The organism is Pseudoalteromonas sp. ABV4_021 (assembly GCF_056159365.1).
The window spans coordinates 2,275,548-2,390,890 of record NZ_JBSWVB010000001.1 but is presented as its reverse complement, the minus strand read 5'-3'; the positions used below and the strand labels follow the sequence as shown (position 1 = coordinate 2,390,890).

Sequence of the window (115,343 nt, the reverse complement as noted above, 5' to 3'; positions counted from 1 at the left end):
AAGGCACACCGGACTACTTTGGTGCATTTGCGGTAACTGGCGGGTTAGAAGAAGACGATTTAGCGGATGTATTCGAGCAGCAGCAAGATGACTATAACAAGATTATGGTAAAAGCTGTGGCCGACCGCTTAGCGGAAGCATTCGCTGAATACCTGCATGAGCGCGTGCGTAAAGAAATCTGGGGTTTTGCCGCCGATGAAAATTTATCTAACGATGAGCTTATTCGCGAAAATTACCAAGGTATTCGTCCGGCTCCAGGTTATCCAGCTTGTCCAGAGCATACTGAAAAGCAAAAAATTTGGCAGTTACTCGATGTTGAAAATCGCATCGGTATGAAGTTGACGAGCTCTTATGCGATGTGGCCGGGCGCTGCGGTTTCGGGTTGGTATTTTTCTCACCCAGAGTCTAAGTATTTCGCCGTTGCACAAATTCAGCAAGATCAGCTAGAAGATTATGCCAAGCGTCAAGCAATGAATTTACAAGAAGCCGAACGTTGGCTGGGACCTAACTTGTAAAAGCCAAAGGGAGATTTATATCTCCCTTTTCTTTGGCTAATAATTTACAGCATTTAGTGACATTTATCCGTTGCCTGTACGTTCTGCATCTAGCGACGTGCCAGCAGTATCAACTAACAATTAATTGGCATTAGTTTTTCGCGTTTAAATTCGCTTTTGTAGTGTTCTTTGATAATACTTGAATAATGATCGAATCTGTTTTTGGTGTGATGATAAGACTTTTTAAGTACTTGATGTTCTGCATCATTTTATTTGGTAACTCGGTGCGTGCTGAGTTAAATATTTTATTTGTAAACCCGTCTATCCCCAATGAGCCTTTTTGGCAAAGTGTTGAAGAAATAGCGCAATCAGCAGCGCTGCAACTTGGCACAAAAATGCAGGTGATTTATGGCGGTGGTAATCGTATTGTTCAATTAGAAGCGCTAAAACAATATTTAGCGAAAAACCCCAAACCAGATTACGCAGTGATTTTAAATTACCCCGGCGGTTCCACTGCGAGCATGTCATTGCTGGAGTCGCAGCAGATTAAGTTTGTTACATTAGAGCAAACAATTTTTGGTGAAGAACGCAAAAAAATAGGGTTAGCAGGGCAAAAATATAAGCACTGGCTTGGTGAAATCTACTTTGATAATCACACCGCAGGAGGTCAACTTGCAAAAGCGTTGCAACAATTAAAACAGGCACAATTACCCAAGCAAGAAACGCATGTGGTGGCTATTAATGGTCACTATGGCAGTGAATCGCAGGCGCGGTTTAATGGTATGCGAGAGTATTTCGAGGGCAATGAAGGGGTTGTATATCAAGCGGTGCATGCTGGTTGGTCTGAGCAGGTTGCGTTTAATCAAAGCAAGGCGCTATTAGCGCGCTTTCCTAAAGTAAATATTATATGGGCCGCGTCTGATTTGATGGCACTTGGTGCCAGTAAAGCAGCGGTAGAATCGGGCCGTATTCCCAATAAAGATATTTTTATTGGTGGCTTTGATTGGTTACCTCGCGCAATTCAAGCCGTTGAAAAACAGTCAATAAGTGCGTCAATTGGTGGTCATAAAGTTATGGGGGCATGGGCAGTTATTAGCTTATTGCTTTACGATAATGGACACGATATTTTTTCCCAGCAAAAAAATAAAAAGCTAACCTTTAACCTTGATGTGATCACTAAGCAAAATGTTGCACATTTTAAATCCCATAAAGTTAAAATTAATTGGGCCGAATACGACTTTAAAGCACTTAAAGAAAAAGTGGCATTGAGCCACTCTATTGCAGGACTTAGCCCATTAAACCCTAACTAGCTAGAACTTGAAGTTAAGGGAGTGCGGAGCCCTAAATTAACTTGCTAACTGCTTTTCAGCCAGGTTCAGTTCCATTGTTGCTTTTAATAAACGGTAAAGATTGATTGATGCATCAATTTCTTCTTTACGGTTGGTTAAGCTTTCAATGTTTAAACCTAGTGGCACATCTAAATGGGCACAGCTTTGTAAAATAAGGTTTAAGTTTTCACGGCAAATACGCACTGATTCATTAAGTGATTGCTCAGAGTCTAAAATGCGCCACTTAGTGGCTTCTGGCACTGAAATACCAAGCCATTGCATAAACTCTAACGTTTTTTCACTGCCGCATGGCGTAAAGGTTAAGATAATGCGGTTAGGTGTTAAACCTTGCTGCTTGCAACTACGGGCATAGCTAGTAATTAAGTCGATTGTCGCTTGTGCATCATAAACGGCTTGCGAGATAAAATACTCACAGCCTTGCGCTGTTTTTTCTAATAAACGTTCATGTTCATTACGTTTTGATGCGTGACGTTCCGCGATGGTAACACCACCTAAGAAAAACTTATTTTGATGCTCACTTAATGCGTTATACGCGTTTGGTAAGCTTAATTTAATCTCACCTTCAGACGATGGACTACCCACTAAAACAAGGTTGTTAAGTGCATATTTTTCTTTGGTTTCTGTTAGCCAGTCATTAAATTCTTCGACACCACGCTGCGCGACGCTTTTATAAGTGATTACATCTAATTCAGATAAATCACTTAACAATAAGCTGTATTCGCGCGGGTCTACGGTATGCTTAAACGGAAAAGGGCGTGGTACGCTGGTGCGGCTACTTTCATCTTGAATGTCGTAAATGACTAACCCGTCATACTCTATTTCATGCAAACGACCCAGTAATTTATTGGCAATCTCTGTCACTTTTTCTTTTTCAGTCCCCATTTTTGGTGGCGTAGTACCAATTAAATAAACGCCTTGTGTTGGGTCTTGAATTTTCTGTTGTAAAGATAAAGCCATTGTTCCGTACCATAAATAATTTCGATACAGTAACTATAGCAGCCTTTTAGACGTCTAAATAGCTAAAATTCAAAATTGCGACTGAAAAAAATTGAAATAGAACTTGAGGGAAATTCAAGTTCTTGACCGGCTATTGTGAATAACTGATTTATATATTTTTTTCATCGCTTCTTTGGTATGATATCAAGCTTTATTTTAATTAAATGGAATTAATATAGATCTCATGTCTTATTTAAAAATCATTTCGTTTCTTTTTTTATCTTTAAGTATCTTAACTGGGTGCGGAGGGTCTGATAAAAAAGATACCACACCTCCAGTTATTTCGATTCTTGGTGATAACCCATTGAATATTGAGTATGGTTCCGAATACAAGGATTCGGGAGCTACGGCACTTGATGCTGTTGATGGGGCAGTTGCAGTAACGAGTAGTGGTAAAGTAAATTCAAATAAAATTGGTGAATACCGTATTACATATTCGGCACAAGATAAGTCTGGCAATATAGCATTAGCTGAACGCAAGGTAATGGTCGTTGATACAACTGCACCTGTTATAAGTTTAGTGGGGGAAGCTTCAGTAATAGTTGAGTTTGGTAACGACTATGTTGAACTGGGCGCCTACGCACTTGATAATGTCGATTCTGAAATTGAAATAGAAATAGAAGTCAGTAGCACTGTAAATACTCAAAAACTTGGTGAATATACCGTTGTATACAGAGCATTTGATAAATCTGGGAACTCATCAAGTATTGAACGCAGTGTCGTCGTCGTTGATACAACTTCGCCCGTTATCACATTAGTTGGTAAGGAAGTTGTGACGATAGAATACGCCAGCCAGTATGTTGAATTAGGGGTGAAAGCTCATGATGCTGTTGATGGTCAAATTGAAGTTGAAATTAGTGGCATTGTAGATACTCAAAAACTTGATGAATATACGATTGTTTACTCTGCTGTCGATAGTTCAGGAAACGCGTCTAACATTGAGCGAAAAGTAATTGTGGTAGATAGCTTATCTCCGTTAATTACATTAATCGGTGAATTAGAAGTAACGATTGAATATGGACACGAATATGTTGAAAGTGGGGCTATAGCTGTTGATAACTATGATGGAGAAATAATTCCAAGTATAAGTGGATATGTTAACAGCTTGAAGCAAGGAGAATATACGGTTGAATACAGAGCTAACGATAGCTCTGGGAACTCATCAATAAGCCATAGAACAGTATATGTTGTAGATACTACACCACCAACTATTGATGTTTTAGGGTTAAACCCGATTACGATCGAGTATGGCACGCAGTACGTTGATGAAGGTGCAGTTGGTTCAGATATAATCGATGGCGATTTGCATGTCAGTATTAGCGGAACTATAAACATTAACAAAGTTGGTGAGTATTTTATTGAGTATTCAACAGTGGATAGTTCAGGTCTAAAAGCTACAGCAACGAGAACTATTTTTGTAGTAGATAAAAAGCCACCAGAAATCAATTTGAACGGTAAAACTCCATTGATGGTAGCACAGGGCAGTAATTTTGAAGATCCTGGTGCATCAGCTAACGATGAAGTCGATGGTTTAGTTGAAGTTGAAGTTTCGCATAACGTTAATTCAAATGAAGTTGGTGAATATTTAGTCACTTACGTGGCGACTGATAAGTCTGGAAATGTATCGCAAAAAGAGCGTTTGGTAATCGTTGATGTTGGAATTGCGGATGTGGTTTCAGATTTTAACTTATTACAGTGCTTAAACGAATCAGATTTAATTGTTGTATCTCAAGTAGAAGAGTTAGATTGCCGTCAAAAGAATATTGTTTCTGCAGCGGGAATTGAATATTTTCAAAACATGAAGGTGCTAAATTTATCCGTTAACTCTCTTACACAAATAGACCTTAGCAACAACCCAAATATTACTGAGTTGTATCTAAATACAAACCAGCTTAGTTATATTGATTTGAGTAAGAATTTAGCATTACGTAAAGTAAATCTTTCTTATAATAAACTTTTAAACCTTGATTTTAGTAACAATATTAATTTAACCGAAACCCTGGCTACTAATAATTTATTGGAACAAATAGGCACTTCAGGTAGCCCTGAGCTTCAAATACTCGAGTTATCAACTAACAATATTATTAATATTGATGTGACGAATAATAAAAAATTGAGTGATTTAAATGTTTGGGGTAGTGATTTAACTGAGATAGACTTAAGCAATAACGCTGAACTGGTAAGCTTGGTACTAGGCGCGAATAATATCTCACAAATCGATATTACAAATAATGTAAATTTAGAGAAACTGGACTTAAGCAGCAATAAACTGTCGACAATTAACGTTAGCCACAACGCTAAGTTAAAACACCTATCACTCGGTACGAATCAGATTAAAACTATCGGTCTTCAGGGTAATACAAGTTTAGAGTACTTAAACCTTTCTATGAATCAGTTGACAGAGGTTGATTTAAGCAATAATCACTTATTAACAGATTTGAGTTTGGTTCTTAATTCAATTGCGTCTTTAGACGTTACTCATTTACCTAAGCTGACATACTTAAATATTTGGGCAAATAACATAACATCAATTGATGTAAGTCAAAATACAGAACTAACAAATTTGGTTTTAGGTGGCAACTCCTTGCTTAATTTAGACATTAGTAACAACCAAAAGCTCACAGACTTAAATTTGTTTTCTACCGGTATTTCAGAAGTTGATTTGAGCAAGCTTATTTTACTTGAGCGATTAAATTTAAGCTCAAATAACTTGGTTAGTTTGGATTTATCAAATAATACTGAATTAAGAGTGCTTGAAGCGCAAAAAAATAGCTTAAACGAGCTTGATTTGATTAACAATAGCAATTTGCTAAGGCTAGATGTTTTGGGTAATGAGTTGCAATATATCGATTTTGCATTTAATAGCAGCATAAGCTATCTACAAGCGGAAGGAAATGCGCTTACTAATATAGATGTGAGTAGCTTTGGGCTGTTAAGAGAATTGTATCTTAGTGGAAATAATCTTACGGATATTGACTTAAGTTACAATAACAGTTTAAGCATATTGACTCTTGATGACACCGTAGAGTGTAATGGGGATAAATGTGCCCTTCGATAGGTTTTACTAAATCTATTATGGCCCAGTGCGATTTTGCTCTGGGCCTTTTTAAAAGGCCCTCGCAGACCTTATTTACACCCATTTACCGCAATTACTCGCTTAACATCGCGAACATCGCCATAATTACCCAGTTTAGAAAAATTCTATAGAAAAATAATCCAAACCAAGGGAAACAGTATGAAACTTAAATTGGTTGCAGCAAGTGTAGCAATTGCACTATCACTTGCTGGTTGTAATAGCACAACATCATCAAATAATGCACAAGCGGCTACGTCGGTAAAAGCTGAAAACAAAGTTTTCGCACAAGATTATGTGTTAGAAGAGCTCGATAACGGCCTTCGCGTTATGGTGGTTAAAACAGATTACCCAGATGTAGTCTCACTGCAAATTCCAGTATCAGTAGGCTCTCGCAACGAGGTAGAAGCGGGTAAAACAGGTTTTGCACACTTCTTTGAGCACATGATGTTTAAGGGCTCTGAAAAATTCCCGCAAGATGTTTACTCAGATATTCTTAAAAATTCAGGTGTAGATAACCGCGCTTACACCACAAACGATTACACCAACTACCACCTTAACTTTTCAAAGCAGCATTTAGAAACTGTGCTTGAAATTAAAGGCGATATTTTCCAAAACCTAAAATATTCTGAGTCGCAATTTAGAACAGAAGCACTGACGGTTAAAGGTGAGTACCTTAAAAATAATGCTAACCCAATTCGCCAGCTATTAAGTGCAGTGCGTAACGAAGCGTTTGAAAAGCATACTTACAAACACACCACTATGGGCTTTTTTGAAGACATCGAAAAAATGCCAGATCAAATGGCCTACGGTGAAGAGTTCTTTAAAAAGTTTTATAAGCCAGAATATGTATCGCTAATTATTACTGGTGATGTAGACCCGAACGATACCATTGAACTGGTTAAAAAGCATTGGGGTAACTGGCAGCGTGGCGATTATGTTGCTGATATTCCTGTAGAGCCAAAGCAAACAGCGGCAAAATACCTTCATAAAGAAAGCGAAGGTTTGCCGGGTCACTGGTTACTTGTTTCTTACAAGGGTCCTGCGTGGCAGCCAACGGAAAAAGACCGTGCTGCAGTAGATTTAATCTCGCAACTGTATTTTTCAAATAACTCAGCGCTTTACCAAGAGTTAGTTGTTGAGAAGCAGCTTGCTAGCCAAATGTTTACTTACAATCCAGAAACCAAAGATCCGGGTTTATTGCACGTATTTGTAAAAGTTGAAAAAGAAGAAGATTTAGCAAAAGCACGCGATGCGATTAACCGTACTTATGCCAAATCACGTACCGAGTTAGTTGATGCGGATAAGCTTGCTAACTTAAAGTCTAATTTAAAGTATAGCTTTGTTAATGGTTTAGATTCATCGCAAGCAATTGCTTCAACCCTTGCAAGCTACATGCATTTTGAGCGTGACCCTGAAGTAATTAACCAACTTTACGCAACGGCAGATAGCATTTCCGCTGAAGATATTCGTGAAATTGCCAATAAGTATTTTATTGATTCAGGCCGTACAACTGTGACTATGTCGGCACTTAAATCGGTTAAAGGGTTTGAGCAAGAGGTTGACTTAAACGGTGTTGTTGCCGAAATGAGTAAACCGCAAGGCGATGCGAAATTCTCTGTACTTGATATGCGCAGCAGCTCACCGCTAGTTGATGTAAACCTATTATTCTACACAGGTGCAGCAGCTGATCCTGAAGGTAAAAAAGGCCTTGCAGCAATCACTGCTAACATGATTGCACGCGGTGGCTCTGAGTCGCGCTCTTACAAAGAAATTCAAAAAGCCCTTTACCCGATTGCTGGTAGCTTTGGTGTACAAATTGATAAAGAAATGGTGTCATTCCGTGGCCGTGTTAATAAAGACAAGGTAGACGAGTGGTACAAAATTGTTAGTGACCAACTACTTAACCCTGGCTGGCGTGAAGATGACTTTAAGCGCTTAAAGAAAGAACAACTAGATGGCATTCAAGCAGGCCTAAAAGCCTCTAACGATGAAGAGCTTGGCAAAGAAGTGTTATACAGTAAGCTTTACCAAGGTCACACTTATGAAAGCTACAACTATGGTGATATTTCTGATTTAGAAGCGCTTACACTTGAAGATTTAAAAGCATTTTATAAAGCTGAATTTACGCAGGCTAAATTAAATGTGGGTATCTCAGGTGCCATGTCAGATGCAGCAAAAGCAAAACTGCTTAAAGACTTAAGTACACTTCCTGAAGGCAGTGAAAAGCGCCTAACAATTGCTGATGCGCCTAAGTTGGAAGGTCGTCATGCAACCATCGTTGAAAAGCCAGCTAAATCAACAGCGGTGAGCTTTGGTTTCCCGATTGATACGATTCGTAGCGATAAAGATTGGGCGGCACTTTGGTTAATGCGTTCTTATTTTGGTGAGCACCGTAACTCAAACAGCTTTTTGTATCAGCGCATTCGCCAAATTCGTGGTATGAACTATGGTGATTATGCGTATATTGAGTACTTTCCGCGTGGTATGTATCAAACCAAACCAGATGCTAACTTAGGTCGTTCTGAGCAAATTTTCCAAATTTGGTTGCGTCCACTGCGCTCTAACAATGATGCACACTTTGCAACACGTGTTGCGCAATACGAGCTAGATAAGCTAATTGAAAATGGCATGAGCAAAGAAGATTTCGAATCAACTCGTAACTTCTTAACCAACTTCGTGCCGCAAATGGTTGCAAGCCAAGATCGCCAGCTAGGTTATGCGCTTGATAGCAAGTTCTACAATACCGATGAGTTTGTTGCGTATGTACGTAAGCAGCTTGCGAGCTTAACTGTTGAAGATGTAAATCGTGTTATTCGCGACAACTTACAAAATAAAAACATTCACTATGTGTTTATTACCGGTGATGCAAAAGACATGAAAGCGCGTTTAGCTAACGAAACGGTTTCACCGCTTAAGTACAATGCTGAAAAACCAAAATCACTTACCGATGAAGATAAGGTAATTGAAAGTTATAAGCTAGCTATCGATAAAGCCAATATTGAAGTGATGGACGTAAAAAACGTATTTAAATAAACGTTTTTTAAAACGATAAAAAGCCCGCCAATGAAGTGACCCCCAATAGTTGGACATTCCAATTACTGGGGGTCTTTTTATGTCTACATACAGTAGAGAGTTCAAACTAGAAGTAGCAGCTCAAGCCAATACCAAAGGTTCACGTCTGCTTTCAAAACAATTCAATGTTAGTTCACGGCAAATTCGGTATTGGTGTTTAGTGTTTCGTCTTCATGGCAAAGATGCTTTTTTGCATAAGCAAAAACCTTACATAAAAGAAGCTCGCCTAGCGATGATTCAACGAATGAAACGGGAAGGATGGTCTTTAACTTACACTAGTGCCTTTTTTGACTTGTCTTCTCCCGGCATGTTATCCGAATGGTTTTGCGCTTATAATTCGGGAAAATTAACTCACTTGAAACCACTCAGAGCAAACATGCGCAAGCCTGCCAAAGCTAAAAACTCGAAAGAAATGACTGAAAAAGAACTAAGAGAAGAGCTTGAGTACCTCAGAGCGGAGAATGCTGTCTTAAAAAAGTGGAATGCCTTGGCTCAGGAAAAACCAACAACGAAAAAGCAAAAGTAGTGAGTGAGCTAAAGGCTAAATTTAAACTATCGCATTTACTCAAGGCCAGTGAGCTACCGAAAAGCGTTTACTATTACCATCGTAACAAAGGCGATAGTCACGACAAATATGATGCGATAAAGCAGCAAATAAAGTCTATATTCCATGCTCACAAAGGACGGTATGGTTACAGGCGAATAACGTCAACATTACGCAACTCGGGTACGCTCATTAACCATAAAACCGTTCAACGCTTGATGCAGCAATTGTCACTGCAATCGACTGTGAGGCCGAAGCGTTATAAGTCTTATAGGGGCGCACTAGGTAAGCATATCGACAATACGCTTAACAGAGATTTTAATGCGGTGAAACCAAATCAAAAATGGGTAACCGATATTACAGAATTTAAGGTAGCTAACCAGCGTGTCTATCTGTCACCAATCATTGACCTGTTTAATCAAGAAGTTGTTAGTTATGAGGTTGGAACCTCACCGAGGTTAAGTCTAGTTACTGATACATTAAATAAGGCTATTAAGTTGTTAGCATGGCATGAGCGACCGCTCATTCATTCTGATCAAGGTTGGCAATATCAACATCAGTTGACCAGAAAAATCATTGCAGATAACAGCTTAACACAAAGTATGTCCCGTAAAGGAAACTGCTTAGACAATGCCGTTGCAGAAAACTTCTTCGGTATATTGAAAACGGAAATGTATCACGGTTATGAGTACAAAAGCGCAACCGAGCTGGAAAATGCCATTAAAGAATATATAGAATATTACAATCACAAACGAATTAAGCTGAAACTAAAAGGCCTGAGTCCGATAGAGTATCGAAATCAGGCCTTGGTAGCCGCTTAGAAATGAGTCCAACTTAATGGGGTCACTTCACAATTGGCGGGCTTTTTTATGCTTAATTTGAAATATTAAAAAAATAATCAAGCAATAAAAGCGCTAAGATCACTTGTTTAACGTTGGCGTAATTACAAAAAGATGCTGGATAATTAAGCACTTCAATGAAATAATCACGTTGCTAAAATGAACACAAAACATAAAGGACTAAACAATGTTAAAAAAAATAGCGCTAGTCGCAGTAGTAACCCTTTCACTCGCTGCATGTAAAACCATTCCAGTAACTGACTACAATCAACAAGTAAATGCGTCAAACATGACTAAAGAGTCAGTTGAAAAGGCAATTTTAAGTGGCTGCCAGCAGCGTCAGTGGGCATGTAAAGTTGAAAGCGATGGCGTAATTGCTGGTTTACTTAATTGGCGTGGTAAACAGATTAAAGTAGGTATTCATTACGACGCAAAAACGTATACGATTAAGTACCGCGATTCACTTAACTTGAAATATGATGGTGATAGCATTCACAAAAAATACGGTAAGTGGGTAAACAACCTTATTCGTACAATCGATTCACAGATGTTCACAATGTAATTAGCGTATGCTAGTTCAACAGCTAGCATACTAGCGATTGCCAAATTACGCGCACTCTACGGTAATCTCAAAATTTACCGAACGCGCTAAAAAGCACGCTTCATGAGCTTGGTGGTGTAACTCTGCCAAGCTTTTTTTATGTGTAATCGATTCACCTGCCAATGTTACCTCTGGTTTTAACGTCACGGCCGTAATACATAGTTTGCCATCATCGTTTTTAGCGAGTTCGCCAATTGCGTTATCTGTATAACGTTCAATCACAATGCCTTGTTCTGCGGCAAAGTGCAGAAAAAACAACATATGACAACTTGCCAGTGATGCAATAAAGGCTTCTTCAGGGTCGACAAAATCGGAATTCGAAAAAGGCGAGGGCACGACCATTGGGGATGGCGATGCAGGCATTGAAAAACCGCCATCAAAACGCCACTGATGAACACGGTTGTAACGTCCATCGGTAAACATCTCATCTGGTGCTTTTTGCCATTCAATTTGAGCACTGTGCTGCGACATCTTATTTCCTCATTTAAAACGGGTTTAAATTAATTTTGCTTGTTATCTGTTGTTAAAGAAAGTGATAATATTTTTAAGTGATATGAGTTAAATTTGAATCATAAATAATGATCAGCAGTCAGTTAACCAATCTACACACCTTCGTTGTCGTCGCTGAGCAGCTTAATTTTAGTCGTGCCAGTGATTTATTGCACCTTACGCCATGCGCCGTAAGTCATCAAATGAAGCAGTTAGAAACGCATTTAGATGTGAAGTTGTTTATTCGCAAATCAAAAGGTGTGGCACTTACCAGCGAAGCTAAACAGCTTTATAGCTCAGTTAAAAAAGCCTTTTCAGAAATAGAGTTTGGTATTGAGAAAGCGCAAGCACCGAAAGTAAAAAAATTGGTTATAGCGGCGATCCCGAGTGTTGTTTCTTGTGTATTGGTGAATAAATTAGCCGAGCTTCAAGCTTTGCTACCTAACTATCAAATTCATTTTATTAGCCAGCATCAAATCGTTAATTTTGAGCAGCAAAATATAGACTGTCATATTCATTTTGGTAATGGCAAATATGCGAATGCGGTTTCTAAAAAACTGGCAGATGAAATGGTTTATCCGGTATGTAGGCCAAATGTTTATGAAATGCAGCATGAATTGCCTTTGATTCATTATGCTGCAGGAATGGAAGACAAGCCCGGTGGTATAAGCTGGCAACATTGGCAAAAGCATTTTCAACTACCCTCAATGCCAGCCCAATTTGTGTTTGATGAAGTAGGCCTTACATTAAATGCAGCTAAAAATGGTGTAGGTAAAGCACTCGCTTGGCATCAACTTGTAAAACCTTTAATTAAAGATAAGCAACTAAAACGCATTGGTGAAACGCAAATTACATTGCCATTTAGTTATTACTTTGTTACACCTAAATGCCATACCCAGCGAGTGGAGCTCTCTATTTTGTATCACTGGTTGCAAACACAATTTGCTAACTAAAAAGGGGGTTAGCTTGTCGTTAAATTAACCTTTAGCTGCGCTTTTTGCTTTATTTTATAAACTGTTAACCACGCTATTGTTAGTAATAAAATCGGCAAGGTAACTAGGTTTAATGTTTGCCAACCTACGGTAGCTTCTAACCAACCTGCACTTAATGCAGAGAGGGTTACCATGCTAAACACTAAAAACTCGTTAGTAGCTTGGGCTTTAGCGCGCTCTTGCGGTAAGTAAGTTTGGCTCACCATTTGCGTCGCACTAATAAACATAAAATTCCAACCTACACCCAGTAAAAAGAGCGCAGCTAAAAAGTGCCAATGGCTTAAACCCAGCAAATTAACAAAGCAGCAAAGGGCGATTAAAACAATTCCTGCATACATCATGGTGACCTGACCAAAACGTTCTATTAATTTACCACTAAAAAATGACGGTAAAAACATGCCTAATACATGCCATTCAATCACCAGAGCCGACTGTGCTAAGTCAAAGCCATGACGATGCATCGCCAGTGGCGTTGCTGTCATCAATAAATTCATCACTGTGTAACTTACCATGGCAATAAATACTGCAGTCGTAAATTTAGGCGCGCTAATAATGGTTTTTAATGGCCTGCTTTCACCATTATTTTGGCTATGTGACACCTCATTAAATTTAACGAGTTGTAATAGCATTAGCGCTATTGAATATAAAAACGCAAGGGCAATAAATGCATTAGCGTAGTTTAATGCTGGGTAGTGATGGTTCACCCATACCGCTAAATTAGGGCCGAGTATCGCGGCTACAACACCACTTGCCATCACTGTAGATATTGCCACAGCAGGTTTGTCACTGGCTTCAATTGCTGCAAAACGGTAAAGCGTAGCAAAGCCAATACCAATCCCAATTAAAAAAGTGGCGAAGCTAAATAACCAAAACTGGCTAGCCAATAAACTAAAAAAGCCAAGCACGGCGCCGCCAATACCAATGCTATTGCCTAAACTAAAACCCAACTTTCGACCCGTTTTAGCCATAATCAGCGATGCAGGAATCGTAGTAACTAATAGCCCCAGCATTTGCATGGCAACGGGAAAGGTAATAAATGTGGTACTTGGGCTTAGCGCTTTTCCAACCAGGGCTGAGATGGTCACAAGCAAAATATTGCCGGTTGTGATAAGTCCTTGGCAAAAGGCTAAAAGTACAACATTTTTGTTCATGTTTAGAGGCTGCGTTTGGTTATGAAGGGCACTATTTCTAGCACACATTTATCTAAAGGCAAATAAATCAGTCTAACAACTTATCTTTAATTACTTACTCAAGTTATCAAAAAGCGTTAAACTCGTTTAAAATTAAGCTATACAGCTAAAAGTAGTTAAAGTGATTGGTGTTGTTATGCGTCATACAATTTGGCAAGAATTACGTAAAGAAGCAGAAGCCTTAGTAAGAAAAGAGCCGTTATTGGCAAGTCACGTTTATTCGTGTGTACTTAACCATGAGTGCCTAGGGTCTGCATTAAGCTTTATTGTCGCTAACAAATTATCTGATGCGGTAGTTTCAGCTTTCACTTTCCGTGAGTTATTCGATCAAGCATTTGTTAATTGCGACACCATGCTTGATAACGTTGCGCACGATATTAAAGCGGTACGTGATCGCGACCCAGCAGTAGATAACTACCTAACCGTGCTACTAAACCTAAAAGGCTTTCAGTCAATTCAAGTACACCGCTTAGCACACTGCCTATGGCGTCAAGATAGAAAAGAGCTCGCGCAATTTATTCAAAGTCGCAACTCAGAAGTATTTGGTGTTGATATTCACCCTGCATGTAAAGTGGGTAAAGGTATTATGTTTGACCACGCAACTGGCATTGTTGTGGGTGAAACCGCCGTTATTGAAGATAACGTATCGATTCTGCAAGGGGTTACGTTAGGTGGTACAGGTAATGAACAAGGCGATCGTCACCCGAAAATCCGCCACGGCGTATTAATAGGTGCGGGGGCAAAAGTGTTAGGTAATATTGATGTTGGTGAAGATGCGAAAATTGGCGCGGGTTCAGTTGTAATTGCCGATGTTGATGCGCATACCACTGTCGTCGGTGTGCCAGCTAAAGTGGTTGGCAAAACCACAACAGGTTGCCCTGCAGAAACTATGGATCAGTGTTTTGTAGCTGATATGTCCGAAGAAGCAGGTTGTTCACTATCGAGTGCTGCACTGTAATATTGCTGCTCTAACTGTTTAATTACTCCACTTTCGGCCAGTGCTTTCACCGCTTTAGCGAATGCGCTGGCAACGGTTCCTTCATTTACCAAATAAAGTACGTTGTTGACCGACACAGCTTGCTCTGGCAAGTAGTTTGGGTTGAGCGACGATTCATAGTGCTTCGACTTTCTAGAAAAGCCAAAATGCATTGGTTTTGCTAAATAACAGCAATCGTGAATTTTAATCTGTGCATTTGGCTGCTGCGCTAGGTAATAATCAATCGACGCTTTATTGTAAATAAAAAAGTCAGCCTGCTTTTTTTCAATTACTTTGATTGCATCAGCAATGCCTAAATCTTGCCCGTACCGCACCAATATATCTCGTTCTTCAATGGCCGTTTTTCTGCCACCATAGGGTTTTAGCAGAATTTTGTTTTCCAGTTGTTCTAAATTATCTATTTTGGCAACATCTCGGTGTGTGATCACGACGCTATGACTAGTGAGGCCATTTTCGAAAAAGTGCGTAAATTCGCTGCGGGTCTGATTAAAGCCATAACCGGGATAAAAGTCGATGGCACCTTCATTAAGCAGTTTGATTATGCGTTTTTTGGGCGCACGCTTTATGACTAACTTGCAGTTAATATTTTGCGCAGCACGCTCAAATATAGCTTTGTATAGCCCTTGATTCGATGGCATTGCAGCGATAAGTGGTAATCGTGCACTGGTACGGTAGCCCATGGTTATCTCACAGCTAAACGCCGGTAGGCAAATAGCCATCAGCACGATGAAAAAGGATATGCGATACATCAGGTTACACCAATCGATAACACTTATAGTTTTAATAAAAACACACTTATTGATAAGACTCAAACAACTTCGATAATTTCATACTCAGTTGCTTGCCAGTCAAAGCTAACAATATCCTCAATCGATTGCTTTAGTAGCTTTTTAGCAATCGGCGCACTTGGTGTAACAATTTGAATATCAACATTATTTAAAGTGATTTTGTTACCACCTGCAACGGCTAAAATATAAACCCATAACACACTTTCATCGCCACAATTTTCGAGTTTAACTAAATGACCTAGTTGTATTTTCTGGTTGCTAATTGGCTCTATCGATTCTTTAAGTACCTGAATTTCTTGTCTAAGCGCTTCAATACGTTTACTTTGCCCTTCAGCTAAGTAAGCCATCTCGATGCCGAGGCTATCGTATTGGGTTTCGGCCTTACTTTGCTCGTGAGTGGCATCTTGATGTGCGTGTTTTGCAGATTGCACCGCAATCGTTAAGCTTGCTTCTAGCTGCTCAATAAGAGCCTGTTTGATGAGTGATTTATTGATCATTGTTAGCACTCACGTGTGAGACTTTACTGGTAACAGTGCCATCGGCAAATTGCGTGACAATGTTGTCGCCTTCAGTAATTTGAGAGACAGAGGTGACCACGCTAGCATCTTTTTGCGTCATTGAGTAGCCGCGCGCTAAAACCGCAAGCGGGCTGGTGGCATTGAGTTTTGCCGCCAATACCGCAAGTTGTTTTTCTGCAAACTCTAATTGCTTAGCTTGACTACTTTGAAGCCTGCTAACCAGATTATGCAACTGTTGCTGCGCATGGCTTAAACGCTTTTCGGGCGTGGCTTTTTCGAGTCTATTTTGTAATGTATGTTGTGCATACTTTGCTTGCTCTAATTTTCGTTGAATACTGTTAAGCAAGCGCATTTCAAGCTCATCTCGTAACTGAGATTGCTGATTTAATTGGTTACTAGGATGGTAACGCAGCAAATGTTGTTCAAGTACTTGGTAGCTGTGTGCTGCACTTTGCAGGCGTTTCGCCATAAAGTGGTGCAATCGATTTTGTAGCGCATCAATGTTTTGAGCTAAGTGATTTTTATCTGGACTAACAATTTCGGCCGCTTGCGATGGTGTTGCTGCGCGTAAGTCTGCAACATAATCTGAAATAGTCGTATCAATTTCATGACCAACAGCACTTACTACAGGCAGCTTTGACGCGAAAATAGCGCGCGCAAGCATTTCGTGGTTAAAGCACCATAAATCTTCCATTGAGCCGCCGCCGCGCCCCAGAATAATGACATCCACTTCATTGCGCTGATTAGCAAGCTGTAATTGTTCAATAAGCTGTAAATGCGCTTCATTTCCTTGCACCAGTGCAGGGTAAATTACCACCTCAAGTTGTGGCGCGCGCTTTTCCAGTACGGTGAGAATATCTTTAATTGCAGCGCCAGTAGGAGAGGTAATAACCCCTAAACGGCGAATATTATTAGGCAGGGGCTTTTTAAATTCACTGGCAAATAAACCTTCGCCAGCAAGTTGCATTTTAAGCGCGTCAAACTGTTGTTTTAATTGACCTTCACCTGCAGGCTCGATGTGCTCGACAATAAGCTGATAATCACCGCGAGGTTCGTAAAGTGATACGCGAGCACGCACCAGTACTTGGTCGCCATTTTTCGGTTTAAAAGTGGCACTTCTATTATTACCGCGCCACATGGCTGCGCGAATTTGTGCGTTATCGTCTTTTAAACTGAAATACCAATGGCCAGAACTCGGCGAAATAAAATTAGATATTTCACCTGTGAGTTGCAATGAAAAGAAATTTTGTTCGAGTAAGTAGCGTATCTCTTTATTGAGCAAGGAAACGGTATAAACTTTTTGTATCTGATTTTGCAACATAACAGTATGATTTAGCGCTGAATGGAAAATATTCTACCACAAAACATTAAATTTTATTTTACTAGAATGAAATTCGCTGATAAAATCCACCCGCAACTCCCTACACCCACAGATATCATGAGAAGTTGCAAATGCTTAGGATCGCTAAAGAAGCTTTAACCTTTGATGACGTACTATTAGTACCAGGCCACTCAACTGTATTACCACATACAGCTAACCTTAAAACTCGTCTAACGAAAACAATTGAACTAAATTTGCCAATCGTTTCTGCATCTATGGATACAGTTACTGAAGCACGTTTAGCGATTGCGTTAGCGCAAGAAGGTGGTCTTGGTTTCATTCACAAGAACATGACAATTGCAGAGCAAGCTGCCAATGTACGTAAAGTTAAAACGTATGAGGCGGGCATTGTTTCTCACCCAGTTACTGTTACTGCAGACCTGACAATTGCCGGTGCACTTCAATTAGCACACGATAAAGGTTTCTCAGGTTTCCCTGTTGTTGATACTGAAAACAACCTAGTTGGTATTGTAACAAGCCGCGATATGCGTTTTGAAACAAAGCTTGACCAACCTGTTTCAACAGTAATGACTAAGAAAGAGCAGCTGGTAACAGTAAAAGAAGGCGCAGATCGTGAAACGATTTTAGGCCTAATGCATGAGCACCGTATCGAAAAAATCTTAGTTGTTAATGATGACTTTAAACTGAAAGGCATGATTACGGTTAAGGATTACCAAAAAGCACAAGATAAACCAAATGCATGTAAAGACGAACAAGGTCGTTTACGTGTAGGTGCGGCTGTTGGTGTTGGCGCAGGCACAGATGAGCGCATCGCTGCGTTAGTTGAAGCGGGTGTTGATATTCTGCTTATCGATACTTCGCACGGTCACTCACAAGGTGTTATCGACCGCGTAAAAGCAACGCGTGAAGCATACCCTGATTTACAAATCGTTGCAGGTAACGTTGCAACCGCTGAAGGTGCAGTAGCACTTGCTGATGCCGGTGTTAATGCCGTTAAAGTAGGTATTGGCCCAGGTTCAATTTGTACTACACGTATCGTAACAGGTTGTGGTGTTCCGCAAATTACAGCGATTTCAGATGCTGTTGAAGGCTTAAAAGGCCGTGATATTCCGGTTATTGCCGACGGTGGTATTCGTTTCTCTGGTGATATTGCAAAAGCACTTGTTGCGGGCGCATCACTGGTGATGGTTGGTTCAATGCTAGCTGGTACCGAAGAAGCACCAGGTGAAGTTGAGCTTTATCAAGGCCGTTACTACAAATCTTACCGTGGTATGGGTAGCTTAGGTGCAATGAACCAAAAAGAAGGTTCATCTGACCGTTACTTCCAAGATGCTAAATCAGAAGAGAAGCTAGTACCTGAAGGTATTGAAGGTCGCGTAGCGTATAAAGGTCCTATTGCTAACATTATTCATCAGCAGGTTGGTGGTATTCGCAGCGCTATGGGTCTTACGGGCTGTGCAACAATTGAAGAGCTTAACACTAAGCCGCAATTTGTACGTGTTACCGCAGCAGGCATGGGTGAATCGCACGTTCACGACGTACAAATCACAAAAGAAGCTCCTAACTACCGTTTAGGTTAATTCGCGCTTTTATTTATCGATAAGGCTAGCTTTTTGCTAGCCTTAGTTAATTGTATCCCGATTGAAATTGCCGTTTTCAATCGAGTTGTTGGATTTTTAGAAAGAGACAACTAATGAGCAAAAATATTCATGATTCTCGCGTACTGATTTTAGATTTTGGTTCGCAATACACTCAGCTTATCGCCCGCCGCATCCGTGAAATCGGTGTTTACTGTGAACTATGGGCATGGGATGTAACCGAAGAGCAAATTCGCGAATTTAACCCGCAAGGTATTATTTTATCGGGTGGCCCTGAGTCAACAACCGAAGAAAATAGCCCGCGCGCTCCAGAGTATGTATTTAATGCTGGCGTACCTGTACTTGGTATTTGTTACGGTATGCAAACAATGGCAACGCAACTTGGTGGCCAAGTACACAGCTCGGATAAAAAAGAGTTTGGTTACGCGAAAGTTGAAAAAGTAGGTAACTGTGCACTGTTTGATGCGATTGAAGATCATATCGAAGATGGTATTGGCAAACTTGACGTTTGGATGAGCCATGGCGACAAGGTTATTGAAATTCCAGAAACATTTGTAACGTCTGCTAAAACAGATACTTGTCCACATGCAGCAATGTCATGGGAAGAGAAAAAGTTTTACGGTGTACAATTCCACCCAGAAGTAACACACACGCACCAAGGGTTACGTTTATTAGAGCGTTTCGTAATTGATATTTGTGGTTGTGAAAAATTATGGACACCAGCATCAATTATTGAAGATGCCGTTGCGCGTATTAAAGAAAAAGTAGGCGATGACGAAGTTATTCTTGGTCTGTCTGGTGGTGTTGATTCATCGGTAGTAGCGATGCTTATTAACCGTGCTATCGGTGACAAGCTAACCTGTGTATTTGTTGATAATGGTTTACTTCGTTTAAACGAAGGTCAGCAAGTAATGGATATGTTTGGCGATAAGTTCGGTTTAAACATCATTAAAGTAGACGCTGAAGACCGTTTCTTAGCGAACCTTGCAGGTATTGATGAGCCAGAAGCTAAGCGTAAATCAATTGGTCACACTTTCATTGAAGTATTCGATGAAGAAGCTGGCAAACGCCAAAATGCTAAATGGTTAGCGCAAGGTACAATTTACCCAGACGTAATTGAATCTGCTGCATCAGCTACTGGTAAAGCGCATGTAATCAAGTCTCACCATAACGTAGGTGGTTTACCTGAAGATATGGAAATGGGCCTTGTTGAGCCACTGCGTGAGCTATTTAAAGATGAAGTACGTAAGATTGGTCTTGAATTAGGTCTTCCTTACGACATGCTTTACCGTCACCCATTCCCAGGTCCAGGCCTAGGTGTTCGTGTTCTTGGTGAGATTAAGAAAGAATACTGTGACTTACTACGTCGTGCTGATGCTATCTTTATTGAAGAACTGCACAAAGCAGATCTTTATCATAAAGTGTCACAAGCATTTACTGTATTCCTGCCGGTTAAGTCTGTAGGTGTAATGGGTGATGCGCGTAAATATGATTGGGTTGTATCACTTCGTTGTGTTGAAACAATCGACTTTATGACAGCGCGTTGGTCACATTTACCGTATGACTTCTTAGGTTTAGTATCGAACCGTATCATTAACGAAATCGATGGTATTTCGCGCGTGGTTTACGATATTTCTGGTAAGCCGCCAGCGACGATTGAGTGGGAATAATCCTTACTTAGTTTGAGATATAAAAATGCCAGCTAGTAGCTGGCATTTTTTATGGTATTAGAATAATTCGACGTCATCGGCAGAAGGATGCTCTTGGCTATCTTCATCGAGAATGTCGCCGTAATAAACACATTGGTTTCGTCCGCTATTTTTTGCTACATAGAGCGCTTTGTCGGCATTTTCAATCACCGAAATAGGGAAGTCGTAAGGGCTCATTCTCGAAAAGCCAATACTCAATGTTAACTGCTCGACAAATGGAAATTTGTTATCTCGCACATATTGCTGGAATTCAGCCAGTTTTGACGTGATATGTTCAAGTGTTGTCGGTTCAAATACTACGACAAACTCTTCACCACCAAAACGGAAAATTAAATCGCTGGAGCGGAAAAAGAGCTGCATTTTTTGCGCAAGCGTCAACAGTACTTCATCACCGCATACATGTCCGTAGGTATCATTAACTTGTTTAAAATGGTCAATATCAAGAATGGCTAGCCAAGATGACTCGTCATAACGTTTGTTACGGTTGCCCTTTAATTGTGGCGTATTATGCGAGTGTAACTGGTCTTCCAGCAGTTGTTTTATCTTGCGTTCAAACGTTTGTCTGTTGAGTAAGCCGGTTAATTTATCGCGTTCACTTTCGTTAAGAATGGTTAAGTAGTTTTCATAAATACGACAGAGTGCATTCAGTGTCACTTGCTCACTGGAATTAAGGTGTTTAGCAACTATATACACAGCGCCCGATACTTGGTCATCAATCATGACAGGGATCCAACGTGTTTCATTACCCGATTTGTCTTGTAAACTGATTGTGCAGGCAGACTCAAGGCAGCATTGTAGCTCCTTCGTCGGCTCTTTAATAATCTCGCGTGAACGCCAGTGAATTTTTCCCTGTTCGTCGCTTAATAAAGAAGCACTCGACTCTATACCTATACCATTAAAACGCGAAAGGTCTTTGTAAAGCGCCGCTTCTGTTGGTTGCAGAAACTCGCTAATTGTCGACAACAAGCTTAATTCAAGTGAATCTACATCGCGGTGTCGTGTAATTTTTACTACCGAGTTTAAGAGATCTTTTTGCAAAATTACCTCAGCTCCAGACTCCGTTCTGTATATTTTTCATAATTAATTCTTAATTTTCGAACAAATATAATTATTGGTCAATTGTAAAATGTGATTTTGTTGTTATTTTGAGCACCTGAACTGAATTATGTTATTTTTTTCTTTACCTTTAGCAAAGAGTCCTTATAATGCGACGTCATTGCAGGGGCGTAGTTCCAATTGGTAGAACAGCGGTCTCCAAAACCGACGGTTACGGGTTCGAGTCCTGTCGCCCCTGCCACTTCTTTTATCACTTTCTTAGTACTTCAATTTTTAATCGTTTTGTCATTATGGTTACAAACTGGTTAGCTACACTTTTCGATATAGAATTGCTTCAGCTCAAACAAAGCGACGATTTAACCCAGCAAAACAATGCACAGTTACAAATTGACCTGAACTTGATGCTAGAATCAGCCGGCTTTAAGCTAGTTTTTACTGATCTACATGTGCCTTTTGAAATAAGTGCAGGATTAGTAAAAGTGAACAATTTGGGATTAACCGGCGAACAAAAGAAAGCATTGTGGCACACGTTATGGCAACAGATTTAATCGTAAAATTAGACCAAACCTACTTACAGAGTTTAATGACTATTGAACAGCAGTGTCATGCCTTTCCTATGTCTGAAAAACTAATGGCATCGTGTTTGTCGGGGCGTTACAGTGCGTATGGATGTATGGACAACAATGCTCTGCAAGGCTTTTATATTTTAGAGCAAGTAGGCCCTGATTATACCCTGATGGATATTTGTGTTTGCCCTGAAAATCAAGGTAAAGGGCTTGCTAAGGCTATGCTTGCCCATTTGTTGGGTGTTGTAAAAGCTGCAAATGGCGAGAATGTATTTTTAGAAGTGCGACAGTCTAACCACGCAGCAATTCATCTTTACACAACATTTGATTTTGTTGAAACAGGTGTGCGTAAAAATTACTATCCGAGTGAATCGGGTCGTGAAGACGCGATATTAATGGCGCTTAGCTTTTAATTCAAAAGAAGTAGCCGCACCATTAATTCACCTAGATAACGAATTATTATTCTGGGCTAAGCATTACGCTTACAGTGCTATACCTAACCACATATTTAACTTGTCCTAATCTTCCTCTTTTAGATTAAGAATAAATATAATTGCTTGTTCAAGTTTGAGGATGTGGTAGTCGAGACCATCTTCATTATGGTCGCGAATACATGATTCTAATTCGGCGGCAGCATCACTAATATGATTAAAGCCAAAACAACCCGCACTGCCTTTAATGCTGTGGGCTAAGGCGAGTAGCTCATTGAGATCTTGTTGCTCGTTTAAGTTAGCGATTTGTTCTAATAAACTCGGTAACTTAGCTTTGTAATTACTGCTGATTTGTTTAAAACGTTCACCTTGGAATAACTCTTCCCAGTTTTGCTGACTGCTGCGGTCAAGCGCCAAGAATTGCTGTAATGTTTGTTCAAGTTGTGATTTATCAATTGGCTTTGCAAGCGCCTTGTTACACCCAGCTTCGAGGTAAGCGTCAACATCGTTTTTCATTACGTTAGCCGTTAGCGCAACAATTGGCCCGTCAAAGGCGGCATTACGCAGCATTTCTGTCGCTTCTAAGCCACCCATTACCGGCATTTGCATATCCATTAGAATTAAGTCGTAATCGTTGGTTAATGCTTGCTCTACTGCTTCTGCACCATTATTGGCAAAATCAGGTGAGATGCCCCATTGGCTGAGCAATAAGCGGATCAGATCTTGGTTGTCTTTATTATCTTCCGCGACCAAAATGTTGCCTTCAAACTGCTGAGCATGGGTTGTGTGTTCTTCTTTCAACATTGCCTGAGCTGAATCGGCGCTATTAATCATGGTGATTTGTTGATTTTGATTGTTTGTTGCCACGATTATTTCAAAGGTACTGCCTTCGCTTAACTTGCTGTTTACGCTGATATCGCCACCCAATATCTGTGCTAGGTTTTTAGCTATACATAATCCTAGCCCTGTGCCACCAAACTTACGAGTAGTGCTAATGTCGGCTTGCTCAAATGGCTTAAAGGCACGCTCTTGCTCTTGTTGTGACATACCGATACCACTATCAATCACGGTAAATATTAGCTTTTCAGTTGAAGGTGAATAGCGAACATTTAATGCCACTTCGCCTTTTTCGGTAAACTTAACCGCGTTGCTACAAATATTGAGCAGTATTTGTTTAAGACGCGTTTCATCGCTATGAATAATGCTTGGCAACGGGTATTCGATATTTAGGCTTAAAGTAAGCTTCTTATCCGTCGCCATTGGTTCAATCACGCTTTTAATATCGTTAATAAACGGAATAAGCTCTAATGCGCGTGTTTCAACTTCGAGTTTATCGGCTTCAATTTTAGAAAGGTCGAGAATGTTATTAATAAGTTCAAGTAAGTGCTTGGAGTTGCGCAATACGGTACTTAAATACTTGGCTTTTTTGTTGTTTGATTCTTGCGTTAAGATGGTTTCGGTAAAGCCCATAATTGCCGTAAGTGGCGTACGAATTTCATGGCTCATATTGGCAAGGAAACGGCTTTTCAAATGGTTAGCTTGCTCAGCTTCAATAATCGCTTTTTCGAGCTTTTTGTTAATTTTTGCGATGGCTTGAGTACGCGTAACTACTTTTTCTTCTAGATGCTCACGGTAGTCGAGTAATTCAGTTTGGTATTGCTTAATTTGGTTAACCATATGGTTAAAATCTTGAAATAACATACCTAATTCGTCACTGCGGTCGATAGGTAGTTTTATGTTTAGATTACCATCACCCACTTTATGGCTCGCTTCGGCAAGTGACTCAATCGGCTTTAACAGCATGCGACGTACAACTAAGAAAATAATGCCAGGTAAAAACACCGCAGTCGCAAGAATTAATAATGCGGTGTACATGGTTATGGTTTTACCTGCTTTATAAAGCGAATCTTTATTTAGCGCGGTAACAAAGTATAAATCGTTGCCCATTGAGTGCGCTAAGATCATACGTTTCTCATCAGCTAACGTACGCAGTGCCACTTGACTGAAAAGGCCTGTATTGGCTGTTTTTTTCAGTAATTGCAGCTCAAATTCAGATACATAGCGGTTATTAATATCAACTTGATTGCAGAACAGGATTTTACCTGAGTTATCCATAATGAAATTAACAGTGTCAGAAAAGTAGTTATTAGCAACACTTTTCGCGATTTCACTATTATCAATATGAAAAATTAAATATCCCAAGACTTTGGGTGAGTCGAGCGTAAATCGCGAATCAAATAAGCGATAGGTTAAGTAAATCGAGGTGTTATCGTTCTCGGTAACGAAAAATAAATTTTGTTGCTTGCGGCTATTGGTGAGTTGTTCACTAAACGAGTAGCTTTCGCGTGTTTCTAGCACCGCTTTAGGATAGTAACTAAGTACTTCTCCTTGTGGGTTAATTACACCAATACTGAGTATATGTGAAAAAGAATCGACGTAATTACCAAATTCATCCACCAGTGCCGAGACTAATTTTGTTCGCTCTTTTGATGGGCGATTGCGCTCATCGTAACTGTAAATTAAATATTGGCTGAGATCGGGTGAGGCGGAAAGTAATTCAATAATGGAACTGTACAGTTGTGTGTAATTTTGGCTTTTTGAAACTTGCTGTTCAACAAAGCGAGTAACAATTGCTTCAGCTTGTTTTTCGGAAGAACTGGTAACGTTGGAAAGGGAAAAAACCCCTTGAATTGCCATAGGAATAATCACAAGGGGAGTAATATACCACAGCAGTCTTACACTCAACTTGTTGTTATTCATCGTTTTCCATTTTTCAGCAAAAGTTCTTCTATAATCTAGCATATTTTTGTACTAGTATAAGAATATAATTACAATCAGTACAATAATTTGCATGTATGTTGCATTGTCGTTTTGGAATACGATAGCTTATCGAAAAGGAGTCTCAAATAAGCATTATGTGTAAGTTTTACAGCAAGATGATAGTCGAACAGTGTTGCTAAACTCAGTTAATAAGTTAAAACGGCTACTCGTACTATCGTTAGTGCTTTTCAGCTTATCAACATTCAGCATGGCCAGCGAATTGCCGGCAAATTTGCAGGTTGTATTACTTTCCAAGTTAATGCCATATGAAAAGGCATTGTCAGTTAAGCCTAAGCTTTCTATTTTTGTTATTAATGACCAAGCAGTGTACCAGGCGTTTAATTTACTAAAAGCCAAACAGCGCAATGAGCAGCTAGGTAATATTAAATTTGGTAATTCACTGCCAACCAAAGCCTACGACATTATTTACCTCGATGGCCAAGTAAATTTAAGTGATGCACTTATTTATAGTTTGAAGTTTAATAGCTTGCTGGTGACTAATGAAATTGACTTGGTAAAGCAGGGCATTACATTGGGACTAAGTGTTAAAAATGGCCGCCCAATGTTCTTTCTTAATAAAAAGAGCAGTGATGCAACGGGGCTTAGCTGGGATAAAACTGTGCTCGATATTGCAACGCTTTATAACTAATCTCTATTAGGTTAAACAATTTACCTTGTTTTACCATTTGAAAAGCACTAACTACTTTTTCAATTTTATGTAAATAGCCGTTTAGAAGCTGAATAGTACTTGTAACGCTAGAGTGCGTCCCATTTGCGAGTGATAGGCTGGTGTGAAACCCTGAGGATCGGCATTTCGCTCAATATCATACTCATTAATGTCGCTGGCGCCATCTTGCCTACCAACCAAGGTGTATTGTTTATCAAATAGGTTTTTAACAATAAGTTGTGGTGTAAGGTTTATGCCCGAAATTGTTAAATTTGGTGCTGATAGCACTAAGTTATACAGCGATAAACTAGGCGCGTGCTTATTGAAATAAGCGTTACTGGTTGGTGCATTGCGATTGATTAAGTGATTTGCGCGTAAGTCAATTGTGAGGTTTGGCATAACGCGGTAATTAATGCCCCAATTAATTTTGTGATCTGTGGTGTGATTAAGCGCATTCGCTGTTAAATCTTGGTCGCCATCGGAGTAATGATAATTAAAGTACGCCGATATACTTTGATTATAGGTATAACTCGTATCTAACGTGATGCCCCAATAGTCGCTGTGTTTTGCGTTTTCATAGCTCACTGTTCTGCTAGTGTCGTAGCGGAAATTATTATTCTCATCACTAATATCTAGCCTAATACGGTTATCTTCTTGGCTGTAGTAGAATGCTGTCTTAATATCTAACTGGTGTTTTTGCTGTTCGTAAAAATAATGGCTAACAAGCTCAGTAGTTCTGACTTGTTCTGGTTTTAGGTTTGGATTGCCACGAAACTCATCATTGAGCTCAAAAATACTTGGCTCGCGGAAGGCTTGTCCATAGAGCAGTTTAAACACTAAGCTTTGGCTAGCGTTATAGTTAATTGCAGCTCGTGGGTTAGTTGTTCCACCGTAGGCATCACTGTGATCATAGCGCAATCCTAAGGTGTAATTTAGGCGGTCGTTGAGGTAGCCTTGGGCTTCCACATACACTGCTTGTTCATCAACATGCTCAAGGGGGGATTCGCTGTATACATTGAGGCCTAATCCAGCCTCTGCCGTTAACCAATCAGATGACGTTGATGCTTGCTGACCTATTTGATAATCGCCGAGCGAAACCACTTGGCCCATTTTTTTTGAGCGCATTAAGCGATAACCAATTTGCCAGTCTATATCGTATAGCTTTGAGATATTGAGCTGTTGTTCAAATGCACGCTGCTCACTTACGCTATGATAGCTTTTTACTAAATCAACAAAGCGATAGCTGTATTTGAAGCCTGTATCTGGTTTTTGTTCGTTTTCTCTTTGCCATATCCGCGTTTGCAATATCAGCTCGGGCGAATATTGGTAGTCAAAATCTAAGTAGTAATGCTGTGCGCTTTGGTGTTTTTTATACGATGCATCGCGTGTTTGGTATTCAAAACCTGTTACATAGCTGCCGAGCCCTTGTTCCTGCTGCCAAGTATTAAAGCCTACCTTAATGAGTTGAATGCCACGCTTGTACTGATGTGGATTTTGCCAAACTAGTTTACCTCTTAATGCTGAATCATCGCTTTGGTTATTAAATCCCGCGCCTTGATATTGGTTAGCAAATGGGTGTGGCGTATTGGTGGTGTAGCCGTTGGCGTTATAACTCTGTAGTTGATAATTCGGAAATAAATGATTGGCAAAGTAGCCTGCAGGGTCGTAGCTTTCGAGCCCTGAATCTCCATCGCGTTTAAAATAACGACCAGCAAGTTGCAAACGCAATTCTGAAAGTTGATGGTTAAGCATAAACTGCGCAGACTGCTTGCCGTGCTCTCCAGCAAGTAAGCTCATGCGCTGTCCTGATGTGTTTGTGGCACTTTTTGTAATAAAGTGAACAACGCCCGAATACGCATTGGCACCATAACTTGCAGAGCCTGGGCCTTGTACTATTTCAATGCGTTCAATATCAGCGAGAATTTGCTGATTGCCCCAAGGCTGCGACCAATTAAATGCGATATGGTTTTGTACAATGCCGTCAATCATAATGAGCAATTGCACATTACCCGGGGTGCCACCGATCCCACGATTGATACTGTGGCTAGTGTATTCCCCAGCACCATCATAGTGATTGCTAAAATCAAAACCGGGTACATCACGTAAGATATCAATCAGGTTTTGATATCCACGTTGCTTTATTTGCTCTGCGGTGACTATTTTAATATTTGCAGGGGCATCAAGAAGTGAGCGCTTTTTGCGGCTAGCAGTTTGCACTTGCACATTGAGCAAGTCTTTTAAACTAAGTGCTTGTAGAGATTCTAAATCGTAATCAATAGCGTCAGCATGATTTGCTTGAGCTGAAATAGCTAAAAGTATCGCAACACTGAGAAAATTAATTCGGCTAGCCATAGCTGTTATACATTCAATATCGAATATTATTAGATTTATAGGTCAACGATAGCACAGTTTAGTAGCAATAGGTATTTATGCTAAAAGCCTATGACAGTGGTTGTAAACAACTCGACACATAGGCTTTAGATTGGCAGGTATAAAGAGATTAAATAACCTGAACTCAGCTTATTTAATAGCGAGTAGGCGGGCTCTCAGTTCTGTTTCTTGCTTAGCGCAATCACGTAACTGCGCCGCGATATCGCTAAGTGGTACAGGTGTCTTACTGCGGCAGTGATTAACAGCAAGCGACGCAAGATTACGCCAGTTATCACCGATTTCAGTTGCCATTTGCGATGCATCAAACATTGCTTGATTGTTTGTGTAGTTTGCAGCTTCATCTAAAAAGCTGGCAAACATAAAGCGAAAACCAGCGCCACCTGTGCCGATTTCTTCTTGCATTCGTACAATATGCGCCAAAAATAAATGACGGTATTTCTTTGGTTTGCGATCGAGTCTTTCAATATCTTTCGCTAACTTTTCCATACCTTGGGTGCCAAACAAGTTAATGCCCGGAACTGGTAAACCAGCCATCATTTTTGCTGTTTTCTTTATCCCAGAATAAATATGTGGTGTTAAATCCACTTCTTTTGGCACATTATCAACCCAATACATTAAGCCTTTTGGTGCAAGTGCACCTTTACTAAAGCGTGCTTTTTCTAAATCACGTTTAGGGCAGGTTACAGTATGTTCAAATACAGGGTCACTAATTTGGTAGTGATCATTAGCATCAATTCCGTAAACCAATAAATTGTGTGCATTAAAGTGAAAGCGCATTTCATCAGGGAAGTAGGGCAGCCAATAAACTGAGGTTTGTAAACCAACTACTTTGCCTTCGGCTAAAACCTCATCTAGTTTTGCCATACCTTTTTCTGCACTTGAGAATTTTTCTCGGTGCAAGGTAATGCCAAGCTTTTTAGTCACTGTATTAATAATGGTTTTTGGTGGCATGCGATAAGCAATCAGTGGCATACCGGCTACTTTAACGAATGGCAAATAGGCAAAGCTCATGGCCGATGAAATACCAAACGCCATTGGCTCAGAAATATTAAAGCCATTGGTTGATAGCATATTTGATACAACGCCACTTTCGCAATGTGAAGATTGGTTATGCACTAGGTTGTTTAAAACTGGCGTCATGTTGCTCTGGTATTTCCTTTAATTGTTGTTCGGTAATGGCAAGTGCCTCGCAGTAACGGGCGAGGGCTTTGGCTGAAAGTGTGTTAAATACACGCGGCTTAAAATGGCGTTTTATTTGCCACTGAAAAAAGCCCGTCACTTGAGATAGCGATAGCACGTCATGACGTGCACACAGCATATGGTATTTAAGTGCTGAGACTTTGCCTTGCTGGACCTCGGCTAAAGTGTCTTCAGCTTGTTGATTAAGATCGTCAACAGCATACTGGGTGGCAAATGATTCGACATCCCAGCCAGACGACTTTACACCGGCATAATGGCCCGTTTCATCAACTGCATATACCAGCTTTGATTGCCCTTGGTAAATTTTTGAATTGTCCTGCGGGACTTGATCTTTTTTCACCGTTATTCAACCGTTAACTGCATAAAGCCACTGGAGAAACGGCCACTCTCAGGAATGTAACAAAGTAATTGCTGACCTTTTTCAAGGATATTCGAGCGCAGTAGCTCCGATAACATAATGAAAATAGAGGCCGACCCTGTGTTGCCCCGCTCAGTTAAGTTGGTGTACCACTTCTCGTATGGAATCGTAAAATCGATGTTTTCAAGTCCTGCATATAAACGTTCTCTGAAATAACCCGATGAGTAGTGAGGCACAAACAAGGCGTAATCACTGGCAACGAGTTTACGCTTTTCAATGATGCGGCTTAGTGCATCTTCTACGGTATATTTTACAATGTTTTCGTTCAGTAAACGCACATCTTGCTTGACCGTCATAATAGACTGTTGTGTTACTTCTTCTGCAGAAAAGCGGGTCCAGCTTTTAAGTTGGCCGTCATCTTGTTTTACTGCACCTGCGTACATACAAGTTTCTAATTCATTGGCATACGAAATAATATCAATCCAATCGATTTTCAGATTGAGTTGTCCCGCCACGGGTTTATTTTGTAAAAATGCGGCACCGGCACCGTCAGACAGCATCCAACGTAAGAAGTCTTTTTCAAAGGCCACTTCAGGATTTTGTTCAAGTGTTTCAACTTTGTGCTGGCATTCTTTATCGAAGTTTTTAGCAGTCATCATGCTAGAGGCTATTTCGCTGGCAACCACCACGCTGTTCTCAACTTCTTCAGCTTTAATATTCAGGTAGGCATACTTAAGTGCGGTAACACCACATAAACAAATGCCTGATGTTGAAACCACCTCGCAGGGCGGATTGTTTAATTCACCATGCACCATTACGCCATGGTTAGGTAATGTTTGGTCTGCTTGGCTGGTACTCGCAATTAAACTTTGAATCTGATTAAGTTCAGTTGGATCAGTAAAAAGGCCTTTTACTGCTTGTGCTGCAAGCGACGCATTTGTGTGCGTCATTTCTTTGGTTTCTGGATCGATTGCGTAATAACGTTGCTTAATTTTGTTGCTTCGCAAAATTACAGCGCGCGCTCGTGATGGTTTATTGCCAGCCATTCCGAGCAGATTTTCCATTTCTTTGTTTGATACAGGCTGGTTCGGTAAAGCGTCAGCCATCGCTGTAATATAAACAGGACTTCCCATATGTACTACTCTCCAGATGGTTCAGCGTAATAGGCTTTTTGTTTTGCAATTTTTTTGCGTGTTAACGGCGCTATTAGCTTTTTAATAATTGCGGTAATCGGCACAACAGTGAGGATTAAAGTAACTAAGAATACAACATACACACTTAATCCAACGGCACGGCCAAAGCTTTGCTGTGAGCCGAATTTTTTAAGAATTTTCGACCAAATAGAGAAGCTATGGTTGCCAACGCGTTCACTCGCAATCAATTTTTCATTTATCTTAACTGCCTTCATGCCAAAAAACATTGGGCGGGTAATCGGGGTATCATTCAATAACAAGCGTTGTCTGATAGCATACCCAAAGCGTTTTGCATCAGCGATATCTGTTTGTGATACACCTGCCGCAGGCACCCAACTAAGTGGCTTTTTCTTTCCTGTCATCATCCAAAGTGGTGTCGCTAAAAAACTGAATGCAGCCCCGCAGTCATCGCTAAGCACGACGTTATCGACCAAGTTAGCATCGACGTCGGCCAATAGCTTTTTCATTTTTTCTTGCGCTGATAACCACATGCCGCGACAACCGATCAATGTAACTACAGGGGTGTCTTTAAAAAGCTGTTTTGTTTGCGGTAATTGCAAGAAAGATGAAATTGGTAATGAAGGGGTTAAAAACCACACTTGATAACTAAGGATAATTAAGTCGTATTTTTCAAATTGAGTTTCAAACGGTTCTAGCTCAATTGGATCCATTGCGACGGTTTCAGGAAATACACGAAAGAACTGACCGAACGGCCAAGGAAAGGGGAAATTCACCTTAGGTTTGATCACTAAGTGATCAACTGTAATCTCTTTATTTTCCTTGAGAGGACCAACAACTGAGTCCAAAATGCTTGATAGTTGCCCAGTTTGTGAATAGTTAACAGTTAGAACTTTGCGCATTATTAAGACAGTATTTATTCCATTAAAAAGAAGTTATTATATAAAACATTAATATCTAAGTGAATCTTAATTGGACAATGTTTTGTATGTTAATGTTTAAGCGAAGTATTATTTTGTTGGTTGCCTTATTTAGCGCTGTCTCCAACGCTAATAGCTTATCACTCGAGGTTGAAAATGATGTGGCTGCTTTGGGTACTTTGCATGTTCAACTTTTTCAGTCAGAGCTTGGTTTTTCGCAAGATTCAAAAGATTGGCAGTCGCTTACGCCTTATCAAGAGCAGCATATTGCGATTAATGGTCAAAATGTCTTGGTTGATTTTAACGACTTGCCAACGGCTTGGTACGCAGTTCGTTTATATGTTGACGAAAACGCCAATCAAAAGCTCGATTTATCGCGCGCAGGTATTCCCAAAGAAGCGGTAGGTTTTTCCAATAACCCTATGTTATTTGGCGGCAAACCTAAGATTGCAAAAACCAGCTTTAAATTATCTGAAAACAGTAAAAGCCAAATCAAATTAATGAAAGATAAACGAAAATAATCGTTTATCTTTCAAATAGAATGAGTTAGTTCACCACAAATGGTGTTTTCGCACCAGCATCCAATTGAGCGATTAGTTCGTGCGCATTTACATCTGTTGTTTGCTGCGGTGCTAATTCAACTAAAAGCGCGTAACAGCGGCGCGTTTTTTCACTTTCTTGCCAAATTACAATAATTGCGGCGTCGGAGTTTTGCTCAGATAAATCCAGTTCAGCCACTAACAACGTTTTACTTAGCTTGTTGTCGGTGCATCCCAAGAACAAATTGGTTGCTTCAAGGTTGAACTGTTTTGCCAAATAGTAATTTGCTGCGTTGCCTACGGTTGCAACAAAATCGAGCGGCTTAAGCGGTGTGCTTTTTGCTAAATCGAGCAGTAAACTTTGCAATAATTCCAATGAAAAATACTGTGCAGCACTAAACAGCGCGTAACGGTTTTCACTATTTAAGCTCGGTGCAATTTGGGCAACCGCTTTCATTGCGGTTAACGTAAAATTATCGAGTCTACGTCCATTAATCGCAAAATCGTGTTTTAATTCTTGGCGCAGTTGCTTATTGGTTTTGTCGCGTGGTTCGTCAACAATCGCGTAGTTAAGTACGTTTAATGTCATCAAGCCACCTCAACAATTAATGCCGCGTTATTACCACCAAAACCACAGTGATTAAGCAATATATGTTGGTAACTTGATAGTGGCTTTGCGTCACTAAACGGCCTTAAAATGGTATCTGTGCTTAGGTATTCTGGCCTTGGTATAGCCAATTGCTGCTGATGTAAGTAGTCCATTAATGCTAATTCTAATACGCCGCATGCCCCTAAGGTGTGACCAGTAAAAGGTTTAAAGGCAAAAATAGGCGCATGTTCAAGCCATTGATTAAATGCGTTTAGCTCAGCCTGATCGTTATTTAAAGTCGCCGTGCCGTGTACTTTTATCAAATCAATTTGTTCAGCATCAAGATTAGCTTTTTTAAGTGCCATTTCAATAATTGCTTGAATATGTACGCCAGATTCTTGTGTCATGGTTAAACTATAGTGATCACAGCCTGAGCCATAACCAATCAATTTTAACTGCGATGGTGAAGTTGTGTGTTTTGCCATAACTAACGCAGCAACGCCTTCACCAAGTACCAACCCAGAGCGATATTCACTAAAGGTACGCAGCCCTTGGCTACTTTGTAAATCGAGTGAATAAAAGCCTTCTACCGTTAGCGGGTTGTAAAATTCACAACCAACAACAATGACATACTGCGCTTTATTTTGGTTTAGCAACTGGTCGGCTAAAATAACCGCGTTAGTGCCCGCAGTGCACGCTGTGTTAATGGTTAGGTGTAAGTCAGAGGTAGCAAATTGCTGCTTTAAATAACCACTTAAGCGGTCGGTATTTGTGAGCCAAATGGTTTGTTCAGGTTTAGCTTCTACCGCACTGACATCTAAGCTGGTTGACCCGAGAATAATCGCTGTATTTGCAAGTTGGTCAGCAGTTAACCCTGCTTTTTTTACAGTATTACCTACAACACTTGAGAGCGATGAAAGAATACGCTTTTCGCTAGTATCAACAGGTAAATCTTGCATTGCAAAAAACGGCACGTCAATTTGCTCTGCCGTTTTGACTGTTTGAAACTGCGCCGTTGAAAAGTGTAATTCATTGCCGCGTCCACAGGCTGACCATGAATCAGAAGCAATAATATAACTAGGCAAGGTCTTTACTTTTTTCGCGTTCAATAAGTGCAACTATGGTATTTATCGAGTACAGGTCTTTACGACTTTCTTTTGAACTTTCAACACGAATACCAAAGTTTTGTTTGATGATTAAAGCAAGTTGTAGGGCATCAAGTGAATCTAAACCGACTTTAGAGTCATTGCCAAACAGCGGTGCGTCATCTTCGATTTCATGCCATTCTATCTCATCTTCCTTGTCACACTCTTCAACAATAAGCTGTTTAAGTTTGTTTTTTAATTCTTCTATTTCCATTGTAATTTCCTAACTTTTAACTCGAATAGCCACAGTGCCAATACACCACAAATCACTGAAAAGATTATTAAAGGTAGGGCAGTGGTTAAGCTGAGTACGTCCGAGTCTGAGATAAATAAATTTTTAAGTCCTGATTGCGCCCAGTGCATAGGCGAAAGTTGCGCTATAGTTTGCATCGCCTTGGGCATGATGTCTAGAGGCACCATTAAGCCACTAATCGCCGCAAGTAAAATGTTAGTGCCGCCGCCTATTACAATCGCTTGTTCATGGCTTTTTATTTGGCTTGCTATAACTGCGCCAAAGGTCACGGCCGTGGCACAGGTTACGGCTAATAAAGGAAGGGCGGGCACGAGCTGCACTATATTAAGGCTAGGCGCATCGACCAATTTAGGTATAACCGTAAAGCCAATAATCATCAGCACAATCGCTTGCGTGAAGCTGACTAAATAAAACGCCAATAGTTTGGCCGAAAAATATGCGGTATTTGAAATTGGAAAGGTGGTTACACGTAATAACGTACCGTTTTGGCTTTCACTAATAAGCGTAATTGAAATCGGCAAAACAATAAAAAACACACCAAATACTAACCAGGATGGAATACTGTGTTGTACTGCTTGGTAGTTTTCTTCGCGCTTAAACGACACCAACTTTAATTGGTTGGTTTGCTCGCTCACTTGTGACATTTGCTCTGCAAGCGGCATGGACTCAGATAATTGCCCAGCATCGAGTAAGTAAATATGGAGCTTTACTTTCGCCAAAGCAATTTGCAAATGTTGCTTTGCTAAGCTGGTCATCTGAGGTGATAAGCTAGTTGCATGGCTAAAAGTGATCACTGAATTTGCCTGATCAGCAAATAGGGCGCTTTCAAAGCCTGTGGCAAGCTCAAGCGTAACATCGGCTTGTTGGTTTATATCTTGGCTAAATCCCACATCACTTAAATAGGCTTTGAGCAGCGATTCTGCCAAATTGCTATCCTGCTGGGTGATGTTTAAATTAATTGATTTAGTTAAATCTTCCGCTTTATTACTCAGTGCAAATGTCATAATCAACATAAAGCTAATCGGCATTAAAAAGAGCACAGCTAGGCTATGTAAGTCGCTAAAAATAAGCCGGAATTCTTTAATGATACTCGCTTTAATCATAGTTCTGTAAACAGCTCTTTATAGTAGTTTTCGAGGTGCAGTGTTGAATAATTGATTTCACTAATAGGCGGTAATGAAACCTGGCTAAGCTGTGCGAGCAAAGCAAGCGGTTCTTTACACGGGCTTATTTCAATTTGGTTTGGTGAGTTTACTTGTGTATTTGGTAATAACGCAGTAATGCCTGCGATGGCGTTGTCGCACAATGCACTTTCAAAGCTAATTTGCAGTGGCGCGTTTTCGCTGTGAGCTTTTATATGAATCAGTTCACCGCGTTTTAAACCATAAATGGTATCGCAAATTTGCTCTACTTCGGTAAGTAAGTGCGAGGTGTAAATAATGGTTGTGCCTTGCTGTTTTAATGTGGCAAGCAGCTGCATAATCAGCTCACGAGAAACTGGATCAATTCCTACCGTTGGCTCATCTAAAATCAATACGCGAGGCTGTTTTAACAGCGCAATTGCCAAGTTTAAACGGCGTTTATAGCCACCTGATAAATTATCGGCGTTTTTGCTGCTTACGTGACTAAGTTGACATTGGGCTAAGGTGTTTGTAACTAACTCATCGCAGTTATTCGTTTTTAGCAAACTGGCAAAATACGCTAAATTTTGCTGAACCGTAAGGCGCTCATAAAAAGCGTATTCTTGCGGAACAAGTGCCAGCTGTTGTTTGATAAATTGTCGTGGTGTGGCGTTATCGCCATAGCAAACAGAACCTGTTTGAGCACTGAGTAAGCCAGTAATAATCGAGATTAAGGTCGATTTTCCTGCACCATTTGGGCCAATTAAACCAACGCATTCACCTGGCTTTATCGCAAGAGAAAGATTATTAAGCGTATCGACATCATTACTTTTGTATCGAAAACTGAGTTGCTGCAGTTTAATAATGAAGTCGTGATCTGGCACTTACGTTCTCCCTTGCCATATATGGATATCAATTCAATATGCGTGGTTAAATTCAAAGAAAACCAACATATTAGACATAGTTGAGCATTCTAACATGAGGATTTCTTGCGAAGACAGTAATTTTTTAATGGCACAGTGATGCACGTAAACGAAAAAATCCTACTTATTCACGCTGCTTTAATTGCTATTAAAGTAGTGAAACAGGTATAATTTCGCCCCATTTTTAACCTTGAATTTTAAGCGATTGGCGGGTATTCATGTCCAGTATTTCAACTGAAGTTGGCAAACGTCGCACCTTTGCGATTATCTCCCACCCGGATGCGGGTAAAACAACCATTACTGAAAAGGTACTTCTTTTCGGACAAGCTCTGCAAAAAGCAGGTACAGTAAAAGGTCGTGGTTCGAATCAACATGCTAAATCAGACTGGATGGAAATGGAAAAAGAGCGTGGTATCTCAGTTACTACCTCTGTAATGCAATTCCCGTACAATGACTGTTTGGTAAACCTACTGGATACCCCAGGACACGAAGACTTCTCGGAAGATACGTACCGTACACTCACCGCGGTTGACTCGTGCCTAATGGTAATTGACGCTGCGAAAGGTGTAGAAGACCGTACCCGTAAGCTTATGGAAGTAACGCGTCTTCGTGATACGCCAATTGTTACCTTTATGAACAAACTCGACCGTGATATCCGTGACCCAATGGAAGTAATGGACGAAGTTGAAAGTGAGCTAAACATCGCGTGTGCTCCGGTTACCTGGCCAATTGGCTGTGGTAAAGAGTTTAAAGGTGTTTACCATATTCATCGTGATGAAACGATTTTGTACCAAACAGGTCAAGGTCACACAATTCAAGACGTGCGTATTGTTAAAGGGTTAGATAACCCAGAGCTTGACGCAGCAGTGGGTGAAGAACTGGCTGAATTACTACGTGAAGAACTTGAACTAGTAGTAGGTGCGTCGCACGAATTTGACCAAGAGCTTTTCTTGGCTGGTGAATTAACACCGGTATTTTTTGGTACTGCACTTGGTAACTTTGGTGTTGACCATATGCTTGACGGTTTAACAAAGTGGGCACCAGCGCCACAGCCGCGTCAAACTGATGACCGCCTCGTTACTGCTGACGAAGAAAAGTTCTCAGGCTTTGTTTTTAAAATTCAAGCAAACATGGATCCGAAACACCGTGACCGTATTGCCTTTATGCGCATTGTATCGGGCAAGTATGAGCAAGGTATGAAGATGGACCATGTGCGCATTGGTAAAAAGGTCAGCATCTCAGATGCGGTAACCTTTATGGCCGGTGACCGTGAGCGTGCAGCAGAAGCGTACGCAGGTGACATTATTGGTCTTCATAACCACGGTACGATTCAAATTGGTGACACCTTCACGCAAGGTGAAAAAATTAAGTTCAGCGGTATTCCAAACTTTGCGCCAGAATTATTCCGTCGTATTCGCTTACGCGATCCGCTTAAGCAAAAACAGCTACTTAAAGGCCTTATCCAGCTTTCGGAAGAAGGTGCGGTACAGGTATTTAGACCGCTACAAAATAACGACCTTATCGTAGGTGCGGTAGGTGTACTTCAGTTTGACGTCGTTGTAGCGCGCTTAAAAGCAGAGTACAACGTAGATGCCATGTACGAAAGCGTAAGTGTTGCAACAGCGCGCTGGGTAACCTGTGATGATGTTAAAAAGCTAGAAGAGTTCCGCCGTAAGTGCGAAGTAAACCTAGCACTTGATGGTGGTGATAACCTAACTTATATTGCGCCAACACGTGTTAACTTAAACTTGTCGCAAGAGCGTTATCCAGAGGTTGAGTTCCACCAGACGCGTGAACACTAATCGGCTTATTATCAAAGTGTTGTAACTTTATTGCCGTCAGTTTTGGCATTAGTCATTTAGCGGACTAAACTCCTAACGCCCAAAACTTCGGCGGCTGCGTTACAACAATTGATAAATTGCCGATGGAAAGAAGAGTGATAGCGTCATTGCTATCGTATTTTTCGTTAGTCATTTAGCGGACTAAACTCCTAGCGAAAAATACTCTGCGGCTTTGCTCTCGCTGCATTTATTTAGTAAAAAGTGAAGATATGATGGGTGATTGATAAATTGCCGATGGAAAGGTTAAGTACTTGGCTCTCGCAGCATTTATTTAGTAAAAGAGTTAAGTTACATTGATAAGCTGATGTGTGGTGTTATCAGTTTTAAAAACGAATAAAAATGACATGGCTTGGTTGAGATTACTCCTAAGCGGTGTGTAACAGGAAATAGACAATGAATATTCGTCAGATATTAGTAGAAAAAGCGGTTGCAGCCATGGTTGCAGCAGGCTTACCTGAAGATACCAACCCAGCGGTAACGCAAAGCACGCGCCCGCAGTTTGGTGATTATCAAATTAATGGTGCAATGGGCGCTGCGAAAAAGTTAAAAACGAATCCGCGTGAACTTGCACAAAAAATTATCGACAACTTAGATGTTAGCGATATTGCTTCGCAAACTGAAATTGCCGGCCCAGGCTTTATTAATATTCACTTAAAGCCAGAGTTTTTAGCTGACACACTTTCATCTGCAAACCAAGATGAAAAATTGGGTGTAGCTGAGCATGCTAACGCACAAAACGTGGTGGTAGATTACTCGTCGCCAAACCTTGCAAAGGAAATGCACGTTGGTCATTTACGCTCAACCATTATCGGTGATGCAGTGGTACGCGCACTTGAGTTCCGTGGCGACTCCGTTACCCGTCAAAACCACGTTGGTGACTGGGGTACGCAATTTGGTATGTTGATTGCGCACCTAGAAGACTTACTTAACCAAGGTGTTGATCTTGAGTCAGTTGCCTTAGCTGATTTAGAAACCTTCTACCGCGATGCGAAAAAACGCTTCGATGATGAAGACGGCTTTGCTGATAAAGCACGTGACTACGTAGTGAAACTACAAGGCGGCGATGCACACTGTGAAAAGCTGTGGAAACTGTTTATTGATACCTCAGTAAAACATTCTGAAGAAGTGTACGCAAAGCTAAACGTTACCCTTAAGCCTGAAGATATTAAAGCTGAAAGTGCATACAACGATGCGCTGCAAGGTGTTATTTCTTTACTTAAAGAGAAAGGCATTGCTGTTGAAGACCAGGGTGCACAAGTTGTATTCCTTGATGAATTGGCAAATAAAGATGGTGAACCATCAGTCTTTATCGTGCAAAAATCAGGGGGTGGCTTCTTGTATGCCACTACCGACTTAGCAGCGTGTGATTACCGTTCTAATAAACTAGGCGCAGACCGTATTTTAATCTTTGTAGATGCGCGTCAAAGCCTGCACTTCAATCAAGTTGAATTAACAGCACGTAAAGCAGGCCTTTTACGTGACGAAACAACCTACGAGTTCTGCCCATTTGGCACCATGATGGGTGAAGATGGCAAGCCATTTAAAACCCGTACTGGTGGTACAGTAAAACTTGCTGAATTACTTGAAGAAGCAGTAAGTCGTGCAACAGATAAACTAGCAGAACGCGAATCAGACCTAAGCGCTGAAGAACGCGCTGAAATCGCTCGTAAAGTAGGTATTGGTGCTGTGAAATATGCGGATCTTTCTAAGAACCGTACCAGCGATTATATCTTTAACTGGGATACTATGCTGAGCTTTGAAGGTGCAACAGCACCTTACTTACAGTATGCCTACACGCGTGTACGCAGTATCTTCCGAAAAGCTGGTATTGACGCTGCAAGCTTAAATGCACCAATCTCAATTGTTGAAGCGCAAGAAAAAGCGTTAGCAATCAAACTAATCCAGTTTGAAGAAGTGCTAGATCAAATGATTGCTGAGGCGACGCCGCACGTTTTATGTAGCTATTTATATGAACTAGCAAGCCTATACATGAGCTTCTACGAAGCATGCCCGGTACTAAAAGACGGTGTTGAGCCAGCAACTAAAGAAAGCCGCTTAATGCTGTGTAATTTAGTGGCGAAGACGTTGGCTAAGGGTCTGGATTTACTAGGTATCGAAGTCATGGAGCAAATGTAATTTGCTTCCTATTTCGCATTAATACTGCGTCAGGTTTTTAATCTACCCCAATCACATAGCAGGCTATGCTCATGGGGATAGATTAAAAACCTTCCTTGTCTAAATGCAAACTAGTTTGCAAATGGCATTGATACTTCTCACTTATTTGTAGAACTTTGCTTCCTATTTCGCATTAATACTGCGTCAGGTTTTTAATCTACCTCAATCACATAGCGTACTATGCTCATGAGGTTAGATTAGCTCTTATTTACAATATGCTTCCTTGTCTAAATGCAAACTAGTTTGCAAATAGCATTGATATTTCTTTTCTTTGATTTCCGAATCACATACTAAAGTATGCTCAGCGGCTAAAAAGCTTACTTTTTATTTAAAAGTAAGGCCTTGTCAATTTCTCGCCTATTTGTAAGACTTTGCTTCCTATACATCGTTTTAGCTTTTGAGTTTACCATTGACTCTAAAGTCATTCTGAAACATGGTTGTCGCGCTGGCGACAGCAGCCAAAAGGGGGCTAACGCCGGCCCCCCTTTGGATTCCCCCGACGCCCAAAAATCAAACAATTCTTCATCTATCACTTAAATGTGAACATAAACGCCATGAATCGGCACGCTAAACATCCCTGTACGCTTTCCAGCTCGAAGTCCTTTTCTCGCGTTCATAGCTAGCCGAACTTCGTTCGTCTCAAGACGCTATTCACCCATGCCTACATGACTTACTCGACTCGCTACGCTTCCTGTCTCGTATTATTCATTTAAGCGATTGTTTCAGGCTTGATTTAATAGGGGTGAGCGATATTACAATTTCACAAAATATTAGATGTAAAAAGCAAATAACTCCTGATGATAAAAATTCAGGCAATTTTGACATATAAAAGTAGAAGAGCTGAGTAAATTACCCGAATGCAGCCTCATCTGTAAGATGCATCTGATAGCTTTATGTTATTGGGGGAAATGTTGTACCCAATAGATTGAAGCTGATGGACTAACAAGTTTATATTGTCCCTGTAAGGGTTTTTAGGGCCTAGGGTTATAGATTCTACCGCGGTTGGTTTGAACGGGGCTTCTAGATAGCTAGTTAATACTTTTCCACTTGTTCTAAGTTTTATTTCCTTAGAGCTAATTTCCGATAGACCAACTAGCCTAATTTCTTTTTCCTCTCTAAAACCGTTATTCTTTATATAGGGGAAAATGTTTATATCTACAGTATGAATTTTAGTAAAATTCTGCACTATATGATTCAAATTCTCATTGGTTATATGTTTTCCTTTAGGAGTATTTATGTTTTTAGAGGCTTCCAAGTATTCTTTAAGTTTTTTTATAATATCTTCGTCTTCATAAATGCACAGGTTGTAATTTAAGCTGCCTTCAGAGTCTGCTGTGACCTTTTCTAAGTTAAACCCTATGTTGAACCCATAGCCATCATCACCATAAGCCCTCCATTGACTTAGTGTGTCACGTTCTTTTGAAAAACTAGCTATATGATAACTTTTTTCATTTGGAGCTATTGCCTTGTCAATTTTACGCTCAAGAATTGAGAGTTCCCCTTTGGTGTATAGACAGTTTTGTTCTTCATTTTTCAGCTTAGTAATATATTTTTTAAAGATGGATACTTCTAAATAATCATTCATGCTTGATATGTGGGATAACCATATTTTTCTGTTGGCTAATATGTTTAAAAAAGCGTTGACGTCTGTATAGTGAAAACCAATCATTTGAGATTTCTTTTGTAATAATTTCTTCTAATTTAACTTATTAAGTTATCGACATACAAATATTGTTGACCAAACTCCTTTCTTTACCTGTCTGTTGAAAGTTGGAGGACTTACCTGCCTATACACAGAAGTATTTAGGTCACTCCCTCACCCATTAATCAAACCTGAAAATACAATTTAAATGAATAATGCGAGACAGGGAGCGCAGCGGTCGAGCAAGCCATGCTGAGGCATGGATGCCGATTCATGGCGTTTATGTTCACATTTAAAGTGTGTTTGAAGAATCAGTTTGATTTTGGGGCGCCGAGGGATTCCAAAGGGAGGCCGGCGCATGCCGCCCTTTGGCTGTCGTCGCCAGCGCGACAAATATGCTGTCAAGATGAAGATACTGAGCACTTTGGCAACTATCTAACCCCAACCCTTTATTTTAAATCAACTATATAACCAATCTTTATTGGTATTTCGCACGTATCTGTTTACCATAAGCTTATACAATATCTTTTGGAAAAGATGATGAAAATTGATGATATTCGCCGTGAGTATTTAAAGGATGGTTTGTCTAAAGAGAAGCTATTAGATAACCCAATTGAGCAGTTTGAATCGTGGTTGCAATTAGCTGTAGACGCTAAGCTGGATGACCCAACAGCCATGGTTGTAGCAACGGTAGATAGCAATGGCCAGCCGTCACAGCGCATTGTGTTACTAAAAGATGTGAATCCAAATGGTTTTGTCTTTTTCACCAATACCGAGTCGCGCAAGGCGCAGGAAATTGCGGGCAATAACAAGGTGAGTTTGCATTTTCCTTGGCATAGTTTAGAGCGCCAAGTGATTGTTTATGGAACGGCAAAACCCTTATCCAATTTGGCGGTGACTAAGTACTTTTTATCGCGCCCTAAAGAGAGTCAACTTGCGGCGTGGGCATCGGCGCAAAGTCGCCCTGTTTCATCGCGTAAAGTGCTAATGGAAAAATTCCAGCAAATTAAAAATAAGTTTAGTGAAGGCGAAGTGCCATTGCCGTCATTTTGGGGTGGTTACTGCATTGAACCGCATCAAATTGAGTTTTGGCAAGGTGGGGCAAACCGTTTGCACGACCGCTTTATGTATAAACTTGAAGATGGCGTGTGGACTAAGCAGCGCTTAAATCCATAATATGGCGTTTTTTGATACGCACTGTCATATCGACTTTGATGAGTTTGAAAATGACCGTGACAAGGTGTTAGCAGATGCGGCGCACTTTAATGTGTCGCACATGCTGGTACCGGGCGTAACGCTTGCACAAAGCGGCAAGCTACTTTCCTTTGAAAATACCCAAGGCATTACGTTTTACAAAGCTCTTGGGTTACACCCATATTTTTTAAGTGAGCATCAACAGGGTGATTTTGAGCGCCTTGCAGCGCTTGCCAAAAGTCATCGCGAGTCATTGGTTGCGATAGGCGAGTGCGGTATCGATCGCAGTATCGACAAGCTCGATTACCAACAGCAGCTTTTTCTACAGCATATTGAGCTTGCTAATCAGTTGTCATTGCCGCTGGTGGTGCATCATCGTAAAAGTCATGACTTAATTGCCGAAGCGTTTAAAACGCTAAAACCAAAATGTGGCGGTATTATTCACGCGTTTAGTGGTTCTGCGCAGGTGGCTAATTACTATGTTGAGCAAGGTTTTAAGTTAGGCGTAGGCGGCACAATTACCTACGCGCGTGCGCAAAAAACACGTGATGTGATTGCTAGTATGCCGATTGAAAACTTAGTGCTAGAAACCGATGCACCTTCAATGCCGCTTTATGGCTTTCAAGGGGAACGCAATACACCGTCGCAGATAACGCGCGTATTTGATGAGTTGTGCGAATTAAAAGGTATCGAGACGCAAAGCGCCCGAATAATGCTTGCCGAGCAGCTTTACTCTTCGTCTTGCTCAGTATTACGAATATAGCGTTTAACCTGCCAGCGCTTAATTTTACGCGCTAATACCCAAGTTAATACCACACTTAAAATCAACATAAGGGCAATTTGCTTGCTTACTTCATGCAGATAATCATGGCCGTCGCGGATGGCGGCCGGAAAAGTATAGGTAAGTCTAACAAAGCCAACACGTTCACCCTCAACAAACACATCATCAATAATCGGTGTCGCTAGTTTAGATAAACCGGGTAAGGCATTTGGGGTTTTTAATAAATCTTGATAAGACGCCGCAAAATCGCTTTGCGACAGTAAATTACCAAACTTATCAAACACCGCAGCAGTTTGAATAAATTCATCTTGTGCAAAGTTATTAACTAGGTGTGTTAATGCTTGGGTATCTTGATCTTTGATGGCAAATCGTGCACTTAATGCCAACTGCTGAGCTAGCCCTTGCGCTGTGGTTTGGCTTTGATTGTTAAGTATTTGGTGGCCTTTAAAGCTAGTGTTAAAACCAATATGGGTAAGCGCAATAAAGCATATCGCAGCAATCATTAAGCGCGATATTCTTTGGTATGTTGAGGCGAAAGCCGGATTGCGGTCTTGGTTTTTTTTCATTTTGCTCAATGCCTTTTGGACAGTGTGCTTTTTTCTTGGTTAAATTGCAACAACACATAAGTCGAGTAGTGAGCGTGTCACATATGTTTGAAAGTATGGTGCAGTTTGAGCAGTTTTTCTCAAACTTAGAGAATAATAAATGGCATTCAGTTGCAGAGCCCTTTGAGCCAAGTGAAACATGTTTTGTTTTGCTTTCTACATTGCAGTCACAGCTTGAACCAAGCAACGCGTTATTAACCTCGCTTTCAGCGTTGCCTGTGGCAGCGGTTGCAAAAATTGCACCTCACCCAGACTTACCCAGTGCGTTGGGTTTAAAAGTTAGCGTAAATGTAGCAGCTGTAAAAAAACAGCTGAATGACTTTTTGGCGCCAAATCAAGCGTTAGAAGTTAATGTATTTGCAAATGCACCAACAATTAACCAACCTGGTTTGTTAGTCATGGACATGGACTCAACCGCTATTCAAATTGAATGCATCGATGAAATTGCCCGTTTAGCCAATGTGTATGACGAAGTGGCCAGTGTGACACGCCAAGCAATGCAAGGGGCGTTACCCTTCTCAGAAAGCCTGCGAAAACGCGTTGCAAAATTAGAAGGTGTGTCGCTCGAGTTAATGGCAGAGCTTAAAGATAACCTACCGCTAATGCCGGGCGTAAAAGCACTGTGTCAGCATTTAAAAGCGAACGGATGGACGCTTGCCATTGCATCAGGCGGTTTTATTCCATTTGCTGAGCGTGTGCAAACATTACTTGAACTTGATGCGATTCACGCTAATACCTTAGAAGATAATGGCAAAACGCTTACCGGTAAGGTGTTGGGCACAATTGTTGATGCCGACGAAAAAGCACGTTTTTTAACGCAATATGCCAAAGAGCTTAATATTGATAAGTCGCAAACCATGGCAATGGGCGACGGTGCAAACGACTTGGTGATGATGGCGGCAAGTGGCCTTGGGGTTGCGGTTCATGGTAAGCCTCTTGTTGCTGAGACGGCAGATGTGGCCGTTAATTTTGGCAGTTTGTTGCAGGTGCTTTATTTTATTAGTTTGCCTGAATAAATAAGCGAAACGCGGCCTGATTTAGTGTTACTAATTCAGGCTAAAGATAAAAGACAGTGCTTTATTAGGGGCTGTTGACCTTTTAAGTTCGTTTTTGCAGCAGTTTGATTGGGTTTTATACAAGGCAGGGGCTGCGTGGCATAGTTATTCTATGTGAGTCAGCCGATAACACAGTAGAAAAGCCAATCAAGCGCTACCGAACGGTTCTTTTGAGCGCACTTTTCTCATTGTTGCCTATATGGATGTAGGTAAGGGGCGTGAGCAGGACGCGGAAGCTTTGCTCGATATTCGCTTAGATTACTAGGCCACACATCGAGCGTCGCGATAAAAGCACGCTCAAACAGAACAAAAATAGAACAGCAAAGATCAATAGACCCTAATTACTCAAATAAATTGCTTAATTGGTATTGCGCTGTTTTAGACCAAAGCACTTTGCGCTTATTAAGGTTGCTTTGCACGTCTGGCGCAATGGCATAACGGGTTAAAACTTCCTGTGTGATATCAAGCGCATCACCTACACCAATAACCGACCACAACTCTTCTTCTAAATCTTTTGCTTTGTGCTGCGCATATTGGCTGATATAACCTAACTCTTTGGCAATATAATCGGTATCTGGTCGGCCAGTACGCGAAATATATAAGCGAAAGGCAAAGAACAGATCTTCTCTAACACTCGCCGCAACAAAGGTTTTACGGTTATTAACTTGTTTGCAATCAAGTAATTCAGTAACCAATGCTTTGTCGGGATCGCGCTCTTTTGGCTGTAAGCGAACAAATAAATCAAATTGCAGCGGCGCATCATGACGTGCCATATCTTTAAGCGGTGCGCCAATTAAATTATCAAACGCGTTATGCTTAATTAAATGCTTGAACTCAAAGTTCTTAGTTAAGCTGGCCATATGGCTTAGCAATAAGTGACAGCTGCTTGGGTAAAGGCCTTTCGCAATGGCGCCAACTTTGATTTGAGAGCCGCGTTTGTGCAAATAAAACGGAAACTGGCAGACATTTTTCGTCACCATATTACGCAGAGCGGTCGAAAGCCCCGGCGTTTTGGGTGACTCTTCTGAAGCAACAAGCTTTGATTTATTGTTTTCAATCAACTGATTAAAAAAGCGTGAGCCTTGATGCTCCATATCGGTAGTTGGTTTATAGGTGCGTAAATTTACAACTGTTTTGGTTTTACTAACCGCCATTACTTCATAGGCTAATTTACTCAGCTGGTATTTTTTAGTTAGCTTTTGTAATTCAGGCAGTGCGACTAGCAGTAAATCGCCTTTTTCATAATCGGTAGGGGCGGCAAGTTCAAGCTGCAAACCATTTACCGAGAAATCCAACGTGTGACCTGTTAGCTCGCCTTTTTCTTCTTGTTCTAACTGAATGGGTGTTTTGTATAAATAACGTGTTTCGTTGCGCAAGTTAATATAATCAAGTGCTACAAACTCAACATCTGGGTAGCTGCGTAGTTTTTGATGGCCATATTGTTTTAAGTGATTTACATGACTTTTATCAAATGTAATTTTCTTTAACGTATCGCTTGACGATGCACTGGTGATGTCGGTTAACAACAACAAATATTTCGTATCTTTTACGATGCCTTGCACACGCGGAGAAGGTGGTTTATTGAGCTTAGCAACTTCGCTACTAGCACTATCTGGCAGTGATAAAGGAATATAACTGTCTTCGCTTGAGCAGGGCATTAACTGTACATTGAATACCCTAAAGCTTGGCTTTTGGCTGGCAAAGCCCCAAAATAAATCACGTAAATTTGGCGTGTTATTTAGCTCACTTTCGCTTGCTGAATAATAGAAAATCTTACCATTATTAGTATGTGTAAAGCAGTATAAATTGGTTTGCTTAACATCACCTGGCGTGTTTTGTAATTGGTTAATGCGGGCTGAATTTAATATTTGTGGCAGTACTGAGTTGCGATTTTCATCATTAAAATAGCGTGCAACATTTAAATTGTTTTCGTTAGACAGCACTATATTCGGAATAACGCGCGCATCTTTTACGCTTAAAAATACAAACAATGATGCAACACGTGGCAAGTAATATTGCTCATAACCTTTTACAACAACAGCATCAAGGGTGTTATCTAGATTCACTTTATAACGGCGCTTATTGCCGTGAATAAAGCTTTTTAAAAAGTCATCTATGGTTTTATTGTCATCGCTGAAGGTGCGTTTCATGCGTACATGATTCAGCTCTGCATTAACCGACTCTACGGCAACCACTTCGTATTCTAAACCGTTTTTAAGCCCTAACTCAAAATCTTGCTCTAAACCCATTAGGCGCATACGAATGGCTTCGCCTTTACGTACTTGGTAGCGCGAATAGAGTTTTACTTTACAACCACTGACGGAAATATCCGACGTAGATGCTTCAATTTCGCTGCCTGAGGGTAAAAACAGTTTTACTTTAATTGAGTAATTCATGCGTTCTTCCGAACGCGACTCGTATGAGGCAAAAGATACCCAATTGACGCTGGGCGTTTCTTCTTTTTGCTCGCTACTGCCAACCGGTTGAGGGGCAAGTTCGCCACGCTCTTGCGCTTTGCGCTGCATTACTTTGTGGTTGTTTTCGGTGTTCATTACCGCTTCATAAACGGCAAGAGTGTAACGTTTATAGCGGCGAATTCCTGCCTCAAATACATTGATGGCAATTTCATCCATAAAGTGCTGCTTACCGTTATAGCTGTAGGCGCGCACATCACCGGTTACTTGACCGCGTAAATCAATAAAGCGATTAATTGGCTGAAGCAAACGGTTCATTTCCATTTTTATTAGGAACCGTTCCGAACTGCTTAATGTTTTGGTTTTTTTAGTAAAAATCGCGTCAAAATTAGGGCGTCCCAAGTCGCGCTTGAGTTCTTCAATAAGCGATTGATACTTTATCAATACATCTTCAGCCATAAAAACGGATTGTTCCTTAATTTTTATTATTCTACTTGCTTGAATAGGTTAAGATATCAAACAATTTTAATTTTAGCTTGTCGCATTTAGCGGTGAAGCGTGATTTATTAACTGAAGCAATTACTATACCAGTATCCTAGCAAGAAACATTGATTTAACGAGTGTTAGGTGCATATTGCGTACAAATTTATAAGAGTCGGTTTTTATGGCTAAAAATAAAACTGCATTTGTTTGCAGTGAGTGTGGCGCAGAATTCGCCCGTTGGCAAGGTCAATGTGGTGAATGTAAAGCGTGGAATACGGTGACTGAATTTCGTGTGCCATCCATTAAGCAAACACCAAGAAGTGGTGGCGCAACAGCGGGTTATGCAGGCGCGATTGAAGCTAAGGTGCAAACCTTAGATGAGGTTAATCTTGAGCAGTTGCCACGTTTTACAACAGGTTTTGCAGAATTTGACCGCGTACTGGGTGGCGGTGTGGTGCCGGGTAGTGCAATTTTGATTGGTGGTTCTCCAGGTGCCGGTAAAAGTACCTTGCTACTGCAAACCATGTGTTTGCTCGCACAAAACATGAATACCTTGTACGTTACCGGTGAAGAATCGCTGCAGCAGGTGGCAATGCGAGCGAAACGCCTTGGCTTACCCACCGATAAACTGAAAACCCTGGCTGAAACCAATGTTGAAACTATTTGCCAATTAGCGCTTAGAGAAAAGCCGCAAATTATGGTTATTGACTCAATTCAGGTAATGCATATGGCCGATATTCAGTCGGCGCCGGGCAGCGTATCGCAAGTACGAGAAGGTGCTGCTTATTTAACGCGTTTTGCTAAGCAAAACCAAGTGGCGATTATTATGGTTGGCCATGTTACTAAAGATGGCTCTTTGGCTGGTCCGAAAGTGCTAGAGCATTGTATTGACTGTTCTATTTTACTTGAAGGTAGCAGCGATAGCCGCTTTAGAACGCTGCGTGGCAACAAAAACCGTTTTGGTGCGGTAAATGAATTAGGCGTATTTGCCATGACAGGGCAAGGCTTAAAAGAAGTCAGTAACCCATCGGCTATTTTCTTAAATCGTTCAGACGAGCAAACACCAGGCTCACTGGTAATGGTAATTTGGGAAGGCACGCGACCACTGTTGGTTGAAGTGCAAGCATTGGTAGATTATTCGCAGTTAGGTAACCCAAGGCGCGTTACGGTTGGTCTTGAACAGAACCGCTTGGCGATGTTACTAGCGGTATTGCACCGCCATGGTGGCTTACAAGTATCTGATCAAGATGTATTTGTTAATGTGGTGGGTGGTGTAAAAGTTACAGAAACCAGTGCCGATTTAGCCCTTATCACTGCACTTGTTTCAAGCTTTAAAAATGCCTCACTGGCGCGCGAATTAGTGGTATTTGGTGAAGTAGGCCTTGGCGGTGAAATTCGCCCTGTGCCAAGTGGTGTTGAGCGATTAAAAGAAGCGGCAAAGCATGGCTTTAAACGCGCTATTGTGCCGATAGCTAATAAACCAAAAGAGCAAATTGAAGGCATGGAAGTGATAGGGGTGAGTTCGCTAGCACAAGCGTTAGAAGCACTGTTTTAATTCACTTTGATGTGTGTATTTATAGATACAAAAAAGCAGCGTAATGCTGCTTTTTTTTGTGCTGTTTTAAAGTGACTATTAATGAAGAATACGTGCGCGAATTGTACCGTCGATGGCGCGTAGCTCTTTTAATGCCACTTCTGAATGGTCTGTTTCTACATCAATTACCACATAACCAATGGTTTCGTTTGTTTGCAGGTATTGCGCTGCGATATTAATACCGTGCTGAGTAAATGCTTGGTTAATTTGCGTTAGTACACCCGGTTGGTTGTGGTGAATGTGTAAGAGGCGGCTGCGATTAGCTAGCTCTGGCAACGATACTTCAGGGAAGTTAACAGCCGATACCGTTGAACCGTTGTCTGAGTACTTAGCAAGTTTACCCGCTACTTCCACACCAATATTTTCTTGCGCTTCTTGGGTTGAACCACCAATGTGTGGCGTTAGAATCACGTTATCAAATTCGCGCAGTGGCGAAACAAACTCTTCGTCGTTACCTTTTGGTTCTACCGGAAATACGTCAATAGCTGCACCAGCGATTTTCTTTTCTTGCAAGCTGCTGGCAAGCGCATCAATATCCACTACCGTACCGCGTGACGCGTTGATTAAAATGGCGCCCTGTTTCATAACTTCTAGTTCTGCAGCACCAATTAGGTTTTTGGTTTGTGCCGTTTCTGGTACGTGTAAGCTGATTACATCGGATGTTTGCAATAATTGTGTTAAATTTTGTACTTGCGTAGCATTACCAAGTACCAGCTTATCTTCAATATCGAAGAACTGTACTTTCATGCCGATGTTTTCAGCCATAATGCTTAGCTGTGTACCAATGTGGCCGTAACCGATAATACCTAAAGTTTTACCACGCGCTTCAAATGAACCTGCAGCCGATTTTTGCCATTCACCGCGATGTGCTTTGGCGTTCTTCTCAGGAATACCGCGTAATAGTAGTAGAATTTCACCGAGTACTAGTTCAGCTACTGAACGTGTATTTGAGAACGGAGCGTTGAATACTGGAATGCCAAATTTCTGTGCTGCATCCAGTGACACTTGATTGGTACCAATGCAGAAACAGCCAATCGCAACCAGTTTATCAGCTTGTTCAAGCACAGCTTCAGTTAAGTGAGTACGTGAGCGAATACCAACGAAATGTGCGTCGCGTAAACGCTCAATCAGTTCAGGCTCAGGCAAGGACGTTTTAACATAATCAATATTGGTGTAACCATTACGCTTAAGTGTTTCAACGGCACTTTGGTGCACGCCTTCAAGCAGTAAAATTTTAATTTTGTCTTTTGCTAACGATACCTTGCTCATAACCTTTCCTAAATATTACTTCAGCGTTTTAGGTCCTTGTGGTGTACCTACAATCACTGTGTTTGCGCCGCGCTCGGCAAATAAACCATTGGTTACTACACCAACAATTTGATTTATTTTTTGTTCAGTTTGTTTGGCGTTGTCGATATGCATATTGTGCACGTCTAAAATGACATTGCCGTTATCTGTGATAACGCCTTCGCGATAAACTGGGTCACCACCAAGGTGTACTAATTCTCGCGCTACATAGCTGCGTGCCATTGGAATGACTTCAACCGGTAATGGGAAGTTACCAAGTACATCAACAAGTTTTGTTTCATCAACAATACAAACAAACTGTTTAGCAACTGCTGCCACGATTTTTTCACGTGTTAACGCCGCACCGCCACCTTTGATCATTTCGTTAAGTGAGTTGATTTCATCTGCGCCATCAACATACACACTTAAACTATCAACATCGTTCAATTCGAAAATCTCAATACCGAGTGCTTTTAGCTTTTCAGTTGAGGCTTCTGAACTTGAAACGGCACCGCGAATATCATCTTTAATGCTCGCAAGTGCATCAATAAAGTGGTTTACCGTTGAACCTGTGCCAACACCAACGATGCTGTCTTTTTCAACGTATTCCAGTGCTGCCCATGCAGCTGCTTTTTTCATTTCATCTTGAGTCATAGGTAAAGGCCTAATGTTTGAACGGATTTTAGAGTTGTAAGTATTATACCTAGTTGCACCTTACATGCTTACCATAAATAACACTTTTTTGGCGTTACTATGGTTTTCAGTGGTACATCCCAACTTTCAATCGGTAATTGGTCAATGTGTTGGCAATCATGTGCAAGGCCGATTATTTCGGGCTTGGTACTTTGTTCGCGATAATATTTAGCGAGCGTACGATCATAATAGCCACCACCCATACCAAGGCGGTTACCTTGTTGGTCGAAAGCGACAAGTGGTGTGCAAAGCACATCTAAGTCTTCAACCAAACAAACCTGACTACAATTTAACTTGGGTTCCAAGATACCATAGCGATTTGGCGTCATGGGTGAATTTTTCTCATACCTTTGAAAGAGTAAGTAACCGGGGCAAAAGGGGTGTAGTACAGGCAGATAAACTTCGATGCTTTTACGCCATAACTCCTCAATTATCAATGAGGTATCAATTTCGCTGTCGTTTGATAAGTAGATCCCAACTCGGCGTATGCTGGCGTTTTTAAAGTGTTGAAAAATGTTCACGTTAATTTTTTTCGCGGCTTCAAGTTGTTCAATTTCTGAAAGTTGAGCGCGACGTTCTCGCATTAACTTGCGAATATTTTGACGTTCCATAGCAATATTTAAATATTAAAAGGGCAGTAAATTAGGAAATGCGACAATTACACCGAGTAAAGACAGCAAAATGGCAATTAAAGCAAAGAACAGCCAATTGATATTTTTTGGTTTGTTACTTGATTCAACGGCTTCATCAAACTCAAGCTCTTCGCCCCAATTATTGTTTTCAAGCTCTAAGTCGATTTCGCCATTTTGCTCTTGTTGCAGCCGAGCTAAGTCATCGACTTTTTCTTCAAGGCGAATAATTGATGTGGTTATATAGTCAAGGGCAGCCAAAATGCGCTGGTCGACATCGCGCTCAGGTTCTTGTGTTTGAGCTTTGTTTGCATTGACTATTTTGACTTTAATGCCGAGCGCAGAGAATGTTTTTTGCTGTTTTATTGCTTTGTCTTGCGAGATAGGACTAAAAATGAGCTTGCCCGCAAGAAACTGTGTAGCTTTTGCATCAGACAGTTTTAATTTTGTTGTTAAGATTGTTTTCGCCTGTTCAGTGGTGACATTGTTACTTAATTGGGCGAATTGAATGCGATAGCTCATATACTTAGCAAAATTAATTGTTTTGCTAAGTATATAGTTGTTAAAAGCTTTTTTGCAAAGTTAAAAAGCAGCAAGAACTACAGCTTTTTAGTGTGATTAGTACTTAGCTGGACCTGATGGCAGGGAGTTTAAAATAAACTCGCGTACATCTTGGTTTGATGTTTCTAAATCGGCGCGGCGAAGATACATCATGTGCCCGCTTTCGTAACCTTTAAAGCTTAAGCGTTCACGCATTTTGCCACTTGGGTCAAGTTGCCACATTGTGTACTTGGCATCAAAGTAATTTGTTGCGCCATCAAAGTAACCAGATTGCACCATTACATTTAAATATGGGTTTTGCGCCATTGCCAAACGCAGATTCTCGCCGGTTTTATTATTGCTGCGATCCCACGGGTGAACTGAGCCAAACATGTTGTATTTTAGATCTGTTTTATAGCCGAGCTCTTGTTGTAGGTAGTAGTTAATTGCCGGTGTGAATGAGTGCAACCATGAGGTTAGCTCAGCCCAATAATCAGGGCGACTGCCTGCATCACGCTTATCGATGCCTTTGTAACGTGAATCTAAACGGCCTACAGTAAAACCGTCTTCGCGCAGTAATTCTTTCCAAAACGCGGCGTTAGGAATATCAAGATTATTGCGTAGTACGAAGGTTTCGCTCAGTGCCGTGTATTTAGCAATGGTTGCGGCAATTTTTTGTTTTTCTTCAATATTAATAAAGCCACCTTTGCTGATTGCAGGAATTGCTTCATTGATTGTAAAGTCTTCAACTTCGGCTAAGAACGTTGTTAGTGGCATGTTTTGGTATTTCGCATCTAACTTGTTGTGATACCAAGCCGTTGCGGCAAAGTAAGGAATGCGATTAGCGGCTTCAACTGGGCCTTCGCGTTTAATGCCAATTTCAGTAGGTGATACTAAGATTACGCCATTTAGGTACATCCATTGGCGATTTTGCAATTCAAGCGCAAGACCAGAAACACGTGTTGTCCCGTAACTTTCACCAATTAGAAACTTTGGTGATAACCAGCGATTGTTACGTGTTACAAAGGTATTAATCCAATCCGCTAGGTATTTAATATCGGCATTAACACCAAAAAATAACGCTTTTTGTTTATCTTTACTTGGCAGTTCACCTTTGTCATTTTCAAGAACACGCGAGTAACCTGTGTTTACTGGGTTAACGTAGACAATATCAGCGACATCAAGCACCGAGTAAGGGTTACTTTTAACGCCATAAGGTTGAACTGGGTAGCCTTCGTCATCAATATTTAAGATTTTAGGGCCTGTGTAAGCAAGGTGCATCCAAACTGAAGCAGAACCAGGTCCACCATTAAACGAAATTAGTAATGGGCGTTTGCCATAGTCTTTCACACCTGACTTTTTATAATACGTGTAATGCAAACTGGCAATCGCGTTACCTTGCTCATCCCACACCGGTTGCGTGCCAATTGTTGCACTGTACTTAACCTTGTTACCTAAGATTTTTACTTGGTGATTAGAGGTTTGTTTACTGTCGATTGTTATTTTTCTATCAGTGGCTTGTGATTGGTTTGATATCACAAGCGCTGAAAAAACGACTAACTGAATAAGCTTTTTCATGTGGCCCTGTTGTTAAACATATGGATTAGGTTAGCAAGCAGACTACTTAATTTTTGCTTGTGCGGTCAAAGATAGTGAGACCAATATAGGCATTTTTTCGTTGAATTACTAAATCTACCCTATACTGATTAATGACGTATATAAAACAATGATGCACTTTGACTTTTTATATGCAAGCAGTTTTTACAGCGCAATAAGCTTGGTATTTAAAACGCTACTAACTAGTTAAAGCAAAAAAACAAACCCATTGTTTGTATCGATACGTACAGTAACTATGAGCGATATTGTCACCGCTAACTGATTCAATTAAGGAGAAAGTTATGCCTCAAACTCCAGTAGCAGATAAGCATGCGACTTTTGCCAGATGTTTAGAGTGCAATAAGGTTGGACTATTTGCCCCTCTGCATTGGCTTGCCCTTGGTTTTAAAGATATGGCCAGTGCGCCAATTTTGAGCCTATTTTATGGTGTTGTGTTCAGTATTATCCCTGTCGCGATTTTATATTTTGTCTATCAATCAGGTACCCATCTTGTAATTTTACCCGCCACCGTGGCATTTGCCCTAATTGGGCCAGCTTTTGCTGTTGGCTTATACGATATTGCGTGGGAACTGGAAAAGCAGCACAAACCCACACTAAGCCATAGTTTAAGGTCAATGTTTCGAAACCCAGTTGGCGAGTGGGGTTTTGCGGTGCTGTTAATGGTGATTATGATTATTTGGATGCGTTTAGCAGCTCTAGTACATGCTTTGTATCCAAATAGTGTTAACCCTACATTTGACGAGCTCTCGGCCTTTTTAACTTTAGGGTCGTTAATTGGTGCAGTTATGCTCGGCAGTGTATTTGCTATTTCAGCGTTTACACCGCAAATAATGATGGAACGCCGAGTCGATATTATGACTGCTGTGGTGTCGTCGATACATGCAGTAAAAGAAAATATCGGTGCAATGATTGTTTGGGCGTTTTGTATTGTTGCTTTGGTGGCATTGGGTTTTTTAACTGGCGCAACAGGGTTTATTGTAATAATGCCGCTGCTTAGCTATGCAAGCTGGCATGGATATATTGCCATCATAAAACACAAAGGCCCTCGCGGTTACGAGTAAATAGGGTTGGTTATTTAAAAAGGGGAACGTTTGTTTCCCTTTTTTTAATGGTTATGTGGTATAACAGGACCACAATAATAAGCCTGCGTGCAGGTAAGAAAAGCTTAGTTGGAGTGTAACTATGCAACGAATTCTGATCGTTGAAGATAGCAAAATGGTGCAACAAGTATTGCGCCATCTAGTCGCGCAGTATTTATCTGTTCCCGTTGATTTTGCCGCATCGCTGAGAGAGTCGGCTGGGCTCATGAAAAATAACAAGTATACCTTAGCGCTGGTGGATTTAAATTTACCTGATGCGAGCAATGGTGAAGTAGCAACGCTGACCTTGCGTTGTGGTATTCCAACGCTTGTTTTAACTGGCAGTATTGATGAGTTCAAGCGTCAGCAAATGCTTGAAATGGGTGTGGTGGATTACGTACTAAAAGAAAACCGCGATTCTTATACTTATGCTGTAAAGCAGTTGGCACAGTTATTAGGCAATCAAGGAACTAAAGTATTGGTTGCCGATGATTCGCAAACGAGTCGTACTATGATGCGACAAAACTTAGAGCGATTATTGTACCATGTTGAAGAAGCTGAAGATGGTGATCAAGCGTATCAAAAACTATTAGCTGATGAGAGTATTAAGTTACTACTCACAGACTTTGCAATGCCGAAGAAAGATGGTTTTGAATTAGTAAAAAGCATTCGTTCAAAACGAGGCCGTGATAGTTTAGGTATTATTGGTATTTCAGGTTCTGGTAGTCAAAGTTTATCAGCCAAGTTTATTAAGCACGGCGCAAATGACTTTTTAACAAAACCGTTCGCACCAGAAGAGTTCCATTGTCGTGTAATGATGACCATGGAGCAGCTCAATCTGATAGAGACCATTAAAGATTCGGCGAACAAAGACTACCTTACAGGGCTTTATAATCGTCGTTATTTCTATAAAGCGTCAGAGAAAATCATCACTGAACAATCGTTATTAAGTATTGCTGTAATTGATATCGATCACTTCAAGCAAATAAACGATACTTATGGACACCAAGCTGGTGATGAAGTGTTGAGCTTTTTATCAAATAAGTTAACAGAGCAATTTGGTGATGCGCTGATGGCACGTCTTGGTGGGGAAGAATTTGCCGTGTTGTTTAGTGGTGAAGATCAGGATGCAGCATTTGAAAAACTTGACGAGTTGCGCTTTTCACTAACAAATATGCAGGTTGAAGCGGCGGGGCAGTTTATTAGTTTGTCTATCAGTGCAGGTGTTGCTCAATTACAGCAAGATGAAGAACTGTCTGAGCTTATTAATCGCGCCGATGTGGCACTTTATGATGCTAAAGGTGGTGGCCGAAATCAGGTGGTTATTCACCAATAAAGAAACGTTTTAAGCGTAAAGCTAAGAGTGCTCAACTGACACTCTTAGCTTTTAATATTGCTGAAATCTGAAATCTGAAATCTGAAATCTGAAATCTGAAATCTGAAATCTGAAATCTTTTACAGCTGAGTAAACTCAAGTAGCTGTCTTAATTTGGTTGCTTGTCTGCGCGAAATTTCAACCGTTTGACCATTACTTAGCGTAGCTGTTAAGCCATAGCTAATTGCCTGTTCCATACTTTCAATTGCATCTAGGCGAATAATGTCTGAGCGGCTTGCTCGGAAATAATGTCTTTCGTCTAATTTTGCTTCAATTTTATTAAGCGAGCTGTGTAAGTATGCTTTACCGTGCGGTGTGTAAATCGCTGCATGATTACCAATTGATTCAAAACGAATGATTTCTTTTAGTTCAATAATGCGCATGGTTTCGCCGTACTTCACCATAAGTTTGTGATCATCTGGTAGGCCACTTTCAGAAGCACTTTGCTCGAGGCGCTTCTCTAACTTCTCAATGCTTTCGGCTAATCGAGCAGGATTTACTGGTTTTACAAGATAGTCCATCGCGTTCAGTGAAAACGCTTCTACGGCAAATTGATCGTAAGCAGTACAGAAGATAATATTCACATCATCACCGAGTGATTCTGCAAGCTCTAAACCGGTTGCGCCAGGCATATGAATGTCTAGGAAGATTGCATCCGGCTTGTGTTCAGCGATTTTTTCACTTGCTTCTTCAGCATTTTTAGCCTCATCGACAATTTCAATTTGGCTATGTTTTGATAGTAGGCGTTTTAATTCACTGCGAGCAAGACGTTCGTCATCAACAATTATTATTCTAATACTCATTGTTAAAAGTTAACTCCATCGTGTAAGTGGTCGCATCACAGGTTTGTGTTGCATTGCAAACATTACCAAGGCCGAGCTTTGCAATAAGCTCGTTTAATGGCAAGTCACCTGACTTTATTTTTGGTGTTTGCGTTAATTTAAGTGTAAAAGTAAGTGCACCGCCAGTTTCATTGGTGCTTACGAGTAGTTCATTGTGGCTAACGCTGTAAATATCTTTTTTGATAAATACATACTCAACTACAGGCAGTAGTAAAGAGCATGCTAGTGGATATGGGCTTGAAAGCTTAGTGAACTGTTTTGTTATTGTAATTCGTTCTTCTAGGCGTAGCGCTTCCAAATCAAGCAAGTGTGCTAATTGAGTTAAGTCGTCGCTAACGCTGGTATTACCTACACCGTCGTTTAGTTGATAGCGAATTAACTCGGCAAGTTTGCCAAGTAAGTCGCTCGCTAAATCTTGATTTTCGAAAATCATATAGCGGATAGCATTCATGCTATTAAACAAGAAGTGTGGATTTAATGGTGCTTCCGCATTTTTTTCAAACATATAAAAAGAAAGTCTCTTTTTTGACAGACTATTCTGAGTCTATCGATTTTAAAATTATCTCGCCAATTAAAATGATAAACGGCAAAAAAGTGAGATGAATGGTTAGGCTGTTTTTTCTAGCTGTTGTTGCCAGTCAATTGGCAGTTCAATCACTACTTTTCTGCGCTTACCGCTTTTAACTAAAACGATGCTGGCATCGTTACTATACTGGTGCTCTAAACGGCTTTTTACATTATCGAAATGTTCAGTATCTAAAAAGAATTTACCGTGGCTTTGATGTGCAATTTCGATACGATATTTTTGGTGTTTTATAAAGCTTGCTATCGTTAGTTCGCCCTCGCGGTTACGCGCAGTATTGAGTAAAAATGAACAGATAAAAATAAGCGACATACTTGGGATATTAGGTGATATATCAGCATCATGAAGCTTTAAGCTGTAGCTACTTGGTGCACGCTTTTGTTCTTCAAGTAACTCTAGGTAATTGGCTAAACTGGCCAGTTCATCATTGAGTTTTGCGTCGGCTGTTTTACTCGACATCAAGTTGTAGCGAAAAAGGTCTGATGCTTTGGTTACAAGATCCGCCGCTTTTTCTTCATCAATATCAATTTGATGCTTAATAGCCTCCATGGTATCGAATAAAAACTCAGGGTTAACACGGTTGGTTAAAATTTGTAGTTTTTGCTTTTTAAGCAATAATGCGAGCTGCTTATAATTTGAAATACTAGCTGCAAGTACGTAACAGTAAGCCCACACTAAATTAAACACAATATTATAAATAACATAGGCTACAAGTGACTCGCCTAAGCCGTCCAAATGCATAATACTGTTTAAGTACTCTTCAAGAGAGTACGGTACTAATGCGAGAAATATAGGTAAAAAATCTAAACCAATAATCACCAATGAAGTGATGGTGGAACTAGCTAATAGCAGTAAAAACAGTTTCCACTTAGTTTTAGCATAGGTTTTATAGTGTTTATAAACGCCGCGCAGCACGATATGAAATGCCGCAAATATCATTATGAGCTGGTAAGTGGTGAGAGCTAATGCGCCGTACCAACCAAGTTGAAATATGGGTATTTCTTGGCCGTCAGGTTCTTGAAAAATCCCCCAGATCCCTAAGAGGCTTACTAAGGCTGATACAAATAAGATCGGCCCTTGGTATCGCCAATAGTTAGGACTGGTATTTCGAATGTAACTGAAATTCATAACCGGATTTTGACCTTTTTAAATTGGCAATGTTAAACATGCGATATATTTATCGTCTTTAAACTCAGCGTTTAACGAGGCATTTTCGTTATACATTAGCTGTAAGCGTTTAATTAGGTTTTCTTGCCCTGTACCTGTGCTTTCGACTTTATAGGTGCCTGTATAAATTGGATTACTTACTGTTACCACGAGTTGATTCTTTTGTTTAGCAATATCAACAATCAGCAGGCTTTGATCTTGTCTTGGCGCAATGCCGTGTTTAATTGAGTTTTCAATTAATGTAAGAATGCCCATAGTAGGGACTTTAATATTTAAGCAGGTTTCATCTACATGCATTTCAATTAATAAGCGTTCTTCTAATCGAATATGTTCGATGTCGAGGTAGAACTCACAAATGCGTAATTCTTCTTTTAATTTTACCGTGGGGTGCTTATTTGCAGTTAAGTTGTAGCGAAAGAGTTCATTTAGTTTATCAATTAACTCTTTAGCAAGCTGTTTATCTTCGAAAATCATACCGCGAATACTGTTTAATGAATTAAACAAAAAATGCGGATTAAGCTGACTCATTAATAATGCAATCTGGCTTTGCTTAAGTTGTGTTTTAACTTGGAAACGACGTTTTAATGCTGATAACGGTAGATAGCAAAACAACCAAAAAAGAAATGCACCGAATTGAGACTTTAATTTTTGCGAAGAGGCACGTTCAATTGCTTCTTGATCTCCATTATGTATTTTCTCAAGTTCCTCTCGCGCTTTTATATGTGCTTTGTCAAACCCTTCTTTAAAACCTTTTTTAAATTCAGATTTTGCTGTCGCACTAGTTGATGTTTCGTCTTGAGTGTCTGTGTTTTTTTCAACTTCGCTATCTGTTTTAACTTGATTAAGCGGGTCTTTATCGGGATTTGCTCGATAATAGGCAATTTCGTTATGAATAGGCACAAACATATCTCTGCTTATATCGCGAATGCTCTTGCCTATAAATGAACCGACACTAACAAAGACCAAACCACAGAGGAGCACTTTCATAAACCCCGCTTCTTTGTTGCGCAAGAAATTAATCGGAGCGCGAATTAAAAAGTGAGTAATTAGAAAGAAGCTTAAAGTGCGTATACCTGCATACGCGAATGTGTTTGCAAGGCCATGCATTTCCTTGTCGGTGTCTATATTTGACAGTCCGCCAAGTAATAAGATGAGAGCAATTAAAGCTTGGATAACCCAATAAGCCATTTGCTTATATATCCTTTGTTGTTGTTTTTTATTCCATTGAGTTAGTACGGCTCAGCATAATAGCTAACTCAGACATAGCATATTGTGTCAAAAACGGTCACCAAAGCAAGTTTTTGCTGTTTCATTTTTTGCACCAAAACGTTCACAAACCCACTATTGCTGCACCTTTGTGGTGCGTTAACTTTGTTGTAACACATTGTAAATTACATAACTTTATGAATTAGATAAAAAAATATTATTGGCATAAAGGTTGGATTTAGTAAGTACAAATAAAAAACAACAACAGGTACACGTTATGAAAATGATCAGCGCCATTATTAAGCCATTTAAGCTTGATGATGTTAGAGAAGCGATGTCAGATCTTGGCATTGAGGGCATGACAGTAGTCGATGTAAAAGGTTTTGGACGTCAACGCGGGCACACTGAGCTATATCGAGGCGCAGAGTACCAAGTTGATTTTATTCCAAAAATTAAAGTCGAAATTGCAACGCAGAGTGACAATGTTGACCGCGTGGTTGAGGCAATTACCAATGTCGCGCAAACCGGCAAAATCGGTGACGGCAAAATTTTTGTCTATGACCTAGAGCAAATTGTTCGTATTCGTACGGGCGAGTTAGACGAAGCGGCAATTTAAGGGGAATGTCATGGAAAACACAGTAGTTGAATTAAAATTTGCGCTCGACACGTTTTACTTTTTAATGTCTGGCATCTTAGTAATGTGGATGGCTGCAGGTTTCGCAATGTTAGAAGCGGGCCTAGTACGCTCTAAAAACACCACTGAAATTTTAACTAAAAACGTCGCGCTTTACGCGATAGCATGTACGGTTTATCTGATTGTTGGTTACAACATTATGTATGTTGATAATGCCGAGGGTGGTTTTTTACCGTCATTGGGCATGCTGATTGGTACTGAAGCGGCAGATGCTGATCATGCATTGCAATCAGACTTTTTCTTCCAAGTTGTGTTTGTTGCAACGGCAATGTCGATTGTTTCAGGTGCAGTTGCTGAGCGCATGAAGTTATGGTCTTTCCTTGTTTTTTGCGTGGTGTTAACTGGTTTTATATACCCATTAGAAGGTTACTGGACTTGGGGCGGTGGCTTCTTATCTGAGATGGGATTTGTTGATTTTGCAGGTTCAGGTATCGTACATATGGCGGGGGCAGCGGCTGCGCTTGCCGGTGTATTATTATTGGGTGCACGTAAAGGGAAGTACGGTAAAAATGGTGAAATCTACCCAATTCCGGGCTCTAATTTGCCGCTTGCAACACTGGGTACATTTATTCTTTGGATGGGTTGGTTTGGTTTTAATGGTGGTTCGCAATTGCTGCTATCAGACAAAGAAAATGCCACAGCAGTGAGTCAAATCTTACTTAATACGAATGCGGCAGCGGCTGCTGGCGCAATTTCAGCACTATTACTTTGTAAAGTGTTATGGCGTAAAGCTGATTTAACTATGGTATTGAATGGTGCACTTGCAGGTCTTGTTGTAATTACCGCAGAACCTGCATCGCCAAGCCCGTTACTTGCGGTACTAGGCGGCGTGTTAGGTGGTAGCCTAGTTGTGTTTAGTATTGTGGCATTAGACAAAGCTAAAATTGATGACCCAGTGGGTGCGATTTCAGTTCACGGTGTATGCGGCTTCTTAGGCCTTATGTTAGTGCCGTTATCAAATAGTGATGCGACATTTGTAAATCAGTTAATTGGCGCAGTAGTAATCTTTGCCTTTGTATTTGTGAGCTCATTTATTGTTTGGGCGGTACTTAAGAAAACTATGGGTATTCGAGTTGGCGAAGAAGAAGAAATCAACGGTATGGACCAACACGATTGTGGTGTAGATGCGTACCCTGAGTTTGTTACTGTACGAGGTAATATCTAACCAGCTAGTTTGGTTTAAGTTGCAAACGCGCGAAAGCCCAATGCCTAATGGCATTGGGCTTTTTTATTTGGAATATTATTCTATGCTTAGTACTGGTGCTATTAACGTGTTTAAACTATGAAAATAGACTTACTAATTGCGGAAGACGATATTTGTTTAAATGACCTTGTTGCCTCAAGCTTGACCGATGAATATTTAGTGTCGCAAGCGTATAATTTGGAACAAGCGAAAGCCTTGTGCGATAAGTCTCAATTTAGTGTCATTGTATTGGATTATTACTTTCCAGATGGCGATGGGGTTGAGCTAATTCATCATGTTAAAAAGCAAGGCAATAACCCAATCATCATTTTCTTAAGCGCCTCTGAAGAACTTGATACCAAAATGAATGCGTTCAATGCGGGTGCGGCAGATTGGATTGATAAACGCTCATTTATACCCCCTTTATTGTTAATTAAAATTAAAAAGGCACTGGCTAATCGGCAAGAGTTTGATGCCTTAAAAGAAGCTGAACAACAAGCAAACACAGCAGTATTTTCTGCGATGTCTGATTCCTTTATGTGGGGCAATACGGCTAGGGCTATTCAAGGTTGCCTTTCTTGCACTAACTACAACGAGTTTTTAGTTCATATTTTTTCGTACCTACAAAGTTTAGAGCTCACGGCATCGGTTGCGTACAGTGAAAATAGTCAGATAACTTATTGGGACAGTCCTTATGCACGAGCATGTGGCATGGAAGAAGATCTGTTCAAATTAGTAATGCAAAAAGACGAGCGTATTATAAACGCTGGGCGTCGATATTTTTTCAAAGACAGTTATATCTGTATTTTAATTAAAAACATGCCTGAAGACGAAGTACGAAAAGGGCAAATTCTAGATGTAGTAGCAGCCTACATTGAATGTGCAAATCATCAAGTTAATATGCTTAATCAAGAATATGTAAAACAACTGTACTTTAAAAAAATTGCGTTCGAATTAGATGATTTACAACAAAAAATGGGGCTTTTTACTGAACAAACTCAGCAAATTCAAAGCCACCAATCACTTAAGTTTTTTGAAATCTTTAGCCAACTAGAACTCACCAATGACGAAGAAAGTAAATTAACAGAAGTAACCGATGACACGTTAATGAAGTTTGAAGAACTTGCTTATAATCATGTAAAAATTATTAATAGCTTAAATAACGTGATTAAAGATTTTAAACGTCAATTATCTTAGTTTGCTTTTAGTAGAAATGTTTCGATTGGTATATAGCGTAACTGGTTATTAACACGCGTCGAATGAAAGAGTTTAAATTCATTATAGGTCACGTCAAACGGCGTGATTTTCTGTATTATTTGAGGGGGCTGTTTGCAGTTTCGTATTAGCGTAACGTGCGGATGATAGGCAAACGGGTTAGTGTACAGTTGTCGCTTTTCACCTTCATCGCGCAATGTAATGGCAAGCTGTGTTAATGAACTGGGTTGGCTTGTTGGTTTTAAATAAAAAATCCCACTATTTTGCCAAAAGCTTGCCTCTTCAAAGTGCAAGCTGAACGGTGAAACCGATAAGCTGCGTGCAAATTCAATTAAAGCTTCTTGCGTTTTTATTGGCACATTCGGTAAAAAAGCTAAGGTTAAGTGCAAATTGCTTTTTAATACAGGCTTTCGTTTGCTTTCAACTTTTGATGTTAACCAATTGAATATTTTAGATTTATCTTCTTCACTAAAATCTAAACCAAAAAATAGCCGTTTATTTTCTTGATTTTTATCTGTCATCTTTTAATATTTGTTTATGCGTATATATGTTTAAGCGAATTTATGGTTGTAGCACAATTTCACAAAGCACTCAGTGAGCAGACTCGCCTTCGAATTATGGCTCTTATTTTAGAGCATAAAGAGGTCTGTGTCTGTGATCTTGTTGCCGTTTTAGATATGCCACAAGGTACAGTTAGTCGCCATTTAAGTTATTTAAAAAAGTCTGGGCTTGTGCAGTCAGTTACTCGCGGTACATGGCGTTATTATCAATTAAGTGAATCGCTCAGCCAGCCGCTGTTAGCGATATTGAAATTAACACTCGACACACTAAATAGCGATTGCCAAGTGCAACGTGATTTAGCTTCTTTCAAACCTTCAAATTGTTAGGCTGTTTATTATGAAAATTGCGATTAACGGCTTCGGTCGTATGGGTAAATTATTAGCACGTATTGTGCTGGCTGAGGGTAACCATCAGTTGGTTTATATTAATGATCCCGCTGCAACAAACGAGGCGATAGCCCACTTGCTAGCGTTTGACTCAGTTCAAGGACGCTTTAAAGACAATGAAATTCATGCAGATGACAGCCATTTATATGTCGCTGAGCAGAAAATTGGCTTATTGCATGAGTCAAAGTTAACTGATCTGCCTGTTGATAATATTGACTTATTGATTGACTGTTCAGGGCTTTACCGTAAATCGGAGCTATTTCAACCTTTGTTAGATAAAGGGTTAGCGCGTGTTCTTGTTTCTTGCCCAGTAAAAGACGACGGTGCGATTAATTTAGTCTACGGCGTAAATCATGATTTATACCAAGCAGATAAACATAAAGTGGTTACGGCGGCGTCGTGTACAACTAACTGCCTAGCGCCTGTTGTAAAGGTACTAAAAGAAAGTGTAGGTATAAAACGTGGCTCAATGACGACCATTCACGATATTACCAATACCCAAACGATTGTTGATAAAGCTCATAAAGACTTACGTCGTGCACGCGCTTGTGGTGAATCGTTAATTCCAACAAGCTCGGGGTCAACAACAGCAATTATGACGATTTTCCCTGAGCTGAAAGGCAAGCTTGATGGCTTAGCCGTGCGCGTACCGCTGTTAAGCGGCTCTTTGGTAGACTTAGTAATTGAAACTGAAAAACCAACCAGTGTTGAAGAGATTAACAATGCTTTTGAGCGCACTAAATCAGGTGAGTTAAAGGGTATTTTAGATATTGAAATGCGTCCGTTGGTTTCTGTTGATTTTGTTGGTGATACGCACAGTGCCATTGTTGATGGGCTGTCGACTCAAGTAATCGACAAGCACTTAGTGAAAGTATTGGCTTGGTACGACAACGAAATTAACTATGTCTCACGTATGAATGACATTGTTAATATGATTGCCGCGTCTTAACTTACCTTTTCGCCCTAAACCAAGGTGTTGCAACGCCTTGGTTTAGGTTTTGTTTATCACGTCACGTAGCTTTAAATTATGTTAGCAGCATCAAACACAGTCAGTCAGGGAATTAAAGACTACATACAAATTACCCTAGCTTACTGGGGATTTACCTTAACTGACGGCGCACTGCGTATGCTAGTGGTGCTGTATTTTCATAAACTCGGTTATTCGCCAATTGAAGTGGCAATGCTATTTTTGTTTTACGAATTTTTTGGCATTGTTACTAATTTGTTTGGTGGCTGGTTGGGCGCCCGTTTTGGTTTAAAAGTTACTTTGTTTAGTGGCTTGCTGCTGCAAATTAGCGCGCTTATTTTACTGGCGCAAACTCAGTGGCTAAGTGTTGTTTATGTAATGATATTGCAAGCAGCATCGGGCATCGCCAAAGATCTCAATAAAATGAGTGCCAAAACAGCGATTAAACAGCTTGTGCCAAGCGATGAGAGTAGCACTCTGTTTAAATGGGTGGCACTGCTTACAGGGTCGAAAAATACACTAAAAGGCTGTGGTTTCTTTTTAGGTGGTTTTTTACTGGCGATATTTGGCTATCAAAACAGTTTGTATTTACTTGCTGCCGGACTTGGATTAATTACTTTATTGGTTGCCTCTCAGTTAAAGCAAAGTTTAGAGGCCAAATCATTTAAGCCGAAATTTAGCCAAGTATTTTCATCAAGTAAAAAAGTAAACCTACTCTCGTTTGCGCGTTGCTTTTTATTTGCCAGTCGCGATGTGTGGTTTGTGGTTGCCTTGCCGGTGTTTTTAACCATGCAAGCGGGGTGGTCTAGCACAGCAGTAGGTACTATGATGGCGTCGTGGGTGATTATTTACGGGGTTTTTCAATCAACTACGCCAAAAGTATTTAAGGCTTTTAATAAACAGGCCAATGCGCAGTCAGCGGTGTTTAGTGCGCTTGCATTGTTGGCTGTTTTGGTGGTTATGCTGGTGGCGATTTCTTACGGCCTATCACTGGTTAATGTGGCGATACTTGGACTAATTTTATTTGCCGTAATTTTTGCTATTAACTCTGCCATTCACTCTTTTTTGATTGTGCATTACGCCCGCGATGAAGGTGCCTCGATGGATGTTGGCCTTTATTACATGGCAAATGCCTGTGGGCGTTTATTTGGCACTGTGTTGTCTGGATTATTGTTTCAGCAATATGGATTAACAGCATGTTTAATCGCGAGCGCATTATTTGTGGCGATTTGCATTCCAATTACTGCGAAGTTAACGCAAAACAGTTAAAATTCAGCAAAAAATGAATGGATAGTTGTTTTGCTGCCGATTGAAAGTGTTTATCAAACTCTGGTTTCTAGATTATCGCAACATGAGCGCGTGGTGCTGCAAGCGCCACCGGGGGCGGGTAAATCAACTTGGTTGCCACTGCAACTAATTAAAGATAATCACTTCAAACGTATTATTATGCTAGAGCCACGTAGGCTTGCTGCACGCAATATCGCAAGCTTTCTGGCTGACTGTTTAAGTGAACCGTTAGGGCGCACAATCGGTTTACGCATTCGTGGTGAAAACTTTACTAGCCAACACACCCGTTTAGAAATTGTGACTGAAGGCATGCTGACACGTATGCTGCAAGATGACCCTGAATTAGACGGCGTAGACTTGGTGATTTTTGATGAATTTCACGAGCGTTCAATTCAAGCTGAAACAGCACTTGCACTCTCATTTGAAGCGCAAATAGCTTATCGTGATGATCTTAAATTACTGATTATGTCGGCAACGCTTGATGGCGAGCGTTTAAGTTGTCATTTCGATGCACCGCTGGTGCAAAGTGAAGGGCGTCAATTTCATATAGCTGAGCATTATACTGCAGTTAAAAAAGAAGCTGATTGGCTCGCGCAAATTGCGCCGTTAACCATTCAAGCAATGGTAGAACAAAGCGGTAGCGCACTGGTGTTTTTACCCGGCGTAAAAGAAATAAAAGCGATAGAGTCTGAGCTTATTGCAGCCAAAAACACAGGAAGCATAGCGCAAGATACCTCAATTTACGCACTGTTTGGCAAACAAGACAAAAAAACACAGCAAGCGGCGCTTAAACCATGCACCGAAGGGCAACGGAAAATAGTACTCACCACCAATGTGGCAGAAACCAGCTTAACCATTGATGGAATTCGCATTGTTGTTGATTCAGGTAAAGAGAAAATAACCCAATACAATGTTAAAAATGGTATTAGCCAATTACTTACTGTGAATATTGCTAAGTCATCGGCGATTCAACGTGCTGGTCGTGCAGGACGTATCGAAGCGGGTGTGGTGTATCGCTTAGGTAGTAAAGAACATTTCGAGCGACGAGCAAGTCATGCCATACCTGAAATATTGCGCAGCGATATTAGTCAGCTTGTTTTAGAGTGCGCTAATTGGGGAACATCAATTGACGATTTGGTGTTACTTGATAAACCATCACCCAAACAGATAGATGCGGCAAACAATTTGCTATTGATGTTAGAAGCTATCACGGCTGATGGCAAAATTACCTCACTAGGTCAACAAATGTTGAGTTATGGTACAGAGCTGCGCTTTGCCCATATGCTGATAAAAGCAAAACAACTTGAAGCTGATTATTCGGGTATTTATCATTTGGCAGTCTATTTGGTTGCGCTTTTCACTAGTCAAACAAATCGCAGTCATGACATTGCGGCAGGGCTTAATTTTCAGCTTAAATCACCGCAGCCAAATTTTGATAAAGAGCTATGCCTTTGGCTTAAACGTTTAAAATTAACGGCGGTTAATCATCTACCACTTGAATACCTATCGATTGTAATGGCCTTGGCGTTTCCTGACCGCATTGCGCAAAAACGCGGTAACGGATTACGCTTAGCTAACGGTGCAGGTGCAACGCTTTATGATGACTTTCAAATTTATGATGACTTGTTATGTATTGGAGATATGGGCGGTGCGACAGGGCAACACGTATTTAATGCGTGTAAGTGTGATTTAGCACAATTAGAAAGGGCGTTGCCGTACTTATTTGAAAATAAAGACGTTGCAAAGTTTGATGAGAATGCTGGGCGTTTTATTGCCGAAACACAATATTGCTTAGGGCAGCTGATACTGTCACGTAAACCGAGCAATAAGGCGCTTAGTGGTGATGAAAAGGCCGCAGCTTGGTGTCATATTATCGCGAGAAAAGGGTGGCAGCTGTTGAATCTAACGTTTGACGTTGAGCAATACATAGTGCGTTTAACGTTAGCCCATCAATTTTTACCAAATGAGTTTCCGCAGTTATCAAAACAGCACTTATTTGATCATCTTGATACGTGGCTTTCGCCTTATTTGAATGAAGTAAATAGTTTAGCGGCGCTTAAAAAGTTGGACTTATTAGCGCCACTTAAAGGATTGCTTGATTGGCAGCAGCAAACTTTATTAGATGAGTTATTGCCCGAGCGATTAGTGGTGCCCACTGGTTCAAAACTAAAAATTCATTACCAAGTTGATGGGCCTGCAAAGCTCTCGGTAAAAATGCAAGAAATGTATGGCGTTGCAACCACACCTAAGCTTGCGAATGGTCAGCTATCGTTAGCCATTGAATTACTGTCACCAGCAATGCGACCGCTCCAGATCACGCAAGATTTAGCAGGGTTTTGGGCGTCGAGTTACCGCGAAGTACAAAAAGAAATGAAAGGGCGTTACCCCAAGCATTTTTGGCCGGACGATCCGGCCAATGCTAAGGCAACTAACAAAGTAAAAAGCAGAATGTAATCACACTGCTTTTTACTGGGCCACACCATGGTGCAGTTGTGCGGCAAAAAATAAATGACAAACCAACACTACACCCGTAATACGTTCACGCATGCGTTGATAATCTGGGTTTAATTTTCTCCATGTTTCGGTACGTTTTTGCACTGCCAACACAAAAACATAACAGGCGCCGAGGTAGAGTAGGGCCAGTTTTGTATCAAATAGTGCGAGCGCTAGCGTTGGAATTGTTGGTAATACAATTAGCCAATTTAGCTTATTACTGTTTGATTCGTGCCATAATGTACCGGCAACGAAACTCATAATACTAATGCTATAAAACATAAATGCTTGGCTTAATAAAACATGTTCAAAAAGAAAGTGAGCACCAACTAACAATAAAAATGGAACAAGACCAAGGTAACCTAATAGTGTTTGATTGCTATATTTTGACATAAGTACAATTCACGATTTCAATTGATAGTGATTGTACGCGAGAATCATCAAATTTGTTTAGTTTATTATGGATTTAGATAAACAGGCTCTGATATTCTGTTTAGAGTTATAGCTCTATTTAGGGTGGTTATGTGAGTACAATTCAACAGACACAAGATTTTAGTTGGCCAAATAATTGGTTAGATACATCACATATTTCAGCGCTTAAAGATATTTTTACTGCCTGTTTTAACGGCATTTCCAGTGACGAATATTTTGAAAAATACTTCAATTGTAGCGCGGCGTTTAAACGTGTTTTAAGGCTTTATTTTGCTGATGGAAACATTGTTGGTTATTGTTTACTTACGTTTGAGCGTGCAAATAAAAAGGTGCTGTTAAGAGCATCTGCTGGCTTTTATCCTGAATTTCGCCAAGGTGGTCTTACTTTGTCGTTTTCTATTCAACAAGCGTTTAAGTATTGGTTAATGCATCCTTGGCAAGATATTTACTACGCCGACACCATGTTAAGCCCTGCAATGTATCGCGCTATTAGTAAGCGCGTGGCAATCACGTATCCTAGTCCACAGTTTTTACATCATAAACGCGATTTGTTTGACGCATTTAATAAGACTGGCATTGTTAGTTCACTTACAAATACCCGTTGTTTAGTGGAAACAGGGCGCAGTAGTGCTTACAGTGAGGATGACCTTCAGGCGTTTTTTAACAGCAAAAAACGAGAAATTGCATTTTATTGTAAGGCAAACCCGCACTTTTCATCGGGTGTTGCCTTATTTGTGATTATGCCGATTAACTTAAAGCAGTTAGTAAGAACATTATTTAAACGTTAGTACGGCAGTGGATACTTACGCCAAATAGCATCTACCTGCGCCATAAAGTCATCCGGTAAGTTAAGTTCAAACGCGGCAATGTTTTCTGCTAGCTGCTGCTGCGTAGTTGCACCAATAATGGTCGAAGTTACGCCATCTACTTTATCGCACCATGCCAGTGCAAGTTGGCTTGGTGTAATCCCTAATTTTGCCGCAAGCTGACAATATTCAGCAACCGCCTGCTGCGCGATTTCGGTATTTCTAAATAACCCATTGCGCTGCATTAATGTCCAGCGACTACCTTGTGGTCTGGCATCGTTTAGGTATTTTCCACTTAACATGCCGGTTGCTAGTGGCGACCAAGGTAAATAGGCAATTTCTTCATGTACACAGTGCTCTATTAGATAAGGCCAATCTTTAGCGTGCAGTAAATTGAATTCATTTTGAATAGACACCGGGCGAGGCAAGTTATGCTCCTTGGCTAATTCAATAAACGTATGAATACCCCATGTCGTATCATCTGAAAGGCCATAGTGACGAATTTTACCTGCTTTAATACAGTGATCTAGCCCTTGTAAAATATCTAACATTTGCGCTTTATGCGCTTTAGTATCAACATTTGTAAAACTAATTTGGTTTGGTCTATGTTTTGCAAAATGCGGAGAGGTGCGGTTAGGCCAATGTAGCTGGTACACATCAATGGTGTCGATTTGTAGGCGCTTTAACGACGCATCAACTGCATTGATAACCGCTTGCCCTGTAATGTCTGAAGCGTCTCTGATCCAAGGCAGACCACTGCCTGCTATCTTTGTTGCGACTACCCAGTTATCGCGCTTTTGTTTATTTTTGGCAAAGTAGTTACCAATAATTTCTTCTGTTTTACCGTAGGTTTCGGGTGTTGGCGGTACAGCGTACATTTCGGCTGTATCCATAAAGTTGATACCATGCTCGGCGGCTAACTCAATTTGTTGATTGGCATCAAGTTGATTGTTTTGCACACCCCAGGTCATGGTGCCTAAACAAATACGTGAAACATCAATGTTTGAACTTCCTAATTTTGCGTATTTCATAGCGAACCTTCTGGTCTTAAAATTATTAGATTTAGTGAAAATATGACGTTGCGATATGATGCTTTTTTATGAGAACAATACTCAGCCGTGCTGATTTAAAATACAAACAACAACATCAGGCAATTATAATGGGGGTTTTAATAGGTATTGGCAATGAAATGCGATACAAAAATCGGTATGATAAACAGGATTTTTCTCAATTCTAAGTGCAATGACAGATAAAAAGAAAACGCCAAAAGCGGCAACGAAAAAGACAACTACAAAGCGTAAGCCGCGCGCTAAAAAAGCCACTCAAGTTAAAACCAAACCGAGCAAATTAAAACGCTTTTCAATGCTTGCGTTAAAGCTAGGTGCTGGTTTGTTGGTTGCACTCGCACTTTATTTAATCTACTTGGATAGCAAAATTAGCCATAAATTTGAGGGTAATAAGTGGCAGTTACCAGCGCAAATTTATGCCCGCGCAATGACCTTCTATCCCGGCCAATATTTATCAAAAGATGAAGTTGTGTGGGAACTCCAACGCCTTAATTACTCTGAAGTTAATCGCATCAATAATACCGGTCAATATGTTATTAAAGGCAATACTATTCGTATTTATCGTCGTGCTTTTGAATTTTATGATGGAGCAGAAGAGCAAGTTGGGTTCGATTTAGTCTTTGGCCCGAAAAAGCTTGCTGCAATTAAAGATGAGCAAGGGGAAAATTTATCAATGGCGCGCTTAGAGCCATTGCAGCTGGCGCGCCTTGCCAACGAAAGCAAGCAAGACCGCGAATTTGTGCCACTTAGTCATATTCCGCAAGTAGTACAAGATACCTTGCTGTTGGTAGAAGATCGCAATTTTTACGAGCACCATGGGGTATCAGTTTGGTCTATTGTACGTGCCTTGGTTGCGAATATTCGTGCAGGTCGCACAGTGCAAGGGGGCAGTACTTTAACTCAGCAGTTAGCGAAAAACTTTTATTTAACCCGAGATCGCACCCTAACACGTAAAATAAATGAAGCATTAATCGCGCTGATTTTAGATTTTAGATACAGCAAAGACGAAATTTTAGAAGCGTACTTAAACGAGGTGTATTTAGGCCAGTCGCGCTCGCAAGGTGTACACGGCTTTGGTTTAGCCAGTGAGTTTTATTTTGGTAAACCGCTGAATGAAATTGAATACGACCAAGTTGCGCTGTTAGTAGCGATGGTTAAAGGGCCGAGTTTCTATAATCCAAGGCGTTTTAAAGAGCGCACCATGGAAAGACGCGACTTGGTGCTGCGCTTAATGGTTGAGAATGGTTTAATTTCGACTAAGAGCTATAAACTGGCGTTAGCACGCGATATCAAAATAGAACCATTATCGCGTTTTGATATAAATCAGCACCCGGGCTATATGGATTTAGTGCGCCGCGAGCTGAAAACAATTTTAAATTCAAAAGACACAATTGACGCCGGTGTACGGGTATTTACTTATTTCGATTTACAAAAACAAGCGGCGATGGAAAAGTCGTTTGAAACTGGGTTGCCATATTTAGAGCGTTTAAAATCGACTTCTAAGCTTGAGGCGGCAATGTTGTCGGTTAATGTTAAATACGGCGGTGTGTCTGCCTTGGTAGGTGCACGCGATAGCGATTTTAATGGCTTTAACCGAGCGCTCGATACCAAACGTAATATCGGCTCATTGGTTAAGCCAGCCATTTACATGACGGCATTTGAATCGGGTAAATACACCTTAGGTAGCTTAGTTGATGACGAGCCAATGGAGATTAGCGATGAAGCAGGGCACACTTGGTCACCGTCTAATTTCGACCAAAAATTCCGCGGCAAAATGCCGCTTTATCAAGCCTTTAGTAAAAGTATCAATATGCCAGCTGTGGCGGTTGGGCTAGATTTAGGTTTACCTGCTGTAACTGAGTCAATTAAGCGATTAGGGGTTGATGAGTCAATTAACCAGTACCCGTCACTACTGTTAGGTGCGCAAGAGCTTGCACCGATTGATGTTGCGCAAATGTACTCAACTATTGCGTTTGATGGCGATTATCGCAAGTTAACGTCAGTAGCGGCAATTACCAATGCTGTGGGCGAACTTATTTATCAGCATAACAGTACGCCTGAAACGCGCTTTTCACCTGCGACTAGTTATATGACTAAATACGCAATGCAAAAGGTAACACGTGAAGGCACCGCTAAACGCTTAAAACTGCACTTTCCAACCATTCAGTTAGCGGGTAAAACAGGCTCAACCAACAACTTGCGTGATAGCTGGTTTGCCGGTTTTGACCAAAATACGGTAACCGTTACTTGGGTTGGTCGTGATGATAATAAACCGACTAAGTTAACTGGTAGCGTTGGTGCTTTAGAGCTTTATATTCGCTACTTGCGACAGCTAAATCCTGAGTCAATCGCAACACCTAGGCCACCATCAATTAAATGGGCATTTGTCAATACAGAAACGGGCAGACAAGCTCCACCAGGGTGTGGCACTGTGCTTAAATTACCAATACCAGCAGAGTTATTTAATTCACGACCGCGCTGTCATTAGCGCGTATCGTGATGTTCGAACAATAAGCTTACAGCTTAAATTGGCCAAGAGACTGTTTCAGCTTATTGGCGATTTGCAGAATATGATTCGCTTCAGAAGCGGTGCTTTGCGCAGAGCCTAAACTGTGTTGTGCAAGCTGGCTAATTTCATCGCTGTGCGCAACAACATTTAATGTGCTACTGGTCTGTAAACTGGCCTGTTCCATAATTGCAGCGCCAGAGCGGTCGATGGATTGCATATCGTGTTCGGCGTTAGCCAAAATATCCCGAGTTTGGTTGGCTTGTTCAACGCCTTGCTCCATTTTATCTACGCTGTTTTGCATTTTATGTTGAGTATCTTTTGCAGCCACCTGCAAAGTGCTGACAATGGTATGAATTTCTTGCGTTTGTTGTTGAGTGCGTGCTGCCAGTGTTCGTACTTCATCAGCTACCACAGCAAACCCCCTACCTTGTTCTCCTGCACGAGCAGCTTCAATAGCGGCGTTGAGTGCAAGTAAGTTAGTTTGGTCTGCAATTTCACTGATGGCGACGCTAACGTTACTAATGTTTTGTGTGTCTTCTGCAAGCTTATTTAGCGCAGCTTGGCTCTGTTTAAAATCAAGCTGTAGTTCTGCCATATGTTGGCTTAAATTAAGCGTATTCTGACTGCCTTGTTGTACATGTGTACTGGCTTCTTTTGCTAATGTTTGCGCATCGGTTGCTTGTTGCTCAACCGCTTGTGCTGAGCTGCTCATTTCACTTAATTGACTCGAAATTTCAGCAATTTTTTGCTCTTGTTGTATCGCATCTTGGCGACTTGCGTCACTTGCATCAGCAAGCAGAGAGGTTGCTTGATTAAGTTCAAGTGCGGCGTGTTGAGATTGTTCTACAAGCTCTGCAAACTGCTTTAGCATAAAATTAATTTGATGGCCGATAGCGGCTAATTCGTCGTCACTTTCAAGGTTTACTTTGATATTTAGTGAGCCGTTGGCGGCTTCATTTACGGTGTTAGATAAACGCGATAGCGTGCGTACCACGGCAAAATAAAAACCTGTCACCAAGTAAAGCGCGATTACCGTAAACAGAATCGATGCAATCAGCACGCTGTTACGAATAAACTGAGCGTCTGCCATTTGTTGGCGTACTTTTTGAGTTAGGTGTGGCAGTAAGGTGTCTGTAAAGCGTTCTAAACTTTCGATTGTTTTATTATTTAGCTGAGAAAACTGCGAGCGTGATAAAGCGATTGAGTCGGGGTCGAGCACTTGCTGTTTAATGGTTCTTTGATAGTTTAGCAAGGCGCTTTTTGTATCGAGCACGACGCTTTGTAGCGCAGTTTTTGTTGGTTTATGATGCGTCATCGCAACCATTAGTTTGTTTTCAAGATTATTGACTGAGCTCGGTAGCGCTTTATTTTGGTTAGAAAGCTGAATAAAGGTATCAGGTGTAAAACTGCCACTATTTATTACTGTGTCTGTGGCCTCTTTTACTGCATAAAAATTGGCAACGAGCAGCGGGAAATCATCTACTATGGCGCGATTTAAATAATTGCTTGCTAAATCGTTATCGGTTGCCAATTGGCTTTTTATCGATATTTTATTGAGAGAGTCTAACGCATTACTAGCTGAAACATTAAAGTCATTGGCGGCAACCTGATTTAAGTTGTTGTCGACAACCGCTTGTAGCAAAGGCTTGTAATTTTTTAGTCCTGAGAGTTCCCGTTGGTGTTGTGTAATTTGGTGGTTAAGCTGCACGTTTAAAAAAATTAAGCTGATTGCTAAGGGAATTAGTAACACACATACCACGACGATGATCTTTTTAGAGTAATTTAGCTTGGCCATTAAGGTAACGGCGGGAAGAATAAAGGCATTGGGCTTTGGCATAAACTCTGATCCTGTTAAGTGACACAGTGGTACAAGTTTATAAGAAGAACGAGTTTTTGCCTTTTTTCGTTCAAAAAAAACCACGCAAGTGCGTGGTTTTATAAATTAAATCTAACTTATTTGCTTAAAGCTTAGCGAAAGCGCGCTCGGCAGCAGCAATGGTTGCTTCAATTTCAGCATCACCGTGTGCAGTTGAAACAAAGCCAGCCTCAAATGCACTTGGCGCAAGATAAACACCTTCATCAAGCATTAAGTGGAAGAACTTTTTAAAGCGCTCTAAATCACATTCTGTTGCTTGCTGGTAAGTAGTTACTGTTTCTTCAGATGTGAAGAAGAAACCATACATGCCACCGGCGTAGTTTGTGGTAAGTTCAATACCTGCTTTTTCAGCAGCAGCTTTAAAGCCTTCACAAATACGTTTACTTTTCGCTTCAAGTTCGTCATGAAGACCGTCAACATCCAGTAACTCAAGGGCTTTTAAGCCTGCGGCCATGGCAATTGGGTTACCTGAAAGCGTACCTGCTTGATAAACTGGGCCTACTGGTGCGATGTAATCCATGATTTCAGTTTTACCACCAAATGCACCTACTGGCATACCGCCGCCGATTACCTTACCTAAACAGGTTAGATCGGGTGTAATGTTGTAATACGCCTGTGCACCGCCTTTTGCAACGCGGAAGCCAGTCATTACTTCATCAAAAATAAGCACTGATTTGTATTCGTCACACACTGCACGTAAACCTTCTAAGAAGCCAGCAACTGGTGGAATACAGTTCATATTACCCGCCACTGGCTCTACGATAATACACGCAATATCATCACCAAATTTAGCGAAAATTTCTTTTACTTCATCGAGTTTGTTAAACGATACAGTCAGTGTGTGTTTAGCAAAGTCTTCAGGAATACCCGGTGAGTTTGGCACGCCCATAGTCAGTGCGCCAGAACCCGCTTTTACTAGTAGTGAATCAGCGTGACCGTGGTAACAGCCTTCAAACTTTAAGATTTTATCTTTGCCTGTAAAACCGCGTGCTAAACGAATTGCACTCATAGTTGCTTCAGTACCTGAGCTTACCATGCGCACTTTTTCGATTGATGGCACAAGTGCTTTTACTTTCTCGGCCATTAAAATTTCAGTTTCTGTTGGTGCGCCGTAGCTTAAACCGTTCTCAACAGCGTCAAGTACGGCCTGTTTAATAGCACTGTGGTTGTGACCTAAAATCATTGGGCCCCAAGAGCCAACATAGTCAATGTACTTGTTGTTGTCGGCGTCATAAGTAAATGCGCCTTCGGCTTTAGTAATAAAGCGCGGTGTGCCACCGACACCGTTAAATGCACGAACCGGTGAGTTTACACCACCTGGGATAGACGCCTGCGCTCTATCAAATAAGTCTTGGCTAATTGTCATAATTTGTTCCAAATAAGATTAGGTATTTTGTTTACGGCTGAACCATGGCACTTCGGTTTCATATTTGTCGACGAGACCGTCAACACCTAGCGTTAATGCAAATAGCGCCATACGCACTAGTACACCATTTTGTACTTGGCGGAAAATCGCTAGGTTATCGTTACTGTTTAAGTCGTTATCAAGCTCATTTGCATCACCACGGCTGTCGCGCGGCAATGGGTGCATTAATACAGAGTTTGGTTTGCAGTGGGCATCGTAAATCGCTTGGCTAATACGGAAGCCACCACGGTACTTATTCGCTTCTTCTTGCGATGGGAAGCGTTCTTCTTGAATGCGTGTTTGATACACGATGTCGGCTGCAAGATTACCTTCCATTTGGTTGACGATTTCAACCTGGTGACCTGCATTAGTTACGGTATCAACAATGTAGTCAGGCATTTGCAAGCCATCTGGCGCGACAAGTGAAAATTTTACGTCTTTATAATGGCACAGTAGTTTTGAAAGTGAATGCACTGTACGGCCATATTTTAAATCACCGACAAGGGCAATGTGCATGCCGTCAATATTGCGGTCAAAGCGCGCAAGCTCTTTATCAATTGTTAGTAGGTCAAGTAGCGCTTGTGTTGGGTGTTCGTTCGGACCATCACCACCATTAAGTACTGGTACCGTTGAGCCATTAGCAAATTCGGCAACCGAGTGTGCTTCAGGGTGACGCATGGCAACCGCATCTGCGTATGATGAAATTACACGAGCGGTGTCATACAGAGATTCACCTTTAGCAAGCGCCGAAGTTTGCATGCCGGTTGTTTCACGAACAAGGCCGCCAAGCAAGTTAAACGCAGTACCAAAGCTTACACGGGTACGGGTGCTTGGTTCGAAAAATAAGTTTGCAAGAATAGCACCTTCAAGTACTTTGGTGCGTTTTTGCTTCTTTGCGTACGGCTCCATTTTCTTTGCAACATTAAAAATGGTTTCAATCGCATCGCGGTTTAACTCATTTACAGACAGAACATGCTGGCCAACAAAGTTTGACATGATAAAGATCCTGAACAGTTATTTTCGGGCGCTAATATAGCAGATTTTTTATAAACTTGGCTTCATTACCGCTAAGATAACAATCGCAAGCAGTACTAAAACAGGTAATTCATTGAATATACGGTAAAACTTATCGCTTCGCTGGTTTCTATCGTGTTTGAAGTCGGCCAGTAATTTGAAGCAGTAGCCGTGGTAAATATAAAGCAAAATGACCAGCACCAATTTGTAATGCAGCCACATGCTTGCGCGGAACCACTCTCGGCCATACATTACAATTAAAATGATACCAAAAACGCCCGTTAAAATAGCAAATGGCGTAACAAAGAAAAGTAATCGACGTTCCATGATTTTTAGCATGGCGCTGTTACTGCGCTCTTCGGTAAGCGCGTGATAAACAAATAAACGGGGTAAATAAAAAATGCCTGCAAACCAAGCAACCATAAAAAAGATGTGAAGTGCTTTTATCAGTAATAGGGTGTTCATTATTGTTATATCCTAAAGCAATGCGTTGCGGATCATTAAAATTTGGCGAATGTCATCCCAGCGGATGATGCCTAAAATATCATTGTCTTTGAGTTGATCATATACGTAAATAACCCCTGAACGATTGTCGCGTAAAATCTCAAATGCATCACCAAGGGTTGCTTGGCTAGTGACACCTTGCATTTCGATATAGCGGATTGACACGCTTTCTTCAGCGGTAAGGTTTAAGTCGTATTCAGCAAGGCGATAGCCGTTTTCATCATCAAAAACAATTAGTGGGGTTTGCGCGTCTGCTGCATCAAGAGACTCTGCGATAAGCGATTTATCATCGCTGTAAAGTAAGTTGAATTTGTCGCTCATTTCTTCAATAACTCCAACTTTTTGTAGTGCTTCTACGGCAGGAGAGACCTGATATTTAAGCCCTTGAAAGTCCAGTTGTTGTAAGAAAATAGAACGGTTGCCAAAGCCCTGAAGTGCGGTTAAATACGCAGACACAATTACTAACATAGCTGGCACAATAATGCTGTGGCTAGCGGTTAACTCCATTACTGTCATCAGAGCTGCGAGTGGTGCATTTAGCGTTGCTGCAAGTAAACCCGCCATACCAAGTACTGCGTAAGTGCCTGTAATGTTTACTTCAGGGCTAATAAACGCAGCAAAGTAGCTCATTAATGAGCCTAAAATAACGCCAAGTCCAATAACTGGGCCAATAATGCCGCCAGGAATACCTAAGCCTAAGGCGAATAATGTCGCTAATAACTTAGCGATTAAAATGGTGGTCAGTAACTGAACCTGCTCAGGTGAGCTTACTGCAATATCTATGGCGCTCATACCTGAACCCATGGCTTGTGGTACTAAGTAACCAATTGCACCGGTAATAATGCCTGCCAAAATAAGGCGAGGAAACATATTTACCGATTTAAAGGTTCGAATTATTAACATCAGATTTTTGTTAAAGCCGTACGCTACAGCACCGAGTACAATGCCACAGACAACTAAATAGGGATAATGCCAAGGTGGAATCGATACCACTTGAATTAGCGCCAGTTCTGAATCGGAGCCAAAAACAAATTGCGTGGTAATCGCACCAGTTACCGACGCCAGAATAACCGGTACGAAAATATGCACTTTGTACTCTCTCAGTACCACTTCCATTACAAAAATAACCGCTGCGAGCGGAGTGTTAAATGATGCCGAAATACCTGCTGCTACACCGCACCCCGTTAAGGTACGCATGGCATTAAAAGGCAAATGCAAATAACTGGCAATGACACTGGCACCTGCTGCCCCCATGTGTACTGATGGGCCTTCTCGTCCCACTGAAAAGCCGCTAATAAGTGCAATTGCCCCGCCAACGAATTGGTTTACGGCATTCCATATAGGCATTTGGCCATAGTTTTGTTTAATGCGGTGAATAACGTAGGGAATGCCTAGGCGATAATGCTTAAAGCCTGTTAGATAAGCGAAAGTAGCAATAAATACCGCGGCAAGAATAGGTAGTATTAATCTTTCAGTTTCAGGAAGTTGAGTGAAGTTATCGTATTCGCTGACAAAGCCGCTTTGGCCAATTAATACCACTAAGCGAAACATAATAATCAACATGGCGGCAACTAAGCCCGCTAGCACACCTAGTAACGCTAATTGAATACTCGATTTTGGACGAGCAACGACCCTTCTTAAGGCCGCCAAATTATCGGTTACTTTTTGGCTAAATGTCATGCGATTGTTATCGGTAATTCAGAGGGTTAATTATGACGTAATTATAACAGCATAATAGCAATAAAAAATAAGTTAATTTGTATAGCGAGTAATGATCTAAAGCAATAAATGCGTTAGATACTTCGTTACTTTAATATCACCAAAGGGAATAGCGCTAAACTTGATTAAATTGGTCAGGTATTAGATAATTCGACCATTCATATAAATGGGTCGAAGTATGTCTGATCAACTACCAATTAAATTTAGCGAAAATGCTGCAAACAAAGTAAAGCAGCTTATCGAGGAAGAAGAAAACCCAGCATTAAAATTACGTGTTTACGTAACGGGCGGTGGGTGTTCAGGTTTCCAATATGGTTTTACATTTGATGAGAAAACCAATCCGGGCGATTTAGAAATCGAGAAAAGCGGTGTAACTCTAGTAGTTGACCCAATGAGTCTTCAGTACCTAGTTGATGGTGAAGTAGATTATACAGAAGGTCTAGAGGGGTCACGTTTCTTCGTAAACAACCCAAATGCAACAACAACCTGTGGTTGTGGCGCATCATTTAGTGTTTAACTAAATACACAAATAGTAAAATTTAAAATGCCACTTTATGTGGCATTTTTTGTGCCTGAATTTGATGGTGTTTTGTTGTTGCTTCTTGACTAAGCACACTAGGCTTACAAAGCAACGCCGCAATCAAAAAGCGTTGAACTTGAGCAGAATTTAGACCACAAATAACAACACGCACTAGTGCAGAGTGTTACATTTTTTAACTTACATATATTGTTGAGAAGTATTATCATCAAATAAGGAAATATCTGCCACATCAGTTCCGGAGACAGGAATGCACCTATTTAACAAGCTACGCACTCAGCTAAACGAAAAACCTTATATCATCGCTATTTTTATTACTGTTTTTATCATCTTATGGATGATGTCAGGTGGCTCAAATGCCAATGAACAAAGCACCTCAGAATCCCAGCAGCGTATTGCTAAAGTTAAAGTAGAAACATTGCATGCCAAGCCAATTAACCGTTCATTGCAACTTTATGGTCGCACCGAACCAAATAAGGTTGCCCGTGTAGCCGCTCGTCAAGAAGGTGAAGTAATAGAGATTCTTGTCAAAGAGGGTCAGTTTGTTGAGCAAGGTACGGTTATTCTTAAACTTGATAAGTCCGATTTAGATTCACAAATTACCGCAGCAAAAGCATTGCTTGAACAAAGTGAAGTTGAATACCAAGGAGCACTCAAGCTAAAGCAAAAAGGCCTTAATGACCAATCTGCGTTAGCGCGTGCAAAGGCAAGTTTAGAGCAGGCTAAAGCGAGTCTAGCAAATCTTGAACTATCGCTTAAACGAACAGAAATTAAGGCACCGTTTTCTGGTGTAATTAATCAGCGCCTTGTTGAGTTAGGTGATTATTTAGGACGTGGCGACCCAATTTTAGAGTTGGCTGATTTAAACCCGCTTGTAGTACGCGCCGATGTAACGCAAAAAGAAGTGATGGGATTAAGTGTAGGACAAAGTGTATCGGGGTTATTTATTAACAATAAAACCTACAGCGGAAAAATTCGTTATATCGCTTCCGTTGCTGATGAGGGCACTAACACATTTAAAATTGAAGCGGCATTTGATAACCCAAATATGAAGTATCGTGCAGGCTTTTCTACCCAGCTTGATATTACTTATGATGAAGTAAACGCGATTCATTTAAGCCCAGCATTTATGGCGCTTGATGAAGACGGCAATATTGGTGTTAAAACGGTTGATAACAATAACCGCGTGGTGTTTTCGCCTATTGATGTTGTGAAGTCAGAAGCCTCTGGCGTGTGGATGGCCGGACTTGGCGAAAGCGCAAATGTGATTACTCTAGGTCAAGGTTTTGTGCGAATTGGCGATACGGTTGAACCTGTGTTTGCGAATGAGCAAGAGTAGAGGGCTGCACAATGCGCACATTAATTGATGCTTCACTCAGCCGCACTCGTACCGTTTTATCAATATTCATTTTATTGATTATTTCGGGCTGGGTGACTTACCAAAATATTCCAAAAGAAGCGAATCCCGATGTCACCATTCCATTTATCTATGTATCGATAGTACATGATGGCATTTCACCAGAAGATGCTGAGCGTTTGTTAGTGCGTCCAATGGAGATTGAACTGCGCGCTATCGAAGGGGTAAAGGAAATGACGGCGGTTGCTAGTGAAGGTCACGCATCCGTTACACTTGAGTTTTTCGCAGGCTCTGATCCAAAAGAAGCGCTTGCTGATGTGCGCGACAAGGTATCGCTTGCAAAAGCAAAGCTGCCGTCGGAAACCGAAGAGCCAGAAGTACACGAAGTATTGATGGAAGATCAGCAACCAACAATTACTTTAACGCTATCGGGCGATATTCCTGAACGCGGCTTATTAACGCTCGCACGTAATTTAAAAGATGAGTTGGAATCAATCTCAAGTGTGTTAGAGGTTGAAATTGGTGGCGAGCGCGAAGACATGGTTGAGATTGTTGTCGACCCACTTTTAATGGAGTCGTATGGTCTTGATCAAAATGACATTTATAGCTTACTTACCAACAATAACCGCTTAGTGGCAGCGGGCACACTCGATACGGGTAAGGGCCGTTTTGCGGTAAAAATCCCGTCTGTTTTTGAAACCATTCAAGATGTTATGGAACAGCCAGTAAAAGTATCGGGTGATAAAGTTGTACGCTTTATGGATGTCGCGCAAATTAGACGCTCTTATAAAGATCCAAATTCGATTGCACGTATTAATGGCCAACAAGCGGTATCGCTCGAAGTAAAAAAGCGTGCTGGTGAAAACATTATTGATACGGTTGATCAAGTCAAAGCTAAAGTGGAAGAAAGCAAAGCAATTTGGCCAAATCATATCAAGGTCACTTATACCGGTGATATGAGTAAAGACGTAAAAGACATGCTGTCTGACTTACAAAATAATGTGCTTTCTGCCGTGCTTTTAGTGGTGATTGTGATTATCGCGATTTTAGGCACGCGCTCCGCGTTTTTAGTGGGAGTGGCCATTCCAGGCTCATTCCTCACCGGTATTTTAGTGATTGCGATATTTGGTTTAACGGTCAACATTGTTGTGCTGTTTGCCTTGATTATGGCGGTAGGTATGTTGGTGGATGGCGCCATTGTTGTGAGTGAATTTGCCGACCGTATGATGAGTGAAGGCATGCCGCGTAAAAAAGCCTATGCGGTTGCTGCTAAGCGCATGGCATGGCCAATTATTGCATCAACAGCTACTACGTTAGCGGCATTTGCACCGCTGATTTTCTGGCCGGGTATGATGGGTGAATTTATGAAGTATTTACCGATAACCTTAATTGCCACACTCTCTGCGTCACTAGTAATGGCGCTAGTATTTGTGCCAACAATTGGTAGTTTAATTGGTAAAGTTCGCCCGCTGACAGAAGAGCAAAAGCAAAACCTATTGGTAGCGGAAGAAGGTAACCTAACACAATTAAAAGGCGCAACAGGGCGTTATGTTCGCTTACTTGACCGTGCGATTAAGCGTCCATTACTGAGTTTATTTGCCGCGATTGGTTTTTCTGTTTTGGTGTTTATTAGTTATGGCATGTCAGGGCTTGGCGTTGAGTTCTTTCCTGATGTAGAGCCGAATGGCATTAACTTAAAGGTGCGCAGTTACGGTGATTTGTCGATTTATGAAAAAGACCAAATCATGAAAGATATTGAAGCGCGTATCTTAACGGTTGAGGGCATAAAAACTCTGTATTCTCGCTCCGGTGGCAAAGATATCGTCGGATCACTGCGTATGAACTTAAAAGACTGGGATAAACGCCGTCCGGCAGATCAAATTATTGAAGAAGTACTTAGTAACACTTCAGATATGGCTGGTGTGGAAATTGAAATCCGCAAAGATGAAAATGGTCCCGGCGGCGGCAAAGATTTATCAATTGAACTCAGTTCTAAGTTCCCAGATGTATTAAATGAAGAGGCGCGCCGCATTCGTAATGCGATAGAAAACGACGGCGCTTTTGTGAATGTGGACGATTCCGCTTCAAAGCCAGGTATTGAATGGCAACTCAAACTAAACCGTGCAGATGCCGCGCGTTTTGGTGCTGACGCTACAATGCTTGGCGCTAACGTGCAAATGGTAACTAACGGTTTGAAATTAGGTGAATATCGCCCTGATGATGTCGATGATGAAATTGATATTCGTGTCCGTTTCCCAGCAGATAAACGTGATTTAGGCCGATTAGAAACGCTGCGCGTAAAAACCCAGCATGGCCAAGTGCCAATTACTCACTTTATTGAGCGTAAAGCGGTACAAAAAGTGGATACCATTAATCGTGTTGATAGCCACCGAGTAGTTACGGTGAATGCTGATGTTAAAGTAGGTCAACAGTTAGGTAAGGCATTACCGCGTTTACAAGCGCAACTTGAAGCGCAAGGGCTAGACCCTCGCGTGAAACTAAAAGTGCGTGGTGAAAATGAAGAGCAAGATGAATCTATGGTGTTCTTAGAAAAAGCCTTCTTAGTGGCGCTTTTTGTGATGGGCATTATCTTAGTCACCCAATTTAATAGTTTCTATCAAGCAATGCTTATCTTAAGTGCAGTGCTGTTTTCAACGGTGGGTGTATTCTTGGGCCTAATTATCTTGCAACAGCCATTTGGCATTGTAATGTCAGGCATCGGTGTTATTTCATTAGCAGGAATTGTGGTTAACAATAATATTGTATTGATTGATACCTATAATGTTCTGCGCAGGCAAGGCATGGACCAACACGAGGCGATTTTGCGAACAGGTGCTCAGCGCCTAAGACCAGTGCTGTTAACAACCGTCACCACGATACTGGGCTTAATGCCTATGGTACTGCAAATTAATATCGACTTGTATAACCGCGAAATAGCGTTTGGTGCGCCGTCAACGCAATGGTGGGTGCAATTAGCAACGGCTGTGGCCGGAGGCCTTGCCTTTGCTACTGTGCTTACCTTAGTACTGACTCCGTGCTTATTAGCTCTTAGAAAAAAGCCGATGCAACATCAAGATGCCGAGATTGTAGAGCACAAACTGGCAAGCTAGCTTAAGTTAAAAATGAAAAGAGCATCAATTGATGCTCTTTTTTTATGCTAGTTTGTTTTCGTCAGGTGTAGCATCAGGGTAAAAAACGCCAAGATAACGCAGCTAACACCGAGAATATAAAAAAAGCCTTTCTTCCCTTGTTTTAATGGGATGTTGTTTACCTTAAGAAAGTAAAACCACGCAAAGCACAGTAAAACTGGTAGTAAAAAAAACAATCTAATCATAAAGATGAATACTTATTTATTGTTTTATTAGGTTATAGCAAAACGCGGAAATCTGCCACAATTGAAAATATTGACTATATTTTAGCTAGTCACTTTGACCGATAGACGAAAATATTAGTACTAAATTTTTATGCACTTTTAATAATTACTTATACTGGATCAATCTAATTCCTGCATTTGGTCGCTATAATTTGTAGATTAACCGCAAAATTTGTAGGGCATTTACTCAAAGTAGGTAGAATGTGCTAACTAAAATTTTATGCTAGGTATTGTGTATTCTTACCAATATTCTCAGTGTGGTTTAAGTGGGTTGATAGAATAGAGCATTTCCAATCATCAATAGGAGAAGTAATTATGATGGGGAAAACAGTTGCGTCGGAAGAAAATTCGCGTTTAACACAATGGCTTAAAGTAAAACGCCAAGAGAAAGGCCACACTATGCGCAGCCTTGCTCAGGTGCTTGGAACACCGCATTCATTTGTTGGTAAAATTGAAAACCAAGAACGTCGTTTAGATGTTGTTGAATTTATTCGTTACTGCCAAGCGCTTGAAATAGATCCAATTGAAGGCTTAACGCTATTAAAAAGTGAATAAACATTCACTTTATTTTAAGTAATTTAATGATGCATGGATGCACTATTGCTTGCTATGAAAGCTTGCTTCCAATGCCATTAGGCGCTTCCTAATTAGAAATAAGAAAATTAAAGACGGTATTACCATTAGTGCTGTTAGTAAGAAAAACAGCGCCCAATTTCCATTTAAGTAGTCAATTAAATACCCTGACGACCCCGACAAAAACGTTCTTCCCAAATTTCCTAGCGATGCAAGTAACGCATAATGTGTCGCACTAAATGCACGGTCACATAACATTGAGATAAATGCCACCATGGCGACTAACGACCATGCTTGAGTAAAGCCATCGACCAAAATGGCCATAGCGTATAGACTCTCTTTTGGTCCCACCATAGCAATAAGCGAAAACATTAAGTTAGAAGCCGCCATTGCAATACCGCTAATAAACAAGCCTTTTACAATGCCATAGCGCGAATTAAACAAGCTACCAAGAAAGGCAAATATAATGGTAATTAAGCCGGTGCCAAGTTTAGAGTAGGTGGCAATTTGTGAATTACTAAAGCCAATTTCTTTGTAAAAGACAATCGACATTCTTCCTAAAAAGGCTTCACCAATTTTAAATAGAAAGATAAAGGCCAACAGCGCGAGTGCCGTTTTTACACCGTTACGATTAAAAAATGCTCTAAATGGTTCGGCAATTGTCACCCAAAGCCAAGCGCCAATGCGTTTTAAAAATGATGCGTCAGTTTGAATAAGCTTTGCCTCAAGCGCTTTATGAATATATTCGCGATTGGAATCGGGCTCTTTCGCAAAAAACACACCTAGCATCAGGGCTAACATTATTAGTGCCAACACAAAGTAAACGTGCGTCCATTGCCAGTTGGGTAGGTCAGCCATGTAAAAAGGCACAGCACCTAATAACGCATAGCCTGTCCACCAACCTGACGTTGCCATAGTCGCGGCGGCCGTTGTTTTATGAGTCTCGTGCTCGTTTAGAGTATCAATACGAAAGGCATCGATAGCGATATCTTGAGTAGCCCCAGCAAGCGCGATAACAAAACAACACAGTGCTACGGTTTGCAATTGGTTTTGAATAGCAACTTGGCTTAGCCATAAGGTTGCCAGCAAGATAAACACTTGGCTTAGCAAAATCCAACTGCGACGTTGCCCCAGTAACTTGTGAAGTACAGGTAACTTTACGCGGTCAACTAAAGGCGACCATAAGAAATTAACGCTGTAGCACACAAAAACGATGCCAAAAAGGCCTATCATTGAACGTGATAAGCCTTCATCTTTCAGCCACGCTGACATTACTGAACCAATCAGTATCCAGGGAAAACCGCTCGCGATGCCAAATGCAAATACATTGATTAAGCGGCGATCTTTAAAATAGCCAAGATACTCTGAAACAGTAACCATAGTTGTTTTACTTTACCTATTATTCTTATTATTGAGCGTTATGTTTACTGTATAGGATCAAGCACTTGTGCTTTTAAAATCACGACAGGTTTCTTTGGTACAAAGCACCAACCCAGTTTGTCGTGGCAGCCGGTCTCAACACGCATTATTTTATCGAGTGTTTCTGAGCCTTCGGTAACATAACCAAATACAGCAAAGCCCCATTCACGACCAGGGTTTAAATGATCATTGTCGTTCATATTGAAAAAGAACTGACGTGTGGCTGAATGTGGTTTGCGGTCTTGGTAGGCCATTGCGATAGTGTACATATCGTTTTTTAAACCATTGCCACTTTCATTTGGAATTGCAGGTCCCATGTATGCGCCGTCGTAATCTTTATCGTAACCGCCACCTTGAATCACAAAGTCACGCTCTTGCTCTGCATCGTGTTCAACGCGGTGAAAAACGGTATCTTCGTAGCCACCATCAACTACGTAACCTAAAAAGTTATTTACTGTAATAGGCGCTTTACGACGGTCTAATTCAACGGTGATATCACCCATAGTGGTGGTGAATTTAACCAAAGGGAAGGCGTTATCTTTTTGTACAAACTCGCCTTTTTTAATCAGATTAGCAGCGCTTGAAAAGCTCATTAATAGTACGAGTAATGAGATTAAATACTTCATAATATGTAACTCCTAGCGATTAACCGCGTTAACAAATTCAGGGTCAGTCACAATACGTGTGATCATTTCTTCAATTAAGCGATTAACTTGCTGTTCTACTTTTGCTTTATCAAAGCCAAGTGGCGCTTCACTTTGCTTATTGCCTTTATAACGCTTAGCAAAACGGTGCTCAGTGGTTTCAATCACAACTTCAAGCTCTGCATTGGTAATTGTGGTGTGCTTGTGTAATTGCTGTTTAATCGTGGTATCTAATCGCTGAATATTAACATCGAGCGCCTTACCCATACCGCTATTGTTTGCACCCACTTGGGCTAATGCTTGTTCAATTGCTGGCGTAATTGACTCGGCAAGGTATTTATCTGCAAGCGTTTGGTTACCATCGCTATTTTTAATGGTAACTGTGGTAAAGCTCGCACGGCGGTCATTGACTGACAAGCTTACATCTTGCTGCACCATTTTTTGATGTGTTTGCGTATAGTTAGGGCTGAATATAAACTTTTGTGACGGTGTGCTGCATCCAGCAAGAAAGCCCAAAGTGAGGGCCAAAACGGTAACTTTATATTTTGCATTCATAATTATAATGCTCTCTTTTTAGCGCTTAAAACGACAAATTTCTTATTTGAGCCTAATAGCTTGTAGCCACCAAATAGGCGTTTTAGCTTTTCATGGTAATTTAAATGGCGGTTGCCAACAATACGCAATTCGCCACCGTCACGTAAACAGCGGAAACTATCAACAAACATTTGCCATGCAATATGGTCTGTAACTGCTTGCTGTTGGTGAAATGGCGGGTTGCACAAAATTAAATCGGCACTATTACTTTCTACGCCTGTGAGACAATCATTGTGTAAAAAAGTGCAGTTTTCTAACTGTTCTGGCAGATTTGCTGCGACATTGTGTTTAGCTGATGCAACAGCCATTGCTGACTCATCAACAAAGGTAACAAGTGCGTTGGGGCAGCGTTCAAGAGTGGTTAACCCAATGACACCATTGCCGCAGCCTAAATCGATGATGCGCTGTTTTTTATTTCCTTGTGGTAAGTAATTGATAAAAAAGCGTGCACCAATATCTAGTGAGTCACGACTAAACACGTTGGCGTGATTTGTGATGGTAAATTGCGTTTTTTCAAGAGGCCAAGTGATTGGAAACTTACTTTCTTGTGGCTTGTTGTGTTGTTTACTTAAAATTAAACGGGCTTTTTTAACTGCGAGTGATGTTGTTGTTGGCCCTGAAAAACGTTCAAATAACTGAATGGTAGATGAGTGGATGTCTTTTACTTTACCTGCAGCAATAATCGGGATGTCTTGGCGTAAAACTTTACTCAATTGGCTAAGTAAAAAAGTTAAGTAACCCGCGTTTTTCGGTACTTTTATAAGTACTAGGTCAAGATCGTTTGGTAGAGCATCTAAGCTTTTTAAAAACACCGTGTTTTCACCAGTGAGCTGATTTTGCTCAAGGTTGTAATGCGCAGCCTGTTCTGCAACAAACGAATCATTCAGATGGTAGATAAATGCATGATTAAATGCACAGGCCAGGGCGCCAAAACCGTCGTTAATGATCAGTACTTTGCTGCTGTTTTCTACTAACTGCTGCTGTTCTATATAATTTACTAAATACTCATCAGCCGCATCCCATGCTTGTAAGCTCGCGTTTTTTTGTTTGAGCGGAAAGCGTGATAGGGTAAATGTGTTCTCACCTAATTGAGCAATTTCATTTAGCTGTGAGTCTGAAGGTGTTTGCGACATAACGGTGTTGTGAATTTATTTTTAAAGGTGCAGTAGTTTATCATGGCTTGGAATGTTTCTAACAGCATTGAGCGAATAAATAAGGCGCAATGTGTCGCGCCAGACTTTTATTATTTTGAACACTTTATTGCAGAGCAAAAAGCGCGTTCCTTGTATCAACAATTACTGACTTTAGAGTGGCAGCAACCAACGCTGACCATTTTTAACAAACAACATACTATTCCGCGAAAGCAAATTTATATGGGCGATGCGGGAACTGGCTACCGCTATTCTAATCAACTGTTTTTGCCTGAGCCCTGGCATGCCAGCGTGCTTAATTTAAAAAATAGCCTTAATAATTGGTTTGGCACACAGTTTAATGCAGCGCTGCTTAACTGGTATCGCAATGGCGAAGATAAAATGGGTTGGCATGCGGATGACGAGCCTGAATTGGGGTTTTCCCCAACCATAGCGTCGATTTCCCTAGGTAGCTCACGCAAGTTTAAAATACGCGAAAACACCTCAAAGCAAGTGACGGATCTAATCCTTAGTAATGGCAGTTGTTTGTTGATGACAGGAGATAGTCAGCGCGATTATCAACATTCATTACCGGTACAAAAGCGTGTTAATGATGGTCGAATAAATCTGACGTTTCGCACTGTTTGTGGCATATAATAGGCAAAAATTTTCAATGAGAATTAACTATGTCGATGTTAGAGCAAATAGAATCAAAGCTAAAAAACGCGTTTTCTTGTGAACATTTAGAAGTGATTAATGAAAGTCATATGCATAGTCGTGGCACAGAATCACATTTCAAAGTGATTGTTGTTAGTAACGATTTTGAAGGTAAGCGTTTACTCCAGTGTCACCGTATGATCAATGAAGTCCTTGCTGATGAACTAGCGAATCATATTCATGCGTTAGCGATTCATACTTATACGCAATCGCAGTGGAAACATGCTGATATTCCTAATTCGCCTAAGTGTTTAGGTGGTTCTAAATTTGACCAGTAAGTAACAAATATACCTCAATCTTTTAATGTCCAGCCTTTGATGTGCAACAGGTTGGACTTTTCTCTTTGTTAATTAGGTGTTACATTTTTCCTTTTAAAATGATAACAATAATTAACAATGAGTGCAGTCAACTCTAATTCCTCTTCATCACATTTAATTAAAATCGCCAACCTTCTTGATGCTTTTATAGAGCGAATAGGGCAAACGGTGGCATGGTTTAGTTTTGCGATGGTGCTGATTATGTTTTTAATCGTGCTATTGCGCTATGGCTTTAGCCTTGGTTGGATAGCCATGCAAGAAAGCGTGCTTTATCTTCATGCTTATTTATTTATGTTGGGTTGTAGCTACGCGTTAAAACACGATGAGCATGTGCGTGTTGATGTATTTTATCGCCGCTTGTCAAAAGCGAAAAAGGCCTTTGTTAATTTAGTAGGCCACTTAGTGCTATTGTGGCCTGTTGCCATTTTTATTCTGTTTGTAAGTTTCGATTATGTTGCCGTGTCTTGGCAAATTAAAGAGCAATCGCAAGAAGCTGGCGGCCTTCCATTTGTTTACCTATTGAAAAGCTTGATCCCGTTAATGTGTATTTTATTACTGATACAAAGCCTGAGTGAAATTTGTAAGTGCTTAAATACGCTTTTCAATAAAGGAGATGCGTAATGGAATATATGGCAATTTTACTCTTTATATGTGTTTGCGTTGTACTTTTGATGGGTTTTCCCGTGGCATTTTCATTGGCGGGAACAGCGCTTATTTTTGCAGGTATTGGCAGCCTGTTTGGTATTTTTGATGGGGCGTTTTTGCATGCGTTGCCAAATCGTTTATTTGGCATAGTTACTAATAGCACTTTAATTGCTGTGCCATTATTTGTTTTTATGGGTGTCATGCTGGAAAAATCGAAAGTTGCTGAAAACTTACTCGATGCCATGGCCGTGGTCATGGGTAAACGCAAAGCGGGTATGGGTATTGCGGTAACCTTAGTGGGCATGTTGCTTGCCGCAAGTACGGGTATTGTGGGTGCAACCGTTGTAACTATGGGTCTATTGGCATTACCAACCATGTTAAAGCGTGGCTATAGCGAACAATATAGCTGCGGTATTATTACTGCAACGGGCACGCTTGGGCAGATCATTCCGCCTTCAATCGCATTAGTATTACTGGGTGATGTGTTGTCTAGTAGCTATCAGCAAGCACAACTTAATATGGGGATTTTCTCGCCAGAAAATGTCAGTGTAGGCGATTTATTCGCAGGTGCTGTGATCCCTGGCATCATTTTGGTGGGGCTTTATATTTTGTACTCAGTGTTTGTTGCGGTATTTAAACCAGAACAAGTTCCTGCATTATTGGATGAAGATATTGAGCATATTAAAAAGCGCAAGCAAGTATCGCTATTTGTAGCGCTTGTGCCGCCACTGATGCTGATTTTTATTGTACTAGGTTCTATTTTGTTTGGTATTGCTACACCAACAGAAGCGGCTGGTGTTGGCGCATTTGGCGCCATTATTTTAGCCGTTTGGCAAAAGCAGTTTAATCTTTCAAATTTAAACGCGGTAATGCAAAGCACCACCAAAGTGACTGCGATGGTGTTTATGATTTTAATCGGTGCATCGCTGTTTTCACTGGTTTTTAGAGGGTTTGGCGGCGAAGAACTGATTGCTGAAATGTTTGAAGCACTGCCCGGTGGCTTATTTGGTGCCATGCTCGTCGTGATGCTAGTGATGTTTTTACTTGGCTTTATTTTAGATTTTATTGAAATCACCTTTGTCGTAGTGCCAATTGTTGCACCGATTTTATTAATGATGGGGGCAGATCCCATTTGGCTTGGCATTATGATAGCGGTGAATTTACAAACCTCGTTTTTAACTCCGCCTTTTGGCTTTGCACTGTTTTATTTACGCGGTGTTGCACCAAAATCGGTGTTAACCTCGCAAATTTACAAAGGCGTGATACCTTTTATTATTATTCAATTGATTTTATTGGCGTTAATGGCTGCGTATCCAAGTTTAGTAACTTGGTTGCCTAGCCAGCTTTATGCATAAAATTATTGCAATGGAACGCACGGAGGAAGCATGAAAAAACTAAGTGCACTAATCACTTCAATTGCCTTGGCGGTTGGCTTAAGTGGTTGTGGTCAAGAACAACAAACCAGTAATGCAACAACAAATACGGTCGAACAGCAACAAAGCTTTAAATGGAAGCTAGTGACCAGCTGGCCAAAAAATTACCCAGGGCTCGGCACAGCGCCTGAGCGTTTTGCACAAAACGTGGAGGCAATGAGTAATGGCCGCTTAAAAATTAAAGTGTATGGCGCAGGCGAATTAGTCCCTGGATTTGAGGTATTTGATACCGTATCGAGCGGTACCGCTGAAATGGGTCACAGCGCAGCCTATTATTGGAAAGGAAAAATTCCTGCGGCGCAATTCTTTACTGCAATACCGTTTGGCATGAATGCACAAGAAGTTAACGGCTGGTTGCACCATGGTGGTGGTATGGAACTATGGAAAGAGCTCTATGAACCTTATAACTTAATTCCTGCGGCTGGTGGCAATACCGGCGTACAAATGGCTGGCTGGTTTAAAAAAGAAGTGAATAGCGTTGAGGATTTAAAAGGCTTAAAAATGCGTATTCCGGGTTTAGGTGGTGAAGTGCTTGAAAAACTCGGTGGTGTGCCATTGTCTTTAACAGGTGGTGAAATTTTCACTGCACTGCAAACCGGTGCAATTGATGCCACCGAGTGGGTTGGTCCGTATAACGATTTAGCCTTTGGTTTAAATAAAGCGGCAGAGTTTTACTATTATTCTGGTTGGCATGAACCAGGCGCAAATTTAGAGTTTTTAATTAATAAAGAGGCATATGCATCTTTACCGAGTGATTTGCAGGCCATTGTGACTTCAGCGATGCGCACTGCAAACCAAGATATGTTAGATGAGTATACGGCTCGCAATAATACTGCGCTTGATCAGCTTAAAAACAAGCACAATGTGAAGCTGCGTAAATTCTCGCCAGAAGTTATGCAGGCATTAAAGGCGGCCACAATGGAAGTAATTAGTGAACAAGCGCGCAATGATGAGGCTGTAGCAAAAGTATGGCGTTCTTACTCAGAGTTTTTACAGCAAGTTAAGGCGTATCATCAGATTTCAGAAATGGAATATTATTCGAATCGATAACACGATAAGATGATAGGGGGCGTAAGCCCCTTTTTTATGAAAATTATTTGCTGATCAGACCTGTTTATCAGTGCTTTGCTTTAAACTAGCAACAATTTTAAAAGATTTTATTAGGTAAAAGTGGAATTAACTTATGGTTATCAAGCCTAAAATTCGTGGTTTTATTTGTACAAACGCGCACCCAGTTGGCTGTGCAGCTCATGTGAAAGAGCAAATTGAATATGTGAAGTCTCAAGGCCAATTAGAAACTGGACCTAAAAACGTATTAGTAATTGGTGCATCGACTGGCTACGGTCTTGCATCACGTATTACAGCAGCATTTGGTGCAGGCGCAAAAACGCTAGGTGTGTTCTTTGAAAAAGAAGGTACGGAAAAGCGTACAGGTTCTGCAGGCTGGTACAACACAGCGGCATTCCAAGCAGAAGCTGAAGCCGCTGGCCTTTGGTCAAAAAACATTAATGGCGATGCGTTTTCTAACGAATTAAAAGAAAAAACGATTGCAACTATTAAAGAAGAGCTAGGTAAAGTTGATTTAGTTATTTACAGCCTTGCTTCACCACGTCGTACCGATCCGAATACAGGTGAAACCTACTCTTCAGTTCTTAAGCCAATTGGAGATTCAGTTACGACGAAGAACTTAAACACGTCTAAGCGTGTTATTGATGAAGTAACTGTTGAAGCGGCTAACGAAGAAGAAATTGCTAACACTGTTAAAGTGATGGGCGGTGAAGACTGGGAAATGTGGCTTGATGCGCTACAACAGGCTGATGTACTTGCAGATGGCTTTAAAACGACAGCTTACACTTACATTGGTAAAGAATTAACGTGGCCAATTTACGGACATGCAACAATCGGTAAAGCGAAAGAAGACTTAGACCGTGCAGTCGCAGCAATTAAAGATAAAACAGCGAACCTAAATGGTGAGGCGTATGTTTCTTCATTAAATGCTGTTGTAACGCAAGCAAGCTCTGCAATTCCAATTATGCCACTTTACATTTCTGGTCTTTTCAAAGTGATGAAAGAAGATGGCACTTACGAAGGCACAATTGAGCAGATCAATGGCTTATTCCGTGAAAACCTTTACGGTGATAACCCACGTTTTGACGAAGGCGGTCATTTATTCCAAAACTACAAAGAGTTGGAAGATGACGTTCAAGCTCGTGTACAAACTATTTGGGATACTGTAGATAGCGATTCAATTGACGAACTTACGGATTACGTGAGCTATCATAATGAATTTTTAAAACTATTTGGTTTTGGTATCGACTGCGTAGATTACGACGCTGACGTAAACCCAGTTGCAGATATTGAGTTAGTGTAAAACTCAGCGTCTCTTTTTAGAGTTCAGAAGGTGGGTGTTGTAACACGCCGATATTCTGAACTCTTAATTCTCAATTCCATCAATCTTCTTCCCCCTGAAAATTTCTCACATAACACTTTTGGCTAATTGATTTAATTGAAATGGTGATCGACCCAGTAGATTAGAGCGTTTAGTAACTTGTAAAGTACAAATTTTAGGCTTTAATTTGTAAGCATAAATTTCAATTTAGACTCGCATAGTCATCCGAATTAATGTTAAAATTCGGGGAATATGTATAGATTCGATTGTATCGCCTAATATTTGCACTTTCGTGAATGTTTGGTGGTACATGGTTAGATTTTTCAGTTTCTTTTCATTAATGTAATGCAAGTGCGTATGATCAACATAAAAAAAGGTCTGGACTTGCCAATTGAAGGCGCACCTTCGCAGGTGATTCATGACGGTTCTGCCGTTAAACGAGTCGCTGTGCTAGGTGAAGAATTTATTGGTATGCGTCCTACCATGCATGTTCGTGTGGATGACCAAGTCAAGAAAGGCCAAGTTCTTTTTGTCGACAAAAAGAATCCTGGCGTTAAGTATACTGCACCAGCCTCTGGTGTTGTTAAAGAAGTCAATCGCGGTGCTAAGCGTGTATTGCAATCTGTTGTTATTGAAGTTAACGGCAGTGAGCAAGAAACGTTTGCGTCTTTCTCGGCAGGTGAGCTAGCGAGCCTTGACCGTGCAAAAGTGCAAGAAGTACTGGTTGAATCAGGTCAATGGCCGGCGCTTCGTACCCGTCCATTCAGTAAAGTTCCAGCTCTGGATTCAACGCCAAGCTCGATCTTTGTTACTGCAATTGACACTAACCCATTAGCAGCAGACCCAGCAATTGTTATTGCTGAGCAAGCTGAAGCGTTTGAAGCAGGCCTTGCGGTTGTTTCTCGCCTAACTGACGGTAAAGTGTTTGTATGTAAGGCGCCTGGTGCAACTGTTCCTTCTTCATCTGTAGCTCAAGTAGAAGTACATGAGTTCGGTGGTAAGCACCCAGCAGGTTTAGTAGGTACTCACATTCACCACTTAGACGCTGTTTCTGCTGAAAAGCAAGTATGGCACTTAGGTTACCAGGATGTGATTGCATTCGGTAAACTATTCCTAACAGGTGAAATCTTCACTGATCGCGTTGTGGCGTTAGCAGGTCCTACTGTTAAAAACCCACGCTTAATCAAAACTCAACTAGGCGCATCTACGGATGACATCGTTGCTGGTGAGTTAGAAGATGGCGAAAACCGTGTGATTTCTGGTTCTGTACTTTCGGGTACTACGGCAAGTGGCCCTCATGCTTTCTTAGGTCGTTACCACACTCAGATCACAGCATTATTAGAAGGTCGTGAAAAAGAATTATTCGGCTGGATTGCTCCAGGTGCGAAGAAGTTCTCAGTAACACGTACTTTCCTATCGCATTTAGCGCCTAGTCGTTTATTCAAAATGACGACGTCAACAGGTGGCTCAAGCCGTTCTATGGTGCCAATCGGTAACTACGAGCGCATTATGCCTTTAGATATCCTTCCTACTTTATTACTTCGTGATTTAATCGCGGGTGATTTAGATGGTGCGATTTCGCTAGGTGCACTTGAGCTAGATGAAGAAGATTTAGCGCTATGTACCTTCGTTTGTCCAGGTAAATACGAGTACGGTCCAATCCTTCGTGAACGCCTGACTACTATTGAGAAGGAAGGTTAATCCCATGGGCTTAAAGAAGTTTCTTGAAGATATCGAGCCGCATTTTGAACCAGGTGGTAAACACGAAAAATGGTATGCGCTGTATGAAGCAGCTGCGACTATTTTCTACACACCAGGTCATGTAACTAAAACCGGCTCTCACGTACGTGATAATATCGACCTTAAACGTATTATGATCTTAGTTTGGATGGCGACATTCCCAGCTATGTTCTTCGGTATGTTTAATATCGGTCATCAAGCGTCAATCGCGCTTGCTAATGGTTTCGCTTTAGGTGATTCATGGCAGGTTGCGTTATTCCAAATGTTTGGCGGTGAATTAACTGCAACATCGGGGTGGGGCGCTAAAATGTTCTACGGTGCTTGTTTCTTCCTACCAATTTACGCAACTGTGTTTGCTGTAGGTGGTTTCTGGGAAGTACTATTTGCATCGATTCGTAAGCACGAAGTTAACGAAGGTTTCTTCGTAACATCGGTACTATTCGCACTTATTCTGCCAGCAACAATTCCGCTTTGGCAGGTAGCACTAGGTATTACCTTTGGTGTAGTAATGGCGAAAGAAGTATTTGGTGGTACAGGCCGTAACTTCTTAAACCCAGCACTTGCTGGTCGTGCATTCTTATTCTTCGCATACCCTGCACAAATCTCAGGTGATACTGTGTGGACAGCGGTAGATGGTTTCTCTGGTGCGACTATGCTTGGTCAAGCGGTTGTTGGTAGCGTTGACTACAGCAACATGGAACTATGGTGGAATGCATTCTACGGTTTCGTTCAAGGTTCTGTAGGTGAAACGTCGACACTAGCACTGATGATTGGTGGTTTAGCACTAATTTACTTCCGTATCGCTTCATGGCGCATCGTACTAGGTGTGTTTGCAGGTATGGTTGCAATGTCATTCCTATTAAATGGTATCGGCTCTGAAACCAATAACATGTTTGCTATGCCTTGGCATTGGCACCTAGTGCTAGGTGGCTTCGCATTTGGTATGTTCTTCATGGCGACCGACCCAGTTTCTGCATCTTTCACAGATAAAGGTAAGTGGGCATACGGTATTCTTATTGGTGTAATGGTTGTATTAATCCGTGTTGTAAACCCTGCATACCCAGAAGGTATGATGCTAGCAATTCTATTTGCTAACTTGTTTGCACCGTTATTCGACCACTTTGTAGTTCAGTCGAACATCAAGAGGAGATTGGCTCGTGGCTAGTAATAACGAATCTATCGGCAAAACACTTGGTGTTGTAGTTGGCTTATGTTTAGTGTGCGCGGTAGTTGTATCGCTTGCCGCTGTGCAACTTCGTCCGCTACAGCAAGCAAACAAAACACAAGACGTTCAGCGTAATATTCTAGCTGCTGCTGGTTTCGCTGACGTTAAAAATGTGTCTGAAACATTCAATGCAAACATTGAAGCTCGCGTTGTTGATATGAAAACAGGTGAGTTCGTTGACACTGATCCAAACAGCTTTGATTTTGAAATGACTAAGTTCGATGCTAAACGCAGCATCAAACTAGACAAGCAAGACGATAAAGCAGGTGTTCAGCGCATGACAACTGAGTCTCCAGTTTATTTTGCAAAAAATGACAGCGGTAAAGTAGAAACAATCATTCTACCAGTTCAAGGTTACGGCCTATGGGGTATTATGTACGGTTTCTTAGCGTTAGACACTGATACTAAAACAGTTAAAGCGATTAACTTCTACAAGCACAATGAAACGCCGGGTCTAGGTGGTGAAATCCAAAACCCTAAGTGGACTGCGACTTGGGAAGACAAGCAATTACCAGTTGATATCGTAAAAGGTACAGCGGGTAACAATGTGCATAAAGTGGATGGTTTATCGGGTGCAACGCTTACTTCTGTAGGTGTTGATAACACATTCAAGTTCTGGACAAGCGAAAAAGCGTTTGGTCCATTCCTAGCGAAAGTACGTGAAGGAGCATTGAACTAATGGCTAATTCAAAAGAAATGAAAGAAGTCTTGTTTGGTCCTGTTTTTGCAAACAACCCAATTGCACTTCAAGTACTGGGCATTTGTTCTGCACTAGCAGTAACTTCAAGCCTTAAAAATGCGCTTATCATGTCAATCGCATTGACATTAGTAACGGCTTTCTCGAGCTTATTCATCTCGATGATCCGTAACCATATTCCATCAAGCGTACGTATTATCGTACAGATGACGATTATTGCATCATTAGTAATCGTTGTTGACCAAACGCTACAAGCGTTTGTTTACGCAACAGCGAAAGAGCTTTCGGTATTCGTTGGTCTAATCATTACTAACTGTATTGTAATGGGCCGCGCAGAAGCATATGCAATGAAGTCGCCACCAATGATGTCTTTCCTAGATGGTATTGGTAATGGTCTTGGTTACTCAGTAGTACTACTAACTGTTGGTTTCATTCGTGAACTCTTCGGTAAAGGTACGCTGTTTGATGTTGAAATCTTACCATTAGTTTCTGAAGGTGGTTTCTATCAGCCAATGGGTCTTCTAATTCTTCCACCAAGTTCTTTCTTCATCATTGGTTTATTCATTTGGGTACTTCGTACTTATAAGAAAGACCAAGTAGAGAAAGCATAAGAGGTAAGAGATGGAACATTATATTAATCTATTTATCAAAGCGGTTTTCATTGAAAACTTAGCGCTTTCTTTCTTCCTAGGTATGTGTACATTCCTAGCGGTATCAAAGAAAGTTACTACCTCTTTAGGTCTTGGTGTTGCTGTAATCTTCGTACTAGGTGTTGCAGTACCAGTAAACAACTTGGTTTACCACAACTTGCTTGCACCTGGTGCACTTGAGTGGTTAGGTTACCCTGAAGCTGACTTAAGCTTCCTTAAGTTCCTAACATTCATCGGTGTTATCGCAGCACTTGTGCAAATCCTTGAAATGGCACTTGATAAGTTCTTCCCACCGCTATACAACGCGCTGGGTATCTTCTTACCACTTATCACCGTAAACTGTGCGATTTTTGGTGCAGTAGCATTCATGGTTGAGCGTAACTATAACTTCACAGAATCAGTTGTATTTGGTATTGGTTCTGGTGTTGGTTGGGCGCTTGCGATTGTTGCGTTAGCGGGTATTCGAGAGAAGATGAAGTATGCTGACATTCCAGACGGTCTTCGTGGTTTAGGTATTACCTTTATTACTGTAGGTCTTATGGGTCTCGGCTTTATGTCATTCTCTGGTATTTCACTTTAAGGTAGCGAGGAAACTATACGATGGAAACAGTTGTATTAGGCGTAAGCATGTTTATCGCTATTGTTGTGATCTTAGTCCTGATTATCATCGCGGCTAAATCAAAACTAGTACCTAGCGGTAACGTAACGATTGGTGTTAATGGTGATCCTGAAAAAGCGATTATCACACAGCCAGGTTCAAAACTTTTAGGCGCATTAGCCGATGCAGGTATCTTCGTATCATCTGCATGTGGTGGCGGTGGCTCATGTGGTCAGTGTCGCGTAGACGTTCATTCAGGTGGTGGTGACATTCTACCAACTGAGCTTGACCATATTACTAAAGGTGAAGCGCGTGAAGGTTGTCGTTTAGCGTGTCAGGTTGCTGTTAAAGGCGACATGGAAATTGAACTTGAAGAGTCAATTTTCGGTGTTAAAAAGTGGGAATGTACAGTTATCTCAAATGATAACAAAGCGACATTCATCAAAGAGCTTAAGCTTGCAATTCCTGATGGCGAGTCTGTACCGTTCCGTGCAGGTGGTTACATCCAGATTGAAGCGCCAGCTCACCATGTTAAATATGCTGATTTCGATATTCCTGAAGAGTATCGTGGTGATTGGGAGCATTTTGGCTTCTTTGGCCTTGAGTCAAAAGTTGATGAAGAGACTATCCGTGCATATTCAATGGCTAACTACCCAGAAGAAGAAGGCATTATCATGCTTAACGTGCGTATTGCTACGCCGCCGCCGCGTGATTTAAGCTTACCTTGCGGTAAGATGTCATCTTACATCTGGTCACTTAAAGAAGGTGATAAGGTTACGATTTCTGGTCCGTTCGGTGAGTTCTTCGCGAAAGACACAGACGCAGAAATGGTATTCGTTGGTGGTGGTGCAGGTATGGCACCAATGCGTTCACACATTTTCGACCAGCTTAAGCGTCTTAACTCTGACCGCAAGATGAGCTTCTGGTACGGTGCGCGTTCTAAGCGTGAAATGTTCTACGTTGAAGATTTCGATGGCCTACAAGCTGAGAATGATAACTTCGTATGGCACTGTGCATTATCAGATCCACAACCAGAAGATAACTGGGAAGGTTACACAGGCTTTATCCATAATGTTCTTTATGAAAACTATTTACGTGATCATGAAGCACCGGAAGACTGTGAATACTACATGTGTGGTCCGCCGATGATGAACGCGGCAGTAATTAACATGCTGAAAGACTTGGGTGTTGAAGATGAAAACATCCTACTAGATGACTTCGGTGGTTAATTCACAGGTAAAAAGATAAATTTTTACGATACAATTCAGGCTCCTAAATCGACTATAATGATTTAGGAGCCTTTTTTATTACAAGATAATAAGTTTATGAAACGAATATACTATTTTGCTTTTTTTCTGATTCTAATGACCCTAGTTGGCTGTGATCAGGCGGCTAAAGAAACCAAGATGCAAGAGGTGTTGTTGCAAGGCAAGACCATGGGCACAACCTTCACAATTAAGGTGTTTGTGCCAGAACAAAGAGTGCAGGAGCTGAGCTTATTCAGTGATGTAACAAGCCTGTTGAAAGACGTAAACCAATCCATGTCTACGTATATTCCTGATTCTGAAATCAATCAGTTTAACCGTTTAGCTGCGCATCAAAACTTTCCTATTTCTGAAGATTTCCGCCGCGTTACTGCTGAGTCAATTCGTTTAGGCTTAAGCACAAAGACGCTTGATGTGACTATGGGACCTTTAATCGATTTATGGGGTTTTGGGCCTGACAACCGCCCTGAAACCATTCCGAGCGATGATGTGATTGCTGAAATAAAGCAACATATGGGTGTTGATAAGCTTAAGTTATCAGAACAAGGATTGATGAAGACAGTTGAAGGGTTAGAGATAAGTTATTCGGCAACAGCGAAAGGCTTTGGTATTGATAAAGTAGCTGAATATTTAGACTCATTGTCTTTAACTAATTACATGGTTGAAATTGGCGGCGAAATTCGTACTTCAGGTCACAAGCCAAACAACGTGCCTTGGGTATTGGCTATCGAACAACCAGATAGTGAACCTGGTACACGTGAGTTTCATAAGTTAATTCGCGTAAATGACATTGCTATGGCAACTTCAGGTGACTATCGTATATTTTACGATGTCGATGGCGTACATTACTCTCATCTTATACACCCTGAAACGGGCAAGCCGGTGCGTCAGGACTTAGTTTCGGTAACAGTGCTGCATGCGTCAGCAATGACAGCGGATGGTTTAGCGACTGCGCTAACAGTAATGGGCACAGAGCAAGCGAAACAATATGCAGAGCAACATAACCTGGCCGTTTACCTCATTAGTAAAACACCAAAAGGTTTGGAAACTTACGCCAGCAACGCGTTTAAGCCGTACCTGTAAGTTATTTATTTGCTTTATGGAGCAACTTGGTGTTTTGAGTTGCTCGATTTACATATTTGAGTGTGAGACTGTTTTGAATTTTGCCTTGCTTTGGGTCAAGTATTAGCCAATACAATATTACATTTTTTGTCTTGAGCGCGTATAATTGCGACACTTTTTTAAGGGGCCAACTATGTCTATATTTTTTCTTACTTTTGGATTACTCGTTATTATTGCACTAGCAATGGCTGTGGGTGTAATTGTACAAAAGAAATCAATGGCGAGTAGCTGTGGTGGCTTAGGTGCAATGGGCATAGATAAAGTATGTGACTGCGACGACCCATGTGAAGCACGTAAACAGCGTTTAGCAAAAGAGCGTCGCTGGAATAAAGATCGCATCATTTAATCTGACCCATCCTAGCATGAGTTGACACTTTTAATATTAAAACGCTCGATGAACTTCATCGGGCGTTTTGTATTTTAAAGCCGTGTGTGGCCTTCTTTGATTATAGATATCAATGGATTGTTTCACCATTTTCGCAGCTTCTTCCAAGTTATTAGGCTTTGTCAGTAAATACTCGTTTTTCAGTATACCGTTTACGCGTTCCGCCAAGGCATTTTGGTAGCAGTCATATCCATCTGTCATTGAGCACGTTATGCCATATTCTTCGTGTATGCGTTGGTATTCATGTGAGCAATATTGAATACCTCTATCAGAATGATGGATAAGAGGTGAAGTGACTTTTCTATTTTTTAACGCTTGTTTAAACGCCTGTTTTACTGAACTCGTTTTTAAATTATCACTTAGGCTATAACCCACTATTTTTCTAGAGTAAGCATCTGTTACTAGACTTAGATAGGACTCGCATTCTTTCGTTGGCAGGTAAGTGATATCCGCCACCCATAATTGCTCTGGACGAGTTAATTCAATCCCATCTTTTATGATGTTTGGGTGTTTATAAAATCGATGCAGACTCTGTGTTGTTCGGTGATAGGCGCGCTTAGTTAGCACTAATAAGCGGTTTACTCTCAGTAAGGCAAACAAGTGGTCTCGGCCAATGTGTAGCTCTGACTGTTGCATTATGTACTGTAACTTTCTGGTACCAATGCGAGGATGAGTCATCCGCTGTGCCTTTACGAACGATAATACTCGTTGCTCAAACTGCTCTTTTATTACCGCCACTTTACAGCGTTTATAATAAGCTTGTCGTGTTATACCCAAGTACTTACACGCCTTGGTCACTGACAGTTTGGCTATGACTTTTGATTCAACAACCTGTCGCGTTGCTTTTTTGTGATACGTACCCCAAAGTCTTTATCAAGCACATCGACAATTTTCTCGAAGAACTCGGCTTTTAACTTGGTATCTTCTAACTCTTTCTCAAGGGCTTTAATCTTTTGCTCTGGTGTTAAATCTTTAGGCTCTGACATACCGGTAGCCTCACTCATGTGATTAGGTGTTCCCTTACTCCAATCTAGTCGACCATGCTTACGAAGCCAAACTAAAACTGTTGAAGCACCTTGGATACCATAGTGGTCTTGCGCTTGTTTGTATGTACACTCGCCTTTTTCTACTTTTTCCACAATTGATAATTTAAAGGCAAGTGAATAATCTTTTTGAGTTCTCTTAGATATAGGGTTCATAACATTCTCCAAATTTAAGTTGGAAAAGTGTCAACCTTATTTAGGACTGGTCAATCATTATAAAAAAGGCCATCAATTGATGGCCTTTTACTTATTTATCTATATCTATTTGCAATTCTACTGCCTGTAACGGGTCGTAGGTATTGGCCTGGGTCACTAAAGCCAAAGATTTTACTCATCTTAGTTGAAACCTTTTTATCACCCTTCATTGCAGGCTCAAAACGCCATTCTTTAAGGGCGCGTGCAATGGAGCGCTTGAATCGGCTATTTACATTACCCCTATACTCTATATCTCTAACATGACCTTGCTCATCAATAGTAAATGTTACTGCAACATCCACGTGATTCTGTCTTGATGATGGCATTCTTGGGTGCTCAGGAATAACCGAATGAATAAGCTTGGCGCTAGTAAATTTTGGCTCTACAGCCACCGTTGTTTTTTCGGGCTGTTTTTTTACTACTGGCGCAGTAGTTAACTTTTCCGCGTGTTCGGTTTTTGCAACCGATGGTGTTTTAACAGGTTGGTTTGCGTTAGCCGCTAATTGATTGATTTTGCGCTTGCTAATTTGCTGAGTTTTTACTTTCGTCGATTCAATAGTCTTATCTGCTTGAACTTTTGCAACTACCGCTGACTTCGCTTTTTGCTCTGTCTGTTTACTTGCTATTGTTTGCTGTTCAGCAGCTTCTTTTTTGTTTACGTCAGTAACGCTACTTTCGTTTGTATCACGCGTTTTTGAGAGCGAACTTTCCTTTGATGTTAATTTGGGTGCAGGTTTTGTATCGCTCACTGTGTTTTCAATTTGAGTATGTGTTTTATTGGTTGATTTAGCTACAACAGTACTCTTAATTGATGCTTTTTCTGTAAGGCTTTCTTCTACTTTAGCAACTGTTGTTTCAAGCGGTTCACTGGCTTGTTGTTCTTTGTTTTTCTTAACAATCGGTTGTTGTGGCTTTTTATTTTCAGCAACCTTTGCGTCTAGCACCATAACGTGTTGCTGGTTAGTTGGTGGAACTGGCGCCAGCTCGGTCTGTGTCATCGCAATAACTTTAGAGGCGGTAAATATGCTTGGAATAACGAATGCTGCAGCGAGTGCGGCGAGCCATTGGTTACCATAGCGTGGCGCACAGCTATGCTGACCTACGGCGCGATGAATACGTGATGATAAGTCACCACCTGTTGCTGCCATGGCAAGCTCAGGAATATTGTGTCTAAGCACTTCTGCTTCAGCTAACGCTCTGGCATACACTAACTGGTTACCACAGTGGTGGATTGCTAAATCATCACAGCAATACTCACGTTCTTGTCGAATTTGTTTAGAAATCCACTTAACTGCTGGGTGGAAGAATAAGACTAACTCAACAAATGTTTGTATTAGGTTGACTAAATAATCATAACGTTTGATATGTGCAAGCTCGTGTGCCATTAGCATTTCTAGTTGGGCGATTGATAACCCGCTTGCCAAATTTGCTGGCAGCAACACCACGGGCTTTATCCAGCCAATTGCCATAGGTACGTGCGCTGTTAACGATATAACCAAACGAGCACGTTTAGTTACAAAAAGGCGCTCTTTAAGCTGGTTGAAAATTAACTCTAGCTTATCTGATGGCTGCACAATATTAATTGTTGTAAGCCTGTGCACTTGCAGCATTTGTAAAGTAAGACGCATGCTTAACACAATAATGCCAGTCATCCACAGCACGGCAACTAGCGGCGTATAATCAGCTAACTGAATCTGATGCGCAGTTTTAGACATACCAGAAGGCGCTATTGGTGATGCAATAACGTCGTTTGTTGTAAATGTGCTTACATTAATTATTTCGTCAGGTTGCGACAGTACATAAAAAGTAACTGTTGGCGCAATAACACAAAGCAGTAAACAGAATAATGAGAAAATATAACGGAATTGGCTGTGCTTATTGCTGGTAAGTTTATTTACACAGAAAAGTAGGCCCGCAATAACTAAGCCTTGCCATAAAAAATGTAATAGAGTGAGAGAGATAAAATAGAGAGTATTACTTTCTAATAATGAGGGCAGTATATCCATAACGTGTGCTTACTTATTATTTTTTTCGAGAGAATCTAACAGAGTACGAATTTCATTAATTTCTTTAGTACTGGCTTTTTCGTCGCCAAGTGCGCGCATCACCAGATCAAAACGTGACCCACCAAACGCTTTGTTAACAATGTCTGACAGTAAAGATGATTGGGTGTGTTCCACTGTATATGCCGCGCTGTAGACATGCGCACGAGTTGATTCATCACGTGTAACAAGGCCTTTTTCGTGCATGATTTGTAGCATTTTAAGCACAGTGGTGTAGCCTATTTTTTGGCTTTCACTGATATGTTCATGCAAAGTGCGAACAGTGGCGGGCTGTATACGCCACAGCACATTAAGAATGTTGAGTTCTGCACTTGTTGGCACGCGTTTATTCTTATTCATAATTACGTCACTTTTCGTAGGTTGTTATTTACTCTACGAGATAGAGTTTATTTGTCAACCAATTAATCCTTGCATGTTTTGCTTGTAACGTCGGGATAAATTGAGATTGGCGCCGTCTTTTAAGGTAACAATATAGTCGCCGTTATCAGTAGGGCGAATTTCGCGTATTGCTTGCTTTTTGATGATCGCAGAGCGATGGATGCGAATAAAGCCAAATGGCGATAGCTGCTGTTCCATTGAAGATAATGTTTGGCGATGTAAAATCGTTCGCTCATCTTGGTTGAGGTGCAATTCAACGTAGTTTCCAGCGCCGCCAACCCAAGAAATTTCATCAGGTGTTAAAAATTTTATTCTACCGGCGTCTTTTAAAACGATTTGCTGGTCATCTAATTGGTTAGACGAAAATCGTTGTACCAGTGAGCTCATCAATTCAAATTGCTGTTTTTCAGGCGCGAGCATTCTGGCTAGCTTATCTAATGTTTTGCCTAAACGAGAATTGCCCATTGGTTCTAAAATAAAATCAAATAAACCACATTCAAATGCCTTAGCTGCATCAACGCGATTGCTTGATAATAATATGATTTCAGTTGAGTCTGCTAATGATTGAAGTGTAGGCCAATCATGTTCTTGAATAAGCTCATTTTGTACAAAAAGTACTTTGGCACTGGTTTTTTTACAGGCTGCTATTAATTTGGCAAAACAAGATTCAACATTTGTTAGCTCAAAAAGTGAGTTGTCGATTTGTTGTGACAGAATGTCTGAGAATGTTGGGTCGTTGTGACCGACGACTAGATTGTATCTATCCATTTTATCCACCTAATTACGATGCCTTTCGTAATTAATATTACGAAACTTGTCGTAATAGTCAACGAATAAATGTAAGTAGATGTAAATAGATTGATTTAAAAGGGTTTTAAAGAAAAGGGCGAAACATTTCGCCCTTACACATATTAATTTTTTAACTGCTCAAGAGCGTGCTCGCCCCAGCCTGTTAGTTGATTATTTTTAAACACAAGCGGCGTACATTCGTCTTTTGTTGTTTTACCGTCAGAATGAATAGAGTTTGTTGCGTAGTAAAGAACGCGATATTCAGTGTCGTTTTGTTTTACTAGCTCAGAAAAATTTGGCGTACCAAGTTTATTGATCACGTGTTGATACTCTTTTCCAATTTCCATATTGGCAATCGCTTTGCGGTTTTTTTCATGGGTTCTTTCCCAGCTAGATGAGTAGTCTGATTTGCCTTCACCGCCTACTGCAACAACACAGCCTGTTAAAAGTGGCAATGTGAGCGCTGATGCTAAAACTAAGTATTTCATAGAAGATCCTTGAATGATATTTCAAATATTATAATTTTCTAGTTATTAGCAGAAATAGTGCCAAAAAATTAAATTGCTATTTATCAGTGGTTTATTGTTTTTGGCTTTTCTTCTTTTGGTGATATTTACGAAATGTTAGTGACTTTGACTAGTTGCCATAGCCGAATATATTTTCCTTTCAAGATGTTTTAATCGTCGTTTTCTGCGGATATTTATTGTACCTAAATGAACATTTACAAAACTTTAATGTTCTACTTATGCTGTTATCTGCATTCATTTTCTTATCAATAATCAAATGCAAATAAAGGCATCTTAAAACTTAATACGCTGCAAAATAAAAACTTGCTGAATCAAATAAGTTTGATACATAATAAACTGTATATATAAACAGTGCTTTGTGATTTTGAAAAAATTTATACATATTGATATGGATTGTTTTTATGCAGCAGTCGAAATGCGAGACAATCCAGAGTTGAGAGATAAGCCAATCGCAATTGGCGGTAAACACCGTCGTGGTGTGTTGGCAACGGCAAACTATATTGCGCGTCAATATGGTGTGCGCTCAGCTATGTCTAACTATAAAGCGCTGCAACTGTGCCCAGAATTACTGATTGTTCCTGGCAGAATGGCAGTATACAAAGAAGTGTCTAATCAAATTAGAGAGATTTTCGCCAAATACACAGATCTGATTGAACCGCTTTCTTTAGATGAAGCCTATTTAGATGTAACCGATTGCACGCAGCACTCTGGTAGCGCAACGCTTATCGCTAATGCGATTCGTGATGAGATTTTTGAAACAACAGGATTAACGGCATCGGCGGGAATCGCACCCATTAAATTTGTGGCGAAAATTGCCAGTGATGAAAACAAACCAAATGGCTATTGTTTGATCCCACCTCATCGGGTGCAGGGGTTTCTTAAAGCGCTTAACCTTAAAAAAATTCCTGGTGTAGGCAAAGTAACCTTAGAGAAATTGAATGCATCAGGTTTATTTGTTGGTGAAGATGTATTAAACCTTGGTTTAAATCAAATGCAGGTAAAGTTTGGCACCTGGGGCGCAGAGTTATTTAAAAAGTGTAATGGCGAGGTGATTGGCAAGATAAATACATCACGTATTAGAAAGTCACTTTCAGTTGAGCATACCTACGAATATGATAAAACATCGCTAGAACAATGCTTAGAAGAGCTACCAAAATTAAAAGATGAGCTTGATACAAGGCTGCAAAGTAAAGGGTTGTTAAACAAAGTATCCAAGCTTTCGGTAAAAGTTAAGTTTAATGATTTTGTTTCAACAACCGCGGATTACAGCTGCACCCATTTAGATGATGATATTTTTACGCGTTTAATTGAAAAAGCCTACTTACGAGGTGGAAATAAAGGCGTGAGATTACTCGGTTTAGGTGTTGGCTTGTCTGAAAATAGCTACGAACAAGAGCAGCTTGCAATGTTTGAATCTTGATTTTTATAAATTTGCCCTCATATTTAAGCCATCTTTTCTAAACTTACGCGACAACATTGCGCGTATTTATTCGTTCAGTAAGGTTCAAAAATGACTTCACCAAAGGCCCTGCAAGCGGCATCAATTTCAGATTTACCTCAATATGTTGATAGTTTAATTATTATCTCGCCAGACTTAGCATTACTCCCTAATGATTTTCGCGATAGCGTAATGGCTACTGCGCAATTCGATAAGCGCATAGGCCAAAAAGCATTATTATTGGTGAATGACAATGCACCTGGAAAACGTTTAGTGATTGCACCAACAGGTCCTTTAGAGCGTGACTATGACGATGTGCGCCGCTATTTCGACGCGGCAAAACAAGGTGTACTAGAAGCAAAACAAGCGGGTGCAACAAACCCTGCAATTTTAGTCTTGGGTCAATTAGATGAGCGTTATCAGCAAGCAACAACCGTAGCGTATTTAGGTGCTTGCCAAGCATTATGGCAACCGCTTGAAGCACGTGAATTCCACGGTGCGGCAATTGAACCAATTCAATCTATTACTGTTATTGGCGAATTTGATAGCCACTATGCAAATGCTATTGCACAAGGTCAGTACGCTGCGCGCGACCTTTGCGGTACTGAACCCGAGCGTATGGCACCTCCTAAATTTGCAGAGTACTGTGAAAGCTTGTTTGCCAACAGTGCAGTATCGGTAGAGGTGATTTCAGATACTCAATTTATTGATAAAAATTACCCAATGCTTAGCACGGTAGCGCGCGCATCATACGCGGTAGAGCGTCATCACCCGCGTGTTGTTAAGCTTGAATATGTGCCTGAAGGTGATATTGAACGTACGCTATTATTTGTTGGTAAAGGCCTTGTTTACGACACAGGTGGTGCAGACTTAAAAGTAGGTGGTGCAATGGCTGGCATGAGCCGTGATAAAGGTGGCGCTGCATCAGTTGCTGGCTTTATGAAGAGTATTGCTGAACATCAACCTAAAGGGGTTAAAGTAGTAGCCTACTTAGCAGTTGTTCGTAATTCCATCGGCTCTGACTGTTTTGTACCAGATGAAATTATCACTAGCCGTGAAGGCGTGCGCGTACGCATTGGTAATACTGATGCGGAAGGACGCTTGGCAATGGGCGACCTATTAAGTGAAATTAAAGATGTCGCTAAGGGTGAAGTTAACCCCGTCGTATTTACCGTTGCAACATTAACAGGGCACGCTGCACGAGCAATGGGACCTTATACTGCGCTTGTTGAAAATGGTGCGTCAAGAGCGCTTAACTTATCGCACAATATCGCAACGCAAGGTGATTTATGGGCTGATGGTTCTGAAGTATCGCGCGAACGCCGTGAAGACTATAGCTTTATCGCACCTAAAACGTTAGCAGACGACGTATTGTCGAGTAACAATGCGCCATCAGCAATTACTGCCCGTGGCCATCAGTTCCCAATGGCATTCTTAGCTGTGGCATCAGGTCTTGATAAGCACGGTGCAAATTCAGAACTGCCAATTCCTTACATTCATGTTGATATTGCGGGCAGTGGTGTTGAGGGCGGCGACTGGCAACACGGCAAACCAACTGCAGCGTCACTTGCAAGTATTTACGCGACATTTTGTAAATAACTTTAGGTGCAAGTAGTTACTGCTTATCAGAGCCTAAGGTTAACCTATCTCGACTCGTGATAAGGCGTTAGTAATTGTACTTAGCTATAAAAAGGCCGAACAGTTGTTCGGCCTTTCTTGATGTATCAATAAACTCTAGGGTCTGTTGATCTTTGCTGTTCTATTTTTGTTCTGTTTGAACGTGCTTTTATCGCGGCGCTCGATGTGTGGCCTAGTAATCTAAGCGAATATTGAGCAAAGCTTACGCGTCCTGCTCTCGCCCCTTACCTACATCCATGTAGGCAACAATGAGAAAAGTGCGCTCAAAAGAACCGTTCGGCAGCGCTTGATTGGCTTTTCTACTGTGTTATCGGCTGGCTCACATAGAATAACTATGCCACGCAGCCTCTGCCTTGTATAAAAGCCAATCAAACTGCTGCAAAAACGAACTTAAAAGGTCAACAGACCCTAGTATTACTCTAATTTAAAGCGATTCACCACAGCATTCATTTGTTCACTGCTGGCTATCAGCTCATTGCTGGCGCTATTTAATTGATGGGTGTTATTTAGTGACTCATCTGCCATGCCCGCTAGTTCATTGATGCGCATATTTGCTTCGCTAGCTGCTTGGCTTTGCTCACCTGTTGCACGGGCAATTTGGCTATTCATTTCAGAAATGACATTCATTAGCTCATCTATTTGATTGAGCACCTCATCGGCTTGACTGGCCTGATTGACAGTGTCGCGAGAGGTTGACTGCGACGCACTTACCGCAGATACCGCTTCTTGCGCACCTTGCTGTAACTTTTGGATCATTTGTTGAATTTCTTCCGTGCTTTGCCCTGTACGACTAGCAAGTGTTCTTACTTCATCTGCAACTACTGCAAAACCACGCCCTTGTTCACCTGCGCGTGCGGCTTCAATTGCTGCATTTAATGCAAGTAAATTGGTTTGTTCTGCAATGCCTCTAATTACATCCAGTACAGCGCCAATGTTGTCACTTTCTGCGGCGAGTGAGGCAACGACGTCACTCACATGGTCAATATTATTTGATAGCGATTCTATTTGATTGATGGTTTTAGTGACGACCTCTTTACCAGCTTGCGTGTTTTCTCTAGCTTGATTTGCGGCTTGCTCTGCAGCATTTGCGTTATCACTTACTTCTCTTATCTGTGCGGTCATTTGCTCCATTGCAGTTGCCACTTGGGTGGTATTATCAGACTGCATTTGAATATATTCTTGGCTGTTATCACTGGTTTTTGATACTGTGTTTGCTTGCACCAGAACTTGCTCTGAGGCACTTGCGACTTGTTTTAATGAGTCGCGTATTTTGTCTGAGTATTGATTGAAGTAGCCAGAAAGTCGCGCAATTTCATCGTTGCCATCAGTCGTGAGTTTTCGCGTTAAGTCGCCTTCACCCTGCGCAACATCTTTCATTAATTTAGTTGCTTCGATAGTAGGAGTAATAATACTTTTACCAATCAAATATGCCGCCGCGCCGACAACTAAAATAATTAAAAGCGCTTCAATTAATAACGCAGTTGCTTGCTGCATAAATAATTTATTGAGATTGTCTAGGTAAATGCCAGAACCGATAATCCAGCCCCATGGCTTAAAACCTTTTACATACGAGATTTTATCAACGGGTTCATCAGCTCCCGGCATAGGCCACTGATATGGCACAAAGCCTTCCCCTTGTTGTCTGACGATATTGGCCATATCGACAAATAATCTCACGCCATTAGGATCTTTCACGTTACTGAGTGATTTGCCATTAAGTTCAGGTTTGATCGGGTGCATGATCATGTTTGGCGTTGTGTCATTGATCCAATAGTAGTTATTGCCTTCATATCGTAATTTACTAATAGTTGCTTTAGCTGCGTCTTTTGCTTGTTGTTCGCTTAGCTCACCGCTAATTTGTTTTGTGTGGTAGGCGGCAATTACGCTGTGCGCGGCTTCAACGATGCTTTTTGTTTTTTGGTAGGACTCGTTTTTAAGTAAATCGTATTGAGAATTTAATGTAGCGGCACTGAGCAAGGCAAGGCCTAGTACGATTAAGCCAACCAATATGGCCAATCTTTGTTGGATGCTTATGCGGCGAAGTGTTGTCATAATGCCACCTTCCGGGTACGTTGAATGTTTTAATATTAGACTATAAATTTCGAAATATATTTTGACCTAAGGCATTATTTTTATAAAAGAAATAGAAAAAGCGGGCAAGCCCGCTTTTCGTTTATAAGACTAATTGTGTAGCCGTTACTGTTTGAAGTGACGGTTAAAAAAGTCGGTGATTGTTTGGTGTAGATGTGTTTGTACTTTTTTACCGCGCAAGCTGTGCTTTGAGCCTGGGTAAGTCATCATTTCAAACTGTTGTGCGTTGTCTTGCAGTTGTTTAAATAACTTAGTTGCGTGAGTAAACAGTACGTTGTCGTCTGCCATGCCGTGATAGATCATTAGAGGGCCAGAGAGTCCTTCCGCATACGGGAAAACTGCACTTTGCTCATAGCCTTTAGCATTGGTTTGTGGGTGACCTAAATAGCGCTCTGTGTAGTGAGTATCGTACAGAGCCCAGTCAGTTACCGGTGCACCAGATACGCCAGCTTTAAAGTAGTCGCCAGCTTTAAACATTGTCATTAACGCCATGTAACCGCCGTAACTGTGGCCATAAATACCAATACGCTCAGGGTCAACAAAATCTAAAGTACGTAAGAGCTCGACGCCTTTGATTTGATCTTGTACTTCAACTTCACCTAAGTGTTTGTAAATTGGGTCTTCAAACTTTTTACCTCGGTTGTATGAACCACGGTTATCCAATTGGAACACAATGTAACCTTGCTGCACCATGTATTGGAAGTAGAGGTTTTTACTGCGCCAACT

At 40.9% G+C, this 115,343-nt stretch carries 101 protein-coding genes and 1 tRNA gene (2 of these 102 cut by a window edge); 53 read left to right on the top strand and 49 right to left on the bottom strand.

Features of this window, described 5'->3' with window-relative positions; all coding sequences use genetic code 11:
- Window positions 1–515, top strand: partial view of a methionine synthase gene (gene metH, locus ACXAFE_RS11110; RefSeq protein WP_475152391.1) — the final stretch only. 2,101 nt of this gene lie to the left of the window's left edge; 515 of the gene's 2,616 nt are visible here — the last part of the coding sequence; the start codon falls outside the window, past its left edge; its stop codon occupies window positions 513–515.
- 233 nt (window positions 516–748) lie between these two features.
- Window positions 749–1,804: an ABC transporter substrate-binding protein gene (locus tag ACXAFE_RS11105; RefSeq protein ID WP_475152388.1), complete on the top strand. Its 1,056-nt coding sequence runs from the start codon at window positions 749–751 to the stop codon at window positions 1,802–1,804.
- Window positions 1,805–1,840: 36 nt separating this feature from the next.
- On the opposite strand, the gene ACXAFE_RS11100 is transcribed toward ACXAFE_RS11105, so the two are convergent.
- Entirely contained in the window at window positions 1,841–2,800 is a 960-nt protein-coding gene (locus tag ACXAFE_RS11100; protein ID WP_475152384.1) for a hypothetical protein, read from the bottom strand.
- Between the two features lie 223 nt (window positions 2,801–3,023).
- On the opposite strand from ACXAFE_RS11100, the gene ACXAFE_RS11095 reads away from it, so the two are divergent.
- The 5 genes from ACXAFE_RS11095 to ACXAFE_RS11075 all read left to right on the top strand — a co-directional run bounded on the left by ACXAFE_RS11095 (window position 3,024) and on the right by ACXAFE_RS11075 (window position 10,932).
- Entirely contained in the window at window positions 3,024–5,897 is a 2,874-nt protein-coding gene (locus ACXAFE_RS11095) for an immunoglobulin-like domain-containing protein (RefSeq protein WP_475152382.1), read from the top strand.
- Window positions 5,898–6,074: 177 nt separating this feature from the next.
- A complete protein-coding gene (locus ACXAFE_RS11090) occupies window positions 6,075–8,948 on the top strand; it encodes a M16 family metallopeptidase (RefSeq protein ID WP_475152379.1) in 2,874 nt (957 codons plus the stop codon).
- Between the two features lie 79 nt (window positions 8,949–9,027).
- Window positions 9,028–9,513 carry a transposase gene (locus tag ACXAFE_RS11085; protein WP_475150640.1) on the top strand — a complete coding sequence of 162 codons (486 nt, stop codon included), beginning with the start codon at window positions 9,028–9,030 and terminating at the stop codon, window positions 9,511–9,513.
- Window positions 9,465–10,352 carry an IS3 family transposase gene (locus ACXAFE_RS11080; RefSeq protein ID WP_475152377.1) on the top strand — a complete coding sequence of 296 codons (888 nt, stop codon included), beginning with the start codon at window positions 9,465–9,467 and terminating at the stop codon, window positions 10,350–10,352. The genes ACXAFE_RS11085 and ACXAFE_RS11080 overlap by 49 nt, the downstream gene beginning before the upstream one ends.
- A gap of 205 nt (window positions 10,353–10,557) precedes the next feature.
- Window positions 10,558–10,932, top strand: coding sequence for a hypothetical protein (locus tag ACXAFE_RS11075; protein WP_475152373.1), 375 nt, complete (start codon window positions 10,558–10,560; stop codon window positions 10,930–10,932).
- Window positions 10,933–10,977: 45 nt separating this feature from the next.
- Here ACXAFE_RS11075 and ACXAFE_RS11070 read toward each other — a convergent pair whose 3' ends face one another.
- Window positions 10,978–11,442, bottom strand: coding sequence for an OsmC family protein (locus ACXAFE_RS11070; protein WP_475152369.1), 465 nt, complete (start codon window positions 11,440–11,442; stop codon window positions 10,978–10,980).
- Window positions 11,443–11,549: 107 nt separating this feature from the next.
- Between ACXAFE_RS11070 and ACXAFE_RS11065 the strand changes: the two genes are divergently transcribed.
- On the top strand, window positions 11,550–12,413 hold the full coding sequence (locus ACXAFE_RS11065; RefSeq protein ID WP_475152362.1) for a LysR family transcriptional regulator: 864 nt from the start codon (window positions 11,550–11,552) through the stop codon (window positions 12,411–12,413).
- Between the two features lie 8 nt (window positions 12,414–12,421).
- On the opposite strand, the gene ACXAFE_RS11060 is transcribed toward ACXAFE_RS11065, so the two are convergent.
- Window positions 12,422–13,603 carry an MFS transporter gene (locus ACXAFE_RS11060; protein WP_475152356.1) on the bottom strand — a complete coding sequence of 394 codons (1,182 nt, stop codon included), beginning with the start codon at window positions 13,601–13,603 and terminating at the stop codon, window positions 12,422–12,424.
- Window positions 13,604–13,778: 175 nt separating this feature from the next.
- On the opposite strand from ACXAFE_RS11060, the gene cysE reads away from it, so the two are divergent.
- Window positions 13,779–14,600 (top strand): serine O-acetyltransferase, encoded by an 822-nt coding sequence (gene cysE, locus ACXAFE_RS11055; protein ID WP_100914549.1) that lies wholly within the window; start codon window positions 13,779–13,781, stop codon window positions 14,598–14,600.
- Here the strand turns inward: cysE and ACXAFE_RS11050 are convergent.
- From ACXAFE_RS11050 to xseA, 3 genes are read right to left on the bottom strand one after another with little or no spacing between them, the layout of a single operon-like run.
- Window positions 14,537–15,388 (bottom strand): substrate-binding periplasmic protein, encoded by an 852-nt coding sequence (locus ACXAFE_RS11050; RefSeq protein WP_475152348.1) that lies wholly within the window; start codon window positions 15,386–15,388, stop codon window positions 14,537–14,539. The two genes, cysE and ACXAFE_RS11050, sit on opposite strands and share 64 nt — an antisense overlap.
- A 59-nt stretch (window positions 15,389–15,447) precedes the next feature.
- The gene (locus ACXAFE_RS11045; RefSeq protein WP_475152346.1) at window positions 15,448–15,924 is read right to left on the bottom strand and encodes a transcription elongation factor GreAB; all 477 of its coding nucleotides are present in this window, start codon (window positions 15,922–15,924) and stop codon (window positions 15,448–15,450) included.
- Window positions 15,914–17,266: an exodeoxyribonuclease VII large subunit gene (gene xseA, locus ACXAFE_RS11040; protein WP_475152343.1), complete on the bottom strand. Its 1,353-nt coding sequence runs from the start codon at window positions 17,264–17,266 to the stop codon at window positions 15,914–15,916. Before xseA ends, ACXAFE_RS11045 begins: the two co-directional genes overlap by 11 nt.
- A 131-nt stretch (window positions 17,267–17,397) precedes the next feature.
- Between xseA and guaB the strand changes: the two genes are divergently transcribed.
- Both guaB and guaA read left to right on the top strand, forming a co-directional pair.
- The gene (gene guaB / locus ACXAFE_RS11035) at window positions 17,398–18,867 is read left to right on the top strand and encodes an IMP dehydrogenase (RefSeq protein WP_475152339.1); all 1,470 of its coding nucleotides are present in this window, start codon (window positions 17,398–17,400) and stop codon (window positions 18,865–18,867) included.
- A gap of 113 nt (window positions 18,868–18,980) precedes the next feature.
- The gene (gene guaA, locus ACXAFE_RS11030) at window positions 18,981–20,555 is read left to right on the top strand and encodes a glutamine-hydrolyzing GMP synthase (RefSeq protein WP_237129975.1); all 1,575 of its coding nucleotides are present in this window, start codon (window positions 18,981–18,983) and stop codon (window positions 20,553–20,555) included.
- 57 nt (window positions 20,556–20,612) lie between these two features.
- On the opposite strand, the gene ACXAFE_RS11025 is transcribed toward guaA, so the two are convergent.
- On the bottom strand, window positions 20,613–21,632 hold the full coding sequence (locus ACXAFE_RS11025) for a GGDEF domain-containing protein (protein WP_475152335.1): 1,020 nt from the start codon (window positions 21,630–21,632) through the stop codon (window positions 20,613–20,615).
- A 182-nt stretch (window positions 21,633–21,814) separates the two neighbouring features.
- Here ACXAFE_RS11025 and ACXAFE_RS11020 point away from each other — a divergent pair.
- From ACXAFE_RS11020 to rimI, 3 genes are all read left to right on the top strand, one after another.
- Window positions 21,815–21,891, top strand: a tRNA-Trp gene (locus ACXAFE_RS11020).
- 49 nt (window positions 21,892–21,940) lie between these two features.
- On the top strand, window positions 21,941–22,198 hold the full coding sequence (locus tag ACXAFE_RS11015; protein WP_475152333.1) for a hypothetical protein: 258 nt from the start codon (window positions 21,941–21,943) through the stop codon (window positions 22,196–22,198).
- On the top strand, window positions 22,183–22,629 hold the full coding sequence (gene rimI, locus ACXAFE_RS11010; protein WP_475152330.1) for a ribosomal protein S18-alanine N-acetyltransferase: 447 nt from the start codon (window positions 22,183–22,185) through the stop codon (window positions 22,627–22,629). Before ACXAFE_RS11015 ends, rimI begins: the two co-directional genes overlap by 16 nt.
- A 105-nt stretch (window positions 22,630–22,734) precedes the next feature.
- On the opposite strand, the gene ACXAFE_RS11005 is transcribed toward rimI, so the two are convergent.
- Window positions 22,735–25,407, bottom strand: coding sequence for an ATP-binding protein (locus ACXAFE_RS11005; RefSeq protein ID WP_475152327.1), 2,673 nt, complete (start codon window positions 25,405–25,407; stop codon window positions 22,735–22,737).
- Window positions 25,408–25,597: 190 nt separating this feature from the next.
- Between ACXAFE_RS11005 and ACXAFE_RS11000 the strand changes: the two genes are divergently transcribed.
- Complete coding sequence (locus ACXAFE_RS11000; RefSeq protein WP_475152326.1) at window positions 25,598–26,116, top strand: YfiR/HmsC family protein; 519 nt, start codon at window positions 25,598–25,600, stop codon at window positions 26,114–26,116.
- Between the two features lie 81 nt (window positions 26,117–26,197).
- Here the strand turns inward: ACXAFE_RS11000 and ACXAFE_RS10995 are convergent, their stop codons facing one another.
- From ACXAFE_RS10995 to ACXAFE_RS10975, 5 genes are all read right to left on the bottom strand, one after another.
- Complete coding sequence (locus tag ACXAFE_RS10995) at window positions 26,198–28,486, bottom strand: TonB-dependent receptor plug domain-containing protein (protein ID WP_475152323.1); 2,289 nt, start codon at window positions 28,484–28,486, stop codon at window positions 26,198–26,200.
- Between the two features lie 168 nt (window positions 28,487–28,654).
- The gene (darH, locus tag ACXAFE_RS10990; RefSeq protein ID WP_475152320.1) at window positions 28,655–29,665 is read right to left on the bottom strand and encodes a BtrH-related acyltransferase DarH; all 1,011 of its coding nucleotides are present in this window, start codon (window positions 29,663–29,665) and stop codon (window positions 28,655–28,657) included.
- Window positions 29,634–30,065, bottom strand: coding sequence for a DarG family dialkylresorcinol biosynthesis protein (locus tag ACXAFE_RS10985; RefSeq protein ID WP_010561845.1), 432 nt, complete (start codon window positions 30,063–30,065; stop codon window positions 29,634–29,636). The genes darH and ACXAFE_RS10985 overlap by 32 nt, the downstream gene beginning before the upstream one ends.
- Window positions 30,066–30,067: 2 nt before the next feature.
- Window positions 30,068–31,216: a beta-ketoacyl-ACP synthase III gene (locus tag ACXAFE_RS10980; RefSeq protein WP_475152316.1), complete on the bottom strand. Its 1,149-nt coding sequence runs from the start codon at window positions 31,214–31,216 to the stop codon at window positions 30,068–30,070.
- A gap of 5 nt (window positions 31,217–31,221) precedes the next feature.
- Window positions 31,222–32,136 carry a dialkylrecorsinol condensing enzyme gene (locus ACXAFE_RS10975; RefSeq protein WP_475152312.1) on the bottom strand — a complete coding sequence of 305 codons (915 nt, stop codon included), beginning with the start codon at window positions 32,134–32,136 and terminating at the stop codon, window positions 31,222–31,224.
- A 92-nt stretch (window positions 32,137–32,228) separates the two neighbouring features.
- Between ACXAFE_RS10975 and ACXAFE_RS10970 the strand changes: the two genes are divergently transcribed.
- Entirely contained in the window at window positions 32,229–32,675 is a 447-nt protein-coding gene (locus ACXAFE_RS10970) for a DUF2141 domain-containing protein (RefSeq protein WP_475152311.1), read from the top strand.
- 25 nt (window positions 32,676–32,700) lie between these two features.
- Here the strand turns inward: ACXAFE_RS10970 and ACXAFE_RS10965 are convergent, their stop codons facing one another.
- The 5 genes from ACXAFE_RS10965 to ACXAFE_RS10945 are packed head-to-tail and all read right to left on the bottom strand — an operon-like array spanning window position 32,701 to window position 36,685.
- Window positions 32,701–33,282 (bottom strand): hypothetical protein, encoded by a 582-nt coding sequence (locus ACXAFE_RS10965; protein ID WP_475152307.1) that lies wholly within the window; start codon window positions 33,280–33,282, stop codon window positions 32,701–32,703.
- Entirely contained in the window at window positions 33,282–34,367 is a 1,086-nt protein-coding gene (locus tag ACXAFE_RS10960; protein WP_475152304.1) for a beta-ketoacyl synthase N-terminal-like domain-containing protein, read from the bottom strand. Before ACXAFE_RS10960 ends, ACXAFE_RS10965 begins: the two co-directional genes overlap by 1 nt.
- Window positions 34,360–34,641, bottom strand: a complete 282-nt coding sequence (locus ACXAFE_RS10955; protein ID WP_010561839.1) for a phosphopantetheine-binding protein — start codon at window positions 34,639–34,641, stop codon at window positions 34,360–34,362. The genes ACXAFE_RS10960 and ACXAFE_RS10955 overlap by 8 nt, the downstream gene beginning before the upstream one ends.
- Window positions 34,632–35,783: an ABC transporter permease gene (locus tag ACXAFE_RS10950; protein ID WP_475152301.1), complete on the bottom strand. Its 1,152-nt coding sequence runs from the start codon at window positions 35,781–35,783 to the stop codon at window positions 34,632–34,634. The genes ACXAFE_RS10955 and ACXAFE_RS10950 overlap by 10 nt, the downstream gene beginning before the upstream one ends.
- Window positions 35,780–36,685, bottom strand: a complete 906-nt coding sequence (locus ACXAFE_RS10945) for an ABC transporter ATP-binding protein (RefSeq protein WP_475152299.1) — start codon at window positions 36,683–36,685, stop codon at window positions 35,780–35,782. The genes ACXAFE_RS10950 and ACXAFE_RS10945 overlap by 4 nt, the downstream gene beginning before the upstream one ends.
- A 257-nt stretch (window positions 36,686–36,942) precedes the next feature.
- Here ACXAFE_RS10945 and prfC point away from each other — a divergent pair, with 257 nt between their 5' ends.
- Window positions 36,943–38,526, top strand: a complete 1,584-nt coding sequence (gene prfC / locus ACXAFE_RS10940; protein WP_054980344.1) for a peptide chain release factor 3 — start codon at window positions 36,943–36,945, stop codon at window positions 38,524–38,526.
- Between the two features lie 432 nt (window positions 38,527–38,958).
- Window positions 38,959–40,701, top strand: coding sequence for an arginine--tRNA ligase (argS, locus tag ACXAFE_RS10935; RefSeq protein WP_475152295.1), 1,743 nt, complete (start codon window positions 38,959–38,961; stop codon window positions 40,699–40,701).
- A gap of 904 nt (window positions 40,702–41,605) precedes the next feature.
- Here argS and ACXAFE_RS10930 read toward each other — a convergent pair.
- Entirely contained in the window at window positions 41,606–42,409 is an 804-nt protein-coding gene (locus tag ACXAFE_RS10930; RefSeq protein WP_475152293.1) for a DUF2971 domain-containing protein, read from the bottom strand.
- A 513-nt stretch (window positions 42,410–42,922) separates the two neighbouring features.
- Between ACXAFE_RS10930 and pdxH the strand changes: the two genes are divergently transcribed.
- A complete protein-coding gene (gene pdxH, locus ACXAFE_RS10925; protein ID WP_475152290.1) occupies window positions 42,923–43,558 on the top strand; it encodes a pyridoxamine 5'-phosphate oxidase in 636 nt (211 codons plus the stop codon).
- 1 nt (window position 43,559) lies between these two features.
- Window positions 43,560–44,339, top strand: a complete 780-nt coding sequence (locus ACXAFE_RS10920; protein WP_475152288.1) for a TatD family hydrolase — start codon at window positions 43,560–43,562, stop codon at window positions 44,337–44,339.
- Here the strand turns inward: ACXAFE_RS10920 and ACXAFE_RS10915 are convergent.
- Window positions 44,306–44,923 carry an AhpA/YtjB family protein gene (locus ACXAFE_RS10915; RefSeq protein ID WP_475152286.1) on the bottom strand — a complete coding sequence of 206 codons (618 nt, stop codon included), beginning with the start codon at window positions 44,921–44,923 and terminating at the stop codon, window positions 44,306–44,308. The two genes, ACXAFE_RS10920 and ACXAFE_RS10915, sit on opposite strands and share 34 nt — an antisense overlap.
- 83 nt (window positions 44,924–45,006) lie before the next feature.
- Between ACXAFE_RS10915 and serB the strand changes: the two genes are divergently transcribed.
- Window positions 45,007–45,978 (top strand): phosphoserine phosphatase SerB, encoded by a 972-nt coding sequence (serB, locus tag ACXAFE_RS10910; protein ID WP_475153606.1) that lies wholly within the window; start codon window positions 45,007–45,009, stop codon window positions 45,976–45,978.
- A gap of 380 nt (window positions 45,979–46,358) precedes the next feature.
- Here the strand turns inward: serB and ACXAFE_RS10905 are convergent, their stop codons facing one another.
- On the bottom strand, window positions 46,359–48,890 hold the full coding sequence (locus tag ACXAFE_RS10905; RefSeq protein ID WP_475152283.1) for a PilZ domain-containing protein: 2,532 nt from the start codon (window positions 48,888–48,890) through the stop codon (window positions 46,359–46,361).
- 205 nt (window positions 48,891–49,095) lie between these two features.
- Between ACXAFE_RS10905 and radA the strand changes: the two genes are divergently transcribed.
- Entirely contained in the window at window positions 49,096–50,469 is a 1,374-nt protein-coding gene (gene radA, locus ACXAFE_RS10900) for a DNA repair protein RadA (RefSeq protein WP_054980692.1), read from the top strand.
- A 78-nt stretch (window positions 50,470–50,547) separates the two neighbouring features.
- Here the strand turns inward: radA and serA are convergent, their stop codons facing one another.
- From serA to ACXAFE_RS10875, 5 genes are all read right to left on the bottom strand, one after another.
- Window positions 50,548–51,777, bottom strand: a complete 1,230-nt coding sequence (gene serA / locus ACXAFE_RS10895; RefSeq protein ID WP_010561826.1) for a phosphoglycerate dehydrogenase — start codon at window positions 51,775–51,777, stop codon at window positions 50,548–50,550.
- Between the two features lie 15 nt (window positions 51,778–51,792).
- Entirely contained in the window at window positions 51,793–52,449 is a 657-nt protein-coding gene (rpiA, locus tag ACXAFE_RS10890) for a ribose-5-phosphate isomerase RpiA (RefSeq protein WP_010561825.1), read from the bottom strand.
- 68 nt (window positions 52,450–52,517) lie between these two features.
- Window positions 52,518–53,105, bottom strand: a complete 588-nt coding sequence (locus ACXAFE_RS10885) for a 5-formyltetrahydrofolate cyclo-ligase (protein WP_475153605.1) — start codon at window positions 53,103–53,105, stop codon at window positions 52,518–52,520.
- Window positions 53,106–53,114: 9 nt separating this feature from the next.
- On the bottom strand, window positions 53,115–53,639 hold the full coding sequence (locus ACXAFE_RS10880) for a hypothetical protein (RefSeq protein ID WP_475152279.1): 525 nt from the start codon (window positions 53,637–53,639) through the stop codon (window positions 53,115–53,117).
- 96 nt (window positions 53,640–53,735) lie between these two features.
- Window positions 53,736–55,235: a S10 family peptidase gene (locus tag ACXAFE_RS10875; RefSeq protein ID WP_475152276.1), complete on the bottom strand. Its 1,500-nt coding sequence runs from the start codon at window positions 55,233–55,235 to the stop codon at window positions 53,736–53,738.
- Between the two features lie 320 nt (window positions 55,236–55,555).
- Here ACXAFE_RS10875 and ACXAFE_RS10870 point away from each other — a divergent pair, with 320 nt between their 5' ends.
- Window positions 55,556–56,335 carry a DUF2189 domain-containing protein gene (locus ACXAFE_RS10870; protein ID WP_010561821.1) on the top strand — a complete coding sequence of 260 codons (780 nt, stop codon included), beginning with the start codon at window positions 55,556–55,558 and terminating at the stop codon, window positions 56,333–56,335.
- Window positions 56,336–56,456: 121 nt separating this feature from the next.
- Complete coding sequence (locus ACXAFE_RS10865) at window positions 56,457–57,689, top strand: GGDEF domain-containing response regulator (protein WP_475152274.1); 1,233 nt, start codon at window positions 56,457–56,459, stop codon at window positions 57,687–57,689.
- Between the two features lie 119 nt (window positions 57,690–57,808).
- Here the strand turns inward: ACXAFE_RS10865 and ACXAFE_RS10860 are convergent, their stop codons facing one another.
- The 4 genes from ACXAFE_RS10860 to ACXAFE_RS10845 all read right to left on the bottom strand — a co-directional run bounded on the left by ACXAFE_RS10860 (window position 57,809) and on the right by ACXAFE_RS10845 (window position 61,508).
- Entirely contained in the window at window positions 57,809–58,531 is a 723-nt protein-coding gene (locus ACXAFE_RS10860) for a LytR/AlgR family response regulator transcription factor (RefSeq protein ID WP_054980687.1), read from the bottom strand.
- The gene (locus ACXAFE_RS10855; protein WP_237129946.1) at window positions 58,521–59,075 is read right to left on the bottom strand and encodes a histidine kinase; all 555 of its coding nucleotides are present in this window, start codon (window positions 59,073–59,075) and stop codon (window positions 58,521–58,523) included. Before ACXAFE_RS10855 ends, ACXAFE_RS10860 begins: the two co-directional genes overlap by 11 nt.
- Before the next feature lie 102 nt (window positions 59,076–59,177).
- Complete coding sequence (locus tag ACXAFE_RS10850; RefSeq protein ID WP_475152271.1) at window positions 59,178–60,281, bottom strand: histidine kinase; 1,104 nt, start codon at window positions 60,279–60,281, stop codon at window positions 59,178–59,180.
- An 18-nt stretch (window positions 60,282–60,299) separates the two neighbouring features.
- Complete coding sequence (locus ACXAFE_RS10845) at window positions 60,300–61,508, bottom strand: sensor histidine kinase (protein WP_475152268.1); 1,209 nt, start codon at window positions 61,506–61,508, stop codon at window positions 60,300–60,302.
- Window positions 61,509–61,803: 295 nt separating this feature from the next.
- Here ACXAFE_RS10845 and ACXAFE_RS10840 point away from each other — a divergent pair, with 295 nt between their 5' ends.
- From ACXAFE_RS10840 to ACXAFE_RS10830, 3 genes are all read left to right on the top strand, one after another.
- Window positions 61,804–62,142 (top strand): P-II family nitrogen regulator, encoded by a 339-nt coding sequence (locus tag ACXAFE_RS10840; protein WP_010561815.1) that lies wholly within the window; start codon window positions 61,804–61,806, stop codon window positions 62,140–62,142.
- 10 nt (window positions 62,143–62,152) lie between these two features.
- Window positions 62,153–63,385, top strand: a complete 1,233-nt coding sequence (locus ACXAFE_RS10835) for an ammonium transporter (protein WP_475152263.1) — start codon at window positions 62,153–62,155, stop codon at window positions 63,383–63,385.
- 117 nt (window positions 63,386–63,502) lie between these two features.
- Window positions 63,503–64,600 (top strand): response regulator, encoded by a 1,098-nt coding sequence (locus ACXAFE_RS10830; protein WP_475152260.1) that lies wholly within the window; start codon window positions 63,503–63,505, stop codon window positions 64,598–64,600.
- On the opposite strand, the gene thpR is transcribed toward ACXAFE_RS10830, so the two are convergent.
- Window positions 64,597–65,139 (bottom strand): RNA 2',3'-cyclic phosphodiesterase, encoded by a 543-nt coding sequence (gene thpR / locus ACXAFE_RS10825; RefSeq protein ID WP_475152257.1) that lies wholly within the window; start codon window positions 65,137–65,139, stop codon window positions 64,597–64,599. The genes ACXAFE_RS10830 and thpR overlap by 4 nt on opposite strands.
- 42 nt (window positions 65,140–65,181) lie before the next feature.
- Here thpR and ACXAFE_RS10820 point away from each other — a divergent pair, with 42 nt between their 5' ends.
- The 4 genes from ACXAFE_RS10820 to hrpB all read left to right on the top strand — a co-directional run bounded on the left by ACXAFE_RS10820 (window position 65,182) and on the right by hrpB (window position 70,273).
- Window positions 65,182–65,505, top strand: a complete 324-nt coding sequence (locus tag ACXAFE_RS10820) for an ArsR/SmtB family transcription factor (protein WP_475152254.1) — start codon at window positions 65,182–65,184, stop codon at window positions 65,503–65,505.
- Window positions 65,506–65,515: 10 nt separating this feature from the next.
- Entirely contained in the window at window positions 65,516–66,514 is a 999-nt protein-coding gene (locus ACXAFE_RS10815) for an ArsJ-associated glyceraldehyde-3-phosphate dehydrogenase (RefSeq protein WP_475152252.1), read from the top strand.
- Window positions 66,515–66,592: 78 nt separating this feature from the next.
- On the top strand, window positions 66,593–67,801 hold the full coding sequence (gene arsJ, locus ACXAFE_RS10810; RefSeq protein WP_475152251.1) for an organoarsenical effux MFS transporter ArsJ: 1,209 nt from the start codon (window positions 66,593–66,595) through the stop codon (window positions 67,799–67,801).
- Between the two features lie 30 nt (window positions 67,802–67,831).
- A complete protein-coding gene (gene hrpB / locus ACXAFE_RS10805) occupies window positions 67,832–70,273 on the top strand; it encodes an ATP-dependent helicase HrpB (protein WP_475152249.1) in 2,442 nt (813 codons plus the stop codon).
- A gap of 12 nt (window positions 70,274–70,285) precedes the next feature.
- On the opposite strand, the gene ACXAFE_RS10800 is transcribed toward hrpB, so the two are convergent.
- Window positions 70,286–70,705 carry a DUF3429 domain-containing protein gene (locus ACXAFE_RS10800; RefSeq protein WP_475152247.1) on the bottom strand — a complete coding sequence of 140 codons (420 nt, stop codon included), beginning with the start codon at window positions 70,703–70,705 and terminating at the stop codon, window positions 70,286–70,288.
- A 131-nt stretch (window positions 70,706–70,836) separates the two neighbouring features.
- Between ACXAFE_RS10800 and ACXAFE_RS10795 the strand changes: the two genes are divergently transcribed.
- Window positions 70,837–71,532 (top strand): hypothetical protein, encoded by a 696-nt coding sequence (locus ACXAFE_RS10795; protein ID WP_475152245.1) that lies wholly within the window; start codon window positions 70,837–70,839, stop codon window positions 71,530–71,532.
- Here the strand turns inward: ACXAFE_RS10795 and ACXAFE_RS10790 are convergent.
- Complete coding sequence (locus ACXAFE_RS10790; RefSeq protein WP_475152241.1) at window positions 71,529–72,581, bottom strand: aldo/keto reductase; 1,053 nt, start codon at window positions 72,579–72,581, stop codon at window positions 71,529–71,531. The genes ACXAFE_RS10795 and ACXAFE_RS10790 overlap by 4 nt on opposite strands.
- A 211-nt stretch (window positions 72,582–72,792) precedes the next feature.
- On the opposite strand from ACXAFE_RS10790, the gene mrcB reads away from it, so the two are divergent.
- Window positions 72,793–75,105 (top strand): penicillin-binding protein 1B, encoded by a 2,313-nt coding sequence (gene mrcB, locus ACXAFE_RS10785; RefSeq protein ID WP_475152238.1) that lies wholly within the window; start codon window positions 72,793–72,795, stop codon window positions 75,103–75,105.
- Window positions 75,106–75,133: 28 nt separating this feature from the next.
- On the opposite strand, the gene ACXAFE_RS10780 is transcribed toward mrcB, so the two are convergent.
- From ACXAFE_RS10780 to ACXAFE_RS10760, 5 genes are all read right to left on the bottom strand, one after another.
- A complete protein-coding gene (locus ACXAFE_RS10780) occupies window positions 75,134–76,963 on the bottom strand; it encodes a methyl-accepting chemotaxis protein (protein ID WP_475152236.1) in 1,830 nt (609 codons plus the stop codon).
- Window positions 76,964–77,087: 124 nt separating this feature from the next.
- Window positions 77,088–78,368: a glutamate-1-semialdehyde 2,1-aminomutase gene (gene hemL / locus ACXAFE_RS10775; protein WP_394228189.1), complete on the bottom strand. Its 1,281-nt coding sequence runs from the start codon at window positions 78,366–78,368 to the stop codon at window positions 77,088–77,090.
- Window positions 78,369–78,386: 18 nt separating this feature from the next.
- The gene (locus ACXAFE_RS10770; protein ID WP_010561800.1) at window positions 78,387–79,403 is read right to left on the bottom strand and encodes an aspartate carbamoyltransferase; all 1,017 of its coding nucleotides are present in this window, start codon (window positions 79,401–79,403) and stop codon (window positions 78,387–78,389) included.
- Window positions 79,404–79,451: 48 nt separating this feature from the next.
- The gene (locus ACXAFE_RS10765; RefSeq protein WP_475152233.1) at window positions 79,452–79,886 is read right to left on the bottom strand and encodes a CopD family protein; all 435 of its coding nucleotides are present in this window, start codon (window positions 79,884–79,886) and stop codon (window positions 79,452–79,454) included.
- A 12-nt stretch (window positions 79,887–79,898) separates the two neighbouring features.
- Window positions 79,899–81,605: a chloride channel protein gene (locus tag ACXAFE_RS10760; protein ID WP_010561798.1), complete on the bottom strand. Its 1,707-nt coding sequence runs from the start codon at window positions 81,603–81,605 to the stop codon at window positions 79,899–79,901.
- A 217-nt stretch (window positions 81,606–81,822) separates the two neighbouring features.
- On the opposite strand from ACXAFE_RS10760, the gene erpA reads away from it, so the two are divergent.
- From erpA to ACXAFE_RS10740, 4 genes are all read left to right on the top strand, one after another.
- Window positions 81,823–82,161: an iron-sulfur cluster insertion protein ErpA gene (gene erpA / locus ACXAFE_RS10755; RefSeq protein ID WP_010561797.1), complete on the top strand. Its 339-nt coding sequence runs from the start codon at window positions 81,823–81,825 to the stop codon at window positions 82,159–82,161.
- A 271-nt stretch (window positions 82,162–82,432) separates the two neighbouring features.
- Entirely contained in the window at window positions 82,433–83,521 is a 1,089-nt protein-coding gene (locus ACXAFE_RS10750; protein ID WP_475152224.1) for an efflux RND transporter periplasmic adaptor subunit, read from the top strand.
- Between the two features lie 11 nt (window positions 83,522–83,532).
- Window positions 83,533–86,649, top strand: coding sequence for an efflux RND transporter permease subunit (locus ACXAFE_RS10745; RefSeq protein WP_475152222.1), 3,117 nt, complete (start codon window positions 83,533–83,535; stop codon window positions 86,647–86,649).
- Between the two features lie 578 nt (window positions 86,650–87,227).
- The gene (locus ACXAFE_RS10740; protein ID WP_010561794.1) at window positions 87,228–87,467 is read left to right on the top strand and encodes a helix-turn-helix domain-containing protein; all 240 of its coding nucleotides are present in this window, start codon (window positions 87,228–87,230) and stop codon (window positions 87,465–87,467) included.
- A 42-nt stretch (window positions 87,468–87,509) separates the two neighbouring features.
- On the opposite strand, the gene ACXAFE_RS10735 is transcribed toward ACXAFE_RS10740, so the two are convergent.
- The 4 genes from ACXAFE_RS10735 to ACXAFE_RS10720 are packed head-to-tail and all read right to left on the bottom strand — an operon-like array spanning window position 87,510 to window position 91,275.
- Window positions 87,510–88,865 carry an AmpG family muropeptide MFS transporter gene (locus tag ACXAFE_RS10735; protein WP_475152219.1) on the bottom strand — a complete coding sequence of 452 codons (1,356 nt, stop codon included), beginning with the start codon at window positions 88,863–88,865 and terminating at the stop codon, window positions 87,510–87,512.
- Between the two features lie 44 nt (window positions 88,866–88,909).
- Entirely contained in the window at window positions 88,910–89,530 is a 621-nt protein-coding gene (locus ACXAFE_RS10730) for a peptidylprolyl isomerase (protein ID WP_237129922.1), read from the bottom strand.
- A 12-nt stretch (window positions 89,531–89,542) separates the two neighbouring features.
- Window positions 89,543–90,103, bottom strand: coding sequence for a YajG family lipoprotein (locus ACXAFE_RS10725; RefSeq protein WP_100913928.1), 561 nt, complete (start codon window positions 90,101–90,103; stop codon window positions 89,543–89,545).
- A gap of 2 nt (window positions 90,104–90,105) precedes the next feature.
- Window positions 90,106–91,275 carry a methyltransferase gene (locus ACXAFE_RS10720; protein ID WP_475152215.1) on the bottom strand — a complete coding sequence of 390 codons (1,170 nt, stop codon included), beginning with the start codon at window positions 91,273–91,275 and terminating at the stop codon, window positions 90,106–90,108.
- Between the two features lie 42 nt (window positions 91,276–91,317).
- Here ACXAFE_RS10720 and ACXAFE_RS10715 point away from each other — a divergent pair, with 42 nt between their 5' ends.
- The 14 genes from ACXAFE_RS10715 to nqrM all read left to right on the top strand — a co-directional run bounded on the left by ACXAFE_RS10715 (window position 91,318) and on the right by nqrM (window position 104,416).
- Window positions 91,318–91,929, top strand: a complete 612-nt coding sequence (locus ACXAFE_RS10715; protein ID WP_475152213.1) for an alpha-ketoglutarate-dependent dioxygenase AlkB family protein — start codon at window positions 91,318–91,320, stop codon at window positions 91,927–91,929.
- Window positions 91,930–91,958: 29 nt separating this feature from the next.
- Complete coding sequence (locus tag ACXAFE_RS10710) at window positions 91,959–92,267, top strand: BolA family protein (RefSeq protein WP_475152211.1); 309 nt, start codon at window positions 91,959–91,961, stop codon at window positions 92,265–92,267.
- A gap of 207 nt (window positions 92,268–92,474) precedes the next feature.
- Window positions 92,475–92,927 (top strand): TRAP transporter small permease subunit, encoded by a 453-nt coding sequence (locus tag ACXAFE_RS10705; RefSeq protein WP_475152209.1) that lies wholly within the window; start codon window positions 92,475–92,477, stop codon window positions 92,925–92,927.
- Window positions 92,927–94,306: a TRAP transporter large permease gene (locus ACXAFE_RS10700; protein WP_475152207.1), complete on the top strand. Its 1,380-nt coding sequence runs from the start codon at window positions 92,927–92,929 to the stop codon at window positions 94,304–94,306. The genes ACXAFE_RS10705 and ACXAFE_RS10700 overlap by 1 nt, the downstream gene beginning before the upstream one ends.
- Window positions 94,307–94,336: 30 nt before the next feature.
- Window positions 94,337–95,434, top strand: a complete 1,098-nt coding sequence (locus ACXAFE_RS10695) for a TRAP transporter substrate-binding protein (RefSeq protein WP_054980662.1) — start codon at window positions 94,337–94,339, stop codon at window positions 95,432–95,434.
- Window positions 95,435–95,567: 133 nt separating this feature from the next.
- Entirely contained in the window at window positions 95,568–96,755 is a 1,188-nt protein-coding gene (fabV, locus tag ACXAFE_RS10690) for an enoyl-ACP reductase FabV (protein ID WP_475152204.1), read from the top strand.
- Window positions 96,756–97,130: 375 nt separating this feature from the next.
- Window positions 97,131–98,474 (top strand): Na(+)-translocating NADH-quinone reductase subunit A, encoded by a 1,344-nt coding sequence (locus ACXAFE_RS10685; protein WP_054980660.1) that lies wholly within the window; start codon window positions 97,131–97,133, stop codon window positions 98,472–98,474.
- 4 nt (window positions 98,475–98,478) lie between these two features.
- Window positions 98,479–99,678 carry an NADH:ubiquinone reductase (Na(+)-transporting) subunit B gene (locus tag ACXAFE_RS10680; protein WP_010561782.1) on the top strand — a complete coding sequence of 400 codons (1,200 nt, stop codon included), beginning with the start codon at window positions 98,479–98,481 and terminating at the stop codon, window positions 99,676–99,678.
- Window positions 99,671–100,417, top strand: coding sequence for a Na(+)-translocating NADH-quinone reductase subunit C (locus tag ACXAFE_RS10675; RefSeq protein WP_010561781.1), 747 nt, complete (start codon window positions 99,671–99,673; stop codon window positions 100,415–100,417). Before ACXAFE_RS10680 ends, ACXAFE_RS10675 begins: the two co-directional genes overlap by 8 nt.
- Window positions 100,417–101,046 carry an NADH:ubiquinone reductase (Na(+)-transporting) subunit D gene (locus tag ACXAFE_RS10670; protein WP_054980658.1) on the top strand — a complete coding sequence of 210 codons (630 nt, stop codon included), beginning with the start codon at window positions 100,417–100,419 and terminating at the stop codon, window positions 101,044–101,046. The genes ACXAFE_RS10675 and ACXAFE_RS10670 overlap by 1 nt, the downstream gene beginning before the upstream one ends.
- 10 nt (window positions 101,047–101,056) lie before the next feature.
- Complete coding sequence (gene nqrE / locus ACXAFE_RS10665; RefSeq protein WP_010561779.1) at window positions 101,057–101,665, top strand: NADH:ubiquinone reductase (Na(+)-transporting) subunit E; 609 nt, start codon at window positions 101,057–101,059, stop codon at window positions 101,663–101,665.
- Between the two features lie 20 nt (window positions 101,666–101,685).
- Complete coding sequence (gene nqrF, locus ACXAFE_RS10660) at window positions 101,686–102,912, top strand: NADH:ubiquinone reductase (Na(+)-transporting) subunit F (RefSeq protein WP_010561778.1); 1,227 nt, start codon at window positions 101,686–101,688, stop codon at window positions 102,910–102,912.
- A 96-nt stretch (window positions 102,913–103,008) separates the two neighbouring features.
- The gene (locus ACXAFE_RS10655) at window positions 103,009–104,031 is read left to right on the top strand and encodes an FAD:protein FMN transferase (RefSeq protein WP_475152198.1); all 1,023 of its coding nucleotides are present in this window, start codon (window positions 103,009–103,011) and stop codon (window positions 104,029–104,031) included.
- Window positions 104,032–104,203: 172 nt separating this feature from the next.
- Complete coding sequence (gene nqrM, locus ACXAFE_RS10650; protein ID WP_010561776.1) at window positions 104,204–104,416, top strand: (Na+)-NQR maturation NqrM; 213 nt, start codon at window positions 104,204–104,206, stop codon at window positions 104,414–104,416.
- A gap of 36 nt (window positions 104,417–104,452) precedes the next feature.
- Here nqrM and ACXAFE_RS10645 read toward each other — a convergent pair.
- From ACXAFE_RS10645 to ACXAFE_RS10625, 5 genes are all read right to left on the bottom strand, one after another.
- A protein-coding gene (locus ACXAFE_RS10645; RefSeq protein ID WP_475149860.1) for an IS3 family transposase occupies window positions 104,453–105,654 on the bottom strand; the annotation gives its coding sequence in 2 pieces (ribosomal slippage) (window positions 104,453–105,306 and window positions 105,306–105,654; 1,203 coding nt in all).
- Between the two features lie 95 nt (window positions 105,655–105,749).
- Window positions 105,750–107,699: a M56 family metallopeptidase gene (locus ACXAFE_RS10640; protein WP_475152194.1), complete on the bottom strand. Its 1,950-nt coding sequence runs from the start codon at window positions 107,697–107,699 to the stop codon at window positions 105,750–105,752.
- Between the two features lie 9 nt (window positions 107,700–107,708).
- Entirely contained in the window at window positions 107,709–108,095 is a 387-nt protein-coding gene (locus ACXAFE_RS10635; protein WP_475152192.1) for a BlaI/MecI/CopY family transcriptional regulator, read from the bottom strand.
- A gap of 54 nt (window positions 108,096–108,149) precedes the next feature.
- Entirely contained in the window at window positions 108,150–108,902 is a 753-nt protein-coding gene (locus ACXAFE_RS10630; RefSeq protein WP_475152190.1) for a LytR/AlgR family response regulator transcription factor, read from the bottom strand.
- 143 nt (window positions 108,903–109,045) lie between these two features.
- Entirely contained in the window at window positions 109,046–109,411 is a 366-nt protein-coding gene (locus tag ACXAFE_RS10625) for a DUF3192 domain-containing protein (RefSeq protein ID WP_010561772.1), read from the bottom strand.
- A 403-nt stretch (window positions 109,412–109,814) separates the two neighbouring features.
- Between ACXAFE_RS10625 and dinB the strand changes: the two genes are divergently transcribed.
- Window positions 109,815–110,870, top strand: coding sequence for a DNA polymerase IV (dinB, locus tag ACXAFE_RS10620; RefSeq protein WP_475152187.1), 1,056 nt, complete (start codon window positions 109,815–109,817; stop codon window positions 110,868–110,870).
- A 90-nt stretch (window positions 110,871–110,960) separates the two neighbouring features.
- Window positions 110,961–112,487, top strand: a complete 1,527-nt coding sequence (locus tag ACXAFE_RS10615) for a M17 family metallopeptidase (RefSeq protein WP_475152182.1) — start codon at window positions 110,961–110,963, stop codon at window positions 112,485–112,487.
- Window positions 112,488–112,940: 453 nt separating this feature from the next.
- On the opposite strand, the gene ACXAFE_RS10610 is transcribed toward ACXAFE_RS10615, so the two are convergent.
- Together ACXAFE_RS10610 and ACXAFE_RS10605 are read right to left on the bottom strand one after the other, a co-directional pair.
- A complete protein-coding gene (locus ACXAFE_RS10610) occupies window positions 112,941–114,578 on the bottom strand; it encodes a methyl-accepting chemotaxis protein (RefSeq protein WP_475152180.1) in 1,638 nt (545 codons plus the stop codon).
- Window positions 114,579–114,722: 144 nt separating this feature from the next.
- A protein-coding gene (locus ACXAFE_RS10605; RefSeq protein ID WP_475152176.1) for a S9 family peptidase crosses the window boundary here: on the bottom strand, window positions 114,723–115,343 show its 3' end. 1,593 nt of this gene lie beyond the right edge of the window; only the last 621 of its 2,214 coding nucleotides appear in the window; its start codon lies off the right edge, out of view; it ends in the stop codon at window positions 114,723–114,725.

Bases quoted from the DNA above. Each gene is read 5' to 3' on its own strand.
- ACXAFE_RS11105 (WP_475152388.1), top strand. From the start codon at position 749: ATGTTCTGCATCATTTTATTTGGTAACTCGGTGCGTGCTGAGTTAAAT.
- ACXAFE_RS11100 (WP_475152384.1), bottom strand. From the start codon at position 2,800: ATGGCTTTATCTTTACAACAGAAAATTCAAGACCCAACACAAGGCGTT.
- ACXAFE_RS11095 (WP_475152382.1), top strand. From the start codon at position 3,024: ATGTCTTATTTAAAAATCATTTCGTTTCTTTTTTTATCTTTAAGTATC.
- ACXAFE_RS11090 (WP_475152379.1), top strand. From the start codon at position 6,075: ATGAAACTTAAATTGGTTGCAGCAAGTGTAGCAATTGCACTATCACTT.
- ACXAFE_RS11085 (WP_475150640.1), top strand. From the start codon at position 9,028: ATGTCTACATACAGTAGAGAGTTCAAACTAGAAGTAGCAGCTCAAGCC.
- ACXAFE_RS11075 (WP_475152373.1), top strand. From the start codon at position 10,558: ATGTTAAAAAAAATAGCGCTAGTCGCAGTAGTAACCCTTTCACTCGCT.
- ACXAFE_RS11070 (WP_475152369.1), bottom strand. From the start codon at position 11,442: ATGTCGCAGCACAGTGCTCAAATTGAATGGCAAAAAGCACCAGATGAG.
- ACXAFE_RS11065 (WP_475152362.1), top strand. From the start codon at position 11,550: ATGATCAGCAGTCAGTTAACCAATCTACACACCTTCGTTGTCGTCGCT.
- ACXAFE_RS11060 (WP_475152356.1), bottom strand. From the start codon at position 13,603: ATGAACAAAAATGTTGTACTTTTAGCCTTTTGCCAAGGACTTATCACA.
- cysE (WP_100914549.1), top strand. From the start codon at position 13,779: ATGCGTCATACAATTTGGCAAGAATTACGTAAAGAAGCAGAAGCCTTA.
- ACXAFE_RS11050 (WP_475152348.1), bottom strand. From the start codon at position 15,388: ATGTATCGCATATCCTTTTTCATCGTGCTGATGGCTATTTGCCTACCG.
- ACXAFE_RS11045 (WP_475152346.1), bottom strand. From the start codon at position 15,924: ATGATCAATAAATCACTCATCAAACAGGCTCTTATTGAGCAGCTAGAA.
- xseA (WP_475152343.1), bottom strand. From the start codon at position 17,266: ATGTTGCAAAATCAGATACAAAAAGTTTATACCGTTTCCTTGCTCAAT.
- guaB (WP_475152339.1), top strand. From the start codon at position 17,398: ATGCTTAGGATCGCTAAAGAAGCTTTAACCTTTGATGACGTACTATTA.
- guaA (WP_237129975.1), top strand. From the start codon at position 18,981: ATGAGCAAAAATATTCATGATTCTCGCGTACTGATTTTAGATTTTGGT.
- ACXAFE_RS11015 (WP_475152333.1), top strand. From the start codon at position 21,941: ATGGTTACAAACTGGTTAGCTACACTTTTCGATATAGAATTGCTTCAG.
- rimI (WP_475152330.1), top strand. From the start codon at position 22,183: ATGGCAACAGATTTAATCGTAAAATTAGACCAAACCTACTTACAGAGT.
- ACXAFE_RS11005 (WP_475152327.1), bottom strand. From the start codon at position 25,407: ATGAATAACAACAAGTTGAGTGTAAGACTGCTGTGGTATATTACTCCC.
- ACXAFE_RS10995 (WP_475152323.1), bottom strand. From the start codon at position 28,486: ATGGCTAGCCGAATTAATTTTCTCAGTGTTGCGATACTTTTAGCTATT.
- darH (WP_475152320.1), bottom strand. From the start codon at position 29,665: ATGACGCCAGTTTTAAACAACCTAGTGCATAACCAATCTTCACATTGC.
- ACXAFE_RS10980 (WP_475152316.1), bottom strand. From the start codon at position 31,216: ATGGGAAGTCCTGTTTATATTACAGCGATGGCTGACGCTTTACCGAAC.
- ACXAFE_RS10975 (WP_475152312.1), bottom strand. From the start codon at position 32,136: ATGCGCAAAGTTCTAACTGTTAACTATTCACAAACTGGGCAACTATCA.
- ACXAFE_RS10970 (WP_475152311.1), top strand. From the start codon at position 32,229: ATGTTTAAGCGAAGTATTATTTTGTTGGTTGCCTTATTTAGCGCTGTC.
- ACXAFE_RS10965 (WP_475152307.1), bottom strand. From the start codon at position 33,282: ATGACATTAAACGTACTTAACTACGCGATTGTTGACGAACCACGCGAC.
- ACXAFE_RS10955 (WP_010561839.1), bottom strand. From the start codon at position 34,641: ATGGAAATAGAAGAATTAAAAAACAAACTTAAACAGCTTATTGTTGAA.
- ACXAFE_RS10950 (WP_475152301.1), bottom strand. From the start codon at position 35,783: ATGATTAAAGCGAGTATCATTAAAGAATTCCGGCTTATTTTTAGCGAC.
- prfC (WP_054980344.1), top strand. From the start codon at position 36,943: ATGTCCAGTATTTCAACTGAAGTTGGCAAACGTCGCACCTTTGCGATT.
- argS (WP_475152295.1), top strand. From the start codon at position 38,959: ATGAATATTCGTCAGATATTAGTAGAAAAAGCGGTTGCAGCCATGGTT.
- ACXAFE_RS10930 (WP_475152293.1), bottom strand. From the start codon at position 42,409: ATGATTGGTTTTCACTATACAGACGTCAACGCTTTTTTAAACATATTA.
- pdxH (WP_475152290.1), top strand. From the start codon at position 42,923: ATGAAAATTGATGATATTCGCCGTGAGTATTTAAAGGATGGTTTGTCT.
- ACXAFE_RS10920 (WP_475152288.1), top strand. From the start codon at position 43,560: ATGGCGTTTTTTGATACGCACTGTCATATCGACTTTGATGAGTTTGAA.
- ACXAFE_RS10915 (WP_475152286.1), bottom strand. From the start codon at position 44,923: ATGAAAAAAAACCAAGACCGCAATCCGGCTTTCGCCTCAACATACCAA.
- serB (WP_475153606.1), top strand. From the start codon at position 45,007: ATGTTTGAAAGTATGGTGCAGTTTGAGCAGTTTTTCTCAAACTTAGAG.
- ACXAFE_RS10905 (WP_475152283.1), bottom strand. From the start codon at position 48,890: ATGGCTGAAGATGTATTGATAAAGTATCAATCGCTTATTGAAGAACTC.
- radA (WP_054980692.1), top strand. From the start codon at position 49,096: ATGGCTAAAAATAAAACTGCATTTGTTTGCAGTGAGTGTGGCGCAGAA.
- serA (WP_010561826.1), bottom strand. From the start codon at position 51,777: ATGAGCAAGGTATCGTTAGCAAAAGACAAAATTAAAATTTTACTGCTT.
- rpiA (WP_010561825.1), bottom strand. From the start codon at position 52,449: ATGACTCAAGATGAAATGAAAAAAGCAGCTGCATGGGCAGCACTGGAA.
- ACXAFE_RS10880 (WP_475152279.1), bottom strand. From the start codon at position 53,639: ATGAGCTATCGCATTCAATTCGCCCAATTAAGTAACAATGTCACCACT.
- ACXAFE_RS10875 (WP_475152276.1), bottom strand. From the start codon at position 55,235: ATGAAAAAGCTTATTCAGTTAGTCGTTTTTTCAGCGCTTGTGATATCA.
- ACXAFE_RS10870 (WP_010561821.1), top strand. From the start codon at position 55,556: ATGCCTCAAACTCCAGTAGCAGATAAGCATGCGACTTTTGCCAGATGT.
- ACXAFE_RS10865 (WP_475152274.1), top strand. From the start codon at position 56,457: ATGCAACGAATTCTGATCGTTGAAGATAGCAAAATGGTGCAACAAGTA.
- ACXAFE_RS10860 (WP_054980687.1), bottom strand. From the start codon at position 58,531: ATGAGTATTAGAATAATAATTGTTGATGACGAACGTCTTGCTCGCAGT.
- ACXAFE_RS10855 (WP_237129946.1), bottom strand. From the start codon at position 59,075: ATGTTTGAAAAAAATGCGGAAGCACCATTAAATCCACACTTCTTGTTT.
- ACXAFE_RS10850 (WP_475152271.1), bottom strand. From the start codon at position 60,281: ATGAATTTCAGTTACATTCGAAATACCAGTCCTAACTATTGGCGATAC.
- ACXAFE_RS10845 (WP_475152268.1), bottom strand. From the start codon at position 61,508: ATGGCTTATTGGGTTATCCAAGCTTTAATTGCTCTCATCTTATTACTT.
- ACXAFE_RS10840 (WP_010561815.1), top strand. From the start codon at position 61,804: ATGAAAATGATCAGCGCCATTATTAAGCCATTTAAGCTTGATGATGTT.
- ACXAFE_RS10835 (WP_475152263.1), top strand. From the start codon at position 62,153: ATGGAAAACACAGTAGTTGAATTAAAATTTGCGCTCGACACGTTTTAC.
- ACXAFE_RS10830 (WP_475152260.1), top strand. From the start codon at position 63,503: ATGAAAATAGACTTACTAATTGCGGAAGACGATATTTGTTTAAATGAC.
- thpR (WP_475152257.1), bottom strand. From the start codon at position 65,139: ATGACAGATAAAAATCAAGAAAATAAACGGCTATTTTTTGGTTTAGAT.
- ACXAFE_RS10820 (WP_475152254.1), top strand. From the start codon at position 65,182: ATGGTTGTAGCACAATTTCACAAAGCACTCAGTGAGCAGACTCGCCTT.
- ACXAFE_RS10815 (WP_475152252.1), top strand. From the start codon at position 65,516: ATGAAAATTGCGATTAACGGCTTCGGTCGTATGGGTAAATTATTAGCA.
- arsJ (WP_475152251.1), top strand. From the start codon at position 66,593: ATGTTAGCAGCATCAAACACAGTCAGTCAGGGAATTAAAGACTACATA.
- ACXAFE_RS10800 (WP_475152247.1), bottom strand. From the start codon at position 70,705: ATGTCAAAATATAGCAATCAAACACTATTAGGTTACCTTGGTCTTGTT.
- ACXAFE_RS10790 (WP_475152241.1), bottom strand. From the start codon at position 72,581: ATGAAATACGCAAAATTAGGAAGTTCAAACATTGATGTTTCACGTATT.
- mrcB (WP_475152238.1), top strand. From the start codon at position 72,793: ATGACAGATAAAAAGAAAACGCCAAAAGCGGCAACGAAAAAGACAACT.
- ACXAFE_RS10780 (WP_475152236.1), bottom strand. From the start codon at position 76,963: ATGCCAAAGCCCAATGCCTTTATTCTTCCCGCCGTTACCTTAATGGCC.
- hemL (WP_394228189.1), bottom strand. From the start codon at position 78,368: ATGACAATTAGCCAAGACTTATTTGATAGAGCGCAGGCGTCTATCCCA.
- ACXAFE_RS10770 (WP_010561800.1), bottom strand. From the start codon at position 79,403: ATGTCAAACTTTGTTGGCCAGCATGTTCTGTCTGTAAATGAGTTAAAC.
- ACXAFE_RS10765 (WP_475152233.1), bottom strand. From the start codon at position 79,886: ATGAACACCCTATTACTGATAAAAGCACTTCACATCTTTTTTATGGTT.
- ACXAFE_RS10760 (WP_010561798.1), bottom strand. From the start codon at position 81,605: ATGACATTTAGCCAAAAAGTAACCGATAATTTGGCGGCCTTAAGAAGG.
- erpA (WP_010561797.1), top strand. From the start codon at position 81,823: ATGTCTGATCAACTACCAATTAAATTTAGCGAAAATGCTGCAAACAAA.
- ACXAFE_RS10750 (WP_475152224.1), top strand. From the start codon at position 82,433: ATGCACCTATTTAACAAGCTACGCACTCAGCTAAACGAAAAACCTTAT.
- ACXAFE_RS10745 (WP_475152222.1), top strand. From the start codon at position 83,533: ATGCGCACATTAATTGATGCTTCACTCAGCCGCACTCGTACCGTTTTA.
- ACXAFE_RS10740 (WP_010561794.1), top strand. From the start codon at position 87,228: ATGATGGGGAAAACAGTTGCGTCGGAAGAAAATTCGCGTTTAACACAA.
- ACXAFE_RS10735 (WP_475152219.1), bottom strand. From the start codon at position 88,865: ATGGTTACTGTTTCAGAGTATCTTGGCTATTTTAAAGATCGCCGCTTA.
- ACXAFE_RS10730 (WP_237129922.1), bottom strand. From the start codon at position 89,530: ATGAAGTATTTAATCTCATTACTCGTACTATTAATGAGCTTTTCAAGC.
- ACXAFE_RS10725 (WP_100913928.1), bottom strand. From the start codon at position 90,103: ATGAATGCAAAATATAAAGTTACCGTTTTGGCCCTCACTTTGGGCTTT.
- ACXAFE_RS10720 (WP_475152215.1), bottom strand. From the start codon at position 91,275: ATGTCGCAAACACCTTCAGACTCACAGCTAAATGAAATTGCTCAATTA.
- ACXAFE_RS10715 (WP_475152213.1), top strand. From the start codon at position 91,318: ATGGCTTGGAATGTTTCTAACAGCATTGAGCGAATAAATAAGGCGCAA.
- ACXAFE_RS10710 (WP_475152211.1), top strand. From the start codon at position 91,959: ATGTCGATGTTAGAGCAAATAGAATCAAAGCTAAAAAACGCGTTTTCT.
- ACXAFE_RS10700 (WP_475152207.1), top strand. From the start codon at position 92,927: ATGGAATATATGGCAATTTTACTCTTTATATGTGTTTGCGTTGTACTT.
- ACXAFE_RS10695 (WP_054980662.1), top strand. From the start codon at position 94,337: ATGAAAAAACTAAGTGCACTAATCACTTCAATTGCCTTGGCGGTTGGC.
- fabV (WP_475152204.1), top strand. From the start codon at position 95,568: ATGGTTATCAAGCCTAAAATTCGTGGTTTTATTTGTACAAACGCGCAC.
- ACXAFE_RS10685 (WP_054980660.1), top strand. From the start codon at position 97,131: ATGATCAACATAAAAAAAGGTCTGGACTTGCCAATTGAAGGCGCACCT.
- ACXAFE_RS10680 (WP_010561782.1), top strand. From the start codon at position 98,479: ATGGGCTTAAAGAAGTTTCTTGAAGATATCGAGCCGCATTTTGAACCA.
- ACXAFE_RS10670 (WP_054980658.1), top strand. From the start codon at position 100,417: ATGGCTAATTCAAAAGAAATGAAAGAAGTCTTGTTTGGTCCTGTTTTT.
- nqrE (WP_010561779.1), top strand. From the start codon at position 101,057: ATGGAACATTATATTAATCTATTTATCAAAGCGGTTTTCATTGAAAAC.
- nqrF (WP_010561778.1), top strand. From the start codon at position 101,686: ATGGAAACAGTTGTATTAGGCGTAAGCATGTTTATCGCTATTGTTGTG.
- ACXAFE_RS10655 (WP_475152198.1), top strand. From the start codon at position 103,009: ATGAAACGAATATACTATTTTGCTTTTTTTCTGATTCTAATGACCCTA.
- nqrM (WP_010561776.1), top strand. From the start codon at position 104,204: ATGTCTATATTTTTTCTTACTTTTGGATTACTCGTTATTATTGCACTA.
- ACXAFE_RS10640 (WP_475152194.1), bottom strand. From the start codon at position 107,699: ATGGATATACTGCCCTCATTATTAGAAAGTAATACTCTCTATTTTATC.
- ACXAFE_RS10635 (WP_475152192.1), bottom strand. From the start codon at position 108,095: ATGAATAAGAATAAACGCGTGCCAACAAGTGCAGAACTCAACATTCTT.
- ACXAFE_RS10630 (WP_475152190.1), bottom strand. From the start codon at position 108,902: ATGGATAGATACAATCTAGTCGTCGGTCACAACGACCCAACATTCTCA.
- ACXAFE_RS10625 (WP_010561772.1), bottom strand. From the start codon at position 109,411: ATGAAATACTTAGTTTTAGCATCAGCGCTCACATTGCCACTTTTAACA.
- ACXAFE_RS10615 (WP_475152182.1), top strand. From the start codon at position 110,961: ATGACTTCACCAAAGGCCCTGCAAGCGGCATCAATTTCAGATTTACCT.
- ACXAFE_RS10610 (WP_475152180.1), bottom strand. From the start codon at position 114,578: ATGACAACACTTCGCCGCATAAGCATCCAACAAAGATTGGCCATATTG.